This is a genomic window from Amycolatopsis sp. NPDC104819, assembly GCF_055583145.1.
On record NZ_JBVJON010000005.1, the window covers coordinates 388308 to 498190 of the forward strand.

A 109883-nucleotide genomic window follows, 5' to 3' on the forward strand; every position below is an offset into this window, starting at 1 on the left:
CTCGCCCCCCCCCCCCCCCCCCTCTGGTGTGGGTGTTTTCCCCCCCCGGGGGGGGGGGGGTTTCCCCCCCCCCCCCCCCCAGGACACAGAACGAGAAAGCCCCTGTTCGCGCATTCCGCGAACAAGGGCAACCGCGCATCGAGTGGGCGATACTGGGATCGAACCAGTGACCTCTTCGGTGTGAACGAAGCGCTCTCCCCCTGAGCTAATCGCCCGTCGTACGAACTTCCACGAGGTCCCAGGGGGTGGGCTCGTGGTGCGCGATACTGGGATTGAACCAGTGACCTCTTCCGTGTCAGGGAAGCGCTCTCCCGCTGAGCTAATCGCGCGCTGCGGAACTTCGTACTGGCGGAAGCATATCGGACGCGTTCGCGGGCGCGCGCGAGGGGTCCCCCTCCTCCAGGTTGCGGTGTGACCGGCCGCACGGGGGAAACCGCCGTGACACCGGGGTGCCGAAACGGGCAGACTGCAAGAGACAGCACGCCTTCGCGGCCGACCAGGAGAGCTCCCACCTCGATGACCGAAACCGTGTCCACCGAACCCTCCGAACTGCGGCCCCCGCCGGCTCGAGCGGGGCTGCTCATCGGCGTCCTCGTGCTGTCCGCGTTCGTGATGATCCTCAACGAGACGATCCTGAGTGTCGCGTTGCGCGACCTGACCGTCGACCTGCGGGTGCCGACCACGACCGTGCAGTGGCTGACCAGCGGGTTCCTGCTGACGATGGCGGTGGTCATCCCGACGACCGGGTTCCTGCTCGAGCGGTTCACGCCGCGGCAGGTCTTCCTCTTCTCGCTCTCGGCGTTCAGCCTCGGCACGCTGCTGTGTGCGCTCGCGCCCGGTTTCGGGATGCTGATGGCCGGGCGCGTCGTGCAGGCGTGCGGCACGGCGGTGATGCTGCCGCTGCTGATGACGACGGTGATGCGGCTGGTGCCGCCGGAGCGGCGTGGCGCGACGATGGGCACGATCACGATCGTCATCGCGGTGGCGCCCGCGATCGGGCCGACCATCGGCGGGGCGGTGCTGTCGTCGCTGGGCTGGCGCTGGATGTTCTGGATCGTGCTGCCGCTGTCGGTGGCGGCGCTGGTGACCGGGGCGCTGCAGCTGAAGCTGGACAGCGAGCCACGGCGGGTGCCGCTGGACGTGCCGTCGGTGCTGTTGTCCGCGATCGGGTTCGGCGGGGTGCTGTACGGGCTGTCGTCGACCGGTGAGCAGGGGGTCCAGCCGCCGGTGCCGGCGTGGGTGTCGATCGTGGCCGGGGTGGTCGCGCTGGTCGTGTTCACCTGGCGGCAGCTGCGGCTGCAGCGCCGTGACCGGGCCCTGCTGGACCTGCGGCCGTTCACGCACCGAAGTTTTGTGGTGGCGCTGGTGCTGACGGCGCTGCTGTTCGTCTGCCTGATCGGCGCGGCGGCGATCCTGCTGCCGCTGTACCTGCAGACGGTGCTGCATACGAGCACGTTCGTCAGCGGCCTGGCGGTGCTGCCGGGCGGGCTGGTGCTCGGCCTGCTGGGCCGCCCGGTCGGCGCACTGTTCGACAAGGTCGGCGCGCGTCCGCTGGTGATTCCCGGGGCGGGGGCCGTGGCGGCGGCGCTGTGGCTGTTCACGACGCTCGGGGCGGGCTCGCCGCTGATCGCGGTGATCGGGATCCACGTGCTGCTGATGGCCGGGCTCGGGTTGATGATGACGCCGCTGTTCACCGAGTCTCTCGGGGTGCTGCCGGACCACCTGTACTCCCACGGCAGCGCGATCCTGGCAACGCTCCAGCAGGTCGCGGGCGCGCTCGGCACGGCGATGTTCGTCAGTGTGGCGACGCTGGGGAGCTCGGACGCCGCGGCGGGCAGCCCGGACGCTTCGGGCCTGCGAGCGGCGTTCGTGGTCGCCGGTTGCGTGGGGCTCCTGGCCTTCGCGGGCACCTGGCTGATCCGCCGCTCCCCCGGCACGGCGGCCACCGCGCCGAAGCACTGAGCGACACCGTCCACTGAGGACAAAAGTCCCGCTTCCGCTCGGCGAAGGCTGGGGGGATACCTGCGAGCGGAAGCGGGAGTTCGAGGTCGGTACGGGGGTCGCCTCGCGGCGATTGGCGCTACACGGCTCCAGCCGGACTGGTTTTCCGTGAAGGCAGTGGGTGAGGCCCGGGGACTCCGCCGTACCGACACCCTCTACAACGCCTCACTCCCGCCGGTGTTCCCCGACGTGACCCGGCTCATGCGAGCAGCCGGCCCAGCAACACGCCGAGACGGCCACGCTCCGCTGTGTTGAGGTCGCCGGTGAGGGGGGTCATCAGCTCCGCCACCTCGGCCGCGACAACGGCGGCCAGCCGGTGCCCCTCCGCCGTCAGGCCGACACGCACCGAGCGGCCGTCGTCGCGGCTCGCGTGGCGCTCGACCAGGCCGCGGCGGACCGCGCGGTCGATCAGCCCGCTCACCGACGACCGGTCGAGCCCGAGGTAGTCCGCGAGCTCCGCCATCTTCGGCGTGCGGTCGCGCAGGATCGCCAGCACCCGCAGCTGTGTCAGCGAGAAGTCGTGCGCGGCCGCCGCCTGGCTCAGCAGCGCCATCACCCGGAAGGACACCTGGACCAGGCCGTCCAGGACGTCGTCGGGTTCGGTCATGGTGTCAGGCTACCTTGAACTAGTTGGTACTGCCAGCTAATGTAGTGGGTAATACCAACTAAAGGAGTCACCATGCGCGCAGCTGTCGTGACCGCGTTCGGCACCCCGCCGTCCTGCCGGGACCTCCCCGAGCCGACCCCGCGGACCCCGGACGAAGTGGTGGTCGACGTCCTCGCCGCGGGCCTGCACCCGCGGGTCCGCTCCCAGGCCGACGGCTCGCACTACACCGGCCGCGGTGAGCTCCCGCTCGTCCCCGGCATCGACGGTGTCGGCCGCGCCCCCGACGGCACGCTGCGGTACTTCGTCCTGCCGGACACCACGATGGGCGCGATGGCCGAGCGGACCGTCGTCGACCTGCGGCGCAGTGTCGTCCTGCCGGACGACGCCGACCCGGTGCTCGTCGCCGCGGGCATGAACCCCGCGATGTCGGCGTGGGTCGCCCTGCGCCGGCGGATCGAGTTCACCGCCGGGCAGGACGTCCTCGTGCTCGGCGCCACCGGCAACGCCGGCCGGCTCGCCCTCCAGGTCGCCAAGCGCCTCGGCGCCGGCCGGGTCATCGCGGCCGGCCGCGACCCGCAGCGCCTCGCCGCGCTCCCTGCCGACCTGGCCGTCACTTTCGACGACCTTGGTCAGGCCGCGGACGTCGACGTTGTCCTCGACTACGTCTGGGGAGCGCCGACGACCGAAGCGCTGCGCACGATCGTCACGCACCGCGCCGACCGCGGCCGCCCGCTGACCTGGGTCGAGATCGGCTCGGTGGCCGGGCCGGCCATCGAGCTCCCCTCGGCCGCGCTGCGGGCGGCGCGGCTGCAGCTCGTCGGCAGCGGCCAGGGTTCGGTCCCGGCCCGCGACATCGTCGCCGAGCTGGGCCACCTCGTCACCGAGCTCGCCGGCTTCCGGGTCGACGCGCGCACGGTGCCGCTGGCCGAGGTCGAGACCGCCTGGAAGGAGACCGGCGACCAGCGGCTCGTGGTCACTCCTTGACCTTCGGCGTGGCCCGGACGCCCGTGTGCAGGTACTGCTCGCCCGTCGGCAGGGTGTAGAACGTCGCCGACACCCAGCCCCGCATGCCGGCCGGGCTGTACACGAACTGCGCGGGACCCACCGGGACCAGCTCCTCCTCGGTCGTCGCCTCCGGCATCAGCTCCGCGATCGGGCCGGTCACCGTCTGGCGCATGCGGATCCCGGACTCGCCGGCGAAGACCTCGATCCGGATCGACGCGCGCTCGTAGGTCCCGAAGAAGCGGGACGCGTCGACCGACGGCGGCTGGGCCGCGGGCTCGATCGGGCGGGGCATCGCTACCCCCGCGAGCTCGGCGAAGATCTCGCGGTACAGCTCTTCGTACAGGTCGTGGCCGCTGCCGCCGTTGGTGAGCAGGGTGACGGCGAGGTCCTGGCCCGGCAGGACCCGCAGGAACGCCGCCTGGCCGATCGTGTTGCCGTCGTGGCCGTACACGCGGTGGCCGTCCCAGTCGAAGCGGATCCAGCCGAGGCCCCACGAGTCGCCGAGCGTGTCCTTGTCCGGCATTTCGAACTGTTCCTCGGTCATCATCCGGGCCGAGTCCGCGGAGAGCACCCGGGTACCGTCCGGGCCGAGGCCGCCGGTCAGGTGCAGGCGGGCGAACGCCAGCACGTCCGCCGGGGACGCCGTGATCAGCCCGGCCGGGCCCGCCGAGCGCGGCAGGCTCCACGCCGGCGCGGGCTGCGGCTCGCCTTCCCCGGCCGCCACGTGCCCCATCGCCGCGCGGAAGAGCAGCGCCTCCTCCGGCAGGGTGCCGGTGCGGGTCAGGCCGAGCGGGGTGAACAGCCGCTCGCGCAACGCCGCGTCCCACGTCTTGCCGGTCAGCTTCTCGATGACCCGGCCGACGAGGATGAACCCGGAGTTGCAGTAGGACAGCGTCGCGCCGAGCGGGTGCGTCTGCGCGGCCTGGTCGAGCAGCGCGACGTACTTCTCGACGCAGTCGTCGCCGCGGCCGGTGTCGGTGAAGACGTCACCGTCGATGCCGCTGGTGTGGGTCAGCAGGTGCCGCAGGGTCACCTGCTTCGTGACATCGGGGTCGGCCAGCCGCAGCTCCGGCAGGACGTCGGTGATCGGCGCGTCCAGCCGCAGCAGTCCTTCGTCGACGAGCTGCATCGCGACGGTCGTCGTCCACACCTTGCTGATCGAGCCGATCTGGAACACCGAGTCGTCGGTGACCTCGACGCCGGTGGCCTTGTTCAGCACCCCGCTGCTCGCGACGACCTCGTCGCCCCCGCGCAGGATGCCCAGCGCCGCACCGGGAACGCGGTGTTTGCGCGCGAGCGCGGCCAGGCGCCGCCGCCAGTGCGCGGCGTCGAGCGGCACGCGGGCCGCCCGGCCCGGCTCCCCCGTGTGCTGCTCGACCCAGTCGACGACCCGGCGGTTGAAGTCGACGCGGTGCGACGGCCGGCCGTCGAGGATGAACAGGTGCGACGCGCCCGGGTAGAGCACCAGCCGGGCCGGCACCCCCTGCTCGCGCAGCGCGGTGAACCACTGCTCGGCCTGCCCGGCCGGGCACCGGTCGTCGTCGGCGCCGTGCACGACCAGCGTCGGCGTGCGCACCTTTTCCACCTGGGCCAGCGGGGAAAGCGCCGCGTAGTGCGCCTGGTACTCAGCCGGCGTGCCGCCCAGCTCCGCGACGCCGAGGTAGTGCCCGCTGTCGGACGTGCCGGCCATGCTGACCGCGTCGCTGACCACCCCGCCGGCGACCGCCGCGGCGAACCGGTCGTCCCGGCTGGTCAGGTAGCACGTCATGAAGCCGCCGTAGCTGTAGCCGGACACGGCGAGCCGGCGCGCGTCCGCCACCCCTTCGGTGACGAGCTGGTCCAGCGGCTCCAGGAAGTCCTTCGCGTCGGCCAAGCCCCACGAGCCGACGGCGGCGGTGTAGAACGCTTCGCCGTACCCGTCGCTGCCGCGCGGGTTGAGCAGCAGCACCGCCCAGCCGCGCGTGACGAGCTCCTGGTGGTAGACGTGCACCGCGTCGGCGCTGCCGTTCCACGCGTTGTGCGGGCCGCCGTGGATGTCGAGCAGCAGCGGCAGCGGGCCGGTGCGGGCGGGGTCGCGCAGCAGCCAGCCGTGCACCACCGTGCCGTCGGAGATGGTGAACTCCCGCTCCTCGCGGGGGAACAGCTCGATCTCGGAATCGCCGTGCGCGGTGCGCACCTCGAGCTCTCCCCCGGGCAGGTCGACCGTCACGACCTCGCCGAGCGACGACGGCGTTGTCAGCACGATCACCGCGGTGGTCCCGGCGACGGTCAGCCCGTCCACGGTGTTCCCGGCGCCGCCGACGAGCCGCCGCGGCTCGCCACCCGCGACGTCGACCGCGTAGAGGTGGGTGCAGCCGCGGTCGCGGGCGCAGAACAGCACGGTCGAGCCGTCGCCGGTGAGCTGCGGCAGCGCGCCCGGGTAGCCCGAGCCACCCGGCATCACGTTGCGGTCGAGCGGCGCGGCGAGGTTGGTGGTTTCCCCGCCGTCGAGCGGCACCCGCAGCAACCCGAGGTGGCCGGGCGCGGTGTCGGCCCGGCCGATGACGAGCAGCGCGGCGCCGTCGGCCGTCCAGGAGACCCCGCCGCACATGCCAGCGCCGGAGCCTGCCGGCCGCGGCTCCGAAGCGGTGTCGCCGGGGTCGAGGACGTAGGCGCCGGACCGGAAGGTCAGGTCGGCGTCGGCGTCCGGGCCGGCCGGGAACGCCAGCCGCGCGCCGTCCGGCGACCACGCCGGGTCGCCCGCGTGCCAGTCCCCCGACGTGACCTGCCGGACCTCGCCGGTCGCGACGTCGAGAACGTGGACGTGCTTGCGGAACGTCCGCAGCAGGCCGGCGCCGTCGGCCTTGAAGTCGAGCCGGTCGGCGACCACCGGGGCGGCCGCGCGGCGCGCCCGGGCGGCGGCGTCGTCGCCCTCCTCCGCGACGAGGTCGACCGGGGCGCTGAAGGCGATCTCGGCGCCGTCCGGACGCCAGACCGGGGTGCCCGCGCCGAGCGGGAGCTTGGTGACCTGCTCGGGCTCACCGCCGTCGGCGGGCAGCAGCCACAGCTGCGCCGGGCCGTCCTGGGCCCGCACGAACGCGATCCGCGTGCCGTCCGGCGACCAGACGGGCGCCACGTCGCCGGTGCCGCGAGTGAGCCGCCGGGCCTCGCCGCCGGCGGTGTCCACCTGCCAGAGCGAGCGGGTGACCTGGTCGGCGTCGCGGTCCGCGGTGCGCAGCACGTACACGATCCGGGTGCCGTCGGGCGAAATCGCGGGCTGTTCGGGGAGCGCGAGGGTGTGCAGGTCGTCGGTGCCCAGGCGTCGGGTCATGCGGATCTCCTTGGGGGATAACGGTCTCACGCGGCGAAGTGGCAGGCTGCGCGGTGCGGCCGGTGGGCGGCGTCGGCGGCCGGGTCGGCATGGGTGCAGAGCGTCCGTTCGGTGTGCACGAGCGGGCCGATCGGGCACCGCGGGTGGTAGCGGCAGCCGGGCGGCGGGTGGTGCGGGTCGGCGGGCTCGGTGTCGGCGAGCGGATCGTCGGTGTCGGCGAGCAGGTTGCGGTGCGCCGAGGGTGCGGCGGCGAGCAGGTCCCGCGTGTACGGGTGCTGCGGGTCGGTCAGCACTTGTTCGGCGGGCCCGGCTTCGACGATCCGGCCGAGGTACATCACGGCGACGATGTCGCTGACGTACCGCACCACCGCGAGGTTGTGGGAGATGAACAGCATCGACAGCGACAGCCGCCGCTGCACGTCCCGGACGAGGTTGAGCACCGCGCCCTGCACCGAAACGTCGAGCGCCGAGGTGATCTCGTCGGCGATCAGCACCTTCGGCTGCCCGGCCAGCGCCCGGGCGAGCGCGACGCGCTGGCGTTGCCCGCCGGAGAGCTGCCCAGGCAGCATCGCCGCGCGGTCCGGGTCGAGCTGGACCAGGTCCAGCAGCCGGGCCACCTCGGCTTTCCGCCCGGGGCCGCGGGGCATCGCCTCGGCGATCGATTCGCCGATCGCCATCCGCGGGTCCAGGGAGGAATACGGGTCCTGGAACACCATCTGCAGCGGACGACGGCGGGGCAGCCGCCGCACGTCGACGCCGTCGAGAAGCACCTGGCCCGCGCTGACCGGCGCGAGCCCGACCGCGGCCCGGGCGAGCGTCGACTTGCCCGAGCCGGACTCGCCGACCAGGCCGACGACCTGTCCGGAAGGGACGGTCAGGCGGACGCCGTCGACGGCGGTCAGCTTGCCGTAGCGGACGCTCACCGCGTCGAACTCCAGGGCGCTCATGCGGCACCTTCCTCCCGTGACTGTCCGGAAAGGACGCTCACCTGCGGGTGCCAGCACGCGACGCGGTGGCCGTCCGCGGCCGGCTCCAGCACCGGATCTTCGACGCGGCAGCGGTCCGACGCCAGCGGGCAGCGGGTGGCGAACGCGCAGCCGTCCGGCACCTGGTCCGGTTCCGGCGGGCGGCCGGGGATCACGGCCAGCGGCTCGTCGCGGTCGGTGCCGAGGTCCACTGTGGTCGCCAGCAGCGCACGTGTGTACGGGTGCTGCGCCGGGCTCCCGGTCGGCAGGTCCTCCACGACCCGCCCGGCGTACATCACCAGCATCCGTTCGCACGTCTGGGAAACGACCGCGATGTCGTGGCTGATGAGCAGGATCGCCGCGCCCTCGGTCTCGCGGGTGCGGGCCAGCAGGCGCAGCACCTGGCGCTGCACGGTGACGTCGAGCGCCGTCGTCGGCTCGTCGGCGACGATCAGCTTCGGCTCCCCCATCAGGCCCATGCCGATCATCGCCCGCTGCCGCATGCCGCCGGAGAACTCGTGCGGGTACTGCCGCGCCCGGCGTCGCGCGGCCGGGACGCGGACCGCGGCCAGCCGGTCGACCGCCCGGGCGAACGCCGCCCGCCGGGAGAGGCCGTGGTGCTGTTCGGACACCTCGGCCAGCTGCCCGCCGACGCGGCGGGCCGGGTTGAACGACGTCATCGGGTCCTGGAACACCATCGCCAGTGACGTGCCGAGCTCACGGTCCGACGTCCGGTCCACCGGGGTCCCGGCGAACTCCAGCCGGTCGGCGGTCACCACACCGGGCGCTTCGATCAGGCGCGACACCGCCAGCGCGGTCAGGCTCTTGCCCGAGCCGGACTCGCCGACCACGCCGATCGCCTCCCCGGCGCGGACGCTGAAGCTGACCCCGCGCACCGGCACGGTCCACCCGTCCGCGCGCGGGAACGCCACCTGCAGGTTCTCGACGACGAGCACGGCGTCGGCCGGGACCTCGGCGGCGACCGCGGGCCGCGGGACCGGCAAGGGGCCCGCCGCCCGCCGCGACGCGCGCGTCCGGACGCCGACGACGCCGGCCACTGTCTCCCCGACCAGGTTGAACGCCAGCCCGGCCAGCACCACCGCCCCGCAGGGCGCGAGCGCGGCCACCGGATTGAGGTAGATCCCGTCCAGGCCCTCGCGCAGCAGCCGTCCCCAGTCGTAGTCCGGCGCCTGCACGCCGATGCCGAGGAACGACAGTCCGGCGAACGCCAGCAGCGCCGAACCGGCCCCGATGGTCGCGTTCACGACGAGCGGCTCGCCGATGTTGGGCAGCACGTGCCGGGCCAGCAGCCGGATCCGGCCGACGCCGGACACCCGGGCCGCGGCGATGTAGTCCCGCCCGGCCACCGACGCGGACAGCGTCTGCACGAGCCGGGCGAACGCCGGCGCCACCGCGAACGCGATCGCCAGCACCGCGCCGTGCGTGCCGACCCCGAAGATCACCGCGAGGAACAGCGCCAGCAGCAGCCCCGGGAACGCGACCGCGACGTTGACCGCCGCGGTGAGCAGCCGGCCCGCCCAGCGCGGCAGCACCGAAGGCAGCGTCCCGAGGATCACGCCGGCGGCGACACCGATCGCGGTGGCCAGCACCGCGAGCCCGACCGAAAGCCGGGTCGCGACCAGGGTGCGGAAGAACAGGTCACGGCCGAGGGAGTCGGTGCCGAACCAGTGCGCCCCGGACGGGCCCTGGCCGATCGCGTCCGTGTCGATCGCCGCGGCGGCGTCACCCCACAGCAACGGGGCCAGCACCGCGAGCAGGACGACCCCCGCCAGCAGGACCGCCGAGCACGCGCCGACCGGCGTGCGCACGGCCGCCACCCAGACCGAACCGCGTCGCGCCATCTCACGCCTCCCGAATGGCCGAGCGCGGGTCGAGCAGCCCGAGCACGACGTCGACCAGCAGGTTCACCAGCAGCACACCGACGCCGTAGACGAGCACGATCCCCTGCACCAGCGGGTAGTCCTTCTGCAGGATCGAAGCGACGATCGTCGAGCCGAGGCCGGGCCAGGCGAACACGTTCTCCACGAGCACCGTGCCCGCCACCATCCCGGTCAGCATCAGCCCGCCCAGGGTGAGCGTCGCGGTCAGCGCGTTCGGCAGCGCGTGCCGGACGTACACCAGCCGCGCGGGCAGCCGCTTCGCCCGCGCGGTGCGGACGAAGTCGGCGCCCAGCACCGAAAGCAGCTCCACCCGGACCATCCGCGCGAGCACCGCCGCCGGCCCGACCGCCAGGGCCGCCACCGGCAGGACGTACGCGCTCACGTCGTCGCTGCCCGCCACCGGGAACCAGCCGAGGCCGACGGCGAGCAGCGCCACCAGCCCGACCGCGACCAGGAACTCCGGGACGGCGGCGAGGAACACGCTCACCGACGTGAAGCCCAGCTCCGCGCCCCGGCGACGGCCGCCGCGGGTCAGCACCGCGAAGACGACGCCGACGGGGATCGCGACGACGACCACGACCGCGAAGGCCAGGACCGCCAGCTGCAGCGTCGACGGCAGCCGGTCGCCGATCACCTGCGCCACCGGCTGCCCGCTCGCCATCGACGTCCCGAAGTCCCCGGCGAGCAGGTTGCGCACGTAGTGCCCGTACTGCACCCACAACGGGTCGTCCAGGCCGAGCTCCGCCCGCTTGGCCGCCACCAGCTCGGCCGGCGCGGTGAGGCCGAGCGCGGCCCGCACCGGGTCACCGGGAACGAGGTGGATCATCAGGAACGCCGCGGTGAGCAGCGCCCACAGCGAGACGGCGAACCGGGCGAGCCGTCGCGCGGCGAACGCCGGCCACGGGCTGCCCCGCAGGCCGGCGGGCGCCGCCGCCGTGGTCATTTGGCCAGCATCCGGATCGAGGACGGCGTCAGGCTGCCCTGGCTGAGCGTGAACTTCGCGCCACTGGCGTAGGTCGGCACGACCGAGTCGAAGTACGGCACGGCGTCCACCCGCTTGATCAGCGCGGTCTCCGCCGCGTTCCAGTCCGCGCAGCTGGCGTCGCCGGGCTTCGTCGCCGCCTGCTGCGCCCCCTGGTCGTACCCGGGATTGCCGATGTGGGCGAAGTTCGTGCCGTCGGGCGCGGCCGGGCCGGAGACGAACGGCACCAGCTGGCTCGGCAGTGAGAACCCGACCGGGCCGAGGGAGACCTCCCACTCGCCGGTGCCGAACAGGACCTGGCTGAGGCCGGGGCTGTCGACCGCCTTGAGCGTCACGTCGGCGCCGAGCGACTTCCACTGCTGCTGGACCAGCTCCGCGGTCGGCGCCATCGTCGGGCCGAGCTGGGTGCCGTAGAGGACGGTGAGCGAAAGCTTCTTGCCGTCCTTCGCGCGCACGCCGTCCGCGCCCTTCTTCCAGCCGGCGGCGTCCAGTGCGGACGCCGCCGCGGCCGGGTCGTGGGCCGGCAGGTTGCCGGTGACGGTGTCGCCGGGACACACCTCCGGCTCGTTCGTGATCATGCCCTGCGACGGCTTGCCGGCGCCGGCGGTCAGCACCTTGCCCAGCTGCGGCAGGTCGAGCGCCTGGGTAAGTGCCTTGCGGACGGCTTCGTCCTGCCCGGGGCGCCCGGTCGCCTGGTTGTAGAACACCTCGCCCATCGGCGCGGTGAAGTCGGCGTGGAAGAGCTTGCGCGCCTCCAGCCGCTGCCGGTCCTGGCCGTTGATCTGGGCCGCGTTCAGCTCGCCGGACAGCAGCAGGTTGGTGGCGGTCGTGGTGTTGGGGATGACGCGGATGGTGACCTTGTCCGGCAGGCCGGTCTCGGCCTTCCAGTCGCCGGGTCCCCAGGTGTAGTCCTTGCGGCGGGTGAAGGTGTAGTGGTCGTTGGGCACGGACTCGGTGACGGTGAACATCCCGGTGCCGGCGTCACCCTTGGCGAGCAGCTTGCGGTCCGCGAGCCCCTTCGCGCAGGCGATCGGCACGCCGCCGACGTTGCGGGCCAGGAACGCGTCCGGCTTCCCGCTGGTCACGCTGATCGTGCCGGCCGCGTCCGCGGTCGCCTTGGTGCCCGGGGCGATGTACAGGCCGGCGATCGGCGACTTGTTCGCCGGATCGCCGATGAAGTTGATGTTGGCGGCGACGTCGGCCGCGGTCAGCGGGCTGCCGTCCGCGCAGGTGAGGCCTTGGCGCAGGGTGAAGGACGCGGTCGTGGTCGACGCCTCCCACTTCGCGGCCAGCCCGGCGATCGGCTTGCCACTGTCGTCGAGGTTCAGCAGTGTGTCGTAGAGGAACCGGTCGACCTGGATGGCCACCGACAGCACGGTCATGTGCGGGTCGAGGCTGCCGGGGTCGGAGCCGACGCCGAGGCTGAACGTCTTGCCGTCGACCGGGGTCCCGTCGCCGGCAGCGGCGCCGCCCGATCCCCCGCAGGCGGTCGCGCCCAGGGCGAGCACCCCGAGCAGGACCACCGCGGTCCTCGTCTTGGTCATGGGGTTTCCTTCCGCAGGTGGGCCACGGCGAGGCGGGCGACCTCGCCGATCGCGGCGTCGACGGCGGGCTGCCGCTCGGCGAGGGAGTCCGCGCGGGTGAAGACGGCGACGGCGAACCGGCGTCCGTCCGGAAAGGACACCACCCCGGCTTCGTTGCGGACCGCCGGCAGGGTGCCGGTCTTGGCCGCGATCGTGACGTCGGAGGGGAAGCCGCTGGAGATCCGGTGCGGCCAGATCTGGCGCGCCAGCATCGACCGCACCCGTTCGCACGCCGCGGGTTCCGCAGCGCGGTCGGTCCAGAGGGCGTCGAGCAGGGTGGTGATCTCCCGGGGCGTGGACGCCGACGTGCGCTCGGGGTCGAGCACCGCGAGCTTCCACGTCTGCTCGGGGGTCGCACCGGCGAACACGGCGTCGAGATCGTCGTCTTCGCCGGCGCCGAGGTCGGCCAGCACCGAGGCGAACAGGTCTTCGCAGCAGCCGATCAGGCGGGTGCGGCGCAGGTCCAGGTCCGCGAGCACCCGGTCGACGGCTTCCTGGCCCACGCGGTGGAACACGACGTCGGTGGCGGCGTTGTCGCTCATCGTCAGCATGAACAGGGCGAGGTCGCGCCAGCTCGTTTCGACGTCGTCGGCGCAGCCCGCGGTGCCGATCCCGCCGATGCGGTAACGCTTCCCGACCCGCGTCCGCCCGGTCTCGTCCAGCCGCCCGGCGACGACTTCACGGGCGTAGGCGACGGCGACCGGGATCTTGAACACCGACGCGAGCACGACCGGGTCGTCCGCACCGAGCGCCACCTCCGGGCCGCCGCCGATCTCCCGCGCGTGCAGGAAACCCCGCGCGCCCGCGGCGGTGAAGACCCCCGCGATCTCCGCTTCGACAGCGCTCATGCGCTCACCCGCCGGTCGGCCCGGCCGGTGTGCAGGTACAGCGCGTGCCCGGCGCCGTCGTCGCCGACGAACGCGTGCGGCAGGTACATGCCCTGCATCGGCTCGGCCAGGATCAGCGTGTCGCCGTTCATGGCGACCAGCTCGGTCTTCTCCGGACCGGCCAGCTCCGCGAAGATCCCCTTCGGGATCCGCTCGACCCAGATCCGGCCGTCGTCGTCCTGGCTGACCTTGATGTCCGCGACGGACGACGCGTAGTCGCCGACGTAGCGCGTGGCGTCGATGCGCGGCGCGGCCGGGTCGGGCACCGGCGGCACGGCGAGCGTGATGCCGGTGAGCTCCTTCAGCAGGTGGCCGACGACTTCGGTGTAGACGGCGACCGGGCTGCCGCCGTTGGTCAGCAGCGCGACGGCGACGTGGTGCTCCGGCGCGACCCGCAGGAACGCCGACTGGCCGATCGTGCCGCCGTCGTGGCCGACGACCGCGCCGCCCGGCCAGTCGAACAGCGACCAGCCGAGGCCCCACGCGTCACCCATCAGGCCGAGGTCGGGCAGCTCCACCCGGCGTTCCCGCATGGCGCGGGCGCTTTCCGCGCTGAGCACACGGGTCCCGTCCGGGCCTTCGCCGTCCTTGAGGTGCATGCCGGCGAAGGTCACGAGGTCACGCGGGCGCATCGCGAGCATCGAGCCGGCCGGGGCGTTGGACGGCGCCAGCGCCCACATGCCGGCGGGTTCGGGCTCGGCGCCGGGCTTCGGCGTGAGGTGCCCGAGCGCGGCGCGGAACCGGATGGCCTCGTACGGGCTCGCCGCGGCGTGCGTCAGGCCGAGCGGGGTGAACAGGTGCTCGGCCAGGCAGTCGTTGTAGCTCTTGCCGCGCAGGACCTCGATCACCCGGCCGAGCACGCAGAACGCGGCGTTGTTGTAGGAGAACATCTCCCCCGGCGGGAAAAGCTGGGGCACGTCGCCCAGCGTGGCGACGTACTTCTCGACGCAGTCGGCGCCGCGGCCGGTGTCGGTGAAGATGTCGCCTTCGAAGCCGGACGTGTGGCACATCAGCTGCCGCACGGTGATCCGGGCGACGGCGTCCGCGTCGGCCAGGACGAACTCCGGCAGGTACTTGCGGACCGGTTCGTCGAGGTCCAGCGCGCCTTCGTCGACGAGCTGCATCGCCAGCGTCGTCGTCCAGACCTTCGTGATGGAGCCGATCTGGAAGAGCGAGTCCACGTCGGCCTCGACGCCGGTGCCCTTGTTGAGCACGCCGGCCGCGTGGTCGATGACCTCACCGCCGGCGTAGACGGCGACGGATGCGCCGGGCACGTGGTGCTCGGCCAGCAGGGCGGGGAGCCGGCTTTCGAGCCAGGCGGCGAGTTCGGTGAGTTTCGACATGGTTGCCTCTCGTCCGACGATGGGGGAACCGGCGATGCCGGGATGCTAGGACGGGGACCGGGGCCGCCGATTCGTCGAAACCGACGAGACCCGGGGAAACTTTCATCCCGGCGGACGAATCACCGCCGGCGGCGCGACCGGAACCGCAACGACGGCGCGGCGCGCACCGCCGCACCCCCGACCGCGAGCCGGATCCTGACCTTCGACGCGGCCACCGCGGCCCGGAGCGCGTACGCCCGGACCCGGGCGGTCACCGCGTCCACTGTGGTCATGACGCGAGCCAGGACTGGGCGGTGGTCACGGCGGCGAGCCGCTCCGGGATCGGGGTGACGCCGAGGCCCGGCCCGGACGGCACCGGCAGCCGGCCGCCTTCGAGCACGAACGGTTCGGTGATGTCCTCGGTGTAGAACCGGTCGGACGCCGACGTGTCGCCGGGCAGGGTGAACCCCGGCAGCGAGGCGAGCGCGACGTTGGCCGCGCGGCCCAGGCCGGTTTCGATCATCCCGCCGCACCACACCGGGACGCCGTGCGCGGCGCAGACGTCGTGCACCCGCCGCGCTTCGAGGTACCCGCCGACCCGGCTCGGCTTGATGTTGACGATCCGGCAGGCGCCGAGCTTGATCGCGTCGGCGGCCGAGCGGGCCGAGACGATCGACTCGTCCAGGCAGATCGGCGTCCGGATGTGCTTGGCCAGCACGGCGTGGCCGAGCACGTCCTCCTCCTCGAGCGGCTGCTCGATCAGCAGCAGCTCGAAGGGGTCGAGCCGCTGCAGCTGCGGCACGTCCGACAGCGTGTACGCGGTGTTCGCGTCGACCTGCAGCAGAATGCCGTCGCCGAAGCGCTCACGGACCGCGCGCACCGGCTCGACGTCCCAGCCGGGTTCGATCTTCAGCTTGATCCGGACGTACCCGGCGTCGAGGTAGCCGCCGACGACGTCGAGCAGCTTCGGGATCGTGTCCATGATGCCGACCGACACCCCGCACGGCACGGAGTCCTTTGTGGACCCGAGCGCGGTGGCGAAGGAGACGCCGTGCGCCCGCAGCTCCGCGTCGAGCACCGCCATCTCGAGGGCCGCCTTCGCCATCCGGTGGCCCTTGAACTTCGCGAGCAGCGGCGCGACCTTGTTCGCGGTGAGGTCGCCGGCCGCCAGCAGCGCGGGGACGAGGAAGGTCCGCAGCACGTGCTCGACACCGTCGACGTACTCCGAGGAGTACAGCGGGTCGACCATCGCGCCGCACTCGCCCCAGCCCTCGCCTTCGGACGTCACCGCACGCAGGAGCAGCAGCTCACGCTCGGCCTGCGTGCCGAACGACGTCCGGAACGGCGCCACGAGCGGCATCCGCACCCGGCGGACCTCGACACCGGTGAGTTTCACGACGCCTCCCTCGTGACCACGTACCAGCCGGCACGGTCGAACCCGGTTACCCCGGCGCCGCCGGCCATCAGGCCGCCCAGCACCTCCCGCAGCGCCACCCGCCACGCGCGGCCGCGCTCCGGGTCGGCCCGCCGCAGCGCTTCGATGTCCGGCGGCACGGCGACGAGCACGACCGGCGCGTCGGCGGGACCGGTGACCGGACCGCCGTCGGGGCCCGCCGCGAGCGCGACCGCGGCCCCCTGGTTCTTCAGCGTCACGGCGTCGAGCCGGACCGGCTCGGCCCGCGCCGCCGCCCGCACCGGCGGGCCGGCCAGGTCCCAGACGGCCATCAGCCGGTCGGTGTCGCCCGCGCCGTTGATGCCGTCGTGCATGGGGCCGTAGAAGTCGGGCAGGTACTGCTCGGGCCGCGCGGCCAGCTTGGTCAGGTTGAAGTGGGCGTTGCGCCGCACCAGCGGGTCGAACGTCCACGAGATGACCGGGACGTCCTGGTGCAGCGCCCACGCGCGCTGGTGCAGCTTGAGCGCGAAGCCGATGCCGCGGCCGTGCCCGGCCGTCGCGACCCCGGCGATGTGGCTGTGCAGTCCCCCTTTGGCCGGCCCGCCGAAGAACCCGAAACACGCGCCGAGCAGTTCGGGCCCGTCGAAGGCGCCGGAGACGTAGTTGCCGGCCGAGACCATGGCCCGCAGCAGTTCGGACGTCACGGGCTGGTTTCCCGGCGCGGGGCGCCAGATCGACTCGAAGAGCCGGGTCACGGCGGTCAGGTCGGCGACCTCGGCCAGGGTCCGGACCTGGACCCCCGAGGCCGTGGCGGCGGTGGCCGCCGCGGCGGCCGCCTCGTCCCGCAGGAGCGGGGCTGTGTTCGTCACGACGTCTGTCACGCCCACCATCCTTTCCGGACTGCCGGGCCGGGTCACCGTTGTCCCGCACCGGATTCACCCGGCGCGTTCGTCGGCGCGGACGAACTCCGCTGCGCCAGCACGGTTTTGGTGAGCGCGGTGAGCAACGCGGTACGCCGGGGCAGCTCCGCGACGAGGACGTGCTCGTGGTCGGCGTGGGCTCCGCCGCCGACCGCGCCGAGGCCGTCGAGCGTCGGAATCCCCAGCCCCGCCGTGAAGTTGCCGTCCGACGCGCCGCCGACGGCCGCCTCGGTGAGCGGCTCGCCGGCGAGCTCCTGCGCGAGCTTGAACAGGTCTCCCGACGCCTTCCCGTCCAGGGGCGGCCGGTTGATGCCGCCGGTGATGCGGATCCGCGCGCCGGCCAGCACCGGTTCGAGACTCCGCACGGCGCGGTCGACGCGGTCCTGTTCGGCGGTGTCCCACACCCTCGCGTCGACGGCGACGCTGGCGGCGGCCGGGACGGTGTTGGTCGTCGTCCCGGCCGTCAGCGCGGTCGGCACGACGGTGGTCCCGCGGCCGGGGTCGGCGAGCGCGGCCACCGCGAGGAGCTGGTGGGCGACCTCGATCCCGGCGTTGATCCCCTTTTCCGGCTCGAGACCGGCGTGCGCGGCGCGGCCGTCGACCTCGATCCAGTACCGGGAAACCCCTTTGCGGCGTGTCTTCAGCGCACCGCCGTCGGCCGAGGCTTCGAGCACGAAGACCGCGTCGCAGCTTCGCGCCTCCTCCTCGATGAGCGGGCGGGACAGCGGTGAGCCGATCTCCTCGTCCCCGGTGACCAGGATCGACACGCCGGCGCGGTCGGGCAGCGCCGCGACGGCGTGCAGGGCCATCACCACCCCGGCTTTCATGTCGAAGCAGCCGGGTCCGCGCAGGACGCCGTCACGGACGTCGAACGGGTGAGTGCGCAGGGAACCCAGCGGCCACACGGTGTCGTGGTGGCCGAGCAGCAGGACCCGCGGCGGGCCTTCGCCGAACCGCCAGCGCAGGTGGGTGCAGCCGTCGGTGACGATGAAGTCGGGTTCGGCGCCCAGCAGACGACGGCCGACCCCGGCGACCACCTCGGCACTGCGCGCGACGGCTTCGTGGTCGTCCGACGGCGATTCGCAGCGGACGAGCGTCTCGATGTCGTCGATCACCGCGGCTCTCCTCGCAACGGCCGGCCGGGCAGCGCCTCGGTGTCGAGTTTTCCTTCGCTCACAACGGGAACGCCCGCGACGAACAGGTGCCGGACCCCGGCCGAGGGCCGCGTCGAGTCGGCGTAGGTGGCGGTGTCGGTGACCGTCTCCGGGTCGAGGACGACGATGTCCGCGTCGGCACCCGCGCCGAGGTGGCCCTTGCCGCGGGCCGCGGGCGCGACGTCGTCGAGGATCCGGGACGGCAGGGAGGAGCAGCGGCGGAACGCTTCTAGCCAGCTCCAGGAGCCGGTTTCGCGGACCATCAGCCGCAGGGTCTTGGTGAAGGTGCCCGCGGTCCGTGGGTGCGTGGTGCCGCGCGGCGGCAGCGGCCACTCGGTGCTCTCGGAACGGCCGTCCGGCCAGTACACCGGCATCGCGTCGCTGGCGACCACGGCGTCGGGGAACGCGAGAGCCTGGTGCAGCAGGCCCCTTTCGCGCGGATCGGTTTCGTCGAGGAACTCCAGCAGGCACGGCGCGCCAGGGTCTTCCCGGCGCAGCTGGCGGAGACGGGCTTCGTCACGGACACGCTCGCCGGTCTCCAGGATGACCACGCTGGACGGCTTGAGCCCCTTCATCCGCAGGCGTTCCGGGTCGATGAACGCGGCGCCGACCGCGGTGCTGCCCGCGCCGTACGGGTAGGCCTCGACGGTGACGCGGGAGCCTTCGCCGCGGGCGGTTTCGAGGGTGGCGAGCACACGGTCGATGTGCTGCCCGGACGTGCTGTTGACGTGGCAGTGGTGCATCGCGGCGCCGGTGTCCCCCGCGGCCGCGACGACCTCCACCGAGCCGTCGACCGGGATGGCCGGGTCGACCTCGACCAGCTCGCGGACGTGGGTGTAGGTGGGCACGCCGGCCTTCGCGGCGAGGTGCGCGACGGCGAGGAACTCCCCCGGCTCGGTCGCGGGCGCGTAGCCCATGAGGATGCCGATGCCCAGGGCGCCGTCCGCGAGCTCGGCTTCGAGCAGCGAGAGCCACGCGGCGAGCTCGGTCTTGCTGGAACTGCGTTGCCACCGCGGGTTTCCCAGCACGGCCAGCCCGCTGGCGATGCTCGCGTCGGGCGCGATGTCCGCGAGGACCTGGGCGCGGGCGGCGCCCCAGGACGCGGAGAAGCCGTAGTGCAGCGGCCGCCCGGCCGCGGCGGCGTCGGCGTAGGCCCGCTCGACGGGCATCAGCCCGGCTTCGAGGTCGAGGGCGGTGGTGACGCCGTCCATGGCCTGCAGCCGCTGCCCGGCGACGGAGTGCACATGGCTGTGGAGGTCGACGAAGCCCGGCCCGACCACGAGCCCGGTGACGTCGACGACGGTGGCGTCCGGCGCCTCGAGGTCCGGGCCCACGGCTTCGACCCGGTCGTCGTTCAGGAGGACGTCGGCGATGCCGTCGAAGCCGCTCCCGGGGTCCACGACCCGGCCGCCCCGCAAGAGTGTCCGCATCGGGCTGACGTTAGGAGGATTGAGGGCGGCGCCGTTCGTGCGCGCCGACGAACCGCGGCGGCGGGATTGATCCGCGCGGACGAACCCGGGTTCAGGAAGCCGGGGTCACCGGAGCCAGCAGCAAGCCGGTGATCGCGTCGATCAGCCCGGAACCCGCCTCGTCCCAGCTCGCCCGCGGAGTCGCCATGCCCTCGGCCAGCGCCCGCTCGCGCTCCGCCGTCATGTGGATCATCAGCTGGCGGGCCATGTCGCCGCGCTCCGCCCGGACATCCGCCGGGAGTCCGTCGAGACACCGGTCGAGCCCCTCGACCGCGCGGGACAGCGCAGGTGACGACAACGACTCCTCCGCGATGATCTCCCGCAGCGCCGGGTCGGTCATCACCTGGGCGCTGAAGCGGGCGAACCACGTCGGGGCGCCCAGCTCGCGCAGGTACGTCGTGCTCGGGCGGACCAGGCAGGCCACCCAGTCGCGCAGGTCGCCGTCCCCCTCGATCGCCTCGACGAGGCCGGCGCGCAGCCGTTCGATCCGCTCGGAGTGCTTGCGGACGATCGCGCGGACCAGGTCGACCTTCGTGCCGAAGTGGTAGTTCACCGCGGCGTTGTTGCCCTGCCCCGCGGCCTCGCTGATGTGCCGGTTGGACACCGCGTGCACCCCGTGCTCGGCGAAGAGCCGCTCCGCCGTCACGAGGATGCTTTCCCGCGTGGCACTCGCGCGGTCCGCCTTGACGTTCATCCGAACCACCTGGTCAGCCTGGTCGTTTACCGGGCCTCACCTTACGGAGCCGTCCGCGGTGGCGGGAATCCGGTGGACCCTGGCCGGACAGCCACTGGCCGGTCCCGGCCGCGGTTCCTACCGTCGGAGCCCATGATCGCCATCCTGGCGCCGATCCTGATCGGCCTGCTCTACGTCCTGCTGAACTCCCTCGTCGCCGAACCGCACCGGCGGAAGCTCAACGCCGTGGTCGTCGCCGGCGCGGGCGCCGCCTACCTCTCCGGCGGCGCGCTCGGGCCGTGGGAGGTCGTGTTCTGCGCCGTCATGGCCTACCTCGGCTTCCGCGGGCTCGACTCGTGGACGTTCATCGGCGTCGGCTGGCTCCTGCACACCGGCTGGGACGTCGTGCACCACCTGAAGGGCCAGCCGATCCTGCCGTTTGCCCACGACTCGTCGTTCGGCTGCGCGATCTGCGACCCCGTCATCGCGATCTGGTGCTTCACCGGCGGCCGCTCGGTCACCGCGGAGCTGCGCTCGCGGTTCCGGCGGATTGGCGCGCCGGAACCGCGGGTACCCCGGTGAGCGCCGACCCGAGGAGCCACCATGAGCGCAGACGTCGAACGCGCCGCGCACGCCTTCTGCCCGCGGTGCCACCCCGACCCTCAGCCGGGTGAGGTGCTCACCGCCCTGTGCGGGGCGCGGCACTCCTACTGGGGCCGCCGCGACCAGCGGGTGAACACCTGCCCGGCGTGCGTGACCCTGGCGGCCGCGAACGTCTACCGGTGCGGCCACCCGGGCGCGTAGCTACCCGGCGGACGCCCCCACCACCGGGACCATGATCACGAACTCGCGGCGCGAGTGCCGGATCGTGTGCCGCACCTCGCCGGTCGCCGCGAACACCTTCGCCGCGCGGATGACCACCACCGAAACCGGGGCGGCCCGGAACTGCGGGCCGCCGGCCCGGCTCATCCCCGCGGGGACGACCCGGGCCCCCGCGAGGGGTCCGGCGGCGCCTCTTCGGACGTGGGCCGCCCTCCCGGCACGACGGCCGACGCGAGCAGCGTGACGAGCGGAACCCAGGTCCGGATCGTCCTGCGCATTGTTGCCTCCCCTGTGACGTGACGCGGCACAGCGTCACCGGAGGGTCGTGTGCAAACCTTGCGGGTTTTCTGCATCACGCTGGTCCGGCGGCTGGAAACCGCCGTTTCGTCACGGTGCGTGTTCGCTCGGCAACGCGGTCTCCGCCCGCAGCGTGCGCACCAGCACCGGCGCGGCGGCCAGCAGGGCGACGCCCCGCACCGCCGCCGCCACCAGGTACGGCGCCCGCAGCCCGAGAGCGTGCGCGACCAGGCCGCCGGTGAGCGTGCCGAGGGGGATCAGGCCCCAGCCGACCAGCCGGTACACGCTGCTCACGCGGCCGAGCAGCGCCGAGGGCACCCGCTGCTGCCGCAGGCCCACCGACACGATGTTCCACAGCGTCGTCGCGAAGCCGTTCACGGCGAGGAACCCGCCGAGCACCCAGGCGTCCGGGCTCAGGCCGATGCCCGCGAACGCCCCGATGTTCACGGTCAACGCCGTCAGCAGCGCCGGCAGCGCCCCGAGCCGCGCCACCACCCGGGCGTTGACCAGGCCGCCGAGAACACCGCCGAACGCCGCCCCGGCGAGCAGGAGGCCGTACCCGCGCGGGCTGACGTGCACGACCTGCGTGGCCAGCAGCACCAGGGTCGCGTACGCGAGCTGGCCGCAGAACGTGTTGACCCCGAGCAGCACCGCAAGCGTGCGCAGCAGCCGGTGCCGCCGCAGCCAGACCAGGCCCTCGCGGACGGCGGACCGCGAAGGGCCGCCGCCGGTCCGCCGAGGCAGCTTCGCCACCAGCACGGCCGACATCGCGAACGACACGGCGTCGAGCCCGAACGGGATGGCCGCCGCGACGCCGAACAGCAGGCTGCCCAGTGGCGGGCCGGCGAACTGCTCGGCGACCGTCGTGACCACCTGCTGACGGCCGTTGGCGCGGGGCAGCAGCGGCTTCGCGACCAGGTCCGGCAGGATCGCCTGGGCCGCGCTGGTGAACACGACGTCACCCGCGCCGAGCCCGAACGCGAGGACGGCGAGGACCGGGATCCCGATCGCGTCGCAGGCGGCCAGGACGGCGGTCACGGCGACCAGCACGGCCTGCGCCGCCTGCGCGCGCCACATCAGGCCGGCCCGGTCGTGCCGGTCGGCCAGCGCGCCCGCGGGCAGGGACAGCAGCAGCCACGGCAGGTACGCCGCGGCCGAGACCAGCGAGACGAGCCGTGGGTCGTGGGTGATCGTGACGGTCAGCAGGGGCACCGCCGCGGTGAACGCGCCGGTGCCGAGGTGGTCGATGCCGGTGGCCCACCAGAGCCGCCGGTACGCCGTGGGCAAGGTCATGGCCGGAAATCCTCGGGGCGGGCGCGGACACCCGGACAGCTTTTAGCCCACATCTACATACTCGGGAACCATGGGCCTGACGATCGAACTCGGCGTCGCGGAGCTCGCGGCGACCCGCTTCGCGATCTCCCCGCTGTCGGAGACGGTCGCGTGCCTGCAGCAGCTGGGCGGGCGCGAGCGGCAGGCGAGCGCCCTGCCGTGGCTGCGCTGGGCGGAGGACGAGCTCGCCCGCGTGCCGCTGGACCTGCCGTGGACGTGGCCGCTGATCGTGAGCGACCGGCCCAACTGGCCGGAGTTCCTGGTCCCCGCGCCGCGCGGCACGGGTCCGTCCATCGAGGACGATCTGGCCGCGCTGCGGCGGACGACCGCGCGGCAGGTCCGGACCAGCCTCGGGCGGGTGTTCGGCACGGACCTGCGCGGCACCACGGCCGAGCTCGCCGAACGGCCGGCCGCCGGGTTGAAGGCGATCGCCGGTGAGCTGCGCCGGGCGCACGACCGGCTGCTCGCCCCGCACTGGCCGAGGGTCCGGGCCGTCCTCGACGCCGACGTCGCCCACCGCGCGCGGATCCTGGCCGCGGGCGGCGCGGAACGGCTGTTCGCCGGTCTGCACCCGGACCTGCGCTGGGCCGGCGGAAAGCTGTACCTGACCGGCGACCGCCTGGTGAACCGCGGTCCCGGCGGGCTCGTCCTCATCCCGGTCGCGCTCGGCTGCGCGCACGTCCTGGTCAAGCGGAGGACGTCCACGCAGACGACGGTCCGCTACCCCGCCCGCGGCCGGGGCGCCCTGTGGACCGCGGGCACCCGGCCCCCGGCGGCCGGCACGGTCCGGCTGCTCGGCCGTCCCCGCGCCGCACTCCTCGAAGCGCTGCGCTCCCCCGCCACCACGACCGACTTGGCCCGCGCCCTCGGCGTGACACCCAGCGCGGTGTCCCAGCACCTGGCCGTCCTGCGCGAAAACGGCCTGGTGGAACGGGAACGGGCCGGGCGCCAGGTCCTCTACCTGATCACGGCGCTCGGCACGTCCCTGCTCACCGGTCAGCCCAGCGAGGACAGCGGCACCGCGAACACCGCCCGCCCGCACGTCTGGCCCTGCGCCGTGCAGTCGGCGGTCGACCACTCCGACTGCGACCACACCAGCCCGGTCGACCAGTCGTAGGTGAGCGCCTCCGGGTGGACCGCCCAGCAGGCCGCCGTGGACCCGCAGGTCGCCGACGTGCTCGCCGCGGTCGTCTGGGCCCAGAGCTGGCCGTTGAGCGTCGCCGAGCTGTGCGCGACGTACCACTTGCCGTTGTGGGACAGCACGCCCTGCATGTTGCCCACGGAGCTGCGCAACGCCTCGGTCGCGGTCCCGGTCAGCAGGTAGTCCGTGCCCATCGGGTACCGGTAGAGGCGGCCGTGGAGGCTCTGGTCGGAGAAGTACTCCGTCGTCACCAGGCTGGCCGGGGTGGTGCTGCGGTCCAGGGAGATCGAGGAGAAGCACGGCACCCCGGTGTCGGAGGCCATGCTGCAGGTGCCGCCCGCGTAGCTGTAGTAGCCGACCTGCATCATCGCGTACTTGTAGGTCCACGCCGCGTACCCGCCGGCCGTCTTGCCGATCGTGTTCGACGTCGTGTCGGTCAGCTGCAGGATGTGCTTGGTGCTGAAGACGCGGATCGCGGTCGAGGTGTTGCCGACGGCGGTGACGTAGATCTTGTCGCCGTACCAGGCCATCCCGCCCATGTGCGCCTGCGCGCCGGAGAAGCTGCTGCCGGTGCTGTTCGGCACGGCCAGGTACATCATCCGGTGGGCCGCCGAGGCGGGGTCGTTGTAGTTGACGGCCTGGATCCGCGCGTCGTTGTAGCGGCCGAGCGCGTCGGTGCCGTGCCAGCCGGACAGGATGATCTTGTCCGCGCCCCACATCCCGTCGTCGTCGGCGTCGCCGGAGGTCGTGATGCCCTGCGGGACCCAGGTGGTGCTGCCCGCGCGTTCGGCGTCCCAGCACAACGACTTCGCCGCCACCGGCGCCTTGGGCAGCGCGGCCTTCTCGGCGCTCGTGCAGCCGGTCATCGCGTAGCTGGGGTCGTTGACGACGGTGTTGAGGCTGACGTTCGGCAGCGCGTTGTCCAGCGCGGTCAGCGCAGCGGCCGGTGTCGCGTGCCAGACGAGGTTCTGCTTGGCCGTCGTGGTCAGCGGGTCGCTGTAGGCGGCGCTCGCCGTCCCGGGCAGCGCCAGCGCGCCGGCGACCACGGCCAGCGCGAGGAGGAGGACTTTCGGAGTTCGCATGGCGGCATTACGCCGGACGCGGGTCCAAAATCCGTACAACGATCGTACTAGTCGGCCAGCGACAGCACCGTCCGCGCCTGTTCGACCATGGCGACGTCGAGGAAGGTCCCGTCGGCGAGGGCGATCGCGCCGACCCCGGCCGCCGTCGCGCCCGCGACCCGCTCGATGACCTCGCGCGCCCGCGAAACCTCTTGCGGGGTCGGCAGGAACGCCGCGCGGATCGTCGCCAGCTGGACCGGGTGGATCGCCGTCCGGCCGCGGAACCCGAGCGCCCGGCCCGCCCGGCAGGACGCCGCCAGCCCGTCGAGGTCACGGACGTTCGCGTACGCCGACATCGCGGGCGGCGAAAGCCGCGCCGCCCGGGCCGCGACGATCACCCGGCTGCGCGCCCAGGTCAGCCCGGCGTCGTCGGCCACGCCCAGATCCGAGCGCAGGTCGGCCTCACCGAGCCCGATCGACGCGATCCGCGGGGACGCCGTCGCGATCTCCAGCGCCCGTTCGACGCCCAGCGCCGACTCGATCAGCGGGTGCAGCGCCCGGCCCGGCACCACGGCCGCGATCGCCAGGACTTCCTCGGGCGACTCGACCTTCGGCAGCCGCACGCCCACGTCGAGCGGCAAGTGCGTGACCGCGGCCAGGTCGGCTTCGTGCCACGGCGTGCTGGGGTGGTTGACCCGCACCTGCACCGGACGCGCCGGCGAGGCGAGCAGCTCCAGCACGTTCGCCCGGGCTTCGTCGTTGCGCGCCGGGGCGACCGCGTCCTCGAGGTCGACGAGCACGACGTCCGCCTCGGACGCCAGCGCCTTGCGCACCCGGTCCGGGCGGTCGGCCGGCGCGTAGAGGAACGTCAGCGGCGGGCTCACACCGCACCCCGGTCCCGCAGCTCGGCCACCCGCTCCGGCGAGAATCCCAGCTCGCCCAGGACCGCGTCGGTGTCGGCGCCGTGCGGCCGTCCGGTGAAGCCGATGACACCGTCGTGGCCCGAGAGCCGGAACAGCGGGCCCTGCATGAGCATCGGCCCCAGCTCGGGGTCGTCGATCTCGTGGATCGTGCCGAGCGCGCGGAACTGCGGGTCCTCGACGATGTCGGCGGCGTCGTAGATCGGCGCGACCGCCGCCTGCGCCGCCTCGAACGCCGTGACGACCTCGTCGCGCGTGCGCTGGCCGATCCACTTCCCGACGGCCTCGTCGAGCTCGTCGGCGTGCCGCGCCCGGTCGGCCCCGCTGGCGAACCACGGCTCGTCGGCCAGGTCCGGCCGCCCGACCATGCGGACGACCCGCTCGGCGATGGACTGGGCCGACGTCGACACCGCGACCCACTGCCCGTCGGCGGTGCGGTAGGTGTTGCGCGGCGCGTTGTTGGTCGACCGGTTGCCGGTGCGCGGCTGCACGGTCCGCAGCTGGTCCCAGCGCGTGATCTGCGGGCCGAGCATGGCCAGCATGGGCTCGATGATCGCGGTGTCGACGACCTGCCCGCGGCCGGTGTGCTCGCGCGAAGCGAGGGCGACCATGACCGCGTACGCCGTGGCCAGCGACGCGACGCCGTCGGCGAGCCCGAACGGTGGCAGCGTCGGCCGGCCGTCCGGCTCCCCGGTGGTCGCGGCGAACCCGCTCATCGCCTCGGCGAGCGTCCCGAAGCCGGGCCGGGTCCGATAAGGACCGAGCTGCCCGAAGCCGGTGACCCGCGCGAGCACGAGCCGCGGGTTCCAGTCCGCCAGCTCGTCGTACCCGAGCCGCCAGCGTTCCAAAGTCCCCGGGCGGAAGTTCTCGATGACGACGTCCGCCGTGGCGGCCAGCGCGAGGAAGACCTCACGGCCGCCTTCGCTGCCGAGGTCCGCGGTCACCGTGCGCTTGTTGCGGCCGAGCGTCTTCCACCACAGGTTGACCCCGTCCTTCGCTGCGCCGTGCGTGCGTGACGGGTCGGGCTTGCGCGGGTGCTCGACCTTGATCACCTCGGCGCCCATGTCACCCAGGTGCATCGCGGCCATCGGACCGGCGAAGAGCGTGGACGCGTCGACGACCCGCAGGCCGGCCAGCGCCCCGGCGGCGGGATCACGGGAGACCGTCACGCCGTCACCTCCCAGGCGCACCGGAAGCCGACCGTCGCACTGCGCGCGAGGCCGAAGCCCGGGAGCAGGAGCTTCACGGTGTAGTCCGGTTCGTGGCGGCCGCCTTCGACGTACCATTCGGAACCTTCGGCCCGGTGGTCGCTGCCGCCCTTGAGCATCACGAACCGGGTCCGGCCGTCGGAGTGCTCGCTTTCGGTCCAGTTCCACACGGCCGGGGTGCCGCGGCGAAGCCGCTCCCCCGCCAGCTGCCATTCGTCTTCGGTCGGTAGGCGGCCGCCACGCCAGGCGCAGTACGCGCGGGCGTCGTCGAGGTCGACGTGGGTCACCGGCTCGTCCGGGGCTCCCGGCTGCCTCGGCTCCTGACCGGTGGCGGCCAGGAACTCCGCGTACTGCGCGTTGGTCACTTCGGTGACGCCGACCGCGACGGCCGTGGTCAGTTCGCCTTCGCGCTGCAGGGTGCGGGCGTCGTGCAGGCGCGGCGGGAGCGGCTTCCATTCGTCCACATAGGGCGCTCCCTGGTACATGCCGGTCTCGCGAGCGCGGTACCGAACAGTCAGCACGTACGGCCCGGCCGGGACGACAACGGCTTCCGGCTCGGGTGTTCCGGTAGTCCTTTGTGGGCTCACTCGGGTCGCGATCCGGTGCGGGAAGCTGGCGTCCGGGTCGTGGGGCAGCTCCGGGAGGTCGGGCCGCCACCCCTCCGCGGTGGCGCCGATACCCCGCGCCGGTACGCCGCCCAGGAGGTCGGTGCCGGGCAGCGGGCCGTGGTAGTCGGTGTCACCGCGGTTGACGAACGTCCAGAGGATCTTGCCGTCGAGTTCCCACTTCGCCGCGTAAACACCGGCGGCTTCGGCTTCGGGCGGCAGCTCGGCCAGCGGCGTCCAGTCGCCGTCGAGCAGCAGGTCCTCGGCGGCACGCTGGACGGCGACCATCCGGCGCACGGTGGCGGCGTCGCGCGGTGACCAGCCGACCCACACCCCGAAGACGACCTCCCACACCATGACCCCGACACCGTTGAGCCACGCGGACTGCAGCTCCTCGGTGTGGTCGCGGTGCCAGCGGCGGACGTGGTGCTGCATGTGCCGCCGCTCGTACCAGTGCGCCCGCAGGACGCCGGGCACGGGCGAGTCGGCGAAGAACTGGGCCCACGACGCCGCGTGGTCCTCGATCCGCTCGACCGCCAGCTTGGACTCGCCTTCGAGCACGATGCCCGGCCGGGCGGCTTCCAGGCGCTCGACGAAGTCCGGTTCGGCCTTCTTGAGCGTGTCGAGGAAAACTCCGTCGGCCTGGAGGTCGGCGACCAGGGAGGCGAGTTCGGTGAGGTCGTCGCCGCCGCGGCGGGTGCCGACGTCCCAGGGGTTGTAGTCGACGAAGACGTACAACCCGTTCTCGTGCAACGTGGCGACCAGTTCGGTCAGGCCGGGGACGTCGCGGTAGAAGTCCCACTGGTTGCGGTCGTCGAGGCCGATCACCGGGTAGGCGTGCCAGAGCACCACGGCGTCGAGCCCGCCGAAGCGCTGCCGCGCGTCGGCGAGGAACCGCTCCGGGGTGAACTTGCGCTCCTCGAAGGAGTAGAGCAGTTCGTCCCACAGCCAGACTTGGGCGACGGTGTGGCAGGTCGCGGCCCACGCCCCGCCGGGACGCTCGTAGGCCGCGCCGGTGTAGGCGTGCCGCTTCCGGGCGTCTTCGCGCCACGCGTGCAGCTTCTCCCGCCACGCGGGCCGGTCGGCCGGGTCGGCGGGCGCGGCGAAGATCTTGGCTTCGTCCAAATCGGACAGCGGGCCGCGGACCTCGGTGGGCCGGTCGATCGGCCGCGGGACGAGTGGGTCGAACGTGAAGGTCATCGTGGTTTTCCTCCGACCGCCAGCGCGGCGACCTCGACGGCGGTGGGCACGGCCTCCTGCGCACCGGGCCGGGTGACGGCCAGCGCCCCGGCGGCCGACGCCAGCCGCGCGGCCTCGGGCAGGTCGCGGCCCTGGGCCAGCGCGGCCGCGAGCACCCCGCAGAACGTGTCGCCGGCGCCGGTGGTGTCGACGGCGTCGACGCGGATCCCGGGCACCCGCACCGGGTCGTGGTCCTGGCGGAGCACCACACAGCCTTCGCCGCCGAGGGTGACCACCACCGCGGGGACACGCTTGAGCAGCGCTTCGGGCTCACCGGCGAGGTCGGCGGCTTCGTGCTCGTTGACCACGAGCAGGTCCACGGCCGCCCACAGCTCGTCCGGCAGCTCCCGGGACGGCGCGGCGTTGAGGATCATGAGTGCGTTCGCCCGCCGCGCCGCGGCGGCCGCGTCCACCACGTCGAGCGGGATCTCCAGCTGGGCAAGGACGACGTCGGCTTCGGCGATCCGTTCGGCTTGCGCCGCGCCGATCCGGACGTGGTCGTTCGCCCCGGGAGCGACCACGATGGCGTTCTCGCCGTCCGGGGAGACGGTGATGAACGCCGTCCCGGTGGGCGTGTCGGCCCGTTCGATCAGGTCGGTCCGGACCCCGGCCCCACCGAGCGAGACGAGGATGAGGTCGGCGGCTTCGTCTTCGCCGAGCGCGCCGACGAAGGTGGTGTCGGCACCCCCGGCCCACGCGGCGGCGACGGCCTGGTTCGCGCCTTTGCCACCGGGACTGCGGCGGAGCCGGCCACCGAGGATGGTCTCCCCGGCTTTCGGCGGCCGAGGCGCGTCAACAACCAGGTCGACGTTGGCCGAGCCGACAACCACAACCTTGCCGGTCATGACACCTCCGCCAGGGCAGCTGTGCGGGCCGCCAGGTCCTCGATCCGGCGCTCCCCTCCGGGCAGCGACGTCGCGATCCGGCCGTCCAGCGGCTTCGCCCAGTACTCGTCCACCCCGCTCAACGCACCCACCACGCCGCCGACCGTCGCGGCCGCGGAGTCGGTGTCCCAGCCCGCCGTCACCGCGATCGCGATACTCGGCCCGAACTCCCCGGCGCCCTTGGCCAGCGCGTAGGCGATCACCGCCGCGTTGTTGAGCACGTGCACCCAATGCAGCTCACCGTAGGCCGCGTGCAGCCGGTCGAGTCCACTTCGGACATCACCCGAAACTGCCGCGTCCCGTCCCAGCTGGACGGCCGAAGCCAGCGCGCTGCCCGGCGGGACCACCGACGCCGCCGCGTCGAGCACCTCGTCCACCGTGTCGCACACCATCGCCGCCGAAGCGAGGGCCGCCGACCACATCGCGCCGTACACGCCGTTGCGCGTGTGGCTCAACCGGGCGTCCGTCCACGCCAGCCGCGCCGCCGAACGGACGTCGCCCGGGCAGATCCAGCCGAACACGTCCGCGCGGATCAGCGCGCCGATCCACTCCCGGAACGGGTTGTGAAACGTCGCGGTGTCCGGACGCGCGTCCAGCAGGTTCCGGTACGCCGCCCGCTCCGCCGTGAACACCCGGCCCGCCGGGAGGTTGTCCAGCCACAGCTGCGCGACGTCGCCGGTCGTGAAGTCCCGGCCCTGGGACTCCACAAGGGACAGTGCGAGCATCGGGTAGTTGAGGTCGTCGTCCTCGGGCATCCCGGCGATGTTCTCCTCGAGCGACGTCGGGGCCGACCGCCGGTTCCACGGCCACCGCGCGGCCACCTCGGCGGGCAGGCCCACCGCCGTGAACCAGCCCGAAAGCGGCCACCGGCCGGTCGCGCGGAGGATCTCCTCGATGCCGTCGCGCGGGATCTTCTCCACCGGCTTGCCGAGCAGGCACCCGGCGGCCCGGCCGGTCCACGCCCCGAGCTCGCGGCCACGGGAGCCACGCGGCAGCGAAGGCGCGGCCGGCAGCCCCAGCTCGTCCCACGACGGCTCGGCGGAAACCACGGAAAGCTCGTCGAGCAGCTCCCGCGCCAGCGCCCGCAGCTCGGGACGCGCCGGGCCCGCGCCGCTCACCGCCGGCGCCGGGTCACCGCCGGCGGCGACCCACCGGTCCCGCGCCGCGGTGACGTCCTTGCCCTCCGCGCGGGACTGCACCAGCTCGTGCGGGAGCAGGTCCTCGGGCTGGGCCCAGGTCAGCCTCACGCCGTCTCCTCGAGGAACGCGGCACGCGCCTGCGCGCGCTTCCGGTCGGCCCGCAGGATGTCGGCCGCCGCCGAGGCCAGCAGGTGCCCGGTCTCCCGCAGGTCCATCCGGCTGGCGTCACCGATGTCGTCGACCCAGTCCTTCGGCACGACGGCGGTCCCGCCGAGCCCGGCGCAGATCGCCGCCGCCATGACGGCGATCGAGTCGGCGTCACGGCCGTAGTTGACGGCGGCGAGCACCGCCCCGCGGAAGTCGCCCCGGTGCGCGAGCACGAACGCCAGCGCGGCGGGCAGCTCCTCGATGGACTTCGTCCGCGACGGCCGCCTCGCGTCGAGGGACATCTGCCGGTAGTGCGGTCCCACCGAGTCGAACGGCGCGACGGTCTCCCGGACGAGCGCGGCCAGCTCCCGTTCTTCGGTGTCGGTGGCCGGGGGGACGGCCCGGCCACCGAACTCTGCGACGACGGCCCGCAGCGCCGCCGCGGTCCCGTCGTGGGCGACCTCCAGCGCCGCCCTGACGACGTCGTCGAGCGACGCGCCCGGCGCGACCGCGGCCGCGACCATGGCGGCCAGCACTCCCGCCGCCTCGCGCCCGTAGCTCGACTGGTGCGCGGCGGTCAGGTCGATCGCCTCGGCGTACGCGGCCCGCGGATCACCTGCGTTCACCACACCCACCGGAGCGACGTACATCGCCGCGCCACAGTTGACCACGTTGCCCACGCCCGCTTCCCGCGGGTCGACGTGTCCATAGTGGAGTCTCGCGACGATCCACTTCTCCGCGAGGAACACCCGCTGCAGCAGCAACGCCGTCGACTCCAGCTCCGGCACCCAGCGCGGCTCGCCGATCATCAGCGGCACCAGGTCCTCGGCCATCGCGTACGCGTCGAGGTGCTCACGGCGCTTCGCGTACACCTCGACCAGCGCCCGCGTCATGAGGGTGTCGTCGGTGACGTGCCCGTCGCCCTTGTGGTAGGGCGCGATCGGGCGGGCGTCGCGCCAGTCGGCGTACCACGGCCCGACGATGCCGGTCACCCGCCCGCCGTGCCGCTCTTCGATCTGCTCGGGCGTCCACCCTTCGGTGGCGCCGCCGAGGGCGTCCCCGACGGCCGCGCCGGTGATCACCGCGACGGCCCGGTCTTCCAGCCAGGTCAAGAATCCGCTCCTGTCACTTGCTGACGCTCTTCCAGCCGTCTTCCAACTGCTTGGCGAGGCCGGCCGCGTCGATCTTCTGCCCGAGGAACTGCTGGTACGCCGGGGTCGCGACGGTGTCCTTCCACTGCGCGTACTTGCCGGCGAACAGGTAGGGCGCCGAGGTCAGGTACTCCCCCGACGCGAGGATCGCGTTCCAGCCGTTCTTCGCGCCGAGCTTGGCCGTCAGCGCCTGCCGCGCGGACGTCGTCGGCGGGATCAGCGCGTCGGCCTCGTTGATCGCGGCGAGGTTGTCGGTGCCGGTGAAGAAGTCCACGAACTCCGCGGCCTCCTTGACGTGCGCCGAGTCCTTGTTCACCGAGAGGGTCTGCGGGTTGGCCGCCTGCGCGGGCCCGGCCGAGCCGGCCAGCGGCGGCAGCACGACCCAGTCGAAGCCCTTCGGCGCGTCCTTCGCGATGTTGGCCGCCTGGTAGGAACCCTGGACGGTCATGGCGACCTGACCGGCGTAGAACGGCGCGAGCGCCTTGGTGCCCGACTGCGTCAGCGTGACCGGCAGGATCGACTTGTCCTGGTGCGCCATGGCGTCCACGAGCTGCGGCAGCGCCTGCTCACCCTGGCCGACACTCAGGTTCGCCTTGTCCCCCGTGCCCTCGAAGTACTTGCCGCCGAACCCGGGGGCCAGCGCGACGAACGCCGCGGTCGGGCTGGACAGGCCCCAGCCGAGACCGAACCTGCCGTCCCTGGTGGTCGCCTTGGCGATCTGGCGCAGCTGGTCCCAGCTCATCGTGGCGCCGGTCGGGACCGTGACGCCGGCCTGCTGCAGCTGGGTCTTGTTCGCGAAGACCACATAGGACTGCAGCTCGGTCGGGGCCGCGATCACCTTGCCGTCGACGGTCACCGAGTCGAGCACGCCCTTGGGGATGTCGCTGCGCTTCTGCTCGGGCAGGTACTGCGTGAGGTCCGCGAGGTAGCCGTCGGTGGCGAACGGCGCGATGCCCGCGGCCTCGTAGTGCACGATGTCCGGCGCGGTGCCCGCGTTGAACTGGGTGATCAGCTTGTCGTAGACGCCGTCCCAGCCCGCCTGGACGATCTTGACCTGCGTGTCCGGGTGGGCCTTGTTCCAGTCCCCGACGATCTTCTGCGTCGCCGCGATCGCGGCGGGCTGGTCGGACAGGGACTGGAAGGTGAGGGTGACGGGGCCGTCCCCGCTGTCGCCGCTCCCGCTGCCGCACGCGGCGAGCAGCAGGCCGGTGACCGTCAGTGCGGTGGCTGCGAGCAAACGTCGTGTCTTCATCGACCGACCTTTCGGACTTTTCTTCGGGGGAAGGAGGGTCATCCCTTCACCGCCCCGGCCATCAGGCCGCTGGTGAGCTTTCTCCGCAGGATGCTGAAGAAGACGATGCTGGGGATGGCCGCGAGCACGGCGCCCGCGGCGAGCGGGCCGAGGGCGACCTTGCCCTCACCGCCGACGAACATGTTGAGCGTGATGGGCAGGGTGTAGTTCTCCGGCGACTGCAGCAGCACCAGGGCGAAGAAGAACTCGTTCCACGACGAGACGAAGCTGAACATCGCCGTCGCGACCACCCCGGGCGCCAGCAGCGGGAACACGATCGTGCGCAGCACGGTGAGCCGGCTCGCGCCGTCCATCGCGCCCGCTTCCTCGAGCTCCACCGGGATCGCCGCGACGTACCCCTGCAGCATCCAGAGCGCGAACGGCAGCATGTACGTCGTGTGCACCAGCGTCAGCCCGGCCAGGTTGTCGGCCAGCCCGAGCGTCCGCAGGATCAGGAACAGCGGCAGGATGATCAGCACCACCGGGAACACCTGGCTGACCAGGATCCAGCCGACACCGGCGGCGCGCACCCGGCCCTTGAGCCGCGCGAGCACGTAGGCGGCGGGCACGGCGATGAGGACCGACAGCGCGGTCGACGCGAGCGCGACGACCAGGCTGTTGGCCGCGGACCGGACCAGGCCCTGCTTCTCGAAGGCCTCGGTGTAGTTGTCCCAGTGCCATTCGCTCGGCAGGAGGCTGACCGTCAGCGAGTTCAGCTCACCCGAGGACTTCACCGACGCGGAGATGAGCCACAGCAACGGAAAGCCGAGGAAGAGGATGTAGAGCGCGAGGGCCGCGTACTGGGCCGGGCGGACGAGGACCCGCATCAGCGCCCCTTTCCGGCGCGGTCGTCGCGGAACTGCGACCGCAGGTAGACGGCGAGGATGAGCACGACCACCACCACGAGGACCAGCCCCATCGCGGCGGCGTAGCCGATCTCCCGGTTCTTGAAGGCTTCCAGGTAGATGAACAGCACCGGGACCATCGTCTTGCCGCCCGGCCCGCCCGCGGTGAGCACGTAGACCAGCGAGAACGAGTTGAAATTCCAGATGAAGTTCAGCGAGGTGATCGAGGTGACGATCGGGCGCAGGCTCGGCCAGGTGACCGCGGTGAACCGCCGCCACGCGCCCGCGCCGTCGACGGCCGCGGCTTCGTGCAGCTCGGCCGGGATCTGCTGCAGGCCGGCCAGCAGCGTCACCGTCGTCTGCGGCATGCCGACCCAGACCCCGACGACGATCACCGCGGGCAGCGCCGTGGAGAAGTCGCCGAGCCAGTTGACGTCGTCCGGGAGGCCGACCCCGCCGAGGAAGGCGTTGAGCGGGCCGCCGTTGGCGGAGTAGATCATCTGCCACATGATCGCCACGACGACCGGCGGCATCGCCCACGGCACGAGCGCGAGCACCCGCGTCAGGCCTTGCAGTTTGAGCCCCGAGTTGAGCAGCAGCGCCAGGCCCATCGCCGCGGCGAGCTGGAGCAGGGTGACGCCGACGGTCCAGATCATGCCGATCCGGAGCGAGTCCCAGAACAGGGTGTTGCCGGCGAGCTTGGTGAAGTTGTCGACCCCGGCGAAGCCGTAGTCGGGATGGCGCACGAGGCGCGCGTCGGTGAAGGCCAGGAAAATCCCGACGACCAGCGGCGCGACGCTCAGCACGAGGATCGGGATCAGCGACGGCAGCACCAGCGCGATCGCCTCGCGGCGGCGGGTGCGGGCCATGGCCGGCTTCCGCCGCGGCGGCGCGGGCGACGGGCGCGTCAGGGTCGCGGTCATCGGGCGCCTCCGGTCGACTCGCGCACCATCAGCTCCGGGCCGACGGTGACCTGCTGGGCCTCGTGGTCCGGGTCGTCGGCGAGCTGCAGCATGATCCGCGCCGCCGCGCGCCCGCGTTCGGTCGAGCCGAGGGACACACTCGTCAGGCTGGGCTGGAAGACCCGGCCGAGCTCGGTGTCGTCCATCCCGGTGATCGCGACGTCTTCCGGCACGGACAACCCGAGCTCGCGCACCGCCCGGATGGCCGCGATGGCGAGCAGGTCGTTCGCCGCGACGAGCGCGTCCAGCCGGCCGCGGGCGAGCAGCCGCCGGGCCGCTTCGAGCCCCGCGGTGACGGTGAAGTCGGCGGCGGTCTCCTTGTCGACGCGCTCGGCGGCGATTTCGGCCGCCACGGCGTCGAAACCCCGCTGCCGGGACGCGCCCGGCGTGGTGTCGACCGGGCCGTTGAGGAACCCGATCCGGCGACGGCCGATCGAGTGCAGGTGCCGGACCGCCTCGCCGATCCCGCCCGCCGAGTCGGTGGAGACCGAGCTGATGCCCTGGTCGTCCAGCGCCCGCCCGATCACCACGACCGGCACCGGCGCCTGCTGGATCTCACGGATCAGCCGGTCGTCGGTGCGCAGCGGGCTGACGATCATGCCGTCGACGAACCCGCTGTTGAGGCTGCGGACCAGCTCGGTCGTCGACGTCGCGGTGTCGCCGGTGCTCATCACGACGACCCGGTAGCCGTGCGGCTCGAGGACTTCGTGGATGGCCCGCATCATCTCGACGTAGACGGGGTTGCCGATGTCGGCAACCCCGAAGGCGACCTGGAAGGTCTTCTTCAACCGCAGCGACCGGCCGATCGCGTCCGCGCTGTAGCCGAGCTCGGCAGCCGCGGCGCGGACCCGCTCGACCATCGCGGGGCTCGCGCCGGTCCCGTGCAGCGCGCGCGAGGTCGAAGCCAGGGAGACCCCGGCCCGCTCGGCCACCTGCAGCAGCGTGGCGCGTGTTGACGTCATCGTCGCCTCAACCTCGGGAGTGCGTTCTGGAAACGTTTCCAACTTCGGAAGCCGGAACTGGAAACGTTTCCAATCAGATTAATCCTGATACTGACACCCGTTCGGCGGTCGTGTCAACACGCGCGGTGCGCGCCGGAGCGGTCAGGCCCAAGGCGCGCGTGACCTCCCGCATCCTGATACGGCTCGCCCCCACCACCCCGGGTGCCGATAGTGGTGGCGTGCTCACCTCCCGTGCCCCCTTCACCCTCCCCCGGGCCGAGCGGACCGGGACGCGAGTGTCCTATCGCGACGCGCTCGTGGCGCCCCTCGCCGGCTACCGGCCCCTGCTGCTCGACCTCGTCGTGCCGGCCGGGCAGGCGCCCGCCGAGGGCCGTCCCGTCGTGGTGTTCCTCTACGGCGGCGCGCCGGCGGCCGGCTCCCACAAGCACAGCCGGCTGGGCGACCAGGTGACCGACCGGCTCGTGGCGGCCGGGTTCGCCGTCGCGCGGGCGCAGTACCGGCACGGGCGCGAAGCCCCTTTTCCCGCGCAGCTCCACGACGTGAAGGCCGCCGTCCGGTGGGTGCGGCACCACGCGGACGAGCTGGAGCTCGACGCCAGGCGCGTCGCGGCCTGGGGACATTCGGCGGGCGGGTACCTGTCCGCGATGCTCGCGGTGACGGCGGACGAGCCCGATTTCGACGGCGACCTCGGCATCACCGGCCCGTCCAGCTCGGTGGGCGCGGCGGTCGTGTGGAGCGCGCCGACCGACTTCACGCACATCCCCCCGCCGCCGGAGGGGTTCGCGCTGCACAACAGCGGCCACGACCCGCACGACTGGCGGCCCGGCGCGACGGCGAGCCCGCTCTTCCACGCGTCGACGGGCTCGGCGCCGCTGCTGCTGGTGCACGGCACCGACGACGTCGGGATCCCCATCGCCCACAGCGAAGCGCTGGTGGCGGCGTACTGGCGCGCCGGCGCGGACGCCGACCTGATCCGGCTCGACGGCACCGGCCACTTCTACGGCGAGCGGAAGCTGCAGCAGGTCACCGGCGACGGGATCGCGTTCCTCCGCGCCCACCTCGGCTGAAAGGTCAGCGCAGCTGCTCGATCACCTCGGCGAGGTAGGGCATGTCCGGCTCGAAGACGCTGAAGTAGCTGATCCCGAACCGGTCCCGGAGCTGCCGCAGCCGATCCGCCGCCTCGTCCGGCGAGCCGAGCAGGACGCAGGGCAGCCGGGTCGCCTGCTCATCGTCCGTCACGCCGGTCGCGCCGCGGACCCGGCCGAGGGCGAGCTCGCCGCGGTTCCGGGCCGCCGCGACCAAGAGCAGGTTGAGCTCGACGTCGCGGTCGCCGGCGGCCTCCCGCACCACCTCGATGCGCTCGGCGAGCAGCTCCTCCGACCCGCTCGTCTCGGGCGGGAGGCTGACGATGTCGGCTTCGCGCCCGGCCAGCCGCAGCACGCGGTCGCCCGCGCCGCCGACCATGATCGGCGGGATGGGCTTGTCGGGCTGCTCGGCCAGCAGCGCCAGCGTGCCGGCGAGGGTCCGTTCGAGGCGTTGAACCCGTTCGGCGCCGGTGCCGAACGGCACGCCCGCCGCCTCGTATTCGGCTTCCATGTAGCCCGCGCCCAGCCCCAGTTCAAAACGGCCGTCGGTGAGGCGGTGGATGTCGGCGACGTCCCGGGCCAGGTAGCCGGGGTTGAGGACACCGGTGTTGAGCACGTAGGTGCCGACCCGCAGCCGTGTTGTCGCCATGGCCGCGGCCACCAGGGCCGGGAACGGCGCGGGGCAGCCGACGAGGTGGTCGACGACCTGGAGCACGTCGAACCCGGCGTCCTCGACCGCACGCGCGCGGTCTTGCCACTCCTGCCGGGACTCGACGTTGAACAGGCTGACACCGAAGCGGAACGGGCGGTCACTCATGGGTCCAGGCTGGCACACTCCGTCACTCCTCGCGCAGGTGCTCCAGGCTCGACGTCCGCCACAGCGCCGGAAGCGTCACGAGCGTGACGGCCAGGACCGCCGCGGCCGCGGTCGCCGAAAGGACGCCGATCATCCCCGCGTCGACGGCCATCGGGCGGTGCAGCACCAGGGTGAGCAGCAGCCAGTCGAGCCCGAGCCCGGCGAGCACCGCGACGACGACGGCCACCGCGACCGGGATCGCCAGCTGCCAGACCAGGGACCGGGCGAGCACCCCGTGGCCGACGCCGTTCGCCCGGAGCGTGGCGAGGCTGCGCCGCCGTTCCCGGAGCTGTTCGAACGCCGCGATCAGCAGGCTGCCCGCGGCGAGCAGCAGCACCAGGACCGAACCCACCGACAGCACGCGGGTGATCAGCGCGTACGTGCCGTCCCGCTCGGTGCCCAGCGAACTGACGTTCCCGTTCCAGCCCACGGTGTTGCGGATGACTTCCACGAGCGCCGGGTCCGCGGCGGCGATCGTCGCCGACGCCGACAGCGCGACGGCCTTTGCGGTGGCGAGCGCCGCCGGGGTCACCAGGAGCTCCATCGGACCGTCGGCGGGCGCCAGGTGGAAGCCGTCCGCCGGAATGGTCCACTGTGGAGTGTCCGAGTACCGGGTGAAGGAGACCTGCTCGCCCGGGGCCGGGCGGTGGCCACCGGCCGCGGGTGTCCCGGCGGCGAAGACGTCACCGTCGTGGCAGTCCGCGAGCCCCAGTTCGGCGCAGGTCCCGACCAGGACCGGAGTCGGCTGCCCGGCCGCGGTCCGGACGAGGCCGCGGGTCCGCACCGGCACGTCGCCGAGCCCGGGCAGGCGGTGGAGGGCGGCGGTGAAGGCCTGGGCGTCGGGGACGGTGGTGGCCTGGAAGGTCGCGAGGACGCGGACGGTGGTGGGCGGCGGCCGGTCGCTTTCGGCGCGGGCGTAAACACCTTGCAGGGCAATGGATCCGGTGAGCACCACGGCGATCCCGCTCACGAGCCGCGCGGCCGTCGCGGTGTCCAGCTGGATCCGGCGGACGGCCAGCAGCCAGGCCGGCGAGCCGCCGCGGAGGCGGCCCGCGAGCCGCTCGACCAGCCACGGCAGCAGCGCCGGGACGGCGCACAGGACCAGGGTCACGCCGACGACGACGGCGGGATCCAGGGCGTCGGGCTCGCTGCTGCCCACGCGGGTGGCCATGAGCCCGCCGCCGGCGACCGCGGGCAGCAACCGCCACCAGAACTTCCGGCGCAGCCGGGTGCCGCGCCGCACGACACCCAGCGGCTCGATGACCACCCGCCGCAGCGCGAAGACCGCCGCGGCGGAGGCGAGCAGGGGTAGGAGCAGCAGGACCGGGACGCCGAGCCGCCAGTCGGGCACGACGTCGGCGCCGAAGATCCCGCCACGGAAGGCGGACACGGTGATCTTCGGGACGAGCAGCCGGACGAGCAGGAACAGCGCCCCGCCGACCACGAGGCCGGCGAAGGACCCGAGAAGCGCTTCCCCGGCGGCGATCCGGCGCACCTGGCCACGATCGGCGCCGACCAGCCGGAGTGCGGCGAGCCGCCGGTCCCGGGAGGCCGCGGCCAGCCGGGTGCTCGTGACGACGAAGACGAAGACCGGAACGAGACAGGTGGTCGCGCCCACGACGACGAGCAGCAGCTCGATGGCGTCGAAACCCCGCCGGAAGGGCTCCCCACCGAACCGACTCACGGCGGCGGCCTCCGGCTGCCCGGCCACGGTGTCGGAGCCGAGGTAGAAGTAGAGCTCGTTCGGGCCGGTGAGCCCGGCGTCGCCGATGGTGCCGATGACGCGGTGCGGGAAGCGCGGCCGCAGCAGCTCACCGTCCGGCGAGGCGAGAAGAGCGACGAGCGCGGGAGAGAGAACGGCTTCCCCGGGCCCGGGCAGCCGCTCGACACCGGGGGCGGTGGGCGGGTGCGGGCCGGTCGGCTGCACGAGGTATCCCTCCAGGCCGCGACCGCGGAACTCGTCGTCCCGCTGGACGGCGAAGACCGGATCAACGCCACCGACGGCTTCGGCGATCGGCATCCGCGCGGCGCCACGATCGCCTCGGGCGGCGAGCATGTGCGGAAGGGAGGTGGCGGCGAGGAGAACGGCAACACCGAGCCCCACACCGACCGCGGTCAAGCTGAGGCGCAGGAGGGCGGTCCGGGCGCCTCCCCCGCCGAGGGCGAGGCGGACGCCGAGGAGAAGGTCGGCTGCCCAGCGGCGGATCATCGGGCCACCTCGGGAGTCGGAGCACCGGAGGTGCATGCCAAGCTCGCGCAGTCGCCGAGCCGCAGGGCGGCCGCGAAACGCCGGGCCACGCCGAGCTTCCGGCCGCCTGCCCCGCACGCCAACGCCACCCATCCGCCAAGCCGCGACTCACCTGGCCCACGCCGGATCGCGCCAAACCTCCGGCCCTCGCGCCCGCCGGCCGCGCCCACCAACGCCACCTCGCGACCGAGCCGCAGACCGCTCCTCCCCCACCGGATCATCGGGTCATCTCCAACTCTCGAGTCCGGCCGTCGCGGACCACCACTTCACGGTCCGAATACGCCGCCACCCGGGCCTCATGAGTCACCAAGACCACCGCCGTGTCGCGCTCGCGGGCTGCCGCCGTCAGCAGCTGCATCACCTGCTCACCGTTGAGAGAGTCCAAAGCGCCCGTCGGCTCGTCAGCGAACACCACCCGGGGGTTCGTCACCAGGGCTCGGGCCACCGCCACCCGCTGGCCCTGGCCGCCGGACACCTCACCCGGCCGCTTTCCCGCCACCTCCGCCAAATCCAGCTCCGCCAGCATCGCCCGCGCTCGCGGTGTGGCCGTCCGGGCGCGGTCGCCGTTCAGGCGCAGCGGCAGCGCCACGTTCTCCAGGCACGTCAGCTCCGGGACCAGCTGGCCGAACTGGAAGACGAACCCGAACTCCGTGCGGCGCAACGCCGATCGCCCGCGGTCGGTCATCTCCGCCAGGTCCGCACCCTGGTAGCGGACCGTGCCGGCGTCGGGCCGGACGATGCCCGCCAGGCAGTGCAGGAGCGTGGACTTGCCCGCCCCCGACGGCCCCATCAGGGCCACGATCTCCCCCGCGCGCACCCGCAGGCTCGCGCCGCCCAGTGCGTCCGTGGGGCCGTACGCCTTCCGGACGTCCAGCGCCTCCAGCAGGACCTCGCTCACGCGATCTCCTTCGCCAGCTGGTCGAGCCGGGCCGCCGTCAGCTCCAGCCAGCGGAGGTCGGCCTCCAGGTGGAACAGCGCGTGGTCGCAGATCAACTGGTCGACCAGGTCACCCGCGGTCTTGCGGCGGGTCAGCTCGCGCATGGCGTCGAGGTGGGCCGCGCGCTGGACGTCGAGGACCTCGGCCGCGGGCCGCCCGGACAGCAGCGCCAGCACCACCTTCGTGTACAGCGTGTTGTGCAGGTACGCGTCGGGCTTCTCCGGGGTAGCCAGCCAGCTGCCGACGTCGGCGACCCCGGCGTCGGTGATCGCGTAGCGCTTGCGCTCGGGGCCGCCGTCCACCTCGACGCCGTCGGCCTCCACCAGGCCCTGCTTCAGGAGCCGGGCCAGCGTCGAATAGACCTGCCCGTAGTGCACCTGGCGGTCGTGCCCGAACCGGTCGTCATAGGCGCGTTTCAGGTCGTAGCCGTGCCGGGGGCCGTTCTCCAGCAGGCCGAGCAGCGTGAGTCCGATCGACATGCCCACGACTCTACACGGTGTGTATAGCCGGAGTTTATACACCCCGTTCATAGTGATCTTTTGCGCGTTTCGTGCACATTTTCGGGTTCCGGCGTTCAGGAGTTCGTCATGCGTTCCTCGTCCCGAAGATCCCGAAGAGCCCGAAGATCCCGGCGCGCCCTGGCGGCGGCCGTCGTGCTGCCGCTGGCCGGCGCCCTCGCGGTGGCCGTCGCGCCGACCGCCGCCGCCGTGCCCACCGGCTTCGTCGACACCGGCGAAGGCCTGCCCGGCAACCCCTTCGCGAGCAGCGCCGACGCGAACGCCCGGCGGGTCATCGCCTACGGCTCGCGCAACCAGTTCCGGTTCGGGTTCCGGCCGGGCACCGGCGAGCTGTGGGCCGGTGACGTCGGCCGGAACACCTGGGAAGAGATCAACCGGGTCGCCGACGCGGGAGACGCGGTGGCGGAGAACTTCGGCTGGCCGTGTTTCGAAGGCACCGCCCGGCAAGCCGGTTACGACGGCGCGAACCTCGACCGGTGCGAGTCCCTGTACTCGGCCGGCGGGCAGAGCGCGCCGTACTACGCCTACAACCACAACGCCAAGGTCGTCGCGAGCGACCCGTGTCCCACCGGCGGCTCCTCGATCAGCGGGATCACCTTCGAGGCGGGCAGCAACTACCCGGCCGCCTACGCCGGCGCACTGTTCTTCGCCGACTCCTCGCGTGGCTGCATCTGGGCGATGCAGACGGCGAACGGCCAGCCGAGCCCGAGCCGGATCGTGCCGTTCGTGACCGGCGTCAACGCGCCCGTGCAGGTGCTCACCGGGCCGGGCGGCGACGTCTTCTACGTCGCACTGGGCAGTGGTGAGCTGCGCCGGGTGAGCTACCCCGGCGGCACCAACCGCCCGCCGGTCGCGGCGGCCACCGCCACCCCGTCCAGCGGGCCGGCGCCGCTGGCCGTCCGGTTCGACGGCACCGGCTCCACCGATCCGGACGCCGGTGACGTGCTGACCTACGCGTGGGACCTCGACGCCGACGGCGCGTACGACGATTCGACGGCCCCGCAGCCCACCTGGACCTACACGGCCGCGGCGGCGGTCGACGCCGGGCTGCGCGTGACCGACTCCCACGGCGCGACGGCGACCACGACGGTCCGGGTCACCGTCGGGAACCCGGCGGGCCTCGACCCGGTGCCGGTCATCGACTCCCCCACCGCCACGCTGACCTGGTCGGTCGGACAGACCGTGCCCTTCGCCGGCCGCGCGATCGACGCCCAGGACGGCACCCTGCCGCCGTCGGCGTTGTCGTGGCGGCTCGCGATCCGGCACTGCGCGGCCAACGGCACCTGCCACACCCACAACGTCCAGGACTTCCCCGGGGTGGCTTCGGGTTCGTTCGTCACGCCGGACCACGAGTACCCGTCGTACCTGCAGCTGACCCTGACGGCGACGGACTCGACGGGCCGGACCGGCTCGAAGACCGTCGACCTGCAGCCGAAGACGGTGACGCTGAACTTCACGTCGAACCCGGACCAGGCGCTGCTCACCGTCGGCGGGACCCAGCAGCGCACACCGTTCTCCCGGACGGTGATCGCCGGGTCGGCGAACTCGATCAGCGCGGACAGCCCGCAGAACCTGCCGCCGCTCAACCTGAAGTACGCCTACACGAGCTGGGCGCACGGCGGGGCGCGGGCGCAGAACGTCGTCGCGCCGCCGGCGGGTGCGACGTATCAGGCGAAGTACCGGCTCTGCTGGCTGCTGCAGCCCTGCTGAGCGGATGACCCGGCCCCGCGGGGCCGGGTCATCCCTCCGGGTTCTTCGTCTTCTCGGGTTTCGCCGACTTGGACGCCTGCTTTTCGGCCTTCCTCGACTCTTTCGCCGCTTGTTTCGACTCTTTCGCGGCCTGCTTCGACTCCTTCGCCGCCTGCTTGTCGTTCGTAGCCGCACCGGTCTCCGTCGCGGACTCCGACTCCGCGGCGGCGGCCGTCTCGTCGGGCGAGGTGGGCGGCGCCGACGTGAGCTGCGCCGACGACGTGTCGCGCGGGCCCCCGTCGGCCGGCACCGCGCCGCCCGGCCAGGTCGGAACCGGTTGCACCGTCGTGGTTTCGCCGCCGGGAGCCGGGGGCGGCGCCACGACGGCGGTGCTCGCGCCGATGGTCACCGTCGTCGCCAGTGCCGCGCCGGCGGCGGCCACCTTCGCCGCGGTGACCCACGAGAGGGCGGACGCGCTCGTTGCGCCGGAGGAAGCCAGGGATCCGGTGGCGGACAACACTTGCGTCACGAGCGGGACGCCGAGGATGAGCGGCGCGACGGCGGCCGGCAGCTCTTCGTTCAGCTGCCGCAGGCCGCCGGCCAGCTCGCGGCACTCCGCGCAGCGTGCGAGGTGCGTGGTGATCCGGTTCGCCTTGTGGTCACCGATCCCGTCCCGCACCCACCGCGCCAGCTGGCCGGAGACGTCCCGGCAGGTGCGCCGGCGGGCGACCGGGACGTGCTGGTCGAGATAGGCCTGGCGCAGCCCTTCCCGGGCGCGGTAGGCCAGCGCGGCGACACTGTTCGGCGTCATCCCGAAGTCTTCGGCGATCCGGGCGGGCGACTCGCCTTCGATCTCGGTCCGCCACAGCACGGCGCGCCAGCGTTCGGGCAGGCTCGCGAACGCGTTCGCCGCGACGGAGGCGTGCATCCGGCTGCCCACGCGGTCGTCACTGCCTTCGCCCGGCAGGACGTCCGGCACCTCGGCGACCACGGACACGGCGGAGTCGCGCCGGCGCCAGCTGATCATGGTGTTCCGGATGGTGGTGAGGAGATAGGGGCGGAAATCCTCGTCCGGCCCCTCGCCGGAACGCAGAATCCGCAGTACGCGGGTGAATCCTTCGGCGACCAGGTCGTCCCGCTCGGCCTCACTGTCCGCGATCGCGGCCGCCACCCGCCGCGCGGCGACGTAGTGCCGGTCGTACAGATCCCCATACGCGGCAATGTCTCCGCCGCGCACGGCTTCGATCAAAGCCGCGTCGCTCGAACCGGTCATCGCCGGCGCCAGGTCGGTCACCACACATCCCCTCGCCCGTGCGCTTGCACGTGCAGAACATCGTGCATGGTGGCGTAACGGGTGGCCGGACGCAAGGTTCGGAGCCCGCCGAGAACGTGCGCCGCGGTCGGCCACGGCGACGCCGGGTCACCGAAACCGTCGCCGAGGCGGCAACCGGACGCGTGGCTCGCTTCTTTTCCGCCACCCGCCACCGGATTTCGAAGTGACACCCGGCTTCGAATTTACTCCCCCCAGGCCGGCGGCCGGGCCCAGCGGGCGTTTCCGGCACAGGAACCCGTTCCACCGGCCCGCGGCGCGGACAAGTCTTGCGCGGGGCGGGTACAGTGTCGAAAACAGTAACGTGTTCTAGTTTGTGCCGTGGAGGGAACCGGGATGGACGAGCAGCCGATGCGGTATCCGAACCACCTCGGCCACCTGGTCGTCTCCGCTCTGAAACGCCACCGGGACGCCCCGGTGATGGTGCTGGGCGAGACCACGATGACCGGGGGCCGGACCGCCGAACAGGTCAGCCAGTACGCCCAGGCCTTCGAGACGCTCGGGGCCGGCACCGGCGCGGCGGTGGCGCTGCTGTCGCTGAACCGCCCCGAGGTCCTGCTGATCATCGCCGCGGGCCAGCTGCAGGGCTCCCGCCGGACGGCGCTGCACCCGCTCGGCTCGCTCGACGACCACGCCTACATCCTCGGCGACGCCGGGATCACGACGCTCATCATCGACCCGGTGCCCGCGTTCGTCGACCGGGCGCTCGGCCTGCTCGAGAAGGTGCCCGGCCTGACGAAGGTGCTCACCATCGGGCCGGTGCCCGACGAGCTGGCCCACGTCGGCGCGGACCTGACCGCGGCCGCCGCGGAGTTCGAGCCGGGCCCGCTGGCGCCCGCCGACCTGCCGCCGGACCAGGTCGTCTCGATCACCTACACCGGCGGGACGACCGGCAAGCCGAAGGGGGTCATGGGCACCGCGCAGGCGATGGCGACCATGACCCAGATCCAGCTCGCCGAATGGGAGTGGCCCGAGGCGCCGAAGTTCCTCATCTGCACCCCGCTGTCGCACGCCGGCGCGGCGTTCTTCGCGCCGACGCTGCTCAAGGGCGGCTCGCTGGTCGTGGTGCCGAAGTTCGACCCCGCCGGCGTGCTGCGCATCATCGAAGAGCAGCGGATCACCGCGACGATGCTCGTGCCGACCATGCTCTACGCGCTGATGGACCACCCCGACTCGCGCACCCGCGACCTGTCCTCGCTGCAGACGGTCTACTACGGGGCCGCGTCGATCAACCCGGTGCGGCTGCGCGAGGCGATCGACCGGTTCGGGCCGATCTTCGCGCAGTACTACGGCCAGTCCGAAGCCCCGATGGCGATCAGCTACCTCGCCAAGGGCGACCACGACGACGCGCGCCTGGCCTCGTGCGGCCGGCCGTCGGCCTTCCTGCGCACGGCATTGCTCGACGCCGACGGCAACCCGGTCGCCCCGGGCGAACCCGGGGAAATCTGCGTGGCCGGGCCGCTGCTCGCCGGCGGCTACTGGAACCTGCCCGAGATCACCGCGGAGACGTTCCGCGACGGCTGGCTGCACACCGGCGACGTCGCCCGCGAGGACGAGGACGGCTTCTGGTTCATCGTCGACCGCGTCAAGGACATGATCGTCACCGGCGGGTTCAACGTCTTCCCCCGCGAAGTCGAGGACGTCGTCGCCGAGCACCCCGCGATCGCGCAGGTCGGTGTGATCGGCACACCCGACGACAAGTGGGGCGAAGCCGTGACGGCGGTGGTGGTCCTGCGCTCGGACGCCGACTCCGGCGAGGCCGCGATCGAGAAGCTGACGGGCGAGATCCAGGCGTCGGTCCGGGAGCGCAAGGGTCCGGTGCACGTGCCCAAGCAGGTGATCGTCGCCGCGTCCCTGCCGATGACCGGGCTGGGCAAGCCGGACAAGAAGGCCCTGCGCGCCCAGTACCAGCCCCGGAGCGCGGCCGTGTAGGGCGTTATACGGCCGCGGTGAGCTTGCCGGGGTTCATCATCCAGAGGACCTGGTCGATGCCTTCGGTGGACGCGGTGATCGTGACCACGGCGAAGACCTCGCCGTCGCGGGTGAGGCGCATCGCGTGCGCGCCGTTCACGTGGGTGGGGGTCACCTCCACGCCGGTCCAGAAGCGGTCGGCGAACGCGCGGACGTACTTCGCGACGGTGGTCGCGCCGCGGACCGGGATGCGCGACGCGCGGGCGACGCCGCCGCCGTCGGAGTAGCTGACCACGTCAGCGGCGAACAACCGTTCCAGGGCGGGCAGGTCGCCGGCCTGGGCCGCGGCGACGAACGCGGTCAGCAGCCGCCGCTGCTCGGGCGGCGCGGCCGGCGCACGCCGTTCCGCCGCGAGGTGCTTGCGCGCGCGGCTGACCAGCTGGCGCGCGGCGACTTCGGTCGTCTGCACGATCTCGGCGATCTGGCGGTACGGGTAGTCGAAGGCCGCGCGCAGCACGTAGGCGGCGCGCTCGGTCGGGGTCAGCTTTTCCAGCAGGAGCAGCACAGCGAGCTCGAGCGCGGCGCCTCGTTCGGCGCCGAGCTGGGGATCGGCCGAGGTGTCGACGGGCTCCGGCAGCCACGGGCCGACGTAGGTTTCGTGCCGTGCGTAAGCGGTCCTGGTCGCGTTGATCGCCAGCCGGGTGGCCGTCGTCGCGAGGTAGGCGCCGGGGTTGGTCACGACGGACCGGTCGCACAGCTGCCAGCGCACCCACACCTCCTGCAGGAGGTCCTCCGCGTCGGCGGCGCTGCCCAGCATCCGGTAGGCGATCCCGAACAGCCGCGGCCGCACCCCGGCAAAGACGGCGGCCGCGTCGTCGAGGTCCTCCATGCGCGCGGATTCCTTTCGGGGGCGGGGTTTCGGATGGGGTGACCGGACGGCAGCGTACTCGCCACCGTCCGGTTCCCGGGGCAGGCGAGCCCGTGATCAGCCGTTGGGGCGAACCCCGCGCGGTGCCCGCCGGTCGCGGCGCCGGCATCGGCTGGCCGGGCCCGTGGACCATCATCACGGCCGACGCGGCTTCCGTGTCGGGCAAGTCGATTCCTCCCTGAAGGTCGGCTCGACCACTCGGACAAGACGTGTCCCGCGGCTGTGACACGACCTGCGTCACACCCGGGCGGGCTGCCTTGTCGAAAGGGCGAGCCGAAAGGAGCGCCGAGCATGGCCGATCCGCCGCCGTCCGACGAGTTCGCGAGCCGGGTGCGCGCCGCGTGCGAACGCGGATCGGTGACGGCGCTGGGTTTGCTGCTGGCGGACGGTGTCACCGCCTGGCTCGACGGTGGCGGGAAGGTGCGCACGGCGGCACCGGCCTGGTGGTGCAGGTGGCCGGCGAGGTCGGCGCGATCGTCCTGTGGCGGGCCGCCGACCGGGTGAGCACCGAGCTGTGGGTGGTGCTCAACCCGGTGAAGGTGCGGAACTTCGTCACGAACGCGGACGCGGCCTTGTCGTAGGGGGTGCGCAGCCGTCCCGGGCCCACCGGGAGCGCGCCAAGCGGAGGGAACGGACATGAAGGTCGTCGTCATCGGCGGAACCGGTCTGATCGGCAGGAACCTGGTCACACGGCTGGCCGAGCACGGCCACGAGGCGGTGCCCGCCGCCCCCAGCACCGGGGTGAACACCCTGACCGGCGAAGGGCTGAAGGAGGTGCTGCAGGGCGCGGACGTCGTCGTCGACGTGTCGAACTCGCCGTCGTTCGCCGACGACGACGTCATGGCCTTCTTCCACACGTCGACCGGGAACCTCACCGAAGCCGCCCGGGAAGCGGGTGCCGGGCACTACGTCGCGCTGTCGGTGGTGGGCACCGACCGGCAGCCGGCCGTCGGGTACTTCCGTGCGAAGGTCGCGCAGGAAGAGCTGATCACGGAGTCGGGCCTGCCGTTCTCGATCGTGCGCGCGACCCAGTTCTTCGAGTTCGCCGGCGGGATCGCCGACGGGTCGACGACCGACGGCAAGGTGCACCTGCCGGGCGCCGGGGTGCAGCCGATGGCGGCCGCCGACGTCGCCGCCGCCGTGGGCCGGGCCGTCGCCGGGAGCCCGGTCGGCGGGGTCACCGAGGTCGCGGGCCCCGAGGTGCTCGGCCTCGACGAGTGGGTGCGCCGGGTGCTGTCGGCCCGCTCCGACGCGCGGGAGGTCGTCACCGACCCGGCGGCGCCGTACTTCGGCGCGGTCCCGGGACCGGAGGACTTGCTGCCCGGCCCGGACGCGCGCCTCGCGGAGACCACGCTCGCCGAGTGGCTGGCCCACGATTCCCGGTCCTGACCCCGCCCTGTACACCACCACCGTCACGGTGGCCGGCGGCCCGCTCGCGCACGGCCGGGTGTCCGGTCGTGCGCGTTCCGCCGACGCCGGGCTGCGCGTCGAGCTGCGGCTTCCGCCCGCCCTCGGCGGCACCGGCGACGGCACGAACCCGGAGCAGCTGTTCGCGGCCGGGTACGCCGCCTCGCTGCACGGCACGGTGAGCGTGCTCGCGCGTGAGGCCGGCGTCGACCCGGCCGCCGTGACCGGCGTGGCGCCGCACCTGGTCGAGCGGGCGAAGACCCGCTGTCCCCACACCAGGCTGGTGGCCGGCGGGGACCAGTCGTATGCTCCAGGCAGCTACTCAACTAGTTGACTATGCGAGGTGTGGGTATGAGCAGCTTCCGCAAGGCCGTCGAGGCCCGTGATCCCGACGCCATGGCCGCGGCGCTGGCGGACAACGTGGTGTTCCGGAGCCCGGTGGCCTTCCGGCCGTACCCGGGGAAGGCGATCACCGCCGCGATCCTGCGGGGCGTCCTGCGGGTGTTCGAAGACTTCCGTTACGTGCGTGAGCTGACCGGCGGTGACGGCCGTGACCACGCGCTCGTCTTCGAGGCCCGGATCGGCGACGTGCGGGTCGAAGGCTGCGACTTCCTGCACCTGGACGACAACGGCCTGATCGACGAGTTCACGGTGATGGTCCGCCCGCTCTCGGCCGCCCAGGCGTTGTCGGAGGCGATGGCCGCGCAGTTCGACCAGATCCAGCGCGAAGCACTCAACTAGGTGAGTATGGCACTCCGGCACGCGCTGATGGCGGCGCTGCTCGAGGGCGAGGCGTCGGGCTACGACCTGGCGAAGGGCTTCGACGCCTCGGTGGCGAACTTCTGGGCCGCGACCCCGCAGCAGCTCTACCGCGAGCTCGACCGCATGGCGTCCGACGGCCTGGTGCGCGCCCGCCTCGTCCACCAGGAGCGGCGGCCGGACAAACGGCTGTTCGCCCTGACCGAGGCGGGCCACCACGCCCTGCACGAGTTCACCTCGCGACCGCCCCGGCCCGGCGTGATCCGCGACGAGCTGATGGTGCAGGTCCAGGCGCTCGACGCGGGTGACGAGCCGGCGGTGCGGCGCGCCCTCGAGGAGCGGATGACCCGTGCGAAGGACAAGATCGCCCGCTACGAGCGCCTGCGCTCCCGGCTCCTCGACGGCCGCTTCGAGGAGGACTACCTCGCCGAGGCCGAGCGGATCGGGCCGTACCTGACGTTGATGCGCGGGCTGTCGTTCGAGCGGGAGAACCTGCGGTGGTGCGAGCAGTCGGCGAAGATCCTGGACCGCCGCGCGGCGCGGTAGGCCTCAGCTCAGTCCGGCGTCGTGGACGGCGATCGCCACCTGGGTCCGGTTCGCGGCCTCCAGCTTCGCCATGATGTGTCCGATGTGGACCTTCACCGTCGACTCGCTCACCACCAGGGCCCTGGCGATCTCCGCGTTGCTCAGCCCGCGTCCGATGTGGACGGCCACGTCGTGCTCGCGCGGGGTCAGCACCGCCAGCCTCGCCTGCGCCCGGGAGGTCCCGCCCCCGGAGGCGAAGTCCGTCAGCAGCCGCTTCGTGATCTTCGGGGACAGCATCGCCTCGCCGCGGGCCGCGACCCGGACCGCCGTGACGAGCTCGCGGGGCGGGGTGTCCTTGAGCAGGAACCCGGCCGCGCCGTGCCGCAGCGCCGCGTAGACGTACTCGTCGACGTCGAACGTCGTCAGGACCACCACCGCCGGGGCCGCCGGGTGCCCGGCCAGGCGGCGGACCACCTCGATGCCGTCGACCTTCGGCATCTGGACGTCGGTGAGCACGACGTCCGGCCGGTAGCGGTCGGTCAGCTCCACCGCCCGCGAACCGTCGGTGTCCTCGGCGACGACCTCGACGTCGTCGGCCGACTCCAGGATCATCCGGATGCCGCTGCGGACCAGCTCCTCGTCCTCCAGCAGCACGACCTTGACCGTCACTCCGCCTCCTCGCCCACCGGGAACCCGGCCGCCACCCGGAACCGGCCGTCGCCGGTCGGGCCGGTTCGCAGCTCGCCGCCCGCCAGCTCCACCCGTTCGCGCATCCCCACCAGCCCGTAGCCCGACCCCGGGACGGCGCTGCCGTGCGGGGTCAGCCGGTTGGTGACCTCCACCGCCAGCCGGTCGCCGGTGACGGCCAGCCGGACGTCGACGGCCGCGTGCGGCGCGTGTTTGCCCGCGTTGGTCAGGGACTCCTGCACCACCCGGTAGACGGCCCGGCCGACCTGGTCCGGCACCACCGGCAGCGGGTCCGGCAGCGCCAGCTCGACCCGGGCCCCGGTCGCGGTGACCTCGTCCACCAGGTCCTCCAGCGAGGCCAGCACCCCCGGGTTCGCCTCGCCGGCGGGAGCGTCGTCGCGCAGCACCCGCAGGATGCCCCGCAGCTCGTCCAGCGCGGTCGCGCTGGTGGCGCGGATCGTCTCGGCGGCCTGCTCGGTCTTCTCGTCCGGAGCCCGCAGCGAAAGCGCGCCCGCCTGCAGCGCGACGGCCGTGACGCGGTGGGCGACGACGTCGTGCATCTCCCGCGCGATCCGCCGCCGTTCGGCGAACACGGCCTGGTCGGCCAGCAGCGTCCGGGTGCGCTCGGCCTCGTCGGCCCGCTCGCGCAGCACGGCCAGCAGCGCGGCGCGCTGGTGCATCCACAGCCCGGCCAGCACCGGCCCGAGTACGAACATGACCAGCGCGAGCGCGAACGTCGTGAGGTTCACCGCCTCGGTGAAGACCCGGAAGAGCTTTCCGGCGACCGCGGCGGCGACGACGGCGACACCGGTCCGCACCCCGACGCCGTGCCGGGCCGCGACCGAGTACACGGCCACCGTCATCGGCAGCAGCGTCACCCCGGCCGGCAGGCAGGCGACCGCGACGACCAGCACCACGAACGGGTACCGGCGGCGGGCCAGCAAGGCGAGGCCGGAGACGACCACCGCGGGCACGTACAGCGCCGGGTGCGGGTCGCGCGGGTCGCCGCCGGCCAGGCTCACCACGATCACGGCCGCGGCCACCGCGACGTCGAGCGCGAGCAGCACGACCCGGCCGTCCCACCAGCTCAGCCACCGCTTCATCGCGACCAGGGTAGAGCGCGCCCGCTCAGCCGGCACGACGTGCCAGGGTGAACGCCGTCGCGCCCAGGGCCACCACGACCAGCGCCGCGTACACCGCGGTCCCGGTGGCCGCGGCCAGCGCCGTGCCGCTGAACGGCAGCGCGGTCACCGGCACGCGGGCCAGCGCCGCCAAGGTCGTCTCCACGACGAACGCCCACACCGCGAACAGGCCGACGGCGAGCCCGGTGTGCCGCAGCAGCCCGCCGAGCGCCACGCCGGCGAGTCCGGAAAGGACGGTCAGCGCCAGCACCGCGCCGGCCGCCCTGCCCGCCGCCCCCGCGTCGGCGGGCAGGGCTCCCCCGCCGGTCAGCACCCCGGCGGCGGTCAGCACCACCATCAGCAGGCCGGCGAGCAGCCCGAGCCCGGCGGTGACCAGGGCCCGCGCGGTGACGATCCGCGCCGGTGAGCGCAGCACCAGCCGGGTCGTCGCGAGCGTGCCGTGCTGGTGGTCGAGCCCGAACGCGGCGACGCCGACCGCCGCGACCAGCAGCGCGCCCAGCCGGTCGACCAGCCCGAACGCCGAGGTGAACGCGTCGAGGTCCCCGAGGTCGCGCTTGAGGCCCCAGTACAGGCCGGACGCGAACTGCAGCACCCCGGCGCCGACCAGCAGCAGCCACGTCGAGCGCAGCGACCGGACCCGGGCCCATTCGTAGGCCAGCGCGTTCTTCACGACGCCTCCCCCCGGTGTTCGACGGCGGCGGAGGTGGCGGCGAGGAAGGCGTCCTCCAGCCCGCTCTGCCGGACGAACAGCTCCCGCACATCAACGCCTTCCCGGCCGGCGATCGCCGCCACCCGGCCGGTGTCGGCGGTCTCGACGACGAGCTCGGCGGCTTCCTGCCGGACGCGCAGCCCGTCGCGCGCCAGGGCGACTAGCAGCACGCTCGGCCGGTCGGCGCGGACGACGACGTCGGCGCGGGCGTGCCGGCGGACGAACTCGGGCAGCGGCCCGGCCGAGACAAGCCGGCCGGCGCCGATGACGATGAGGTCTTCGGCCAGCAGCGACATCTCGGCGAGCAGGTGTGACGACGCGAGGATCGTGCGTCCCTCCCCCGCGAGCCGGCGCAGCAGGTCGCGGATCCAGCGCACACCCTCGGGGTCGAGCCCGGTGGCCGGCTCGTCGAGGATCAGGTACTCCGGGTCGCCGAGCAGCGCCGTGGCCAGGCCGAGCCGCTGCTTCATGCCGAGGCTGAACCGGCCCGCGGGCCGGCGGGCCACGGACTCCAGGCCGACGGTCGCGAGGACCTCGCGCACGCGCCGCGCCGGCAGGCCGCCGCCCGCGGCGACCATCCGCAGGTGCGCCGCGGCCGTCCGCGCCGGGTGCACCGCCGCGGCGTCGGTGAGCACGCCGACCGTCCGCAGTGGACCGGGCACCCGCGCGTAGGGGCGACCGCCGAAAGTGGTGTGCCCGCCGCCGCGGGTCAGGCCGAGCATCAGCCGGATGGTCGTCGACTTGCCGGCGCCGTTCGGCCCGAGAAAACCGGTCACCACGCCGGGCCGCACGGTGAACGACAGGTCGTCGACACCGCCGCCGCCGCGGTAGGTCTTGGTGAGCCCTTCCGCGACGATCATCGGCGCACCGGGGCGTAGGCGTCGCGCCGGCCGACCACGAACCACAGCAGGCTGCCCAGGAACGGCGCGCAGAAGGCGAAGATCACCCAGACGAGCTTCATGCCGCCGGTGAGCCGGGAGCCGAGGATGCTGACGAGCGCGGCCAGGAACAGCACGACGAAGGCCAGCACGACGGCGCCGGTCAGGCCGAGCACGAGCCACGACCAGGTCTCCTCGTGGCCTTGGATCAGGGCGGCCGGGTGCATGGGTCTCCTCCGGGGCTGCGGCCCGCCGGGTGCGGGCTCCTGACACCACGATCGCCGGTTCCGCGGGCGCGCACATCGGATCTTCGGCGACGCCGGGATAGGCGGAAAGTACTAGGGCGCCCGCGACTGTTGTACGGCTCTTGTACGGCAGCCGCCCACGATCCCTCCCGACATCCCGATGGAGGAAACGTGAAAACCACACTCAAGGCGGCGGTGGCCACGGTCGGCCTGGCCGTCGCGGTCACCGGGCTGGCCGCCGCGCCCGCGGCGCAGGCCGCCTCGACCTACCCGGTCACGACCACAGTGGACGGTCGCACCGTCAAGGACCCGGACGTCGCGGTGGGCGCGCAGCGCATCGCGAACATGTACCAGTCCGGCACTTCGGTCACCCTCGCCTGCCAGGACAGCGGCCCGGCCTACGGCGGCAGCAGCATCTGGGACCTGACCACCGACGGCCTGTGGATCCCGGACGCCTACGTCAAGACCGGCTCGACGTCGATGGTCGCGCCGCAGTGCACCACGCCGCACGCGTACCCGGCGAAGGCGGACCTCAACGGCCGCGCGAAGAAGGGCGACGCGGCGGACGCGGCCGGCAGCGTGGCCAACAAGTACCTGACCGGCGCCTCGGTGCCGGTGGTCTGCCAGGCCACCGCGAAGGACGAAATCTGGGACTTCACCGCGGACGACCTGTGGGTGCCGGACGAGTTCGTCAAGACCGGGACCGAGGGTTTCGTGAGCGGTGTCCCGCACTGCGACACCGACGGCCTCAAGCCGGGCGGCTCGGCCAACCCCGCGGACCCGCGCGCCGACAGCGCGATCGCGTTCGCCAAGGCCCGCCTCGGCCACACAGACTGGAACAACCAGTGCGAGCTGTTCGTCGAACGCGCCTTCGGCACCAGCGGCCGGTTCGCCAGCGCCACCACGCACTACCAGTGGCAGAAGAGCAACGGCCGCATCCACACCGGTTCGGTCGCGCCCGCCGGCGCCGCGGTGTTCTTCACCAGCACGACCAGCAACGGGCACATCATGCTCGCGCTCGGCGGCGGCGTGGCGATCAGCACCGGCCCGTCGGTGTACCAGACCAGCACCTACGCGCAGCGCTCCGACTACCTGGGCTGGGCGTACGTCCCGTCCGGCTGGTGAGCGCGGTCGTCCCCGTCGAGGTCGACCTGCCACCCGGCGAGCACCAGGGTGCGGCAGGCGCGCTCGAGGCACACCCGGTGCTCGTCACCCGGCGGCCCGGGCTCGGCGTCGTCGGCCATCAGCGTCTCCTTCCCGACGGATGTGATCACAGCACACCGCCCGGACCACACCGGTCTCAATGTGAGACGACGTGGAACGCTCTCACCACATCGGACTACTTGGGGGTCTCATGACATCGCGCCACCGATGGGCCCAGGCGGCACTCGCCGCCGGGGTGCTCGCGGGCCTGCTCGCCGCTCCGGCGGCCGCCCAGGCCGCGGCCGGACCGGCGACCCTGCCGGCCACGCAGTACACGCTGAACGCCAACTACCACCAGTTCGACGCCGTCAACTCGGCGCTCGTCTCGACGCTCGGCACCGCCGCCGTCCACACCGTGATGGACAACGCGAACCACGACCGCACGGCCCTGCCGTCGTCGTTCTCGGTCGCCGGGCTCTCGACCGGGTTCCGGTTCGACTCGGGCGACAACACCGACTGCGCGAACTACCCGCAGGGCATCACGACCAGCCGGGACGCGGTCGGCACCGCGAACAGCGGCAACTACGACGGGCACCAGCTCGTGCTGGTCAGCTGGTACACCAAGGACGGCTGCGACGGCGGCCAGGCCCGCAGCCGGATCACCCTGGCCGACTGGGACGCCACCTACCCGAACAAGTACCGCAAGGTGCTGCTGGTCGAGCCGACCGGCACGGCGGCGGCGCCGGACTTCAAGGACATCCCGATCCACGCCGGCGGGGTGTCCTGGTACGGCGACTACCTCTACGTCGCCGACACCGGGCGGGGCATGCGCGTGTTCGACATGCGCAAGATCCTCAAGACGGACTCCGGCGGCACGGCCGACCAGATCGGGCACGCGACCGGCAGCACGTACTACGCGCACAACTACGCCTACGTCCTGCCGCAGGTCGGCACGGTCACCTCGGCGACGACGTCGGGCACGAACCTCGCGTGGTCGTCGATCTCGCTCGACCGGGTGAGCAAGTCGATCGTCATGACGGAGTACACCTGCCCGTCCGGCTGCACCGACTACCCGAACCGCGCGCCGCGGGCGATCCGCTACCCGTTCGCCTCGTCCGGGACCTTCGCCGCCACGACGACGGCGAGCCAGGCGTTGCAGCTGCCCTGGTACAAGCTCAACGGCGTGGCGTCGCACAACGGGCGCTGGTGGTTCAACTCGTCCGGCCAGAAGCAGCTGTACTACTGGACGCCGTCGGCCGGCTCGTCGACGTTCCCGTGGGTGAGCAGCGGCGAAAGCCTCTCCTACTGGGAGGACGACACCAGCGCCGACCTGCTGTGGTCGCTGCAGGAGGGCGCGGGCAACCGCAACGTCTTCGCGGTGACCCAGGCCACCTACGGCGGCGGCTGAGCCCCCGGCCGGTAGCCTGACCACATCGGACGAACCGGACAGCACCCAGCACCGAGGCGGGCACCGCGTGCCCGCCTCGGTCTGCTGCTCGCGGTCCTCCTGCTCTTCGGCGGCGCCGCCCCCGCGCTCGACGCGGGAACACCCGCGCCCGACAGCCGGGCGGCGATCACCGCCCCGCCCGCGCACGACCTCATCTCCGGCCGCGGCGCGCCTTTGCGCGTCTCGGCCGTGCCCACGCCGGTCCCGTGGGCCGTCCTCCCGACCGCCCCGGGCTTCGGCCCGGCTTCCCCGGTCTTCCGCGTCGACTCGGCCGATCTCCACCTCCCGGCCGACGCGGTCCCGACGTCGCACCCGGCCCGGGCACCACCGTCCTCAGTGAGCTGATCCCTTACCCGGCACCGCTTTCCGCGGTGTCGCGCTCACTACTGCCCGAAGGACGGGACCCATGTCCGTTGTCGTGTTGACCCTGCTGACCGCCGTCGTCTTGGTGGCCGTCGGCCTGTTCGTGAAGATGCTCCGGGACGACGAGCCGCTGCTCGGCGGGCTCGGGCTCTGCCTGCTGGTCGGCCCCGGCGCCGTGCTGGCGTTCGCGCACGTCGGCCTGGCCGGCTGAGCCACCCGAGGCCGGACAGCGACCGGATCTCCCCCGGTCCGGTAGCCTGATGTCCGTGTTCACGAAGTGAACAGTGATTCCAGACTTCCGGCGGAGGCCCCGTGACCAAACCGACGCGGTCCCCGGACACGCGCGGGGACCAGGCGGACATCCAGGCGGTCAGCCGGGTCAGCCAGATCCTGTCGCTGTTCGACCCGGCGACCCCCGAGGTCACCGCGGCCCAGGTCGCCGAACGGCTCGGCCTCAACCGCACCACGGCGTACCGGTACTGCACATCCCTCGTCGCGGCCGGGCTCCTGGAGCGCAGTGCCGAAGGCGGTTACGTGCCCGGCGGCCTGCTGCTGCAGCTCGGCGCGTTCGCCATCGGGCACCGCCGGGTGGTCAACCTCGCGCCGCGGCACATGCAGGCGCTCTCGCGCGCGACGCAGACCAGCGTCGTGCTCAGCCTCTGGGGCCTCACCGGCCCGGTGGTCTCGCGGGTGGAGGAGAACGCCTCGACCATCGTCATCGTGTCCGTGCGCGTCGGCAGCCACCTGCCGCTGGACACCGCGCAGAGCAAAGTCTTCCTCGCCTACCACGCCGACCAGCTGTCGATGGAACGGCTGATCGGCAACCTGTCCGGCACCGCGCGCGACGAGCTGCGCGCGGACGTCGACCGGGTGCGCGCGGTCGGCCACTGCTCGGCGATGAGCACGCCCGGGATAGTGGCGGTGGCCGCGCCGGTCTTCGACGAGTACGGCATCTGCGCCACGCTGGCCATCGTCGGCCCGGACAACACCCTGTCGATGGCCGACGAGACCCCCGAGCTGCGCGTGGTCGTCAACACCGCGCGCGAGCTCACCGAGGAGCTGGGCGGCCACTACCGCCCGGACGACGTCCAGCGCGCGGTGTAGGGCAGCCAGGCCGGGTTCGGCTGCGGCGGGACGTCCGCGTACTCCCGGGCTCCCGCCAGGGCGCTGCCGACGAAGTCGTCAGGGACTCCGGTGACCCCGTCGACCAGCTCCCGGAGCACGACGGGGCCGCCGATCCACAACGCCGTCACGACTTCGACGGCCCGGGCGCCCGAGGCGAGGAACCGCAGCACGTCGGCCGCGGTGCGCGCGCCGTTGGTGCCGATCACGGGCACGTCGAGCTGCCGGAAAGCCTTGCTCACCCAGTAAAGGCTCATCGGCAGGCACCCGGGTGAGCTCCACGCGCCCCACGAGCCGAGCACCGCGCCGCCGTCGAGGTCGGGCAGGAAACCCGGGTACCGGCCGACCAGCCCGACCGCGTCCGCGCCCGCCGACCGGGCCGCGCGGGCGAGCGCGACGACGTCCGAGGCCTGGCCCGGCAGCTTCACGAACAACGGGACGTCGACCGCCCTCCGCACGGTCCGCACCGCGTCGCGGACACCGTCCACTTCGGTCAGCTGCCGCACCGCGCGCGCCTCACGGCCGTGCGGCGCTCCGACGTTCAGCTCCACCGCCGGGACCACCGAAGCCAGCGCACGCCCGATCCGCGCGGCCGCGGCGGGGTCGCCGAGCGTGATGCTGCCGACCACCGGGCAGCCCCGCGCCGCGCCGTGGGCGACGCCCGCGGCCAGGGTCTCGAGCCAGTCGTCCAGGTCCACCTGCGCGAGCCCGGACCGGTTCAGCAGGCCGTCACCCGGGTACGCCCGGCCCGGTGGCCGCACCTGCCGGTCGCCGGAGACGAACGCGTAGTCCGCGATGTCCAGCTGACGGCGGGCCGCGGCGCTTTCGTTCACCGACTTCGCCACGACGGCACCGGCGCCCGCGTCGACGCAGGCGGCGATGCCGTCGAGGGTCATGGTCAGCTCGGACGAGCCGACCCATACCGGGTTGGCGGCGACCAGCCCACCGAAATCCACTTAGGACAGTGCCGGGATCGTGCTGTCGTCGGCCATGTCGACGTCCTTGGTCTCCGGGCCGAGGAACCCGCCGAGGCTGATCAGCGCGCCGGCCAGGACGATCAGCACGGCCGGGGCGAGGTGCGCCGGCATGACCCCGTCGAACCGCTGCAGGTAGAACTGGTAGAACGCGGGCGCGATGAGCGCGAGGCTGTACCCGACGCCGTACCCGGTCGACCGGATGCCCGCCGGGAACCGCTCGGTCAGGTAAGCCGCGATCGGGCCGAACGTGCCGACGGTGAACACGCCGATCAGGACACCGAAGCCCAGCGCCGCGCCGAAACCGCCGTTCGACGCCATCAGCAGCGTGTAGGAGCCGGCGCCGATCACCAGCACCGCGAGGCCGTAGCCGATGTAGAACCGCCTCCGCCCGATGCGCTGGGAGAGCAGGCCGAACAGCGGGTAGGACAGCGCGGCCGCGGCGTTGATCACGAGCATGGTCAGCGTGACCTCCTTGCTCGACAGCTGCAGGTGCGCCTTCAGCTGCGCGGGGGTCACGGCGGCCTCCATGTTGGTCGCCAGCCACGTGCCGGTCATCAGCACGAACACCTGCGCCAGCGCCCGCGGGTACTTCACCAGCAGCCGGACGAACGGCATCTTGTGCTTCTCGCCGGTCAGCTCGACCGGCGTCTCGTGCACGTTCTTGAGGTAGTAGCGGAACAGCACGGCCGCCAGCGCCGCGCCGACGAAGAACGGGATCCGCCAGCCCCACTGGACGTACGCGCTGTGCAGCCCGGCCGAGGGCAGCAGCTGCAGCATCAGCAGCGTGATCGCGGCGATCACCGCGTACGCGGCGGGCGAGGTCGAGGTGATGATCGACGCGTAGAGCCCGCGCTTGTGCTTCGGGCTCCACTCCATCGCCAGCGGCACCGCGGTCGTGTACTCCCCGCCGAGGAAGATCCCGTCGACGAACCGCAGAGCGATGAGCAGGCCGACCGACCACATCCCGATCGTCTCGTGCCCGGGCAGGCACGCGGTGAGCAGCGTGATCGTGCCGAACCCGCCGACCGCGACCAGCGTCGTGCGCTTGCGCCCGACGGTGTCGGCGAAGTGGCCGAAGATCACCGCGCCGAGCGGGCGGCCGATCAGCGTCGAGGCGAAGACGAGTGACGCCAGCAGGGCCGTCGTGCTCGCGCCGAGGTTCGCCGCCTGGAAGTACGCCGTCGCCGGCGCCAGCACCACGATCGGCAGGTAGATGTCGAACTGGTCCACGAAGTAGGCGAGAGTGCCGCCGCGGACCGCGGCCCGCACCTTCGTGATGTCCGGGCCGTGCGGGGCGCCGGGACGAGCGGCCGTCTCTGCGGCGCTGGGCGGTGTGGACATCGATGTCCTCCGTTTTCGAACCAGATGTTCACGAAGCGAACGTGAGTCACTCTAAATACCGCCAACCGTGAACACAAGAGCGGTCACAGGGTTGACAGCCGGTCTTATAGTGAACTTTGACTTCATAATGCGAACGAAAGGCGACCCATGAGTCCGCGCCCTGCCGTCGCGACCGTCCTGGACGGCCTGGCCGACATGCACGTCCACTCCGGCCCCAGCCCGTTCCCCCGCCGCTTCGACCACGTCGAGGCCGCGCAGGACGGCGCCCGGATCGGGATGCGCGCCATGGTCGCGAAGTCCCACCACCACAACACCCAGATGGACGTGCTCGCGATGAAGGGCCGCCTCGCCGACGTCGCCGCGTCGGTCTACGGCGGGATCGCGCTGAACAGCACGGTCGGCGGGCTCAACGTGCACGCCGTGCGGATGACCCTGCGCATGGGCGGCAAGGTCGTCTGGTTCCCGACCATCTCGTCGGGCCGGCACATCGACTGCCACCCCGAGGACGGCGCGTTCCCGACCACGACCGTGCCGCTGACACTGGAGCGCATCGACATCGTCGACGGCGAAGGCGCCCTCAAGCCCGAGGCGATCGAGATCCTCGACGAGATCAAGGACCAGCAGGCCGTCCTCAACGGCGGGCACATGTACCCGGAGTACATCAGGACGCTGTTCCAGGAGGCGCACGAGCGCGGCCTGAAGCGGATGGTCGTCAGCCACCCGGACTTCGTGATCGGCGCCGACCCGGCCGTGTGCCGGGAGCTGATCGAGCTCGGCGCGTTCATCGAGCACGAGGTCGGCATGTACGACCCCGAGGGCACCCAGAAGTGGGACCCGAAGCAGCTGCTGACCTGGATCGAGACCCTCGGCCCGGAGCACACCGTGCTGGCCTCGGACTTCGGGCAGAAGGCGAACCCGAAGCCGGTGGACGCCTGGATGCGCGTCGGCGAGGCGCTGCTCGACCTCGGCCTGCCGGAGAAGGACCTGCGGCGGATGGTCCGCGACAACCCCGGTTACCTGCTGAACCTCGACGCCTGAAAGGACGCTCCCGTGTACGAAAAGGACGATCCCCGCGCCGGCCTGGCCACCGCGGCCCGGCCCGACAGCGGCGATGCGATCGCGGCCGCGCAGTACCTCGACCTGCACACCAGCCCGGTCGTGCGGGCGCAGAACGTCATCCTGGTCCACACCGAGGCCCGCGCCGGCGCCGACCTGGACAACGGGACCCTGGAAGGCGAGCTGGCGATCGTCGTCACCGACGCCTCGCCCGCGTTCACCGTGCTGACCGACGACGGCGCGACCAAAGTGGACTCCCCCGGGCTGGTGGTCGTCCCGCCGGGTGCGTCGCGGATCAGCGTCCACGGCGACGGGCCGCTGGTCCGGCTCGTCGAGGCGACCGAACCGGCGTGGCGCGACCGCGTGGCGAACGCCGACGCCTACGTCGAGGACCACCCGCGTGTCGCGTTGCTGGAACGCTGGCCCGCGCCCGCTGAGACGCGCGTCCGGTTCTATCCGCTTTCGGAGGTCTCGGACGACCCGAAGCGGTTCGGGCGCATCTTCCGGACGCGGTCGTTCATGGTGAACTTCCTGCCGGTCCAGCACGGCCCGCGTGACGCACGGAAGCTCTCGCCGCACGACCACGCCGACTTCGAGCAGCTTTCCCTTGCGGTGCAGGGGGAATACGTCCACCATATCCGGACGCCCTGGCTGCCCGACAGCACCACCTGGCGCGAGGACGAGCACGTGCGGATCGGCAGCCCGTCGGTGACGGTCATCCCGCCGCCGACCGTGCACACGTCCGAAGCGAGCGACCCGGGCGTCAACCAGCTGATCGACATCTTCAGCCCGCCGCGGATGGACTTCTCGGAGAAACCGGGCTGGGTGCTCAACGCCGACGACTACCCGATGCCGTGAGCGGGCGCACCGGCGGCGGGCTGTTCACCCGCTCGCACACTCCCTTGGGCACGTGGCTGAAGATCGCGTCCGGTGAGCCCGCCGAGATCATGGCGTTCGCCGGGTTCGACTTCGTGGTGGTCGACCTCGAGCACGCGCCGCTCGACCTGCAGACGGCGTACCGGCTGATCAACACCGCGGCCGCGCTCGGCATGACGCCGATCGTGCGGGTGCCGGACAAGACGCCGTCGACGATCCAGAAGATCCTCGACGCGGGCGCCATGGGCATCCTGGTTCCGCACGTCGACACCGTCGAGGAGGCGGCCGCGGTCGGGCGCGCGTGCCGGTTCCCGCCGCACGGCGTCCGCGGCGCCGGCGGCACCAGCCGCGCCGGGTCTTGGGGCCTGAAGCCGAACGCCGAGTACCTGGCGACGGGCAACAACGACGTGCTCTGCATTCCCCAGCTGGAGAGCGTCGAGGCGATCAAGGCCGCCCCCGAGATGCTGGCACTGGACACAGTGGACGCGGTCTTCGTCGGCGCGGCGGACCTCTCGATGTCGATGGGGTCGACGCCCGCGTCGCCGGACGTGCTCGACCTGGTCGCGTCGGCGATCTCGGCCGCCCACGCGGCGGGCAAGCGGTGCGGGCTCGCGTTCGGCGGGGTGCCGGAGAAGGCCGCGCAGGCCGTGCGGGACGGCTGCGACTTCGTCCTGCTCAGCAACGACACGACGATGCTGGCCGAAGCGGCCCGCGGGCTGGTGACGGCGTTCCGGGCAGCGACCGGATGACACTCACCCTGCCGCGCACGGCGTTGTCGATCGCCGAGCTGGACAACCTGGACCACGACGGCGTCGTGCGGTTCGTGCGCGCGCTCGAGGAGTACGGCCACCGGATGGTCTGGATCCCCGAGGTGGCCGGGCGCGAGGCGTTCACGACGGCATCGCTGGTGCTGAGCTCGACGTCGCGGCTGGTCGTCGGCAACGGCGTCGCGCGGGCTCTGGAACGGGTGCCGAAGTCGGCGGCGTCGGCCGCGCGCGGCTTGGCCGAGGGGTATCCCGGCCGGTACGTGCTGGGGCTCGGGGTCAGCGGAGCGGTCCGTGAACGCGGGGTCGGACCGCTGCCGTTCCTGCGCGAATACCTCGACGGCGTCGACAAGGTCGCGACCGGCGTGCCGCGGGTGCTCGGCGCGTATTCGGCGGGGATCACGCGGCTGGCGGCGGAGCGCGCCGACGGGCTGATCACGTTCCTCGTCACACCCGAGCACACCCGCTGGGCGCGCGAGACGATCGGGGACCTCTTCCTGTCCGTCGTCCAGTGGGCGGTGGTCGGGCGGTCGCGCGCCGCGGCCCGGGACGTCGCGCGGGAGCGGCTCGCCTACTACCTGACGCTCCCCCACCAGATCGCGAAGCTGACGCGGCTCGGCTTCACCGAAGCCGACCTCGCGCCGCCGGGGTCCGACCGCCTGCTCGACGCGCTCGTCGCCTACGGCACCCCGGCCGAGGTGCGCGAAGCCGTGCGGGCCCAGTACGACGCGGGCGCCACGCAGGTGGCGTTGAGCCTGGTCGGCCCGCTGGACGAAGCGAAGCTGGACGCCTACCGGGCGCTCGTTGAAGAGGAGGACTGATGCGCACGGCCGAAAATGTCATCATCACCACCGCGATCACGGGCTCGGTGAACATCCCGTCGCAGAGCCCGTACCTGCCGTTGTCCGCCGACGAAGTCGCCGACGCGGCGCTGGAAGCCGTCGAGGCCGGGTCCGCCGTGATCCACCTGCACGCGAGGGAGCCGGACGGGCGGCCCACGCCCGACCCCGAGGTCTTCGAGAAGATCGTCGGGCGGATCACCGCGGAGACCGACGCGGTCATCAACATCACCACCGGCGGCGCGTCGTCGATGACGATGGACGAACGGCTCGCGGCCGCGTACCGGTTGAAGCCCGAAGTGGCGTCGATGAACATGGGGTCGATGAACTTCGTCTACTCGGGCATCGCCGACAAGGTGACGGAGTGGAAGCACGATTGGGAGAAGCCGTACGTGCTGAACACCTACTCCCACCCGTTCGTGAACACCTTTGACAAGATCGAGCACACCCTGCGTGCGCTCGGTGAGTCCGGGACCCGGTTCGAGTACGAGTGTTACGACATCGGGCACCTGTACTCGCTGGCCCACTTCGCCGAGCGCGGGCTGGCCAAGCCGCCGCTGCTGATCCAGGGCGTGTTCGGTGTCCTGGGCGGCATCGGCGCCGACCACGCGAACCTGGAGCACATGGTGCGGATCGCCGACAAGCTCTTCGGGGACAACTACTACTTCTCGGCCTTCGCGGCCGGGCGCGACCAGCTGAGCTTCGGCACGCACAGCGCGTGGCTCGGCGGGCACGTGCGGGTCGGGCTGGAGGACAGCCTCTGGATCGGCAAGGGGCGGCTGGCCTCGAGCAATGCCCAGCAGGTCCGGAAGATCCGGGCGGTCGTCGAAGATCTCGGGAAGCCGATCGCCACCCCGGCCGACGCGCGCGCGATGCTCGCCCTGCGCGGTGTGGCATGAGCTTGCTGACGGGAAAGGTGATTCTGGTCGTCGGGGCCAGTTCGGGCATCGGCGCGGACGCGGCCCGGGTGTTCGCTTCGGACGGTGCGTCGGTGATGCTGGTGGCCCGGAACGAAGAGCCGTTGGCCAAGCTCGCCGCGGAGCTGTCCGACTTCGACGTGGCCTACACGACCGGCGATATCACGTCGGCGTCCGATGTGGACGCGTTCGTGGCGGCGACGGTGACGCGCTTCGGCCGCCTCGACGGCGCGTTCAACAACGCGGCGATGGGTGGCAGCGGCCGGCTCGACTCGGTTTCGGAGGCGGATTTCGACCGGATCATGGCGGTGAACGTCAAGGGCACGTGGCTGTGCCTGCGCGCGGAGGTCCGCGCGATGACGGGGGCCGGCTCGATCGTGAACGTGAGCAGCATCGGCGGCCTGCGCGGCAGCTCCGGAATGGGCGCGTACCAGGCGACGAAGCACGCGGTGATCGGCCTGACCCGCACCGCCGCCCACGACTTCGGCCCCCGGGGGATCCGGGTCAACGTGATCGCCCCCGGCCCGACGGAGACGCCGATGCTGGACGAGCTCCGCCGTACGATCCCGGGCGGGGTGGAGGCCCGGATCGCCGCAACGCCGTTGCGAAAGGCGGGAACGGGCCAGGAAGTCGGCTCGACGGCGGCGTTTCTGTTGAGCGACCGGGCAAGCCACTTGAGCGGCGTGGTCCTCCCGGTGGACGGCGGCTTCACGGCGTAGCGCTGGTTCCTTCCGGGCGGCGGGATCTCTCGACCCGCCGCCCGGCTACTCGTCACCGGGCACCGGCGTGACCTGAATCCGGAACCTCGGCCTCCTCCGAAACCCGCTGACTCGCAAAGGGTTCAGATACAGATCCGAACGAGCTCGTGCGATCAAGGCGAACTCGCGAAGGTACGGCCACACCGGCGTTCCCTCCTGCTGCGAGTCACGGAGAGCGAGAAACCCGGTTTTCTCTGCCGCATCGACGACTCAACGAGGACAGCGCATGGTTGGCCGACCGGAAGTCTTCGGCGGACAAAGCGTCAGGTGACCCACTGGTCTCGCGCATCTGAAAGACCACCCGCCGGCCGTGCTGGTTCTCCGGCACCAGCTGCCGCTCGTGTGCGTCGAGGAGGAGATCCCTGCGGGAGGTGCGCCGGTTGTAGACGAACACGAACGTGCTGACCAGCACCGTGATGAACGATACGACGACAGCCATGTCCGGAGGATGCCCGACAACCGCCGCCGCGACAACAACCGGCCGCCTCACCCGAAGGTCACGCCAGGTCGGGGATCAGCTCGCCGACCAGGCGGATGCTCTGCAGGACCTGCTCGTGCGGGATGCCGCCGATCTGCTGGAGGCACATCATCCGGTCGATGCCCAGGTCGGCGTACGCGCGCAGCTTCTTGCGGCACGTCTCCGGGCTGCCGACGATCAGGGAGTCCTGCGCGCTCAGCACCTCGAAGACCTCGTCGTCGGCCACCTGCTCGCCCTGGAGGATGCGGGCGATCAGGAGGTTCGCCTCCGACGGCGCGTTTTCCGCTTCACCGCGGAGGAAGTCGCCCGTCAGGCCCGGGGACTTCACCAGCTCCTCGTTGCGGGCGTTGGCGCGCACGAACTCCGTGGCCGCTTCGAAGAACGTCAGGGCCGTCACCGTGTACCAGGCCGCGGCCGCCGCCGCGCCGTTGCGCATCGCCTCCTCGTCGGTGTCCGCGCAGTGGACGAACGTGAAGAACCCGACCTGGTTGTTGACAAACGCCCCGACCGGCGACGTGCACTGCGAGGCAGCCGCGCGGTAGAGGCCGATCAGGCGGCCCGCTCGTTCCAGGGATTCCCACATCGTCGTGCCCAGCACCCCGACCCCGCGCCGGCCGGCCTCCTCGAACGACGCCGGGCTCGCCGCCGCCTGCCAGAGCGGCGGGTGCGGGCGCTGCATCGGCTTCGGGCCGATCGAGACGCCGTCGACCGGGTACGCGCCGCCGGTGTGGGAGAACCGTTCGGACGTCCACATCTTCGGCACCATCTCGAACGCCTGCTGCGTCTCGGCGCGCGCGTCGTCCGGGGTGATGCCGAACAGGCGCCACTCCGGGATGGTCGACCGCGTCAGCCCCAGCTCCACCCGGCCGCCGCTGAGGTGGTCGAGCGTCGCCGCCCGCTCGGCGACGCGGATCGGGTGGTTGAACCGCCCCGGCGCGAGCACGGCGGAGTGCCCCAGCCGGATCCGGCTCGTGCGCTGGGAAAGCGCCGCCAGCATGAGCTCGGGCGCCGAGGAGAGGCTGAACTCCCCCGCGCCGTGGTGCTCGACCTGCCACCAGCAGCCGTAGCCCAGCTCGTCGGCGAGGACGGCCTGCTCGATCGCCTGGCGGAACCTCAGCTGCTCGTGCCCCTCGGTCCACGGGCGCGGGTTCTGGATCTCGTTGAACAGGTCGATCTTCATGCACGGCCTCCGCGTCGTCGGGGTCACCGAGAAGTCAGTCCCCGAGAGCGACTGCACCGTTACGGGTAGTCACTCGGAAGGAGCAGTTCCCCCGACGAGCAGAGCCGATCGGTCAGCCGGGCCCGAGGTCGGCCGACAGCCAGTGTTCCGGGCGCATGAAGACGGCCGCGTGCTCGCCGAGCTCCGTGCGCTCGAACTCGACGAAGCCGTCGACCTTCTCCGGGGGCAGGTAGCGCGCCGCCATCTCGCGGGCGCGGCCCGGGTCGTCCGGCTCGGTCGCCGTCACCGGTCCCTCCACCGAGACGTACCGGACCGTCGGCTCGGTGCGCTGCACCAGCAGGCTGAACCGGCCGGCGGCCTCGATCGCCCGGGTCTTCCGCGCGTCCGGGGCCGTGCGGATCCACAGGTCGCCCCCCGGCGTGTACTGGTACCAGATCGGCACCGTGAGCGGCGCGCGATCGGGCCGCTCCACGACCGAGAGCGCGCCGACGTGGGGCAACGCCAGGAATTCTTCGCGTTCTTCCTTGGACAGCACCATGCGCCCGAAGCTACCCGGGGGGTCCGACAAAAACGCGCTGAGATCCAGGTCACGTCCGGCGCGCTCGCCGCGCCGCGGCGCCGGGTGACTGCCATCCTGTGCCGTCAGGAAGGCACCCGGAGGAGGACACCCGTGGGAATCATCGGCTGGATCGTGCTCGGCCTCATCGCCGGCATCATCGCGAAGGTCCTCATGCCCGGCAAGGACCCCGGCGGCTGCATCATCACGATGCTGCTCGGCGTCGCGGGCGCGTTCGTCGGCGGCTGGATCGGCAAGACGCTGTTCCACACCCAGCTCGGCACGTTCTTCGACCTGCGCACGTGGGGCCTGGCGGTGCTGGGCGCGCTGGTCATCCTGCTCGCCTACCGCCTGCTCTTCGGCGGCCGCAGCCGCCGCGACTGACGGCGGGCCGCCGGGGAACTCCCCGGCGGCCGGCCGTGCTCAGTTGAGGCTGACGCCGTACGCGCTCAACGCCTCGCCCACCGGCTGGAAGTAGGACGAGCTGCCGCCCTTGCCCGAGGTGATGCCGAGCCCGACGCTGCCGGCGAACAGGCAGCCGCCCGAGTCGCCCGGGTTGACCAGCGCGTTGGTCTGGATCAGCTGGTACACCGAGCCTTCCGCGTAGTTGACCGTCACGTTCGTGCGCTGCACCGAGCCCGACGTCAGGTGCGTGGTGCTGCCGCTCTTGCTGATCCGCTGCCCGACGGTCGCCTTGCCGGCGGAGCTGATCCGCTGCGTGGAGCCGTTCCACAGGGTGACCGCGCCCGGCGCGCTGCCGGTGGTGTTGCGGATCAAGCCGTAGTCGTTGGTCGGGAAGCTCGCACCCTGCGACGGGCCGACGTTCCACTGCGACACCGCGCGGGTGCAGTGGCCGGCGTCGATGAGGTAGTTCTGGCCGCCGCGGTTGGTGTTGAAGCCGGCCGAGCAGCGGGTGCCGCCGCCGGTGATGGCTTCGCCGTTGTAGATCGCGGTGTGCATCTCGCCGGCGACGCGCTCCACGCGGACGCGGTCGCCGAGCGTCCCGGCCACCCGCAGCAGGGCCTCGGTGCCCTTGGCCGCGTCGGCGACGGTGAGCACGACCTGGTTGGTCTTCGGGTCGAGGCCGACCGAGGTGTGCGCCACCGCGGGCAGCGCCTGCAGCGCGTCCTGCGCGCTCGCCAGCGCGGCGCTGGAGTGCTTGACCAGCTTCGCCTGCGCGCCGGCCGCGGTGACCCGGTCGGCGGCCGCCTGGTCGAGGACGTTCACCACCGGTTTGGCGGCGGCGTCGAGGTAGCCGTCGGCGGCGCGGGCGCCGAGCGACGCCGTCGTCTTCTGCAGGGTCTCGACGCTCGCCGACTGCGTGCGCAGCAAGGCGACCGCGGCGGACTCGCTGATGCCGGCCTCGGCGGCCAGCGACGCGACCGCCTCGCTCTGCACGGTCGGCGAGTAGCCGTCGAGGGTGGTGGCGGTGGCCGGGGCGGCGAAGCCGATGACCGCGGCGGCGGCCACCAGGGTGGTGGCGGAGCGGGCGAACAGGTGGTGTCCCGGGGACGTTCTGCGCATGCCGGTAACTCACTTTCGCGGGAAGACCGGCGCGAGGGGTGGCCACGCCGGCCACGGTGGGGGAAGCCGGCCACGAGGGCCGGCGCCGGTGGTCCGGTGCGGTCGAGGGTGATCGGCGGCCGGGACCGGCGGTACCGACTTTCGTCGGACAGGACAAAAGATAGGTACCGGGCAAAACGGCCACAGCGGCTTCGCGCACAGTAACCGGACAGCGAGCAGACGGGCCGCACGCCAGCGGAGATGTTGTTGTGCAGGGCCGTTTTAGCTGAGGTGAACAGGAATTCGGCTGTTCGCGTGAACGTGTTAATCGCTTCGCCCGGTTAAGCTGGACACTGGTGTGACCGTCGGTTCGGAGAAGATTCGCGCATGGAAGACCAGCGGCAGGTGCTCGTCCGGGCGGAATCCCGGCGCGTCGAGGTGTCCGATCTCGACGGCGCCCACGAGACGCTTTCCTACCCTGGTGTCACTCTGACCCGCGTCAGCGCCGGCTCCCCGCACGACGAGGTCTGGCTGCCGATGGGTGACCTGCCGTCCGAGGTCGACGACGAAGCCCTCATCGCCGCCCTGCGCGAAGCCTTTCTCTGGCGGACCGAGCTCAACCGCTGACCGGCCCGGATCGCTGCACAACCGCTCACGCGCCTGACCAGGCTCGGCCCGGTCACGGAGTGCTCGTCGCCTAGCCGCGCCCGCCGTGGATAAACCTCGCCGTCCTGGGTAGACGTCCCTCGAAGGAGGGTGCTGCGTGCGGGTCAGCTGGAGCATGACGGGACAGCCGGGGTGGCAGGTGCTGGACGTGGCCGGGAGCGGCTGCCCCGGCCTGGCGGCCGCCCGCCGGTGGGCCGAGCAGGTGCTGGCCACGCTCGCCGAACGACACCTGATCGACGCGCTCATCGTGGTCGGCGAGCTGCTCGAGAACGCCCACGTGCACGCCGGCGGACCCGGCCAGCTGCGGATCCACCGCACGCCGGACCCCTGCGAGGTGACCGTGGCCGTCACCGACACCGGGCGGGGCGAGCCCCGGCTGCGGGTGCCCGACCGCGGTGGCGGCCGGGGCCTGCTGCTCGTCGACCAGCTGTGCCTGGCCTGGGGTGTCAGCCGTCACGACGACGGAAAACTCGTGTGGGCCCGGCTCGACTGTGACGAGGCGTGACCACCGGAACGATGCGTGACCGATGCGGTCCACTTCGGACCAATTTTCGTCCCTTATGGACGAAGACCGGCCGGGTCCGGATAGGACGATCCTCTGTGGAACACCGGAAAAGCGTTACGGAAACACAGAAATGTCCGGCGTGGATTGCCGACTACCGGCGTGGCGCGCCGGGCGGCACCTGCCGGGGCCGCGCGACGGGCGGCCGGGCCTGCCGCCGGGCCGGGGGCTGGTGCTGCGGCGCCCGGTCTCGCTCTCGCGCCGGGGGCCGCGGCGCGCGGTCCCGCACCGGGCGCCGCGGCGGTTCCGGAGCCGGGGGCGGCGGGGCCGCCGAGGGCCGGTTGGCCCAGGAGTCGAAGAGCACGATCAGCGCCGCGAACACGGCGCAGCCCAGCCCCAGCATCAGGTTGACGAGCGCGCCGAGGATCCCGGCGACGAACAGCACCGGCAGCACCGCCATCAGGCAGAACGGGTCGATCCGGCCGAACTTCGGGCGCTTCCCGCCCGCGGCCGGGCTCACACCCGCCCCCACGCGCGACTGGCTGTTCTTCGGGCCATTGTCGCAGTATGCAAGACTCGGCCGGGCCCGGCCAGTGGCGTGGGCCACCTCCGCCGAACCGGACGGAAGTTCCCGAACCGGACAGCGCGGCTCGCGGCCGGACATCTCGGCCCGGCTTGGTCACGGAGCCGGTCGAGCCGATCACGCTGACGGCATCACGACGCGCGCAGGGCCGACTCGACCTCGGCTTCGCTCAACCGGCGCGGGCTCACGTAGTACAGCACCGCGCCGGCCGGGAGGTCCCGGTCCCAGGCGGGGTTCACCACGAGGTCGCCGGCCGACCGGGCGGCCAGGATGGTGGCGCCGAACGTCCGGCCCAGCGCGAGCCGGCAGCGCTCGGCGGGCAGCCGTCCCAGCGACTCCGGCAGGGTCACCGAGTATGTCCCCGCGCCGCCCGTGGTCATCAGCTCGGCGTAGACGTCGGTGATCCCGGGCGAGGTGAGCTCCTCGGTGACCATCCGGGGCGTGTGCCACTGGACGCACCTGATCCGCGGGTTCACGTACCGGACCAGCTCGGACTTCTCCATGTCCCGCAGCGCGACCACCACGTGCGCCGACGGGCTCGCGTGGTCGACCGTGACCGCGACGGCCAGCGCTTCGTTGTCGTCCGCCATGTCGACCAGGACGGCCGCGGCCCGGGGCACGGCCGCCCGCTCCAGCACACCGGCCGCCGTCGGCTCACCGCGGACGAAGTCCACCGGCTGCGCCGGCATCGGGTGGACCGCGACCTCCTCGCCCGCGCAGACCACCAGCCCCGCCACGCCGTCGGCCAGCAGCTGGGCGACGATCCGCTCGGTCCGCCCGGCCGTGTAGCCGATCAGCACCGTGTGCCCGGTGGCGCGCACCGGCTCGGTCCCCTGCATCCGCCGTCCCTTCGCCTGCTCGAGCTTCGCGGCGAGCTTGGTGAACACCGTGGTGAGGGTGGCGATCCCGCCGATGATCACGTACGCGCCGACGAAGTGGCCGGCCGTGCTCTCGGGCGAGTAGTCGCCGTACCCGACGGTGGCCGCCGTGACCACGAAGTACCACCAGTAGTTGCCGGCCCGGACCAGGTCGCTGCCCGCCGGTTCGGCGAGCACCATCAGCGGCCAGCTGGTGGCGAACACGAACACGACGACGAGCACCGGCAGCGTCCAGCCGCGGTTCGCCAGCCAGCGCGAGAACAAGCGGGAGAGGAAGAACGGCACCGCTCCTCCTCACCGGACCGACCGCGAATTCCCGCCAGCCGATCACACCGGCGGGCGGGGAAACAACGGCGGTTACCGGAATGAGTCCTCTTGAGACAGTCCGGTTATCCGGGACGGCCGGTCCAGTGGACGACGTCGGGGTACTCGAGGAACTTCCGCAGGTGCTGGTCTTCCGTGCGGCCATGCAGCGGGAACTGCAGGCTCGAGCCGTCCGGCCACGTCAGGGTCCGCTTGCGCAGGCTGAGCTGCGGCGCCGCCGCCCCGCGTGCCTCCCAGACGACCTTCGGCTCGGGCGCGTCGGCGAGGTCGGTGGACGTCGACCCGGTGTCCACCACCGCGAGGCTCGACGGCGAGCACACCAGCCACGGCCCGTCCAGCCGCCGGAACCGGTCGGCCAGGTCGAGCACCAGCGCGTCCGCCGGGCCCGAAACCCGGACCTCCCGCTGGAACGGCCGCCCCGGGGCGCCGCCGTTCGCCAGGGCGAAGACGGCGAACACCGCCGTGCCGATGCCGCGCAGGATGTTCCAGAAGAACCGCCGGACGAGCCGCTTGCCCTGCACCGTGCCGTCCAGGCGACGGCCGGGGACGGCGAAGCCCAGGTCGGTGTCGCCGAGGCGCAGCACGATGACCGGCTCCTGCCACCGCGCGCGCATCAGCTCCTCGACGCGCTCCCGGAACCCGGGCCGGACCCGGGCCTCGGCCGACCAGCGTTCGACCTGGTCCTGGAGCCGCGCGGCCCGGGCGTCTAGATGTCGAGGTCCTTCCGCGTCTCCTCCGGGCTCCGGTCCCCGCCGATCTCGCTCTTGTCGAACCACGGTTCGTCTCCTTCGGGCGTGACGGCGTCCTTGCCTTCGGCGAAGGCGCCCTTCGCGGCCCCGATGCCCGCCTTGACACCCGCTCCGGCGAGCAGCGGCCCGGCGCCCGCGCTGGTGCCGAGCATCGTGGTGAGCACCCGGTTGCTCGGCTGCCAGCCCTCGGCGACCTTGCCGAAGCCGAACTTGGTCTGACCGGGCATCACGCCGACACGCAGCTTGGTGGTGAACTCGACGAGCTTCGTCGAGTACTTCTCCAGGAACTTGATGAAGGTCTCGAGCAGCTTGCCGAACTTGCCCAGGTAGCCGGTGACCTTCTTCAGGACCGTCGCGGCCTTGGCGATGGACGCGGTCATCGCGGCGGCGACCGAGCTGCCGAAGCTGATCACCGACGCGGCCAGCGCGGGCAGCCAGAGCGTGATCAGCCAGGACACGAGCTCGGTGATGATGCCCTTGATCACCTCTTCGATGACCACCATGACCATCGACCACATCTGCAGCACCTCGGCCACCGAACCGGCGGCCGAGCCGACCCCGCGGATGCCCGAGGAGAAGTCGCCGAGCGCTTCCTTCGCGGCGTTGCCGGCGTCGTCGACCCACTCGGCCAGCGCCGTGTCACCGGTCTTCTCGAAGTCCTCGGCGAGGGCGACAAACCCCTGGGCGATCGTCACGAAGTTCTCCGACGCGTGCCCGATCGCCGGGCCGTCGCCGGTGACCTGGTGCAGCGCGTCCTGCAGCGGCTGGACCAGCTCGAGCAGCATGTTCAGCCCGTGGCTGACCAGCCAGCCGATCGGGTCCATGGCGAAGGTGACCATGTCGCCCGCGGCGGCCCCGACGAACTTCGCGCCGTCGCCGACCAGCGCGCCCCCCGCGGAGGCCAGCTCCCCGAAGTTGCCCGCCTGCGCGGCCTGCTGGGCGTGCTCGCCGATCGACTTGCCCGCCTTGTAGGCGGTGCCCGCCACCGGCACGTAGCCGGCCGCGCGGTCGAGGTTCGCGCCGGTGCTCTCGTCGTAGGCCTGGACGTCCAGCGCGTCGGCGATGCTCTTCTTCGGCTCGGTCATTCGCCCTTCCCCACCGCGTCGATCTCCGCCTCGTAGCGGCCGAAGGTGACCTTGCCGGCGTCTTCGGTGCCCTGGTACATCTCCGCGGCCTTGGTCAGCTTCGCGGTGAACCCGTCCACGCCGTCCTTCAGGTCGGTGAGCAGGGAGCGCAGTTCGGTCAGCCGGTCGGTGTAGCCCTGCTTGGCGTACAGGCCGATGAGGCCCCAGGCCTCGTTCGTCACGTCGGCGGCGTCGATCTTGGCCCCGAACTTGTCCGCTTCGCCTTCGTAGAAGGGGAGCTGGCGGGCGTAGGCGGAGATCGCGCCGATGTTCGTCTGAATTCCGTCTGGCATCGCGTTTTCCTAGGATCGGCGGAGGATGGGGCCCTGGTCGTCGAAGTAGTCGTCGTCGCCGGCCGGGCGACGGCGGGCGGGCCGCGCCGGGTGCGGCGGCTGCGGTTCCGACGCGGGTTCGGCCGCCACGGTTCCGAACGCTTCGGTCTGGGCCTGGCGCACCTGCTCGGAGACGTTCACGCCGAGCGTGTCGCCGAAGGTGTCGTCCACGATCCCGGCCTGCTGCCGGACGGCGCCGGCCACCGCGGCGCGGATGGTGCTCATGATCGTGGCGGCCAGCTGACCGGCCTCGACGCGCATGGCGCCCGCGGTGAGCCGGACGTCGGTGATCGTGCCGCCGGCGCCCGCGGCCACCGTGACGGTGCCGTCCGGCGAGGTGACGGTGGTCTCGACCCGGGCGATCCGCTCCTGCATGTCGCCGACGTCGGCGAAGCGGGCCTCGGCCTGCTGCACCTTGGCCCGGAAGTGCTCGAACTGGGCGATCAGCTCGTCCATCTGGGCGGACATCGTGTCTCCTTGCGTGGGTGCGGGGGCGGACAGTGGCCGAATTCTGACAGATTCGTGCGTGCGGGGATCGGTTTTCCGCAGATCCCGCACCGACCGGGGGTTTCAGACGTTGATCAGCTCGACGCTCACCGTCAGCGTGCCCCCGATTTCCAGGCCCTCGGCCTGCCGGACGGCCCGCTTGACGGGCAGCACGTAACCGCCGCGGCCGCTGTCCGGGAAGATCGACGTCCGCCAGGTCGTCGCCCCGACCCGGACCCGGACGCGCACCGCGCCGAAGCCCCGCCGGGGGCCGGCGGCGAACTCACGGATCTCCTCCGACGCGGCCACGGGCAGGCTGACGAAGGTCCAGCTCTCGGTGCGCCGGGCGTCCCACTCCCAGAGCTCGGCGTCGAAGACGAAGTTCACCTGGCCAGTGTCACACGCGGCACCGACACTAAACCGGATCACCGCGGCGCGCGTGCACCTGCGTCAGCACCCTCGGATTCGAAAGGCACGACCATCAGCAGCACCTTCACCGCCGACCCGGACGCGATCGGGAAGCTCGGCGCGCTGGCCGGGCGGGCCGGCGCCGCGGCCGGGCTCTACCGCGCCGCGGCCACCGACGGCCCGAACGAATGGGGTGAGGGGCTGCTGGGCAAGCTGGCCGCGCCGCTCGACCGGTGGCAGGAGCTCGCCGTGGCCAACGGCGGCAAGGCCGAGTCGCTCGCGCACGCCTACGACACCGCGCTCGTCGCCGTGGCCAAGCTGTACCGGGAGACCGACCACGAAGCCGCCGCGAAGGCCGACGCGTCCTATCCGGACGCGCTGTCCGAGCGGGTCGCGCCCGGCGACGTCGCCTCGCCGGAAACCGCGGCGGCCTTCACCGACTTCGAGAACGCCTCCCGCAACCCGCGGCACCCCGAGCTCGAGTACACCGGCCCGGACAACCCGGGCGAAGACGCGTTCGGCGGCTGGAACATCGAGCTGCAGCGCATCGCCGACCGGATCGCCGGCGGGGCGTCGATCTCCGGGGCGGCGCGGGGCCTGCTGACGAAGCTGGTCGGGATCGACCTGCTGACCGTCGTCGAGAAGCTGGTGGCCGGCGACTGGGACGCGCTGCTGCGGCAGGGCATGGTGTTCGAGGACACCGGGATCGCGTTCGGCAAGATCAAGCAGAACGTCGACCGCGGCCGGTTCGGCATCCAGGAACGCTGGACCGGGCACGCCGGTGAGGCCGCGCGCGCCTGGCTGACCGACTACTCGTACGCCTGCGCGGAACACGCGAAGTTCTGCACCGAAGCCGGCTGGAAGATCAAGAACTTCGCCCGCGCCGCCTACGACGCGATGCAGGCGCTCGACATCGCGCTCGAAGGGCTCCTCGACGCCCTGCTCGGCAAGGTCCTCAAGCTCGGCAAGGCCCTGGAGCTGTTCCTGCTGGGCATCGCCGGTCTCGGCGACGGCGAGTCGGTCCGGCAGGCGATTGCGGGGGTGCTGACCGAGGTGACCCCGCTGCGCACGGCCATCGACACGCTGAACACGCTGGCGCACACGATCGCGTCGATCTCCGAGCTGGTGGCGGGGAACGGCGAGATCGCCGCCAAGGCCTGGCCCGGCGAACCCTACAGGCACCCGGGGACCTGACGTGGAGAGCTCACCGTGGCGCACCGAGCAGGGCCGGCGCGCGAGGCACAACCAGATGGTGCTGCTGGCCCGCGGCGAAGGCGACCTGGCCGACTTCGCCCGCGACGTCCTGGCGGGCCGGGCGAAGCCGGAAGACCTGCTGTACCGCTCGTACCTGAGTGACGAGACGCTCGAAGCGGCGCACGCGGGCATCGCCGAGTGGCACGCCCTGCCCGAGGCGGACCGGCAGGCGGCCCTCGACGGCGCGGCGGCCCGGACCCGGGACGAGATCGCGGCGCTCGCGGCCCTTCCGGATGCGGAGCCGGGCCCGAAGCCCGGACCGGACGACGATGACGACCACGACTACGGCGCGGAGTTCCTGAACTCGTTGCGGTGAAGCAGTTCTTTCTCGCTGGGTAGCCGATCCGGCACTCAGCGTGGTCCTTGACGCGCGCGCACGCGCCTCCTAGGTTGTCGGGACATAGGACGTCGGACATCCCATGTCCTAGCTCCCCATCCCCTCAGCGAGGAGGCGGCGCCGGTGGCACCGACACGCAGGTTCGGCACGATTCTGCTGGCAGCGGCCGTGGTCTGGCTGCCCCTCACTCCGGCGGCCACGGCCGCGCCGGCCCACGGCTGCACGTCTTCCGTGCCGTTCACCTCCGGCACCGAGGGGTACGACACGTTCCGCATCCCGGCCGTGGTGCGCGCGGCGAACGGCGCGCTGGTGGCATTCGCGGAGGGCCGGCGCGACTCGGCGGGCGACTCGGGCGCCATCCAGACGGTCTCGCGCAGCTCCCGCGACGGCGGCTGCACCTGGGGCGCCCTGTCCGTGGTCACCAGCAACGGCGACGCGACCGCGGGCAACCCGACCCCGGTGCTCGCGCGCAACGGCGACCTGGTGCTGCTGACCGTCCACAACGGACTCGTCTCGGAGAAGCAGATCATGTCCGGCGAGGCGTCCGAGCAGGACACCCGCCGCGTGTTCGTCCAGCGCAGCAGGGACAACGGCCGCACCTGGACCGCCGCGCGCGACATCACCGCGGACACGAAGCTGCCGGGCTGGCGGTGGTACGCCACCGGTCCCGGGCACGCGACACTGCTGCGCCACGGCCCGCACGCGGGCCGGATCGTGGTGCCCGCCAACCACTCCAGCGCACCGCCGGCCGGCTCGGCCGACGTCGGCACCGAGGCGAAGTACTACGGCGGCCACGGCCTCTACAGCGACGACGACGGCCGCACCTGGCACATCGGCTTCACCGACGACCGCACCGACGGCGTCGTCGCGGCGAACGAGACGACGGCGACCGAGCTGCCCGACGGCACGCTCTACTTCTCCAGCCGCAACCAGGGTTCCGCGCCCGAGCACCGCGTCGACGGCTACAGCGTCGACGGCGGCAAGACCCTCGTGCGGCCGTACCGGGCGCAGCCGTCGGTGTCCGGGACGAAGGTCGAGGGCAGTGTGCTCCAGACGACCCTGCCGTGGCTGGTGCTGTACTCCGGCCCGGCCGACCCCGCGACGCGCTCGGTGATGCAGCTGCGGCTGAGCACCGACCGCGGGCACACCTGGCACGCGGGCCGCACGCTGACCACCGGCCCGGCGGCGTACTCCGACCTCGTCCAGGCCGACCCGCTCACGGTCGGGCTGCTGTACGAGACGGGCACGGCGGGGCCGTACGAAACCATCGTGTTCCAGCGGCTCCCGCTGACCCGGCTCGGCGGGTAGCGCACCCCCTTGACAAGCAACCGCGTCACCCTGTCTGCTTACTCCTGCGCAATCCAGCGCAGTAACGAGCAACTTCTCGCACTTACTGGAGGCTCGGGTGCAGCGACGCACACTGGTGTTCGGGACCATCGGCCTGCTGCTCGCCGGCGCGACACCGGCCGCCGCGGCCCAGCAGGCGTCGCTGACCGTGCCTCGCAGCGGCGACGCCCCCGGCTACCAGCTGCGCGTCGACACGCACCGCCTCGGGATCAGCGTGTCCCGGGGCGGTGAGCAGCTCCTGCGCACGGCTCCCGACGCCTTCACCTTCGCCGGCGGGGTCGCCACTCGGGTGCGGTCGGTCGAGAAGCACGGTGACACGCTCGTCGCGGTGGCCGACAGCACCGCCGGCAAGGCCGTGACCTTGCGGTTGACGCCGAAAGCGGACCGCTTCGAGCTCAGCTGGTCGGTCGGCGGCGAGGCGGCGGGAGACCGGGCGACCCACTTCGACCTGGCGACGTCCGGGCACTGGTACGGCGGCGGTGAGACCAGCGAAGGCAAACCCCAGCCGTACCCGCTCTCCGCCGGCGTCGTCGACGAACCCGAGTTCTCCCCCGCCAGCTACATGATGCAGGAGCCGTACTTCTCGACGTCGAAGTCGGTCGGTCTCTTCGTGCGCACCGCGCAGCCGATGAAGGTCGCGCTCGCGAACGGGCGTGCCGACCTCACCGTCACCGGCTCGGCCGAGTACTCCAGCACGATCTTCGTCGAATCGAGCCGGCGCGCGGTCTACGACGACTACCTCGGCGAGGTCGGCAAGCCCGCCAAGAGCGACGCCTCCGACGCCGAATACACCAGTCCACTGTGGAACTCGTGGGCGCAGTACTACCGCAACATCGACCAGGACAAGGTCCTCGCCTGGGCGCGCGACCTGACGGCCGCGGGGGTCGCCGGGCACACCGTGCAGCTCGACGACAAGTGGGAGTCGAACTACGGCAACCTGACCTTCGACCCGAAGACGTTCCCCGCGCCCAAGAAGCTCGTCGACGACGTGCACGCGCTGGGCCAGAAGTTCGGGCTGTGGACGACGTTCTGGATCAACCTCGACTCGGCCAACTACGCCTACGCCCGCGACCACGGTTACCTGCTGCGCGCCAAGGGAACCAGCGAACCGTGCACCGTCAAGTGGTGGAACGGCACCGCGGGCATCATCGACCTCGGCAACCCGCAGGCGCGCGACTGGTACACCGGCAACCTGCGCACGCTCATGGCCGGCTACGGCGTCGACGGCTTCAAGTTCGACACCCGCTTCTTCGACGACAGCTGCGCCACCTCGGGCGGGCTGACCCCGCAGGACTACCAGCGGCTCGGCGCGGACATGACCGACAGTTTCGACCAGCAGGGCGCCGGCATCCGCACGCACTGGGGCACCCAGCGCTACGGCTTCGTGATCCGGGCCGTCGACGCCGACACGACGTGGGACGGCCTGCGCACGTCCGTCCGCCGGGCCTCGGTCATCTCCACCGACGGGTACCCGTTTGTCGAGACGGACATGATCGGCGGCTCCAACAGCGAACCGCCGCCCTCGCCCGAGGTGCTCGTGCGCTGGGCGCAGGCGGCGTCGCTGATGCCGCTGATGTACGCCTCGACGTCGCCGGTGACGACCGTCGACACCACCACCGGCCAGACGGTGACCTACCCGGCCGGCACCGCCGAGCGGTACGCGGGCGCCGTGCGGACCCACGCGAAGCTGGCCGAGTACCTGAAGACCCAGGTGAAGCAGGCGGTCGCGGACGGGACGCCGATCATGCGGCCGGTGTTCTTCGACTTCCCGCGGGACCACCGCTTCGACACGATCGACGACGAGTGGCTGCTCGGCCCGGCGCTGCTGGCCGCCCCGGTGCTCGCCGCGGGCACCACCCGCGACGTCGTCCTGCCCGCCGGCCTGTGGTTCGACCCGAACACCAAGCGGGTCGAGCTCGGCGGACGCACTCTGCGCAACTACCCCGCGCCGCTCGACGTCACGCCGATGTTCGTCCGCCTCGGCGCGCCGGGGTCGGCCGGGCTGGTCGCGGCCCTCTCGCGATGACCGGCCCGCTCACGGCAGGGCGAACGCCGCCCCGCCGTCGTGCCACCACCGCCGGTAGCCCGGCGTGCTCTCGACGAGGGCCAGGTAACCCAGCCGGATCTCTTCGCACACCTCGTCCACCAGCGCGGCGAGCGCGGACTCCGTGCGCCAGGCGAGCACCAGCCCGCGGTGCAGCGGAGTCCCGGTGAGCGAGAGGGTCGCCAGGCCGTCGCGGGCCGTGCCGATCGGGTAGAGCGGGCAGATCGCGCGGTTCTCCCGCGTCAGCGCGAAAGCGACGTGCGCTTCGTTCGTGAAGTGCGTGATGCGGTGCTCGAAACCGGCCGACGCGCAGACGCGGGCGAAGTAGTCGTTCATGCCGCTGTCGTCGGGGTCGGGCATCACCCACTTCTCGTCGGCCAGCTCGGCGAGGCCGATCTCGCCCCGCCCGGCCAGCGGGTGTCCTTCCGCGACACCGACGAAGAACGGCTCCCGCAGCAGCAGCCGGTGTTCCACGCCTTCGGGCAGCTGCAAGGGGAAGCCGGGGAACTCGCGCAGCACCGCGACGTCCAGCTCGCCCGAGCGCAGCAACGCGGTGAGGGCGCCCGTCTCGCGGATCGTGCGGCTGGTGACCTCCCGCCGCGGCACCATCGCGGTGAGCGTGTTGACGAGCAGGCTGAACTGCTGCGCCGGGATCCCGCCGACCTTGACCGGCGCGCCCGCCTCGCTGCAGGTGTTCACACGCGCGGTGCGTTGCAGGACTTCGAACTGGCGCAGCAGGGTGCGCGCGTCGCGCACGAACTCCGCGCCGGCGTGGGTGGGCAGCACGCCCTCGGCCGAGCGCACGAACAGCGAGCCGCCGACGAGCTGCTCGATCCGCTTGAGCTGCGTGGTCACGGCGGGCTGGCTCAGGTGCAGCCGCGCGGCCGCCCGCCGCAGGCTGCCGGCCGCGGCGACCTCGACCACGAGTTCCAGGTGCCGGATTTCCAGACGCATGATCGGAACGTTATCGCGCGATGCAATAGGGCCGACTCCGTGACGATCATCGCCACCGGGCCGGGCGCGCGTTTACGTTTCCGGGGTGACTGTTCTGGTTTCGGTTCCGGTGAGCGGGAAGCCGGCACTTCCCGTGCTGTTGTCCGACGACGTGCTGCGGAGGTTCCTCGACGCCGCGGCCGCCGAATACGCGTTCATCACCCCGGAAGAACCGAGACCCTGTTTCGCGGTGCTGCTCGGCGCGTTCGCCGACGACGCCGTCGTCGTGTCCGACCTCGCCTTCGGCCGCAACGCCCGCACGACGGATCCCAGTGCCCGGGCGGAGTTCGCGGCCGCCATCGTCCCGCGGTTCGGCTCCGCGTACGAAAACCCGGTGCGCGCCTGGTGGTTCGACCCCGCCGACCTGCTCCGCATCACCCGCGACGCCGGCGCGCGCGATCTCGACGTGCTCGGTTCGATCCACCTGCACCCGGACTGGCACCGGCTCGGCCCGGAATGCGAACGCGACCGTCCGCTGAGCGACCGGCCGACGCCGATGGACGAATACGTGTTCCGCGGCGCGGGCTGGCCGCTGAACGTCGTCTGTTATCTCGAACGGCGGCACGGCGCGTTCTACTACTCACTCGGCGCGTGGGACGGCGACTGTGCGCCGCTGTCCCTGCGCGTCCACGCCTCGGCGGCCGTGGTGAGCGCGTGACCGACCACCGCATCCCGGCCCTGTGGGACACGATGGCGGCGGGCTGGGCGGCCGGCGACGCGGCCCGGTTCGCCTCGGTGTTCGCCGCCGACGTCGCCTTCGTGAACGTCCGCGGGGAAGCCGTTTCCGGCCGGGCCGCGGTCGAAGACAGCCACGGCCGCCTCTTCGCTTCGGTCTATCGGGGGACGACGCTGTCGGCGTCGGTGACCTTGGTCCGTCCCCTGGCGCCGGATCTTTCACTGGTGCACGTCACGTCGGAGATCCACCCCGCCGGGGTGGTGACGCACGCCGCGGCCGTCGTCCGCCACGGCGACGTCGCCGAGATCGCCGCCTTCCACAACATGATCCCGAAGGGACCCGCATGACCCGCCCCCGCCTGCGCCACCTCGCCTTCGTCGTCCGGGACGCCCAGCGCATGGCCGAGTTCTACTGCGCGCAGTTCGGGATGGAGCTGTTCCACACCGACCCCGACGGCAGCCACTTCGTCACCGACGGGTACCTCAACCTGGCGCTCATCCAGCAGCAGCTGACCGGCGACGTCGCGACGGGGTTCAACCACTTCGGCTTCGAGGTGCCGGCGGTGGCCCCGCTGGCGGAGACGCTCACCGCGGCCGGTGTCCCCCGCCCGGCCCTGCGCGGCGGCGACCGTCCGTTCGCCGAGTACCGGGCGATCGACCCGGAGGGCAACTGGTTCGACCTGTCGGAGCACGGGTTCCTGCCGCCGTCGGTCGATCAGAGCAGCCGGACGACCTCGGCGGCGACCACCTCGGGTTCGGTCAGCGGGACGTAATGCCCGGAGCGCGCGGCGACCACGTGCCGGCCACCCGCCGCCCGGCGGGCGTGGGACGCGTTCGCCGCCGCGCGCATCGCCGTGCTCATGCCGTCCCCGGGACGGCCGCCCGAGATGACGGTCACCGGGACGCCGCCCAGTTCGGGCGGCGCGGACCGCCACGTCGCCAGCTCGTCGAGGAACGTCTTCGCCTGCTCCCGCTGGGTCCGGACCACACCCGGCCCGAACGCCTCGCGGCGCAGGTCGCGGCCGACGTCGTCCGGGACGCCCTTCAGCAGCCCGCGGAAGACGACCCTGAGCAGCCCCAGCCGGGCCAGCACGGCGCCCGCGCCGAGCGCGAGCCGTTCGGCGCGGCGGAACGTCCGTCCGAAAAGGACGTCCGCGGCTTCGTCGGTGGGGTCGACCAGCACCAGGCCGGCGATCCGCTCCGGGTGCGCCGCGGCCGCGAGCCGGGTGATCGGGCCGCCCGCGCTGTGCCCGACGAGGACGAACGGGCCCGGGCCGAAGTGGTCGAGGACCGTGGTCAGGTCACCGGCCAGCCGCGTCAGGGTGCGGCCGGCGGGATCGGGCTCGCTGCGCCCCAAGCCCGCGCGGTCGTAGACGATCGCCCGGGTGTGCCGGGCGACCACCGGCTGCACGGCGGCCCACGACGAGCGGCTCGCCGCGGCGCCGGCCTCGAAGACGACCGTCGGCCCGGCGCCGGAGCCCAGCACCATCGTGTGCAACCGGCGGCCGTCGGGGGTGGGAACCCATTCCGAGATCCCCTGGGTGTGCGTCGCGGCCGCCCCCTCGACGGCCGCGACGGCACCGTCCTTTCCGGACCGGAACGAGCCCATCGCGCGCCCGTGGTACCAGTAGGCCCGCCCGTGCACGTCGGTCTTCGGCAGTCCGAAGCTCCCCCGCAACCGGGTGCGCACCTGCCGGAACGACCCCGACTCGGTCGCGACCCACGCCCGCCAGCCCGACCAGTCCCGCTCCTCGATCGCCGCGGCCAGCGACCCCGCGTCCCGCCGCGGCACCCAGTGGACCCGCGCGCGGGGGTGCGCCCGCAGCGGGATCAGGCGGTCGTCGGGGACGTGTTCCTCCAGGTAGACCGCCACCGGCAGCTCGACAGGGAGCACGCCCAGGATCGCGTCGATCGCCGGCATCGAGGCGGCGTCGCCGACGAGGAGCCACCCCGCCGGGGTGCCGGGCTCGAACGTGGTGGATCCCAGCGACGTCACCGGAACCGTCGTCCCGGGCCGCGCGGACCGGGCCCAGCGTGACGCGGGCCCGGCCGGGGTGTGCAGCACGACGTCGACCGCGAACGTGCCGGCCGCCGGGTCCGCTTCGGAGATCGTGTACGCCCGCTGGTGCTCGGCCGGCCCGCCGTCCGGGTCGGGGAACCAGAAGCGCAGCCACGCGGCCGGCCCGGGCACGACGTCGTCGAACAACGTCGGGGCGGTGAACCGGATCCGGACGAAGTGCGGTGCGAGCTGTTCGGTGCCGGTGACCGTCGCTTCGTGGTCCCGCGCGCCGAGCCCACGCAGGATCGCGCCCTGGACACCGCGTGCCATCTAGAGCTCCCCTCCGGTGGCCGCCAGCTCGGCCACCATCTCGGCCACCGGGCGGCCGGGCGGGCAGACCGCCACCAGGCCCCGGATCGCCGCGGTCAGCAGCAACCGCACGTACAGCGGCCGCTCGAGCTGCGGCAACGTCGTGTGGGCGGGCCCGAGCCGCTCGTCGGAGACCAGCCGGCCGGCCACCGCCCGCCGCTCGCGGTCCAGGCCCTCGCCGTCCAGGTCTTCGGCCGTGGCACTGGCTTCTTCCGACACGGTCATCGCGACGGTCAGCGAGGCGACCGCGCCGCTGAGCACGATCGCCGCGTCCACCGCGTACCCGCGCCGGCCGAGCGCCTCGACCTCGGCGGCCAGCGCCCGCTGCCCGCCCTCTCCTCGCGGGAACAGCAGCTGCAGGTACCCGGCGAGCCCCGGGTGCGCCAGGGCGAACTCCCGCAGCTGCAGCGCGAACGCCACGAGGTGCCGGGTCGTGTCGTGCGCCGGGTCGTCCCGCAGCCGGAGCTCGGCCAGGAGGCTCTCGCCGACCAGCCGCTCCAGCCCCCACCGCCCCTCGACGTGCCGGTACAGGGCCGTCGACGTGACCCCCAGCCGCGTCGCCACCGCCTTGACGCTCAGCTGCCGCAGCCCCAGCTCACGACCGGCCCGGACGATGTCGGCCACCGCGATCTTCGCGGGACGGCCGCCTCCGGTGCTCGTCACCGCAGTTCCCCCCGCCAGTTAGTTACCCCCTAAAACTAAAGGGACCCCAACCGGCCTGTCAAGCGGGGTGCGGGCGACCCGCACCCCGCTCGCCGATCAGGAGAAGGTGACCGGGACGAAGACGTCGGCGGTGCGGTCGGCCGCGGACAGGTGGTCCCGGCGCGACACGATCGCACAAGTGACGGCGGGGTCGCCGCAGTCGAGACCGCTGTTCGCGCGGGCGATCCGGATCCGCGTGGTGAACGTGCCGTTCGCGGCGATCGTGGCGGTGCCGCCCGGCAGGTTCGTCACCCACGCCGACGGGCCGACCCCGGTGCCACCCTGGCCGTCGCCGCCCGCGCACGGGCTCGGCTTGACGCCGTAGGAGTAGTCCTCGGGCACCGCGCACAGCGCGACGTAGTAGCCGTTCGCCGGGTTGTACCCGCTGCCGGTGACGGTGATCGTCTCGCCGGCGGCGGCGAGCCCGGTGGCATTCGACGCACTGAGGGTGAAGCCGTTGTGCGTGGCCGAGCCGGCGGCCGCGAAGGCGGGCGCGACCGCGACGCTCCCGAAGGCAGCGGCGGCGGTGGCGACCACGGCGACGCGGGCCAGGACGGATCTCTTCGACATGACGGGGATTCCCTTCGATCACAACGAGGTAACGGAGATTAGGTAAGCCTTACCTACTCGTGATCAATATGGTTAGCCTTACCTAATGTTGTCAAGGGGGTTGCTGCCCGCTGCCGTCCTGCTGCTGGCCACCGCGGTCGCCGGCTGCACGACGGCACCCGCGGAGCAGGTCACCGCGGCGCCCGCCGCGCCGCTGTCCGCGCTGAAACCGTTGGCGGACCCCAGGTCCCGCACCGGGCCGAGCACCGCGACGCTCGCCCAGGCCGACATCGCCGCCCCGCCGCCGGCGCAGCACCTGCCGGTCACCGTGACCGACCACCAGGGCACCCGCGTCACCGTCACGGACACGAGCCGGGTGCTCGCGTTCGACATGGCGGGCACGCTCGCCGCGACGGTGTTCGGCCTCGGCCTCGGTGACCGGGTCGTCGGCCGCGACGTCTCCACCGGTTTCCCGGCGGCCCGGCGGCTTCCGCTCGTCACGCGCAACGGGCACCAGCTCAACGCCGAAGCGATCCTCGCGCTCCGGCCGAGCGTGGTCCTGACGGACACGACGCTCGGGCCGTGGGACGCCGTGCTGCAGCTGCGCGGTTCGGGCGTCCCCGTGGTCGTGCTCGACCCCGAGCGGACGATGGACAACGTCGGCGCGCTGGTGCACGACGTCGCCGCCGCGCTCGGTGTTCCCCAAGCGGGACAACGGCTTTCGGCGCGCCTCGACCACGACATCGCCGCCAAGAAAGCCGAGATCACCCGCCTCGCGCCCGCCGAGCCGGACCGGAAGCTGCGCGCGGTGTTCCTCTACCTGCGCGGGCAGGCGGGCGTGTACTACCTGTTCGGCCGCGGCTCGGGCGCCGGCTCGCTGATCACCGCGCTCGGCGCGGTCGACGTCGCGAGCGAAGCCGGGGTCGAGGGGATGCGGCCGCTGACACCGGAAGCGCTCGTGAAGGCCCGCCCGGACGTGATCCTGCTGATGACCAAGGGACTCGAGTCGGTCGGCGGCCCCGACGGGCTGCTCGCCGTCCCGGGGGTCGCGCAGACCCCGGCCGGCCTGCACCGCCGGTTCGTCGACATGGCCGACAGCCAGATCCTGAGCTTCGGGCCGCGCACTCCCGACGTCCTCGACGCGCTCGCCCGCGCGCTCTACGCCCCGGGGTCCGGCGGATGACCCGTCCGGTCAAGGTGACGGCCCTGTTCACCGGGCTCGTCGCCGCGCTGGTCGTCGTGGCCTGCGTTTCCGCGGGCACCGGCCAGTTCGCCATCCCGGTGTCCGACGTCGTCGCGTCGCTGCTGCACCACATCGGCATCGGGCCGGGCCTGGCCGACCCGTTCGCCGAAGGCACGCTCTGGCAGGTCCGCTTCCCGCGGGTCGTGCTCGGCCTGCTGGTCGGTGGGGTGCTCGGCGTGGCCGGGGCGCTGATGCAGGGCCTGTTCGGCAACCCGCTCGCCGAGCCGGCGGTGGTCGGCGTCTCCGCCGGCGCGGCGGTCGGCGCGAGCCTGTCCATCGTGGCGGGCTGGACGTTCCTCGGCGCGTTCACCACCCCGGCCCTCGGCTTCGCGGGCGGACTGCTGACGACCTTGACGGTGTACTTCCTGTCCCGCTCCGGCGGCCGCAGCGAGGTGGTGACGCTCATCCTCACCGGGGTCGCGGTCAACGCCGTGGCGAGCGCGGTGATCGCGTTCCTGCTGTTCTCCGGTGACCAGGCCGCGCGAGAGCAGATCGTGTTCTGGCAGCTGGGTTCCCTCGCTTCGGCGCGGTGGCCGTACGTCGGGTCGATCCTGCCGCTGGTGGCCGTCGGTGTGGCCGTTTCGCTGCTGCTCGCGCGGCGGCTGGACCTGCTGGCGCTCGGCGAACGCCCGGCGCGGCACCTCGGCGTGCACGTGGAACGCCTGCGTGCCACGGGAATCGTCGTAGTGGCGCTGATGGTGTCGGCGGCCGTGTCGTACTCGGGGGTCATCGGGTTCGTCGGGCTGATCGTGCCGCACGCGGTGCGGATGCTCACCGGGCCGGGCCACCGGGTGCTCGTGCCGGCGTCGCTGCTGGCCGGCGCGGTCCTGCTCGCCGCGGCCGACCTGGCCGCCCGCACCACCTTCGACTACGCCGACCTGCCGATCGGCATCCTCACCGCGCTCGTCGGCGGGCCGGTCTTCTTCTGGCTGCTGCTGCGGACGCGCCGGCGCGCGGGAGGCTGGGCATGACCGCGGCGGAGCTGGTGGACGTCACCTACACCGTCGACGGACGGCGGCTGCTCGACGGTGTTTCGCTGGCGGTGCACGCCGGGGAGGTGCTGGTGCTGGCCGGCCCGAACGGCGCCGGGAAGTCGACCGCGCTGGGCCTGCTCGCCGGAGACCTCACGCCCGCGCACGGCGGCGTCCGGCTCGACGGCGGTGAGCTCGGCGGCTGGTCGCTGGCCGAGCAGGCGCGGCGGCGGGCCGTGCTCCCCCAGCTGAATACGGTGAGCTTTCCGTTCACCGTGGCCGAAGTCGTCGCGATGGGCCGTGCGCCGTGGCGGGGCACCCCCGCCGAAGCCGCGGACGACGCGGCGGTCGCGCGGGCGCTGGAAGTCACCGGTATGGCGGCGTTCGCGTGCCGCCGGTTCCCCACCCTGTCCGGCGGTGAGCAGGCCCGCGCCGCGCTTTCCCGGGTGCTGGCGCAGGAGGCCGGGGTGCTGCTGCTCGACGAGCCGACCGCGGCCCTGGACCTCGGGCACACCGAGCGCGTCATGACAGTGGCCGCCGAGCGCGCCGCCGCCGGGGACGCCGTGCTCGTCGTCCTGCACGACCTCGGCCTCGCCGCCGCGTACGCCGACCGGGTCGTCCTGCTCTCCGGCGGGACCGTCGCCGCGTCCGGCCCGCCCGCCGAGGTCTTCACCGAAGCCCTGCTCAGCGAGGTCTACCGGCACCCGGTCGAGGTGTTCCCGCACCCCCGGACCGGCCGGCCCGTCGTCCTGCCCCACCGTCCCGCCGAGGAGAACTGATGCGCCGAACCGGCCTCGTCCTGGCCGCGGCCGCGTTGCCGCTCGTGCTCGCCCCGCCCGCCGAAGCCGCGGCCCGGGTCACCGCGTCCCCCGCGGCCGCCGACCCCGGCTACGCCACGGTGCTCACCGTGCGCGGCAGCGGGTTCCAGTCCGTGCCGAAGGGGTACGGCGGGATCTACCTGCTGTTCGGCTGGGTCGCCGACGGCCCGTGGCAGCCCAGCAAGGGCGGCGCGTCCGGGGCCACCTACCGGTACGTCCCGGACAAGGAGGCCAAGGACAACCGCGGCTTCCAGCGGTTCGTCGCCTTCCCGGGCAGCGACACCGCGGCCTCGGCCAACGGCGGCGTGCTCGCCGCCGACGGCAGCTGGAGCACGCAGCTCGTGGTGCCCGGCGCGAAGTTCCGCGCGACCGACCGCGACGGCGCGGTGGTCGACGTCGACTGCCTGAAGGTCCGATGTGGACTGATCACCGTCGGCGCGCACGGTGTCGTGAACGCGAACAACGAGACGTTCACCCCGGTGACGTTCGCCGTGCCGAAGCAGGCGGCCGCTCCTCCCCCGGCGACGAGCGCACCAGCGTCGAGCCCGCCGGTCGGCACCACTCCGGCGCCGCCGACGACGTCGTCGAGTCCCGTCGCGACCCCGACTTCGGCGGCGCCGGCACCCACCCCGGCCGCCGCGGCGGCCGCCGAGCCCGCCCGCGGCGCCGGGTGGTGGCTCGTCGCCGCCGGCGCGCTGGTCGTCACGGCCGCCGCCCTGATCGTCCCGCCCCTCCTGCGACGCCGTCGCACCCCCAGGAACCAGGAAGGAAACCCCTCGTGAGACTGCGAAGACTCCTCGCCGCGGCCGGAGCCGCGACCCTGCTCGGCTGCCTCCTCGCCCCACCGGCGCTGGCCGCTGCCCCGGCGGTGACCGTCACGCCGGCGGCCGGGCTCGACCCGGCCGGCACCTCGATCACCGTCAAGGGCACCGGGTTCGACCCGGCGGCCAACGACGGCAAGGGTTTCGGTGTCCGCGTCGGCCCGGCCAAGGACGACGTCCGCGCTCGCACGGCGACCGGGTTCCAGGTCAGCAAGCTGGTCAAGAAGGACCCGGTCGGCACGCAGATCCCGCTGAACGCCGACGGCAGCTGGGAGCTCACGGTCACCGTCAAGGCCGAGTACACCTCCGCGGGGACGACGTACACCGCGAAGACCCAGCCGTTCAGCGTCTACGTGTTCGGCTGGGACACCCCGGACCTGACGTGGGACCGCGCCACACCGCTGACGTTCGCCGGCGCCGGTGACCCCGCCCCGGCGACCGGGCTCTCGTGGGGTGTCAAGCAGAGCTGGCGCGGGTACATCAGCCGGTTCGGCGGCTCGATCGCCGCGGACCAGGGCGCCACGCTCGACGAAACCGCCCCGAACACCGCGCCGTTCCCCTACCGCTGGCCCGCCGGGACCACGGCCTGGGACGGCAAGAAGGGGTCCGTCGGCTTCGGCGGCCGCGTCACCTTCACCCTCGAACCGCACCTGATCTGGCAGTTCAGCCTGGCCGACCCGAAGCTCACCCTGGCCGGGGACGGCACCGGCAAGCTCAGCGCCACCGTCGGGTACCGGTTCTACGGGACCAAGACCGCACCCGAGCAGGTCCGCGAACCGGCCCCGGTCGACTTCGCCGACCTGACCGTCAAGGAGGTCCGCAAGGACGGCGCGAACGTCGTCGTCGACCTCGCTTCGGCCAAGCTGACCGAAGCCGGCGCGGGCGCGTTCGCCGGGTTCTACCCGGCCGGGACCGACCTCGACGCCGGCCGGCTCGTCTTCCCCGGTGAATCGGCCCCGCCGACGTCCACCCCGCCGGCCACGACTCCGCCGTCGACGACCACACCGCCGCCGGCCTGCACCCTCTCCCCCGGCTCGATCGCCCAGGGAAACCTGTTGTGGGGCTTCAAGAAGAGCTTCCGCTCCTACGTCGGCAGCGGCGCCGGGAACACGATCACGGCGGACGGCGGCGCGGAGATCACGAACGTCGACGAAGTGGCGGGCAAGGCGATCCCGACCGGCGCCTACCGGTTCCCGCTCGGCACCGGCAGCCTCACCTCCGACGGCGAGTACACGGCGTCCTTCGGCGGCAAGATCACGTTCGGTTATCCGGCGCACTTCTTCACTCTGACGCTGGCGAACCCGAAGCTCACGGTGGCCGGGGGCAAGGGGACGCTCTACGCCGACGTCGACCTGAAGACGACCGCCGGTGCGCCGTCGCCGCCGGTCAGCAAGCCCGGTGTCGCGCTGGCGAACCTGGACCTGGCGTCGGCGGTGCAGAACCCGGGCACCGGCACGCTGACGGTCTCGGCGATCAAGGCCACCCTGACCAGCGCCGAGGCGTTCGCGAACTTCTACCAGGCCGGGGACGTCCTCGACGAGCCGACGGTCACCTTGGCAGCGCAGTGCGCGACGCTGCCCCCGGCGGGCGGCCCGAACCCCGGCGGCGCGGCCGGCGGCTCCGGTGACGACCTGGTCCCCGACGTCGCGTTCCGCCCGTCCGGGCTGGCCGACACCGGGGTCTCGCTGATCGGCGTCTACTGGGGAGCCGCACTGCTCCTCGCGGGCGGCGGGCTGGTGCTGCTGACCCGCAGGCGGGCCCTGCGGCGCCGGTGACCACGTCGGGACGGCCGGGGAAACCGGCCGTCCCGACCCGGTGCTACCGCGTTTCGCGCCGGACCACGGCCGGCACCGGAGCCCCGTTGACGACGAACTGCGTGCCCGGCTCGCGCACGACGTCACCCTTCGCCGAACCCGTGATCGTCACGTTCGTCAAGGTCGCGCTGCCGCGGGCGCCGCTCATCGCGAGGATGCCGGCCCCGTTGTTCGACTTGTCGATCTTGACGTTCGTGATCGCCGCGGTCACGACCCCGCCGCCGGTCTTGAACTGGATCCCGTCGTAGGTCGAGTCGTGGATCTCGGTGTCCCGGAGCGTCACCCCCGGGATGTCCTTGCCCTGCGCGAAGAACGTGATCGCGCCGAACTGCTGCTGCTCGCCCCAGAAGACACCGCCGCAGCGGAACAGGGCGTTGTTGGCGATCGTCGTCTGCCCGGAGAAGGGCAGCGGGTTGTGGTCGGTCGCCAGCATGATGCCCGGGTAGTTCATCGTGTCGTACACCAGGTTGTTCTCGATCCGGTTGCCGTACCCGCCGTAGACCGCGATCCCGTTGGCGCGCCACGGCAGCTGGACCGTGTTGTTGGTGAACACGTTGTCGTGCCCGATGTCCACCGACGGGTCCTTCACGTACTGGTTGGCCCACACGGCCAGCGAGTCGTCGCCGGTGGTGCGGAACGAGGAGTTGAACACCCGCGAGTTGCGCGTGCCGTTCGTGAAGTTGATGCCGTCGGCGTAGGTGTCGCGGATCCGCATGCCGCTGAACTCCAGGCCGTCCGCCGGGCCCCACAGCGCCGGGATGTTGTCGTAGTCGCGGCCGACCCACACCCCGACGTTGGCGTGCTCGATCCAGACGTTCTCGATCTTGGTCCCGGTGCCGAACCGGCCGTTGAGGCCCTCGCCGCCTTCCGCGTTGCCGTCGCCGCCGCGGATCCGGCCGGAGCCGAAGATCGCGATGTCGGAGATCTGGACGTTCTTGTCGATGTCGAACCCGAAGTTGCCCTCGTGCGGGTGGTTGATGGTGCCCGCGTCCTGCGGCTGGATCAGCGAGTACAGCTGCGAGCGCCACATGCCGGCACCGCGGATCGTCACGTTCGAGATGCCGATCTGGTTGTACTGGCCGCCGCCGTTGGGCACGGTCGGGTCGTCGGTCAGGATCTTCTTCTCCTGCCGCCACTGGCCTTCCGGGATCCAGACGCAGGAGATGACGCCGTTCTGGTCGTCGGTCACCGCGCGCTGGATCGCCGTGGAGTCGTCGACGCCGTCGTTCGGCACGGCGCCGTATTCGGTGATCGACGTGCAGTTCGCCGGCTTGGCCGCGGCCGGCGCGACCTGCTCCAGGTCGACCAGGTCGACGACGTAGTACGCCGCGTTGTCACCGCTGTCGCGCTGCAGCTTGAACTTCGTGCCCGGCGGGTACGACTGCGCCAGCAGGGCGTGCGACTCGTCGAACAGCCGCCGCGCGTCACCGCCGGGCCGGTTGGTCAGGCCTTCGGGGTCGTCGGTGGTGCCGTAGAGCCAGCTGTGCGTCGAGGAGAGCGTCAGCTTCTGCGCGAAGGTCCCGTTGACGTACAGGCTGAGCGTGTAGTCCTGCCCGCCGCCGGCGGCCGCGTCGGGCACCGAGTTGCGGACCACGATCGAGTTGGACTGGTTCGTCGACGTGACCTCGACGTACTGGCCCTGGCTCGCCAGCCGGACGGACTGACGACCCGAGGACTCGGTCGCGAAGTTCGTGTGACCGAACGTGCGCAGCGGGTCGGCCGTCAGCAGCTCGCCCTGGTACTGCGCGGCTTCGGCCTCGTACTCGGTGTACGGCACCGCCGCGCCACGCCCGACCACGATCGGCCGGGAGAGGCTGTTGTTGGATTCGTTGGTTTCCGCGACGGTGTTCGTGGCGTCGGCCGTCGCGGTGAGGGTGGCGCCGCCGGTGGTGGCGGTCCACGTGCCCGAGATCGCGACGTTCGCCGTCGCGCCGGCCGCGATCGTGCCCGTGGAGCCGGTGAGCGTCGAGCTGCCGACGGTCAGCCGGGTCACCGAAGCGCCCGCGTCACTCGTGCCGCGGTTGTGCACGGCGACGGTGAACGACACGGCCGCGCCGACCGCCGGGTTGGGCGGGTTCGACGTGATGCCGGTGACCTCGAGGTCCGGCCCCGGCGACTGCGCGATCACCAGCGGCGTCGGGGACGTGAAGGTGTTGTTGGTGTCGTCCTGCTCGACGACGGTGTTCGCGGGGTCGACCGTGGCGGACACGCTGTAGGTGCCCTGCGGCCGGGTGCCCGCGCTCACGGTCACGGTGGTGGACGCGCCCGCGGCCAGGGCGCCGACGGCCGCACTGCCGACGACGGTGCCGCCGAGGCTGACGTTCACGGTCGTCGCGGCCGCGTTCGCGGTGCCCGCGTTCCGCACGGTCGCCGACACCGAGACCGGGCTGGACTCGGTCGGGTTCGCCGGGGTCCACGTGGTGCCGGTGACGACCAGGTCGGGGTTGGGCGCCGGGGTGCCGAACACCTGCAGCTCCGCGACCTGCCCGCCGGGCGCGCCGGAGTTGGCGAAGAACTGCAGCCGCACGTCCGCGGTCCGCCCGGTGACCGGGACGGTCACGGTGTTCTGGTTGCCGGCCGGGTCGAAGCGGTAGTCGGCGCGGGCCTTCAGCGAGGTGAACGCCGTCGCGCCCTGGTCACGCCCGAGGATCTCGAAGTTCTGCGTCCGCGCGCCCCAGACCGGGTCCGGGTTGAGCTTCACGACGACCGAGTCGACGTCGGCGTTCGAGCCGAGCTTGACGGTGAGCGTGTTCGGGTAGCCGGCGGCGGACTCCCAGTACGTGCCGGTGTTGTTGTCGTTGGCGTTGGCGGCGACGAAGGTGTTCACCGTCGAGGACGCCTCGATCGGCTTGCCCGCGGCCAGGTTGGCGCCGGCCTGGGTGCCCTGCCGCACGACGTGGTTGCTGTCGGCCGACTCGAGCCCGGCGGCGTCCTTCGCCCGCACGAAGTACTCGATCCGCGTGCCCGCGGGCCGGGTCTCGGTGAAGGTCGTGCCGGTGACCGTGGTGACGGGCGTGCCGTCCCGGTAGACGGTGTAGCCGGTGACGCCGACGTTGTCGGTCGAGGCCGACCACGCGAGCCGGACCTGGCCGGAGCCGGGCTCGGTCAGCGTGAGGTTCGCGGGGGCGCTCGGCGGCTGCGTGTCACCGGTGTCGGGGCCGTAGAGCTCGAACTCCGAGAGCTGCGCGGCGGGCCACTGCGTGTTGGCGGTGATGTTCAGGCGGACGTACCGGGCCGAGGCCGTCACCGGGATCGTCACGGTGTTGGCGGCCGGGGCGAAGGCGTACCCGCTCGCGGCGGCGAGGTCGGTGAACGTGGTGCCGTCGGTGCTGCCGCGCACGGTCAGCGTCTGGGTGCGGGCCTCCCAGGGCGCGGGCAGCTTCAGCACGATCCGCGAGAGGGACTTGGCCGACCCGAGGTCGGCCTGGACCCACTGCGGGAACGCGTTGTTCGCGGACTCCCAGTAGGTGTCCTGGTTCCCGTCGATGGTGTTGGCCACCGGGTAGCCGGGCAGCGCGCTGCTCGCCGACACGGTGCGGGTCAGCGGCACGTCGGCGAGCGCGGCCGGGGCGGCGGCGACGGTGTCCGGGGGTGGACCGGCGGCCGCGGAGGCGAGGGAGAGCCCGGCGGCGGAGAGGCCCACGGCGGCGAATCCGGCGAGCAGCCGGGTCAGGCGCATGCGTGTCATGGCGTCGTCTCTTCTTTGAGAGGGCGGGGGGAGGGAGCCAGCGCCGTACCACCATGCAACAACCGAGAGACAAATTGCAAGAACTTGACATCATTCAGAAAAATTGCGACTCAGGACGGCCTCCCAGGGGCTGGGCACAGTTGCGGGAAGACGCATGCGACGGGTCCACTCAGCGCAACCACTTCTCCTGCGGAAGGACCACCATGTCCGTCACGGACGAACTGCTGGCCAACAACGCCGCCTACGCCGCAAGCTTCACGGGACCGCTGCCGCTGCCGCCCGCCAAGCACGTCGCCGTGCTCGCCTGCATGGACGCGCGCATCAACGTCTACGGCGTGCTCGGCCTCAACGAGGGCGAGGCCCACGTCATCCGCAACGCCGGCGGGGTCGTCACCGAGGACGAGATCCGCTCGCTCGCGATCAGCCAGCGGCTGCTGGGCACCGAGGAGATCATCCTCATCCACCACACCGACTGCGGGATGCTGACCTTCACCGACGACGACTTCAAGAAGTCCATCCAGGAGGACGTCGGCGTGAAGCCCGCCTGGGCCGCCGAGGCGTTCGCCGATCTCGACGAGGACGTCCGGCAGTCGGTCGCGCGGATCAAGAACAGCCCGTTCGTCCCGAAGAAGGACTCCGTCCGCGGCTTCGTCTTCGACGTCGCCACCGGAAAACTGACCGAAGTGCACTGACCCTTCACCCGGGTGCCGGACCCCGGGCCGCCGTGAGATGCTCATCGCGCAGGCAGGCCGTAGGGGAAAGGCGGATCGGGTGACCACCTGGACCGATGTGATCAACTTCGTCCGGACGCGCTACGAAGTGCTGGAGGAATCGGACGGCTGGTTGCGGTTCCGGCTCGACGGCCCGCGGGACCGCACCCAGCAGGTCACGGTGCACCACCTCCCCGAGCTCGACGGCGGCGCGTGGATCGAGCTGTCCTCCCCCGTCGGCTGGGCCGACGCGATCGACCTGCGGAAGTTCCTCGAGCTCGCGGGCGGCTCGGCGGTCGGCGGCGCCGCGGTCGTCGACGGCGTGGCGCTGCTCAAGCACACGTTCCCGCTGGAGGACCTCAGCATCGAGCACGAGTTCGAGCGGCCGCTGAGGTCGATCGTCGCCCGGGCGGACGCCTTCGAACACGAACTGACGCAAGCGGACGAGTTCTGACCGTCCCGGCGCGAGATGCGCCGGACTGTCGGTGGTGCCCGGTAACGTCCTGTCCGTGAACGCTCGGGACCGCATCCAGGAACTCGCCGACCAGATCGTCGTGCTGCGCGACGCCTACTACCGGGGCTCGCCCGAGGTGGCGGACGCCGAGTACGACGCCATCGAGGACGAGCTGCGGGGGCTCGTCGAGGCGAACCCGGAGCTGGCGCCCGACCCGAACCCGCTGGAGCAGGTGGGCGGGCCCGCGGTGCTGCACGCGCCGATCCGGCACTCGCGCCCGATGCTCTCGCTGGAGAAGGCCACCAAGCCCGAGCAGGTCGTGGCGTTCTTCGACCGCTTCCCCGGCCAGCCGGTGGTGGTCATGCCGAAGCTGGACGGCCTCTCGCTCGCCGTCGTCTACGAAAACGGCCGCCTGGCGCGGGCGGTCACCCGCGGCGACGGGACGACGGGCGACGACGTCACCATGCTCGTGCGGGCGCTGACCGACGGGATCCCGGACCGCGTCGACGCGCCGGGCCGGGTCGAGGTCCGTGGTGAGGCTGTCATGCTGCGCACCACCTTCACCGCCTACAACACCGCGCACCCGGACAAGCCGCTGATCAACCCGCGCAACGCCGCGGCCGGCACGCTGCGCGCGAAGGACCCGCGCACGGTCGCCGGGCGGCGGCTGCAGTTCTTCGCGTTCGACCTCTACACCGAACCCGACAGCGCGGAGACCGATCTGGACGGTGCTCTTCGGACACTCGGGTTCACCGCCGCCGACATGCGCCACTGCGCCGACGCCGAGGCGGCGCAGGAGGTGATCACGGCGATCGAGCAGCAACGCAACAAGCTGGACTACGACCTCGACGGCGCGGTGCTGCGCCTGGCCGACCGTGACGCCTATGCCGCCGCCGGCACCCGCTCGAGCTCCCCGCGGGGCGCGCTGGCGTTCAAGTTCGCGGCCGAGGAGAAGACCACGGTGCTGGCCGACGTGGTCTGGGACGTCGGCAAGACGGGCAAGATCGCCCCGGTCGCCTGGCTGGAGCCGGTGTTCGTGGGCGGCACGACGGTGACCAGGGCGACCCTGGCCAACCAGGAGGTGATCCGCGCCCGCGGCATCCGCATCGGCGACACGGTGCTGGTCCGCCGCGCGGGCGACGTGATCCCGTTCGTCGCGGGGGTGCTGGACGAGTCGAAGCGCACCGGTGAGGAGCGCGAGATCGTCCCGCCGTCCGAGTGCCCGTCGTGCGGGCAACCGCTGACCGAGCAGGGCAACAGCCGGGAACTGTTCTGCACCAACGTTTCCTGCCCCGCCCAGACGGTCCGCCGGCTGATCCACTGGGCATCCCGGGCCGCGGCGGACATCGACGCGGTCGGCGGCGTGTGGATCGAGCGGCTCGCCGAGGCGGGGTTGCTGGAGCAGCCGTCGGACTTCTACGCGCTGACGAAGGAGCGCCTGCTGGAGTTCGAGCGCATCGGCGAGGTTTCGGCCACCCGCATGATCGAGTCGATCGACGCGAGCCGCGCGGTGGGCCTCCGCAGGGCGTTGATCGGCCTGGCGATCCCGATGGCTTCGGAAGGCACGGCGGCCCGGCTTTGCCGAGCGGGCTTCGGGTCCTTGGAGGACGTCGCCGACGCGGGCGAGGAGGGACTGGTCGCGGTCGAGGACATCGGCCCGAAGGTGGCGGCGTCGTTGATCGAGCACTTGACCCGGCTACGCCCGGAACTCACGCGGCTGCGGGAGGCGGGGGTTTCCCTGGACGTCCGGGACGAGGATTTGCCGCCGGTGGTGGCGGCGGGTGCGCCGTTGGCCGGGAAGACGGTGGTGGTGACGGGGTCGATCAGTGACCCGCGGTCGGGCGAGAAGGTGCCTCGGCCTACTTTCCAGCGGCTTTGTGAGCGGGCCGGGGCGAGTATTGCTTCGTCCGTTTCGGCTAGTACGGATGTGCTGATCACCGGGGCTGAGGTTGGGGCTGCGAAGCTGACCAAGGCTGAGAAGCATGGGGTGGAAGTGGTGGATCAAGGGGAGATCTGGCAGGAGTTGATCAGCGCGGGGATCGTTTAGGCTTCTTCGGCTTTCGGCTGCGGTTAGGCATTGCCAGACGGGTTGCCCCTGATCGATCTCGGCGACCGCTTGCCCTGGGCGGCGTGAGGCCACCGCCGAGATCTGCCGAACAGGTCGCGGGTGCGCTCCCCCGCGATCGTCGGGGCAGCGCTCCCGCGATCGCCCGGGTATCCGCTTGCCGCCAAGGCCAGCTCGGCGTGCCTGCGCTCTAGCTTCCTGCGATCGTCGCTGCCTCCAACCGCCGCGGGAATCTGGCGGGCGAGGTTCGATGGTGGTGCTTCCCGCAATCGCCGATGCGTCCGCTTGCCGCCAAGATTTGCCAGCCGCGCTGTATGGCGGCACTCCCCCACGATCGCCGACCTTCCTGCTGCCGGGGTCAGGTGGCCAGGGCTTCCAGCTCTGCGTCGATCAGGAAGTCGGGGTTGAAGCCCATGCCCGTGAAGTGACCGGCGAGTTCCAGCGACAGCACCCCGTGCAGCCGGGTCCAGAACGACAGTGCGCGGTGCAAGGTCGAGGCCAGCACCGACTGGTCCCCGGCCCACTCGCGGTGCCCCTCGAGGTGCTCCGCGAACGGTGAGCCGCCCTTCGACGGGAGGCCGGCGCACGCTTCGATCAGCACCGTCATGACCTCGTTCGAGATCGCCGTGGTGTCGTCCGGCGCGTGGTAGCCCGGCACGGGCGTGCCGTAGATGAGGAAGTAGCGCTGCGGGTCGCTTCGCGCCCAGTCGCGGATGGCGTGAGCCAGACCGGCAAGATCGGCGCCCGCGGCGCGAGCCGCCCGGACGGTGTCCGCCAGGCTGCGGTACGCGTCGCGGATGAGCGCGGTGATCAGCTCGTCCCGGCTCGCGAAGTACCGGTACAGCGCCGGCCCGCTCATCCCCACCTGCTTGGCGATCGCGTTCAACGACAGCGCGGGCACCCCCGCCGCAGCGATCTGCTCCCACGCATGCCGCTTGATCTCCGCGCGCACCTGCGCCCGGTAGCGCTCGCGCGGGGTGTCCACATCCGTCATGTGACCCCTTCCGTCTAGTTAGAGCCTATCACTTTTCTTATTGACACTAAGCACGCGTTGGTTATAGCTTCTAACCAACGCGATGAGGACTAACCGAGTCGCCCGCCACCGAGGAGAACCACCGTGCCCTACGCCCGCGCCTTGCTCGCTGTCCCGCTCGCCGCCGCCGCGCTCTTCGCCGCAACACCGGCACAAGCCACCACCCGGCCGACCCCGCAAAACCAGACCCACCAGGCGGCTCAGTCCGCGCCGCTGACCTGCCGAAACCAAGGCATCGACCCCACAGCCCAGGTCCACTACCAGACAGAAACCTTCATCAAAGCCCCCCTCACCACGATCTGGAACCTCCACACCGACGTCGACTCCTGGCCCACCTGGCAGACCGCCGTCCAAACGATGAAGCGCCTCGACCCCGGCCCCCTCCGCCCCGGATCGCGGTTCCGCTGGACCACCCCCGCACCCCCGACGCCGACCACCCCCGCGACCACCCTCGTCATCACCTCCACCGTCCACCAGATCAAGCAGGGCCAGTGCATCCGCTGGTCCGGCCCCGCGATCGGCGAAGGACTCAAGATCGACCGGGGCGTCCACGTCTGGACGTTCACCCCCGTCCGCGGCGGCGTAATCGTCCGCACCGAAGAGAGCTGGACCGGCGCGCAGATCGACGCCGACCCGGCCACCGCCATCCAGTTCCTCGCCCCCGGCCTCGACGCCTGGCTCGCCGCCCTCAAGACCACCGCCGAAGCTCGCGCCGACCACTGCTGAACCACCACACAACGGAGAATCACCATGACCACCACCACTTCACGCACGTCCCGGGGTGTCCTCGTCGCGGCCTGGGCGTTCCCGCTCATGGTCGCCGGGCAGTTCGCCCTGCTCGCCGGCATCCCCGTCATCGTGGTGCTCGTCGCCACGCTGCGCGACACCCGGCTGCGCGCCGCCCACTGGTGGACCGCCCTGCTCACCGCCGCCTACCTTGTGCCGCTCGGGGTCTGGCTACTCGGGCCGAGTGACGCGCCGAGCCTGTCGAAGTCCATGAGTCCGGTGGTCACCGCCGTGGTCGCCGCGGCCGGCGTTGTTGCCGCCATCGGGCATCACCTGGCCCGCAGACGTTCTTGACTCTCCAGTCGCTGGAGACCCTAGCCTGCGCAGCATGACGATCACGGTCCTCGACACCCTCCCGGCCATGCGCGAGATCCTGCGGGCGCCGGAAGCCGACCGGCCGGAACTGCTGCGCGCCATGCTGCGGCCCGCCGCCGGGATGTACCGGTACTTCCCCGGCGACGTCGACCTGGTGGCGATGCACCGGATGGGTTCGGGGTTCCCGCTCGACCGCGACGGCGAACGCTGCCTCGAAGCACTCCAAGCCCTCGAGAAAGCCCAGGCGTGGCAACGAATCCGGGACGCACTCGACAACGCCGGCGCCGTGCAGGTCGCTGCGACGCCGGGCATCACGGTCCCCGACCTCACCGTCCTGTTCGTCCTCGGCGACCCGGGTGACGCCCACTTCATGGGCCCGTCGCTCGGCATGACGGCCAACGGCAGCGTGCCGGGGTACCTGTTCCTCAACCTCTGGCCGTACCCGGAGAACCTGGCCCGGCTCGAGGCGACCGCCGTCCACGAACTGCACCACAACCTGCGCTATGCCAGTGGCGCGGTGGTGTGGGACCCGGCAACGGTCACCGTCGGGGAGCAGGTCGTCTCCGAAGGCCTCGCCGACGCCTTCGCGCGGCAGCTCTACGGGGACGAGCTGGGGTACGCCCGGATCGGCGTGCCGCACCTGGGCGACGACGCCGTGCTCGCCAAGGTCGTCTCCGGGCTCGGGATCACCGGCATGCGCAACTTCACCGCGTGGGTGCACGGCGACGCCACCGCCGTCCGGTTCGGCGCGGCGCCGGTCGGGCTCCCGACCGGCGCCGGGTACGCGGCCGGCAACCGGCTCGTCGACGCCTACCTCGCCGCCACCGGGCGCACCGCGGCGGACGCCCTGCTGGTGGACAGCCAGGACGTCATCAAGACCGCCCGGGACCGGCTCCAGGTCTGAAGCCGGTCCCGGGAGGGACTACTTCGCGAAGGTCAGGCAGTTGGCCGCGTGCCCGCCGTCGCCCGGTCCGATGCGGACGCTCGACGCCGTGCACTCCAGCGACGAGTTGTGCCGGCAGTCGGTGCGGGAGCAGGCGCCGACCTGGGCCACGACGCGGTCCAGGCCGCCCTTCGTGCTCAGCGGGACGAACGTGCCGCAGTCGGCGGTGCCGTTGTCGCCGTTGACGGTGATGGCGAACGCGTGGCAGCCATCGTGGTTGTAGGAACAGCCGCTGACCGTGCACTCGTGCACGGCCGGCATCTCGGTGGTGGTCATGCCTCTACTCCTGGTTCCGTGGTGGGAAAGCAGTCGGTGCCCCGACGCTCCCACCAGGACTCGGACCCCGCAATTCGCGGAACTTCGGCCGGGTGATTTCCCGCCCCGGCCGGGTGGTTTCGCCCCGGCTCGCCACGCTTGGGCCGCCGGCCACCGGGTATCCCGGGACCATGACCGACAGCGAAACCGGCCCCCTCACCCCCGACGTCCCGCGCCCGCCCGGCACGCCGGAGGTCGACCTCGACGTCGAAGTTCCCGAAGCCGATCGCGAGCAGCCCGAGACGCAGGACGTCGACGACGACGCAGGCGAAACCGAGCCGCCGAGCTGACCAAACCACCGTGGTGATCACATCACGCTGAGTGTTCGCGAGCCCTCTTCCAGGTAATCACTCGACCGTGTCTGTTCTGTCCGCGGACCGCCTCGAATGCCGCAACGCGCACTACTGCGCGTCGGCAAACCGCCGGCGGCTCCGCACTTGAGTGGCCACTTCGAGTTGTCCTTTTCGCCGAAGATCACTTTTTGCGCACCGCCGCGACCGCCGCGGCGGTGCGGAATCCTTGCCCGAAGTAGCGATTTTGATAGCGTGGCCGAGCTTTCCCACGCCGCCGGGTCACGTCCCGATGCGGCGTCTCCCCATGTTTTCGTCTCCGTTTTCTTCCGGTGAAAGGATTCTTCATGCGCACAACCCTGCTCCGAGCCGGGAGCCTCGCCGGGGTGACCGTCGCCGTTCTCGCCGGCTCGGCCGGTGTTTCGGCCGCGGACGACGCCGTCACCGGATCCGCTTTCGGCGCGTCCGCGACCGTTTCGCTGCTCCCCGGGGTGCTCACCGACAGCAAGGGCATCACCGTCGAAACGGGTGAGCTCGCAAAGTCGAGCAGCACCGGTCCGGCCTCCGCGAGCGTCGCCGACGCCCCGCTCAAGGGCCTCGTCACGGCGAAGGCGATTTCCAGTTCCGTAGTGGACGGTGCAGGTTCCGTGGCCGCCAAGGCGAGCGTCGCCGAGGTGACACTCCCGCTGCTGGCCGCGGCCGCCGGCCGGGTCCCGTCGATCCGGCTGATCAGCGCGCGCTGCGGGTCGGCGGACGGGCACGTCACCGGCAGCAGCGACCTCGCCGGGGTCAACCTGGGCCGTCTCGGCACCCTGCCCGCAGCCACCTCGCCCAACCAGAAGCTGGGGATCCCCGGTGTCGCCGAGGTGATCGTCAACGAGCAGGTCCAGCGCTACGACGGCGTGCTCGAAGTGACGGCGCTGCACATCAAGCTCCTCGGCGGCAAAACCACCGAAGCGCTCGGCCGTGGTGACGTCAAGCTCGCGTCCGTGGCCTGCGGCCCGTCCAAGGAACGCGCGCCCGAGGCGCCGCCGAAGCCGACCGGCCCCGGCCAGGTGGTCGTGGTCCCCGCCGGCGCCCCGCAGACCGGTGACGGCAGCCTGGCGGCCGGGCGGTGAGAGGACTGCCGATGCGCGCACTGCTCGTCGCCGTCGTCGCGCTGGTGCTCGCCGGGTGCGGCGCGACGGCGGCCCCGTCCGCCGCGCCACCACCGGCACAGGCCGCCGTCAGCCTGGCGCGGTCCCTGCCGACCGCGCTCGACGTGCCCGCGATCGAAGCGAAGTCGACGCTCGTCTCGCTCGGCCTCAATCCCGACCGCACGGTCGAGGTGCCACCGGTCGACCAGCCGCTGCAGGCCGGCTGGTACGAGTACGGGCCGACCCCGGGCGAGGTCGGGCCGGCCGTGATCCTCGGCCACATCGACGGTGACCACCGCAAGGGCATCTTCTGGCGGCTGCACGAGCTGAAGCCGGGCGACCCGGTGCACGTCGACCGCGCCGACGGCGGCAAGCTGACGTTCGAGGTGACGAAGGTCGACGAGATCGCGAAGAAGTCGTTCCCCACGGAAGCGGTCTACGGCAACACGACCGATCCCGAGCTGCGCCTGATCACCTGCGGCGGCCAGTACGACGCGGCGAACCGGAACTACCTCGACAACGTGATCGTGTACGCCAAGCTCAAGCGGTGAGGGTCAGTCCCGCCCGGACCGGGACGCCTTCAAGAACTCCCGGTTGAGCGAAGCGATGCTGGCGAAGGGAATCCCCTTCGGGCACGACGCGACGCACTCCCCCGTGTTGGTGCAGCCGCCGAACCCTTCGGCGTCCATCGTGTCGACCATGTCCAGCACCCGCCGGGCCCGCTCCGGCTGTCCCTGCGGCAGCAGGCTCAGGTGGGTCACCTTCGCCGCGGTGAAGAGCATCGCCGAGCCGTTCGGGCAGGCGGCGACGCAGGCACCGCAGCCGATGCAGGTGGCGTTGTCGAAGGCCAGGTCCGCGTCCGGCTTGGGCACGGGGGTCGCGTGGGCGTCCGGGGCGCTGCCGGTGGGTGCGCTGACGTACCCACCGGCCTGGACGATCCGGTCGAGCGCCGAGCGGTCGACGACCAGGTCCTTGATCACCGGGAAACCCTGGGCGCGCCAGGGTTCCACGTCGACGACGTCACCGTCGGCGAACGAGCGCAGGTGCAGCTGGCAGGACGTCGTGCGCTCCGGCCCGTGTGCCTGCCCGTTGATCACGACGCCGCAGGAGCCGCAGATGCCCTCGCGGCAGTCGTGGTCGAAGGCGACCGGCTCTTCGCCGTTCTCGATCAGCTCCTGGTTGAGCACGTCCAGCAGCTCGAGGAAGGACATGTCCGGGCTGACGTCGTCGACCGGGTAGGAGACCAGCCGGCCTGCCGTGGCCGGGCCGGCCTGCCGCCAGATGCGGACGGTGAGGTTCATGTGTAGCTCCGCTGGGTCGGGTGGACGTGCTCGAAGACGAGCTCTTCCTTGTGGAGCACGGGTTTCTCGCCGTACTCCCAGGCCGCGACGTGCGAGAAGCGCTCGTCGTCGCGGCGGGCTTCGCCGTCGGCGGTCTGGTGCTCCTCGCGGAAGTGGCCGCCGCAGGACTCCTCGCGCACGAGGGCGTCGAGCAGCAGGAGCTCGGCGAGCTCGAGGAAGTCGGCGACCCGGCCGGCTTTCTCGAGCTCCTGGTTCAGCTCGGCGCCGGTGCCGGGGATGCGGACGTCGCGCCAGAACTCGGCGCGCAGCTCGGGCACCCGCTCGAGGGCCTTGCGCAGCCCGGCCTCGGTGCGGGCCATGCCACACAGGTCCCACAGCATCAGGCCCAGCTCTCGGTGGAAGGAGTCGACGCTGCGGGTGCCCTTCACCGCCAGCAGCCGTTCGACGCGCTCGCGCACCGCACGCTGTGCCTCGACGACCGCGGGGTCGTCGGCGGTCACTTCGTCGAGCCGGCCTTGGCCGAGGTAGTCGTTCACCGTCGCGGGCAGCACGAAGTAGCCGTCGGCGAGCCCCTGCATCAGCGCGGACGCGCCGAGCCGGTTGGCGCCGTGGTCGGAGAAGTTCGCCTCCCCGATCACGAACAGGCCCGGGACGGTGCTCTGCAGGTCGTAGTCGACCCAGAGCCCGCCCATCGTGTAGTGGATGGCCGGGTAGATCCGCATCGGCACCGCGTACGGGTCGTCCGCGGTGATGCGCTGGTACATGTCGAAGAGGTTGCCGTACCGCGCTTCGATGGCCGGCCGGCCCAGGCGCGTGATCGCGTCGGCGAAGTCGAGGTAGACGCCGAGACCGCCGGGGCCGACGCCGAACCCGGCGTCGCAGACGTTCTTCGCCGCGCGGGACGCGATGTCCCGCGGCACCAGGTTCCCGAAGCTCGGGTACAGCCGCTCGAGGTAGTAGTCGCGCTCGTCCTCGGGGATCTCCGACGGCGGCCGCGGGTCACCCTGCTGCTTCGGCACCCAGATGCGCCCGTCGTTGCGCAGCGACTCGCTCATCAGCGTCAGCTTCGACTGGTGCTCCCCCGAGCGCGGGATGCAGGTCGGGTGGATCTGGGTGAAACACGGGTTCGCGAAGTACGCGCCGCGCTTGTGGGCGCGCCAGATGGCGGTCGCGTTCGAGCCCTTCGCGTTGGTGGACAGGTAGAAGACGTTGCCGTACCCGCCGGTCGCGAGGACGACGGCGTCGGCCAGGTGCGTGCGGATCTCCCCGGTGACGAGGTCGCGCGCGACGATGCCGCGGGCCCGGCCGTCGACCACGACCAGGTCGAGCATCTCGGTCCGCGCGTGCAGCTCGACGTTGCCGGCGTCGATCTGGCGTGACAACGCCTGGTACGCGCCGATCAGCAGCTGCTGGCCGGTCTGGCCGCGGGCGTAGAAGGTGCGCTGCACCTGCACGCCGCCGAAGGAGCGGGTGTCGAGCAGGCCGCCGTACTCGCGGGCGAACGGCACCCCCTGGGCCACGGCCTGGTCGATGATCTGGGCCGACACCTGGGCCAGCCGGTACACATTGGACTCCCGGGAGCGGAAGTCGCCGCCCTTCACCGTGTCGTAGAACAGGCGGTACACCGAGTCGCCGTCGTTGCGGTAGTTCTTGGCCGCGTTGATGCCGCCCTGCGCGGCGACCGAGTGGGCGCGGCGCGGGGAGTCCTGGAAGCAGAACTGCACCACGTGGTACCCCTGCTCGGCCAGGGTCGCCCCGGCCGAGCCGCCGGCCAGCCCGGTGCCGACGACGATCACGCGGTGCTTGCGCCGGTTCGCCGGGTTGACGAGCTTGGCGGCGAACTTCCGTTCGTCCCACCGGTTCTCCAGCGGGACGGCGGGCGCCTTCGGATCGGCGATCGGGTCGCCGACGACGTAGGATTCCATGTCAGTCCACCAGTCCCGTCATGATCGCGACCGGGACGAGCGCGTACCCCGCCGCGATCACGACCGCCGTTGTGCTGCCGAGGATCTTGATCGCCCGTTCGCGGCGCGCGCTGGTGACGCCGAGGGTGCGGGCGGCGCTCGCGAAGCCGTGGTGGATGTGCAGGCCCAGCATCGCGAGGGCGACGAGGTAGATCACGTTGACCCACCAGACCCGGAAGTCCGCGACGAGGTTGTGGTACGGGTCGCCGGGCACGAAGTCCTGGTTCACCCGGCCGACGGTGAAGTCGAGGATGTGCCAGACGACGAACACCGCCAGGGTCGCGCCGCCCCAGCGCATCGTGCGCACCGCGAACGTCGCGCGCACCGGCCGCCGGTGGACGTAGCGCACCGGCCGCGCGCGGAGGTCGCGCCGGACCAGCTGCACCGCCGCGGTGACGTGCAGGACCAGCGCGACGAGCAGGACCACCCGCTGGATCCACAGGAACCAGCCGTAGGGCAGCACCGGCTCGCCGATCGTGCGCAGCCAGTGCGCGTAGTGGTTGAGGTCGTCGGCGCCGAGGAAGGTCTTGAGGTTGCCCACCATGTGCGCGGCCACGAACGCGAGCAGGAGCGCGCCGCTCACCGCCATGACGATCTTCTTGCCGATCGTCGAAGCCCAGAACTGCCGGAGGGCCGGGCGGCGCCGCCGCGTCGCGGGCCGGTCTGCGAGGTCGTTCACCACCCGACCGACGGTAAGAGCCGCGCGACCAGAGGTCAAAGACATCATCACTCTGCACTCGATAGTCATCGCCTATCATGGACGGATGCAGCTGCACCAGCTCGCCTACTTCGTCGCCGTCGCCGAGCACCGGCACTTCACCCGCGCCGCCGAAGAGGTGCGGGTCGCGCAGCCCTCGCTGTCCCAGCAGATCCGCACGCTCGAACACGACCTGGGCGCGGCGCTGTTCCACCGGATCCGCGGCAACGTGACCCTGACCGAGGCCGGCGAAACGCTGCTGCCGATCGCTCGGCGGATCCTCGCGGAAGCCGAGACCGCGCGGCGCGCGATCCGGGAGCTGGACGAGCTCGACCGCGGCCGGGTCCGGCTGGGCGCGCCGCCCAGCCTGTGCACGGGTCTGCTTCCGCCGATGCTGTCCGCGTTCCGCCGCCGGTACCCGGGCATCCAGCTGGAGCTGCACGAGAGCGGCTCGGGCGACCTGCGGCAGCGGCTGTCCGAAGGCGCGCTGGACCTCGCCCTGCTGGCCGGCGCGCGGTCGCCGGGTGACACCCAGCTGGCGGCGACACCCCTGCTGCTGGAGGAGCTCGTGGTGATCTCCCCGAAGGACACGCCGGTGGAGCGCGCCGGTGCCCGGCTCGCCGTCAGCGAACTCGTGGACGTCCCGCTCGTGATGTTCCGGCGGGGGTACGACGTCCGGGAGGCGACGGTCAACGCGTGCCGCGCCGCCGGGTTCGAACCGTCGTTCGCGATCGAAGGCGGTGAGATGGACGCGGTCCTCGAACTGGTGCGCGCCGGCGTGGGCGCGGCGGTGGTGCCGAGCACGGTCGCCGGTGACCGGTTCCTGATGACGCGGTTCGTGCCGGAGGCCGGCATGACCCGGATCGTGCAGCTGGCCGGCCGCCGTGACGTCGACCCGACCCGGGCGGTCCGCGCCCTGCGGGACGCGATCGTCGGGTTCGTCGCGGATCCCGCGCACCGCGAGGACCTCCCAGCCGGTATCGAGTCCCTTGTGGACGGACCGAAGGTCAGCCGCGGGCGAAGTACAGCACGGTCATCGTGACCGCCGTGGTCAGCACGACCCCGCGCAGAAGCAGCCCCACCGGCAGCCAGAACCGCAGGACACCGCCGGCCACGAGGAAGAACACGGCCGCGACGCCGTAGATGGCGGCGAGCTGCGTCACCCGTGCCGGGTTGCCGGCGGCGGGGTCCAGCCCGAGCCCGACACTCCAGAACGCCAGCATCATGATCCCGACGGCGCCGCCGAAGTAGCCGCCGTACGCGCCCAGCACCGCCTGTCCGATGAGGACACCGCGCGCCCCGAGGTCGATCGGGTGGCCGATGGCGCGCACCAGCAATCGCGAGATCCACCGGCCGAAGGCCAGCACGGCGGTCGCGAACGCCAGCAGCCACGGCACGACCGCGCTGAACGACGTCGCCGGCAGGACCAGCAGCAGGGCGGCGCCGAAAACGCTGCCCAGCACACTCGCGGTGGCCAGCGAGGCGGTGGACGTCGGGCCGACGCGGACCACCTGACCCCGGTAGGTCCACGCGCTGGCCACCGCTCCCGGCAGCAGGGCGACCGTGCTGGAGGCGTTGGCGACCACGGGTGGCAGGCCCGCGGCCACCAGCGTGGGCAACGCGACGAACGTGCCACCGCCGCCCGCGGCGTTCAACGCCCCCGCCAGGAAACCGACCAGTGCCACCACCATCGTCTCGAGCATCGGGTCAGGATGGCGACCGGACGCCGGGGCCACAACGCGTCCGTCGCGCGGACTGCCCCGGCCGTCGAGCCGGCCTTGCTCGGCAAGATCCGTCCCGACAAGGCGTTTTCCGGGCTCCGCCCACCCGCACCGATCACTCTCGCAGCTGAATGCCGGCGATTCTTTGCGCTGGACCGATCGCCACGACGGGCGAACACTGAAGACCATGCCCCCTGGTGTTCCCGAAGCGGCCGGCGAGCCGGACCCCGAGACGACGGACCTGGTCCGGCTGCTGCGGTGGTTCGCCGTCCGCGCGTTCGTGCTGGCCGCGATCGTGGCGCTCGCCGGGCTGACCACGGTCGCGATGGCACTGACCCTGATCGGGTTCGGCCTGCTCTTCGCGCCCGTCCGCGACCGGTAGGGCTCAGCCGAGCAGGTGCGTCAGCAGGGCCCGGGCGGCCGGGTTCGCCGGCTTCGGCCCCCGGCCCGCGAGGTGGATCGCCCGGCTGAACCCGGGCCGGCCGATCCGCGCGAACGGCAGGCCGGACTTTTCGGCGACCGGTTGCGGGACAACGGAAACGCCGAGCCCGGCCGTCACGAGCTCGACCAGCAGCGGCATGTGCGTGGCTTCGCAGACGCGGTTCTGCCGGACACCCGCTTCGGCGAAGCGGCGGGCGACCATCGCCTGGATCCCGCTCCCGCTGAAGTCGACGAACGGCTCGCCGTCGAGCTCGGCGAGCCGGACGCGGCGCCGGTGCTCCAGCCGGTGGCCCGGGTGGCACAGCAGCACGAGGTGCTGGCTCCACTGCGCGAAGCTCGCCAGCTCGGCCGCGAGCGGGTCTTCACCGGCCAGGAACGCCAGGTCGAGCTCGCCGTTGCCGACGCCGGCCGAGAGGTCGGGCACCGTGCTTTCGCGCACGTGGATGCGGACGCCCGGGTAGCGCACCCGGAACTCGCCGAGCTTGGCCGGCAGGTCGACGACGGTGAGCGTCTGGATGGTCCCGATCGACACCTGCCCGCGGGTCAGGCCCGCGACGGCCGCCACCTCACCCCGCGCCGCGACGACGTCGGCGGTGATCCGGTGCGCCAGCGGCAGCAGCGCCCGCCCGGCCTCGGTCAGCGCGACCCGCCGCGTGGTCCGGTCGAACAGCGGCGCGCCCAGCT

The 109883-nt window shown here is 72.4% G+C and carries 112 protein-coding genes and 2 tRNA genes (1 of these 114 only partly in view); 49 read left to right on the forward strand and 65 right to left on the reverse strand.

Annotated elements, in window-relative coordinates; all coding sequences use genetic code 11:
- Nucleotides 1-143 precede the first annotated feature (143 nt).
- Nucleotides 144-215, reverse strand: a tRNA-Val gene (locus tag ACZ63E_RS17885).
- A gap of 39 nt (nt 216-254) precedes the next feature.
- Nucleotides 255-329: transfer RNA gene (locus tag ACZ63E_RS17890), tRNA-Val, on the reverse strand.
- A 187-nt stretch (nt 330-516) separates the two neighbouring features.
- Between ACZ63E_RS17890 and ACZ63E_RS17895 the strand changes: the two genes are divergently transcribed.
- Nucleotides 517-1962 (forward strand): DHA2 family efflux MFS transporter permease subunit, encoded by a 1446-nt coding sequence (locus ACZ63E_RS17895; RefSeq protein WP_465337110.1) that lies wholly within the window; start codon nt 517-519, stop codon nt 1960-1962.
- A 238-nt stretch (nt 1963-2200) separates the two neighbouring features.
- Here the strand turns inward: ACZ63E_RS17895 and ACZ63E_RS17900 are convergent, their stop codons facing one another.
- Nucleotides 2201-2608, reverse strand: a complete 408-nt coding sequence (locus ACZ63E_RS17900) for a MarR family winged helix-turn-helix transcriptional regulator (RefSeq protein WP_465337112.1) — start codon at nt 2606-2608, stop codon at nt 2201-2203.
- A gap of 72 nt (nt 2609-2680) precedes the next feature.
- Here ACZ63E_RS17900 and ACZ63E_RS17905 point away from each other — a divergent pair, with 72 nt between their 5' ends.
- Entirely contained in the window at nt 2681-3592 is a 912-nt protein-coding gene (locus ACZ63E_RS17905) for a quinone oxidoreductase family protein (protein WP_465337114.1), read from the forward strand.
- Here the strand turns inward: ACZ63E_RS17905 and ACZ63E_RS17910 are convergent.
- The 13 genes from ACZ63E_RS17910 to ACZ63E_RS17970 all read right to left on the reverse strand — a co-directional run bounded on the left by ACZ63E_RS17910 (nt 3582) and on the right by ACZ63E_RS17970 (nt 20193).
- A complete protein-coding gene (locus ACZ63E_RS17910; protein ID WP_465337116.1) occupies nt 3582-6923 on the reverse strand; it encodes a serine hydrolase in 3342 nt (1113 codons plus the stop codon). The two genes, ACZ63E_RS17905 and ACZ63E_RS17910, sit on opposite strands and share 11 nt — an antisense overlap.
- A 26-nt stretch (nt 6924-6949) precedes the next feature.
- The gene (locus ACZ63E_RS17915) at nt 6950-7870 is read right to left on the reverse strand and encodes an ABC transporter ATP-binding protein (RefSeq protein WP_465337118.1); all 921 of its coding nucleotides are present in this window, start codon (nt 7868-7870) and stop codon (nt 6950-6952) included.
- Nucleotides 7867-9750: a dipeptide/oligopeptide/nickel ABC transporter permease/ATP-binding protein gene (locus ACZ63E_RS17920; protein WP_465337120.1), complete on the reverse strand. Its 1884-nt coding sequence runs from the start codon at nt 9748-9750 to the stop codon at nt 7867-7869. The genes ACZ63E_RS17915 and ACZ63E_RS17920 overlap by 4 nt, the downstream gene beginning before the upstream one ends.
- A gap of 1 nt (nt 9751) precedes the next feature.
- Nucleotides 9752-10732 carry an ABC transporter permease gene (locus ACZ63E_RS17925; protein ID WP_465337121.1) on the reverse strand — a complete coding sequence of 327 codons (981 nt, stop codon included), beginning with the start codon at nt 10730-10732 and terminating at the stop codon, nt 9752-9754.
- Nucleotides 10729-12315 carry an ABC transporter substrate-binding protein gene (locus ACZ63E_RS17930; protein ID WP_465337122.1) on the reverse strand — a complete coding sequence of 529 codons (1587 nt, stop codon included), beginning with the start codon at nt 12313-12315 and terminating at the stop codon, nt 10729-10731. The genes ACZ63E_RS17925 and ACZ63E_RS17930 overlap by 4 nt, the downstream gene beginning before the upstream one ends.
- Nucleotides 12312-13202 (reverse strand): serine hydrolase, encoded by an 891-nt coding sequence (locus ACZ63E_RS17935; protein WP_465337123.1) that lies wholly within the window; start codon nt 13200-13202, stop codon nt 12312-12314. The genes ACZ63E_RS17930 and ACZ63E_RS17935 overlap by 4 nt, the downstream gene beginning before the upstream one ends.
- The gene (locus tag ACZ63E_RS17940; protein ID WP_465337124.1) at nt 13199-14584 is read right to left on the reverse strand and encodes a serine hydrolase domain-containing protein; all 1386 of its coding nucleotides are present in this window, start codon (nt 14582-14584) and stop codon (nt 13199-13201) included. Before ACZ63E_RS17940 ends, ACZ63E_RS17935 begins: the two co-directional genes overlap by 4 nt.
- A gap of 119 nt (nt 14585-14703) precedes the next feature.
- Nucleotides 14704-14856: a hypothetical protein gene (locus tag ACZ63E_RS17945; protein WP_465305729.1), complete on the reverse strand. Its 153-nt coding sequence runs from the start codon at nt 14854-14856 to the stop codon at nt 14704-14706.
- Nucleotides 14853-15959 carry an o-succinylbenzoate synthase gene (gene menC / locus ACZ63E_RS17950; protein WP_465337126.1) on the reverse strand — a complete coding sequence of 369 codons (1107 nt, stop codon included), beginning with the start codon at nt 15957-15959 and terminating at the stop codon, nt 14853-14855. The genes ACZ63E_RS17945 and menC overlap by 4 nt, the downstream gene beginning before the upstream one ends.
- Nucleotides 15956-16846 (reverse strand): GNAT family N-acetyltransferase, encoded by an 891-nt coding sequence (locus ACZ63E_RS17955; RefSeq protein WP_465337128.1) that lies wholly within the window; start codon nt 16844-16846, stop codon nt 15956-15958. Before ACZ63E_RS17955 ends, menC begins: the two co-directional genes overlap by 4 nt.
- Nucleotides 16847-16869: 23 nt before the next feature.
- Nucleotides 16870-17991: a M20 family metallopeptidase gene (locus ACZ63E_RS17960; protein ID WP_465337129.1), complete on the reverse strand. Its 1122-nt coding sequence runs from the start codon at nt 17989-17991 to the stop codon at nt 16870-16872.
- The gene (locus ACZ63E_RS17965) at nt 17988-19460 is read right to left on the reverse strand and encodes an amidohydrolase family protein (RefSeq protein ID WP_465337130.1); all 1473 of its coding nucleotides are present in this window, start codon (nt 19458-19460) and stop codon (nt 17988-17990) included. Before ACZ63E_RS17965 ends, ACZ63E_RS17960 begins: the two co-directional genes overlap by 4 nt.
- Nucleotides 19461-19551: 91 nt before the next feature.
- A complete protein-coding gene (locus tag ACZ63E_RS17970) occupies nt 19552-20193 on the reverse strand; it encodes a TetR/AcrR family transcriptional regulator (RefSeq protein WP_465305737.1) in 642 nt (213 codons plus the stop codon).
- A 132-nt stretch (nt 20194-20325) separates the two neighbouring features.
- On the opposite strand from ACZ63E_RS17970, the gene ACZ63E_RS17975 reads away from it, so the two are divergent.
- The gene (locus ACZ63E_RS17975) at nt 20326-20754 is read left to right on the forward strand and encodes a DUF6010 family protein (protein WP_465337132.1); all 429 of its coding nucleotides are present in this window, start codon (nt 20326-20328) and stop codon (nt 20752-20754) included.
- A 21-nt stretch (nt 20755-20775) separates the two neighbouring features.
- On the forward strand, nt 20776-20976 hold the full coding sequence (locus ACZ63E_RS17980) for a hypothetical protein (RefSeq protein WP_465305741.1): 201 nt from the start codon (nt 20776-20778) through the stop codon (nt 20974-20976).
- Here the strand turns inward: ACZ63E_RS17980 and ACZ63E_RS17985 are convergent, their stop codons facing one another.
- Both ACZ63E_RS17985 and ACZ63E_RS17990 read right to left on the reverse strand, forming a co-directional pair.
- Nucleotides 20977-21141, reverse strand: coding sequence for a hypothetical protein (locus ACZ63E_RS17985; protein ID WP_465337134.1), 165 nt, complete (start codon nt 21139-21141; stop codon nt 20977-20979).
- A 240-nt stretch (nt 21142-21381) separates the two neighbouring features.
- Entirely contained in the window at nt 21382-22584 is a 1203-nt protein-coding gene (locus tag ACZ63E_RS17990; RefSeq protein WP_465337135.1) for an MFS transporter, read from the reverse strand.
- 70 nt (nt 22585-22654) lie between these two features.
- On the opposite strand from ACZ63E_RS17990, the gene ACZ63E_RS17995 reads away from it, so the two are divergent.
- A complete protein-coding gene (locus tag ACZ63E_RS17995; protein ID WP_465337137.1) occupies nt 22655-23740 on the forward strand; it encodes an ArsR/SmtB family transcription factor in 1086 nt (361 codons plus the stop codon).
- Nucleotides 23741-24893: 1153 nt separating this feature from the next.
- Here ACZ63E_RS17995 and ACZ63E_RS18000 read toward each other — a convergent pair.
- The 10 genes from ACZ63E_RS18000 to ACZ63E_RS18045 are packed head-to-tail and all read right to left on the reverse strand — an operon-like array spanning nt 24894 to nt 36178.
- Entirely contained in the window at nt 24894-25709 is an 816-nt protein-coding gene (locus ACZ63E_RS18000; protein ID WP_465337138.1) for an HpcH/HpaI aldolase/citrate lyase family protein, read from the reverse strand.
- Nucleotides 25706-26914 (reverse strand): CaiB/BaiF CoA transferase family protein, encoded by a 1209-nt coding sequence (locus ACZ63E_RS18005; protein WP_465337139.1) that lies wholly within the window; start codon nt 26912-26914, stop codon nt 25706-25708. Before ACZ63E_RS18005 ends, ACZ63E_RS18000 begins: the two co-directional genes overlap by 4 nt.
- Nucleotides 26911-28758 carry a formylglycine-generating enzyme family protein gene (locus ACZ63E_RS18010; RefSeq protein WP_465337140.1) on the reverse strand — a complete coding sequence of 616 codons (1848 nt, stop codon included), beginning with the start codon at nt 28756-28758 and terminating at the stop codon, nt 26911-26913. The genes ACZ63E_RS18005 and ACZ63E_RS18010 overlap by 4 nt, the downstream gene beginning before the upstream one ends.
- Complete coding sequence (locus ACZ63E_RS18015; RefSeq protein WP_465337142.1) at nt 28755-29642, reverse strand: ribokinase; 888 nt, start codon at nt 29640-29642, stop codon at nt 28755-28757. Before ACZ63E_RS18015 ends, ACZ63E_RS18010 begins: the two co-directional genes overlap by 4 nt.
- Nucleotides 29639-30928, reverse strand: a complete 1290-nt coding sequence (locus ACZ63E_RS18020) for an ADP-ribosylglycohydrolase family protein (RefSeq protein WP_465337143.1) — start codon at nt 30926-30928, stop codon at nt 29639-29641. The genes ACZ63E_RS18015 and ACZ63E_RS18020 overlap by 4 nt, the downstream gene beginning before the upstream one ends.
- Nucleotides 30925-32079 carry an ADP-ribosylglycohydrolase family protein gene (locus tag ACZ63E_RS18025; RefSeq protein ID WP_465337145.1) on the reverse strand — a complete coding sequence of 385 codons (1155 nt, stop codon included), beginning with the start codon at nt 32077-32079 and terminating at the stop codon, nt 30925-30927. Before ACZ63E_RS18025 ends, ACZ63E_RS18020 begins: the two co-directional genes overlap by 4 nt.
- 13 nt (nt 32080-32092) lie before the next feature.
- A complete protein-coding gene (locus ACZ63E_RS18030) occupies nt 32093-33370 on the reverse strand; it encodes an ABC transporter substrate-binding protein (protein WP_465337146.1) in 1278 nt (425 codons plus the stop codon).
- Nucleotides 33371-33408: 38 nt separating this feature from the next.
- Nucleotides 33409-34236 carry a carbohydrate ABC transporter permease gene (locus ACZ63E_RS18035; protein WP_465337147.1) on the reverse strand — a complete coding sequence of 276 codons (828 nt, stop codon included), beginning with the start codon at nt 34234-34236 and terminating at the stop codon, nt 33409-33411.
- The gene (locus ACZ63E_RS18040) at nt 34236-35177 is read right to left on the reverse strand and encodes a carbohydrate ABC transporter permease (RefSeq protein ID WP_465337148.1); all 942 of its coding nucleotides are present in this window, start codon (nt 35175-35177) and stop codon (nt 34236-34238) included. The genes ACZ63E_RS18035 and ACZ63E_RS18040 overlap by 1 nt, the downstream gene beginning before the upstream one ends.
- Nucleotides 35174-36178, reverse strand: coding sequence for a LacI family DNA-binding transcriptional regulator (locus ACZ63E_RS18045; protein ID WP_465337149.1), 1005 nt, complete (start codon nt 36176-36178; stop codon nt 35174-35176). The genes ACZ63E_RS18040 and ACZ63E_RS18045 overlap by 4 nt, the downstream gene beginning before the upstream one ends.
- A gap of 218 nt (nt 36179-36396) precedes the next feature.
- Here ACZ63E_RS18045 and ACZ63E_RS18050 point away from each other — a divergent pair, with 218 nt between their 5' ends.
- A complete protein-coding gene (locus ACZ63E_RS18050) occupies nt 36397-37245 on the forward strand; it encodes an alpha/beta hydrolase fold domain-containing protein (RefSeq protein WP_465337150.1) in 849 nt (282 codons plus the stop codon).
- Between the two features lie 4 nt (nt 37246-37249).
- On the opposite strand, the gene ACZ63E_RS18055 is transcribed toward ACZ63E_RS18050, so the two are convergent.
- The 4 genes from ACZ63E_RS18055 to ACZ63E_RS18070 form a co-directional block, all read right to left on the reverse strand.
- Nucleotides 37250-38080 carry a TIGR03621 family F420-dependent LLM class oxidoreductase gene (locus ACZ63E_RS18055; protein ID WP_465337152.1) on the reverse strand — a complete coding sequence of 277 codons (831 nt, stop codon included), beginning with the start codon at nt 38078-38080 and terminating at the stop codon, nt 37250-37252.
- Between the two features lie 22 nt (nt 38081-38102).
- Nucleotides 38103-40328 carry an FtsX-like permease family protein gene (locus ACZ63E_RS18060; RefSeq protein ID WP_465337153.1) on the reverse strand — a complete coding sequence of 742 codons (2226 nt, stop codon included), beginning with the start codon at nt 40326-40328 and terminating at the stop codon, nt 38103-38105.
- Between the two features lie 256 nt (nt 40329-40584).
- Nucleotides 40585-41265, reverse strand: coding sequence for an ABC transporter ATP-binding protein (locus tag ACZ63E_RS18065; protein ID WP_465337154.1), 681 nt, complete (start codon nt 41263-41265; stop codon nt 40585-40587).
- Nucleotides 41262-41783, reverse strand: a complete 522-nt coding sequence (locus ACZ63E_RS18070) for a PadR family transcriptional regulator (protein ID WP_465337155.1) — start codon at nt 41781-41783, stop codon at nt 41262-41264. Before ACZ63E_RS18070 ends, ACZ63E_RS18065 begins: the two co-directional genes overlap by 4 nt.
- Before the next feature lie 108 nt (nt 41784-41891).
- On the opposite strand from ACZ63E_RS18070, the gene ACZ63E_RS18075 reads away from it, so the two are divergent.
- Nucleotides 41892-43532, forward strand: a complete 1641-nt coding sequence (locus tag ACZ63E_RS18075) for a PQQ-dependent sugar dehydrogenase (RefSeq protein ID WP_465337156.1) — start codon at nt 41892-41894, stop codon at nt 43530-43532.
- A gap of 28 nt (nt 43533-43560) precedes the next feature.
- Here the strand turns inward: ACZ63E_RS18075 and ACZ63E_RS18080 are convergent, their stop codons facing one another.
- Nucleotides 43561-44805 carry an RNA polymerase sigma factor gene (locus ACZ63E_RS18080; protein ID WP_465337157.1) on the reverse strand — a complete coding sequence of 415 codons (1245 nt, stop codon included), beginning with the start codon at nt 44803-44805 and terminating at the stop codon, nt 43561-43563.
- Between the two features lie 372 nt (nt 44806-45177).
- Between ACZ63E_RS18080 and fadD8 the strand changes: the two genes are divergently transcribed.
- On the forward strand, nt 45178-46773 hold the full coding sequence (fadD8, locus tag ACZ63E_RS18085) for a fatty-acid--CoA ligase FadD8 (protein ID WP_465337158.1): 1596 nt from the start codon (nt 45178-45180) through the stop codon (nt 46771-46773).
- A gap of 4 nt (nt 46774-46777) precedes the next feature.
- On the opposite strand, the gene ACZ63E_RS18090 is transcribed toward fadD8, so the two are convergent.
- Nucleotides 46778-47641, reverse strand: coding sequence for an RNA polymerase sigma-70 factor (locus tag ACZ63E_RS18090; protein ID WP_465337159.1), 864 nt, complete (start codon nt 47639-47641; stop codon nt 46778-46780).
- 491 nt (nt 47642-48132) lie between these two features.
- Between ACZ63E_RS18090 and ACZ63E_RS18095 the strand changes: the two genes are divergently transcribed.
- From ACZ63E_RS18095 to ACZ63E_RS18115, 5 genes are read left to right on the forward strand one after another with little or no spacing between them, the layout of a single operon-like run.
- Complete coding sequence (locus ACZ63E_RS18095) at nt 48133-48261, forward strand: hypothetical protein (protein WP_465337161.1); 129 nt, start codon at nt 48133-48135, stop codon at nt 48259-48261.
- Nucleotides 48262-48316: 55 nt separating this feature from the next.
- Entirely contained in the window at nt 48317-49069 is a 753-nt protein-coding gene (locus ACZ63E_RS18100; protein WP_465337162.1) for an SDR family oxidoreductase, read from the forward strand.
- Nucleotides 49070-49097: 28 nt separating this feature from the next.
- Nucleotides 49098-49421, forward strand: a complete 324-nt coding sequence (locus tag ACZ63E_RS18105; RefSeq protein WP_465337163.1) for an OsmC family protein — start codon at nt 49098-49100, stop codon at nt 49419-49421.
- Between the two features lie 17 nt (nt 49422-49438).
- Nucleotides 49439-49828: a nuclear transport factor 2 family protein gene (locus ACZ63E_RS18110; protein ID WP_465337164.1), complete on the forward strand. Its 390-nt coding sequence runs from the start codon at nt 49439-49441 to the stop codon at nt 49826-49828.
- A gap of 6 nt (nt 49829-49834) precedes the next feature.
- A complete protein-coding gene (locus tag ACZ63E_RS18115; RefSeq protein ID WP_465337473.1) occupies nt 49835-50392 on the forward strand; it encodes a PadR family transcriptional regulator in 558 nt (185 codons plus the stop codon).
- Nucleotides 50393-50395: 3 nt separating this feature from the next.
- Here the strand turns inward: ACZ63E_RS18115 and ACZ63E_RS18120 are convergent, their stop codons facing one another.
- From ACZ63E_RS18120 to ACZ63E_RS18140, 5 genes are read right to left on the reverse strand one after another with little or no spacing between them, the layout of a single operon-like run.
- Complete coding sequence (locus ACZ63E_RS18120) at nt 50396-51040, reverse strand: response regulator (protein WP_465337165.1); 645 nt, start codon at nt 51038-51040, stop codon at nt 50396-50398.
- A complete protein-coding gene (locus tag ACZ63E_RS18125) occupies nt 51037-52161 on the reverse strand; it encodes a sensor histidine kinase (protein ID WP_465337167.1) in 1125 nt (374 codons plus the stop codon). Before ACZ63E_RS18125 ends, ACZ63E_RS18120 begins: the two co-directional genes overlap by 4 nt.
- Before the next feature lie 25 nt (nt 52162-52186).
- Nucleotides 52187-52870, reverse strand: coding sequence for a hypothetical protein (locus ACZ63E_RS18130; RefSeq protein ID WP_465337169.1), 684 nt, complete (start codon nt 52868-52870; stop codon nt 52187-52189).
- Nucleotides 52867-53769 carry an ABC transporter ATP-binding protein gene (locus ACZ63E_RS18135; protein ID WP_465337170.1) on the reverse strand — a complete coding sequence of 301 codons (903 nt, stop codon included), beginning with the start codon at nt 53767-53769 and terminating at the stop codon, nt 52867-52869. Before ACZ63E_RS18135 ends, ACZ63E_RS18130 begins: the two co-directional genes overlap by 4 nt.
- Nucleotides 53766-54014, reverse strand: coding sequence for a PLD nuclease N-terminal domain-containing protein (locus ACZ63E_RS18140; RefSeq protein ID WP_465337171.1), 249 nt, complete (start codon nt 54012-54014; stop codon nt 53766-53768). The genes ACZ63E_RS18135 and ACZ63E_RS18140 overlap by 4 nt, the downstream gene beginning before the upstream one ends.
- 189 nt (nt 54015-54203) lie before the next feature.
- Between ACZ63E_RS18140 and ACZ63E_RS18145 the strand changes: the two genes are divergently transcribed.
- Complete coding sequence (locus ACZ63E_RS18145; protein ID WP_465337172.1) at nt 54204-55157, forward strand: hypothetical protein; 954 nt, start codon at nt 54204-54206, stop codon at nt 55155-55157.
- Here the strand turns inward: ACZ63E_RS18145 and ACZ63E_RS18150 are convergent.
- Complete coding sequence (locus ACZ63E_RS18150) at nt 55121-55276, reverse strand: hypothetical protein (protein ID WP_465305808.1); 156 nt, start codon at nt 55274-55276, stop codon at nt 55121-55123. The genes ACZ63E_RS18145 and ACZ63E_RS18150 overlap by 37 nt on opposite strands.
- A gap of 110 nt (nt 55277-55386) precedes the next feature.
- Between ACZ63E_RS18150 and ACZ63E_RS18155 the strand changes: the two genes are divergently transcribed.
- From ACZ63E_RS18155 to ACZ63E_RS18165, 3 genes are all read left to right on the forward strand, one after another.
- Nucleotides 55387-56583: a hypothetical protein gene (locus tag ACZ63E_RS18155; protein WP_465337173.1), complete on the forward strand. Its 1197-nt coding sequence runs from the start codon at nt 55387-55389 to the stop codon at nt 56581-56583.
- 445 nt (nt 56584-57028) lie between these two features.
- The gene (locus ACZ63E_RS18160) at nt 57029-57196 is read left to right on the forward strand and encodes a hypothetical protein (RefSeq protein WP_465337174.1); all 168 of its coding nucleotides are present in this window, start codon (nt 57029-57031) and stop codon (nt 57194-57196) included.
- Between the two features lie 101 nt (nt 57197-57297).
- Nucleotides 57298-58089 carry an IclR family transcriptional regulator gene (locus ACZ63E_RS18165; RefSeq protein ID WP_465337175.1) on the forward strand — a complete coding sequence of 264 codons (792 nt, stop codon included), beginning with the start codon at nt 57298-57300 and terminating at the stop codon, nt 58087-58089.
- Here ACZ63E_RS18165 and ACZ63E_RS18170 read toward each other — a convergent pair.
- Together ACZ63E_RS18170 and ACZ63E_RS18175 are read right to left on the reverse strand one after the other, a co-directional pair.
- On the reverse strand, nt 58056-59063 hold the full coding sequence (locus ACZ63E_RS18170; RefSeq protein WP_465337177.1) for a dihydroorotate dehydrogenase: 1008 nt from the start codon (nt 59061-59063) through the stop codon (nt 58056-58058). The two genes, ACZ63E_RS18165 and ACZ63E_RS18170, sit on opposite strands and share 34 nt — an antisense overlap.
- Nucleotides 59064-60425, reverse strand: a complete 1362-nt coding sequence (locus tag ACZ63E_RS18175) for an MFS transporter (RefSeq protein WP_465337178.1) — start codon at nt 60423-60425, stop codon at nt 59064-59066.
- Nucleotides 60426-60572: 147 nt separating this feature from the next.
- Here ACZ63E_RS18175 and ACZ63E_RS18180 point away from each other — a divergent pair, with 147 nt between their 5' ends.
- Genes ACZ63E_RS18180 through ACZ63E_RS18205 form a run of 6 tightly spaced genes read left to right on the forward strand, consistent with a single transcriptional unit; the run spans nt 60573 to nt 65596 of the window.
- Nucleotides 60573-61463 (forward strand): DUF6282 family protein, encoded by an 891-nt coding sequence (locus ACZ63E_RS18180; protein WP_465337179.1) that lies wholly within the window; start codon nt 60573-60575, stop codon nt 61461-61463.
- Between the two features lie 12 nt (nt 61464-61475).
- The gene (locus ACZ63E_RS18185; protein WP_465337181.1) at nt 61476-62339 is read left to right on the forward strand and encodes a cupin domain-containing protein; all 864 of its coding nucleotides are present in this window, start codon (nt 61476-61478) and stop codon (nt 62337-62339) included.
- A complete protein-coding gene (locus ACZ63E_RS18190) occupies nt 62336-63106 on the forward strand; it encodes an HpcH/HpaI aldolase family protein (protein WP_465337182.1) in 771 nt (256 codons plus the stop codon). The genes ACZ63E_RS18185 and ACZ63E_RS18190 overlap by 4 nt, the downstream gene beginning before the upstream one ends.
- Entirely contained in the window at nt 63103-63942 is an 840-nt protein-coding gene (locus ACZ63E_RS18195; RefSeq protein ID WP_465337184.1) for an LLM class flavin-dependent oxidoreductase, read from the forward strand. Before ACZ63E_RS18190 ends, ACZ63E_RS18195 begins: the two co-directional genes overlap by 4 nt.
- Complete coding sequence (gene kce / locus ACZ63E_RS18200) at nt 63942-64859, forward strand: 3,5-dioxohexanoate:acetyl-CoA acetone transferase (protein WP_465337186.1); 918 nt, start codon at nt 63942-63944, stop codon at nt 64857-64859. Before ACZ63E_RS18195 ends, kce begins: the two co-directional genes overlap by 1 nt.
- The gene (locus ACZ63E_RS18205) at nt 64856-65596 is read left to right on the forward strand and encodes an SDR family NAD(P)-dependent oxidoreductase (protein ID WP_465337188.1); all 741 of its coding nucleotides are present in this window, start codon (nt 64856-64858) and stop codon (nt 65594-65596) included. Before kce ends, ACZ63E_RS18205 begins: the two co-directional genes overlap by 4 nt.
- Nucleotides 65597-65801: 205 nt before the next feature.
- On the opposite strand, the gene ACZ63E_RS18210 is transcribed toward ACZ63E_RS18205, so the two are convergent.
- From ACZ63E_RS18210 to ACZ63E_RS18220, 3 genes are all read right to left on the reverse strand, one after another.
- Nucleotides 65802-66074, reverse strand: a complete 273-nt coding sequence (locus ACZ63E_RS18210; protein WP_465337190.1) for a hypothetical protein — start codon at nt 66072-66074, stop codon at nt 65802-65804.
- 58 nt (nt 66075-66132) lie between these two features.
- Nucleotides 66133-67293 (reverse strand): LLM class flavin-dependent oxidoreductase, encoded by a 1161-nt coding sequence (locus ACZ63E_RS18215; RefSeq protein ID WP_465337192.1) that lies wholly within the window; start codon nt 67291-67293, stop codon nt 66133-66135.
- A 112-nt stretch (nt 67294-67405) separates the two neighbouring features.
- On the reverse strand, nt 67406-67831 hold the full coding sequence (locus ACZ63E_RS18220; protein ID WP_465337194.1) for a pyridoxamine 5'-phosphate oxidase family protein: 426 nt from the start codon (nt 67829-67831) through the stop codon (nt 67406-67408).
- A gap of 132 nt (nt 67832-67963) precedes the next feature.
- On the opposite strand from ACZ63E_RS18220, the gene ACZ63E_RS18225 reads away from it, so the two are divergent.
- On the forward strand, nt 67964-68233 hold the full coding sequence (locus tag ACZ63E_RS18225; protein WP_465305836.1) for a GlsB/YeaQ/YmgE family stress response membrane protein: 270 nt from the start codon (nt 67964-67966) through the stop codon (nt 68231-68233).
- Nucleotides 68234-68272: 39 nt separating this feature from the next.
- Here the strand turns inward: ACZ63E_RS18225 and ACZ63E_RS18230 are convergent, their stop codons facing one another.
- The gene (locus ACZ63E_RS18230; protein WP_465337196.1) at nt 68273-69373 is read right to left on the reverse strand and encodes a S1 family peptidase; all 1101 of its coding nucleotides are present in this window, start codon (nt 69371-69373) and stop codon (nt 68273-68275) included.
- A 366-nt stretch (nt 69374-69739) separates the two neighbouring features.
- On the opposite strand from ACZ63E_RS18230, the gene ACZ63E_RS18235 reads away from it, so the two are divergent.
- Both ACZ63E_RS18235 and ACZ63E_RS18240 read left to right on the forward strand, forming a co-directional pair.
- Nucleotides 69740-69979, forward strand: coding sequence for a hypothetical protein (locus ACZ63E_RS18235; protein WP_465305840.1), 240 nt, complete (start codon nt 69740-69742; stop codon nt 69977-69979).
- A 136-nt stretch (nt 69980-70115) separates the two neighbouring features.
- Nucleotides 70116-70523 carry an ATP-binding protein gene (locus ACZ63E_RS18240; RefSeq protein ID WP_465337198.1) on the forward strand — a complete coding sequence of 136 codons (408 nt, stop codon included), beginning with the start codon at nt 70116-70118 and terminating at the stop codon, nt 70521-70523.
- 151 nt (nt 70524-70674) lie between these two features.
- Here the strand turns inward: ACZ63E_RS18240 and ACZ63E_RS18245 are convergent, their stop codons facing one another.
- The 7 genes from ACZ63E_RS18245 to ACZ63E_RS18275 all read right to left on the reverse strand — a co-directional run bounded on the left by ACZ63E_RS18245 (nt 70675) and on the right by ACZ63E_RS18275 (nt 75383).
- Entirely contained in the window at nt 70675-71052 is a 378-nt protein-coding gene (locus ACZ63E_RS18245) for a hypothetical protein (protein WP_465337200.1), read from the reverse strand.
- A 182-nt stretch (nt 71053-71234) separates the two neighbouring features.
- On the reverse strand, nt 71235-72266 hold the full coding sequence (locus ACZ63E_RS18250; RefSeq protein WP_465337202.1) for an ion channel: 1032 nt from the start codon (nt 72264-72266) through the stop codon (nt 71235-71237).
- Nucleotides 72267-72370: 104 nt separating this feature from the next.
- Nucleotides 72371-72919 (reverse strand): hypothetical protein, encoded by a 549-nt coding sequence (locus ACZ63E_RS18255; protein WP_465337204.1) that lies wholly within the window; start codon nt 72917-72919, stop codon nt 72371-72373.
- A gap of 92 nt (nt 72920-73011) precedes the next feature.
- Nucleotides 73012-74139, reverse strand: a complete 1128-nt coding sequence (locus ACZ63E_RS18260; protein ID WP_465337206.1) for a hypothetical protein — start codon at nt 74137-74139, stop codon at nt 73012-73014.
- Nucleotides 74136-74471, reverse strand: coding sequence for a hypothetical protein (locus ACZ63E_RS18265; protein WP_465305850.1), 336 nt, complete (start codon nt 74469-74471; stop codon nt 74136-74138). Before ACZ63E_RS18265 ends, ACZ63E_RS18260 begins: the two co-directional genes overlap by 4 nt.
- Nucleotides 74472-74480: 9 nt before the next feature.
- Entirely contained in the window at nt 74481-74978 is a 498-nt protein-coding gene (locus ACZ63E_RS18270) for a YbaB/EbfC family nucleoid-associated protein (RefSeq protein WP_465337208.1), read from the reverse strand.
- 102 nt (nt 74979-75080) lie between these two features.
- Complete coding sequence (locus ACZ63E_RS18275; protein WP_465305854.1) at nt 75081-75383, reverse strand: DUF1905 domain-containing protein; 303 nt, start codon at nt 75381-75383, stop codon at nt 75081-75083.
- Nucleotides 75384-75653: 270 nt separating this feature from the next.
- On the opposite strand from ACZ63E_RS18275, the gene ACZ63E_RS18280 reads away from it, so the two are divergent.
- The 4 genes from ACZ63E_RS18280 to ACZ63E_RS18295 all read left to right on the forward strand — a co-directional run bounded on the left by ACZ63E_RS18280 (nt 75654) and on the right by ACZ63E_RS18295 (nt 80368).
- Nucleotides 75654-76598: a hypothetical protein gene (locus ACZ63E_RS18280; protein WP_465337210.1), complete on the forward strand. Its 945-nt coding sequence runs from the start codon at nt 75654-75656 to the stop codon at nt 76596-76598.
- 1 nt (nt 76599) lies between these two features.
- Entirely contained in the window at nt 76600-76974 is a 375-nt protein-coding gene (locus ACZ63E_RS18285) for a hypothetical protein (protein WP_465337212.1), read from the forward strand.
- Nucleotides 76975-77118: 144 nt separating this feature from the next.
- Nucleotides 77119-78303, forward strand: a complete 1185-nt coding sequence (locus ACZ63E_RS18290) for a sialidase family protein (RefSeq protein WP_465337213.1) — start codon at nt 77119-77121, stop codon at nt 78301-78303.
- Between the two features lie 97 nt (nt 78304-78400).
- Complete coding sequence (locus tag ACZ63E_RS18295; RefSeq protein WP_465337215.1) at nt 78401-80368, forward strand: glycoside hydrolase family 31 protein; 1968 nt, start codon at nt 78401-78403, stop codon at nt 80366-80368.
- A gap of 9 nt (nt 80369-80377) precedes the next feature.
- On the opposite strand, the gene ACZ63E_RS18300 is transcribed toward ACZ63E_RS18295, so the two are convergent.
- Entirely contained in the window at nt 80378-81340 is a 963-nt protein-coding gene (locus ACZ63E_RS18300; protein ID WP_465337217.1) for a LysR family transcriptional regulator, read from the reverse strand.
- Between the two features lie 85 nt (nt 81341-81425).
- Here ACZ63E_RS18300 and ACZ63E_RS18305 point away from each other — a divergent pair, with 85 nt between their 5' ends.
- Genes ACZ63E_RS18305 through ACZ63E_RS18315 form a run of 3 tightly spaced genes read left to right on the forward strand, consistent with a single transcriptional unit; the run spans nt 81426 to nt 82827 of the window.
- A complete protein-coding gene (locus ACZ63E_RS18305; RefSeq protein ID WP_465337219.1) occupies nt 81426-82037 on the forward strand; it encodes a hypothetical protein in 612 nt (203 codons plus the stop codon).
- Entirely contained in the window at nt 82034-82402 is a 369-nt protein-coding gene (locus ACZ63E_RS18310; RefSeq protein ID WP_465337221.1) for an SgcJ/EcaC family oxidoreductase, read from the forward strand. The genes ACZ63E_RS18305 and ACZ63E_RS18310 overlap by 4 nt, the downstream gene beginning before the upstream one ends.
- Nucleotides 82399-82827, forward strand: a complete 429-nt coding sequence (locus ACZ63E_RS18315) for a VOC family protein (RefSeq protein WP_465337223.1) — start codon at nt 82399-82401, stop codon at nt 82825-82827. Before ACZ63E_RS18310 ends, ACZ63E_RS18315 begins: the two co-directional genes overlap by 4 nt.
- On the opposite strand, the gene ACZ63E_RS18320 is transcribed toward ACZ63E_RS18315, so the two are convergent.
- From ACZ63E_RS18320 to ACZ63E_RS18330, 3 genes are all read right to left on the reverse strand, one after another.
- Nucleotides 82770-84383, reverse strand: coding sequence for an alpha/beta fold hydrolase (locus ACZ63E_RS18320; RefSeq protein ID WP_465337225.1), 1614 nt, complete (start codon nt 84381-84383; stop codon nt 82770-82772). The two genes, ACZ63E_RS18315 and ACZ63E_RS18320, sit on opposite strands and share 58 nt — an antisense overlap.
- Nucleotides 84384-85085 carry a TetR/AcrR family transcriptional regulator gene (locus tag ACZ63E_RS18325; protein ID WP_465337227.1) on the reverse strand — a complete coding sequence of 234 codons (702 nt, stop codon included), beginning with the start codon at nt 85083-85085 and terminating at the stop codon, nt 84384-84386. It abuts the gene before it with no gap.
- A 96-nt stretch (nt 85086-85181) separates the two neighbouring features.
- Entirely contained in the window at nt 85182-85694 is a 513-nt protein-coding gene (locus ACZ63E_RS18330; protein WP_465337228.1) for a hypothetical protein, read from the reverse strand.
- An 85-nt stretch (nt 85695-85779) separates the two neighbouring features.
- Here ACZ63E_RS18330 and ACZ63E_RS18335 point away from each other — a divergent pair, with 85 nt between their 5' ends.
- The 5 genes from ACZ63E_RS18335 to ACZ63E_RS18355 are packed head-to-tail and all read left to right on the forward strand — an operon-like array spanning nt 85780 to nt 91301.
- Entirely contained in the window at nt 85780-86856 is a 1077-nt protein-coding gene (locus tag ACZ63E_RS18335; protein WP_465337230.1) for a heme/hemin ABC transporter substrate-binding protein, read from the forward strand.
- Nucleotides 86853-87887, forward strand: coding sequence for a FecCD family ABC transporter permease (locus ACZ63E_RS18340; RefSeq protein WP_465337232.1), 1035 nt, complete (start codon nt 86853-86855; stop codon nt 87885-87887). Before ACZ63E_RS18335 ends, ACZ63E_RS18340 begins: the two co-directional genes overlap by 4 nt.
- Nucleotides 87884-88666 (forward strand): heme ABC transporter ATP-binding protein, encoded by a 783-nt coding sequence (locus ACZ63E_RS18345; protein ID WP_465337234.1) that lies wholly within the window; start codon nt 87884-87886, stop codon nt 88664-88666. The genes ACZ63E_RS18340 and ACZ63E_RS18345 overlap by 4 nt, the downstream gene beginning before the upstream one ends.
- Nucleotides 88666-89487: a hypothetical protein gene (locus tag ACZ63E_RS18350; protein ID WP_465337235.1), complete on the forward strand. Its 822-nt coding sequence runs from the start codon at nt 88666-88668 to the stop codon at nt 89485-89487. Before ACZ63E_RS18345 ends, ACZ63E_RS18350 begins: the two co-directional genes overlap by 1 nt.
- On the forward strand, nt 89484-91301 hold the full coding sequence (locus tag ACZ63E_RS18355) for an HtaA domain-containing protein (RefSeq protein ID WP_465337236.1): 1818 nt from the start codon (nt 89484-89486) through the stop codon (nt 91299-91301). The genes ACZ63E_RS18350 and ACZ63E_RS18355 overlap by 4 nt, the downstream gene beginning before the upstream one ends.
- Before the next feature lie 43 nt (nt 91302-91344).
- Here ACZ63E_RS18355 and ACZ63E_RS18360 read toward each other — a convergent pair whose 3' ends face one another.
- Entirely contained in the window at nt 91345-95028 is a 3684-nt protein-coding gene (locus tag ACZ63E_RS18360; RefSeq protein WP_465337237.1) for a CARDB domain-containing protein, read from the reverse strand.
- A gap of 203 nt (nt 95029-95231) precedes the next feature.
- Here ACZ63E_RS18360 and ACZ63E_RS18365 point away from each other — a divergent pair, with 203 nt between their 5' ends.
- The 3 genes from ACZ63E_RS18365 to ligA all read left to right on the forward strand — a co-directional run bounded on the left by ACZ63E_RS18365 (nt 95232) and on the right by ligA (nt 98239).
- The gene (locus ACZ63E_RS18365; protein ID WP_465337238.1) at nt 95232-95720 is read left to right on the forward strand and encodes a beta-class carbonic anhydrase; all 489 of its coding nucleotides are present in this window, start codon (nt 95232-95234) and stop codon (nt 95718-95720) included.
- Between the two features lie 79 nt (nt 95721-95799).
- A complete protein-coding gene (locus ACZ63E_RS18370) occupies nt 95800-96192 on the forward strand; it encodes a hypothetical protein (protein WP_465337240.1) in 393 nt (130 codons plus the stop codon).
- Between the two features lie 55 nt (nt 96193-96247).
- Nucleotides 96248-98239 (forward strand): NAD-dependent DNA ligase LigA, encoded by a 1992-nt coding sequence (ligA, locus tag ACZ63E_RS18375; RefSeq protein WP_465337241.1) that lies wholly within the window; start codon nt 96248-96250, stop codon nt 98237-98239.
- A 376-nt stretch (nt 98240-98615) separates the two neighbouring features.
- On the opposite strand, the gene ACZ63E_RS18380 is transcribed toward ligA, so the two are convergent.
- A complete protein-coding gene (locus tag ACZ63E_RS18380; RefSeq protein ID WP_465337243.1) occupies nt 98616-99251 on the reverse strand; it encodes a TetR/AcrR family transcriptional regulator in 636 nt (211 codons plus the stop codon).
- Nucleotides 99252-99374: 123 nt separating this feature from the next.
- Between ACZ63E_RS18380 and ACZ63E_RS18385 the strand changes: the two genes are divergently transcribed.
- The 3 genes from ACZ63E_RS18385 to ACZ63E_RS18395 are packed head-to-tail and all read left to right on the forward strand — an operon-like array spanning nt 99375 to nt 101295.
- Entirely contained in the window at nt 99375-100016 is a 642-nt protein-coding gene (locus tag ACZ63E_RS18385; protein ID WP_465337245.1) for an SRPBCC family protein, read from the forward strand.
- Between the two features lie 24 nt (nt 100017-100040).
- Nucleotides 100041-100370: a hypothetical protein gene (locus ACZ63E_RS18390; protein WP_465337246.1), complete on the forward strand. Its 330-nt coding sequence runs from the start codon at nt 100041-100043 to the stop codon at nt 100368-100370.
- A 34-nt stretch (nt 100371-100404) separates the two neighbouring features.
- The gene (locus ACZ63E_RS18395) at nt 100405-101295 is read left to right on the forward strand and encodes a DUF2268 domain-containing putative Zn-dependent protease (protein ID WP_465337247.1); all 891 of its coding nucleotides are present in this window, start codon (nt 100405-100407) and stop codon (nt 101293-101295) included.
- Between the two features lie 18 nt (nt 101296-101313).
- Here ACZ63E_RS18395 and ACZ63E_RS18400 read toward each other — a convergent pair whose 3' ends face one another.
- Nucleotides 101314-101610 carry a DUF1540 domain-containing protein gene (locus tag ACZ63E_RS18400; RefSeq protein ID WP_465305898.1) on the reverse strand — a complete coding sequence of 99 codons (297 nt, stop codon included), beginning with the start codon at nt 101608-101610 and terminating at the stop codon, nt 101314-101316.
- A gap of 170 nt (nt 101611-101780) precedes the next feature.
- Here ACZ63E_RS18400 and ACZ63E_RS18405 point away from each other — a divergent pair, with 170 nt between their 5' ends.
- The 3 genes from ACZ63E_RS18405 (at nt 101781) to ACZ63E_RS18415 (ending at nt 103626) form a co-directional block, all read left to right on the forward strand.
- A complete protein-coding gene (locus ACZ63E_RS18405; protein WP_465337248.1) occupies nt 101781-101939 on the forward strand; it encodes a hypothetical protein in 159 nt (52 codons plus the stop codon).
- A 347-nt stretch (nt 101940-102286) separates the two neighbouring features.
- The gene (locus tag ACZ63E_RS18410; protein WP_465337249.1) at nt 102287-103057 is read left to right on the forward strand and encodes a choice-of-anchor P family protein; all 771 of its coding nucleotides are present in this window, start codon (nt 102287-102289) and stop codon (nt 103055-103057) included.
- 11 nt (nt 103058-103068) lie between these two features.
- Nucleotides 103069-103626, forward strand: coding sequence for a class F sortase (locus ACZ63E_RS18415; RefSeq protein ID WP_465337250.1), 558 nt, complete (start codon nt 103069-103071; stop codon nt 103624-103626).
- Nucleotides 103627-103629: 3 nt separating this feature from the next.
- Here the strand turns inward: ACZ63E_RS18415 and ACZ63E_RS18420 are convergent, their stop codons facing one another.
- From ACZ63E_RS18420 to ACZ63E_RS18430, 3 genes are read right to left on the reverse strand one after another with little or no spacing between them, the layout of a single operon-like run.
- Complete coding sequence (locus tag ACZ63E_RS18420) at nt 103630-104376, reverse strand: succinate dehydrogenase/fumarate reductase iron-sulfur subunit (protein ID WP_465337251.1); 747 nt, start codon at nt 104374-104376, stop codon at nt 103630-103632.
- Nucleotides 104373-106301, reverse strand: coding sequence for a fumarate reductase/succinate dehydrogenase flavoprotein subunit (locus tag ACZ63E_RS18425; protein ID WP_465337252.1), 1929 nt, complete (start codon nt 106299-106301; stop codon nt 104373-104375). Before ACZ63E_RS18425 ends, ACZ63E_RS18420 begins: the two co-directional genes overlap by 4 nt.
- Before the next feature lies 1 nt (nt 106302).
- Nucleotides 106303-107022: a succinate dehydrogenase cytochrome b subunit gene (locus ACZ63E_RS18430; protein WP_465337254.1), complete on the reverse strand. Its 720-nt coding sequence runs from the start codon at nt 107020-107022 to the stop codon at nt 106303-106305.
- Nucleotides 107023-107104: 82 nt separating this feature from the next.
- Here ACZ63E_RS18430 and ACZ63E_RS18435 point away from each other — a divergent pair, with 82 nt between their 5' ends.
- Entirely contained in the window at nt 107105-108079 is a 975-nt protein-coding gene (locus ACZ63E_RS18435; RefSeq protein ID WP_465337255.1) for a LysR family transcriptional regulator, read from the forward strand.
- On the opposite strand, the gene ACZ63E_RS18440 is transcribed toward ACZ63E_RS18435, so the two are convergent.
- Nucleotides 108045-108740 (reverse strand): TSUP family transporter, encoded by a 696-nt coding sequence (locus ACZ63E_RS18440; protein WP_465337256.1) that lies wholly within the window; start codon nt 108738-108740, stop codon nt 108045-108047. The two genes, ACZ63E_RS18435 and ACZ63E_RS18440, sit on opposite strands and share 35 nt — an antisense overlap.
- 205 nt (nt 108741-108945) lie before the next feature.
- Here ACZ63E_RS18440 and ACZ63E_RS18445 point away from each other — a divergent pair, with 205 nt between their 5' ends.
- Nucleotides 108946-109140: a hypothetical protein gene (locus ACZ63E_RS18445; RefSeq protein WP_465337257.1), complete on the forward strand. Its 195-nt coding sequence runs from the start codon at nt 108946-108948 to the stop codon at nt 109138-109140.
- A 3-nt stretch (nt 109141-109143) separates the two neighbouring features.
- On the opposite strand, the gene ACZ63E_RS18450 is transcribed toward ACZ63E_RS18445, so the two are convergent.
- Nucleotides 109144-109883 carry the 3' portion of a LysR family transcriptional regulator gene (locus ACZ63E_RS18450; protein ID WP_465337258.1) on the reverse strand. Its footprint extends 124 nt past the window's final position, so the window shows 740 of its 864 coding nt (coding positions 125-864); the start codon falls outside the window, past its right edge — the gene reads right to left on this strand; it ends in the stop codon at nt 109144-109146.

What these genes read in the sequence shown, in the direction of transcription:
- ACZ63E_RS17955 (WP_465337128.1), bottom strand. Translation starts at nt 16,846, where the DNA reads ATGGTGGGCGTGACAGACGTCGTGACGAACACAGCCCCGCTCCTGCGG.
- ACZ63E_RS18150 (WP_465305808.1), bottom strand. Translation starts at nt 55,276, where the DNA reads ATGGCCGACGACGCCGAGCCCGGGCCGCCGGGTGACGAGCACCGGGTG.
- ACZ63E_RS18445 (WP_465337257.1), top strand. Translation starts at nt 108,946, where the DNA reads ATGCCCCCTGGTGTTCCCGAAGCGGCCGGCGAGCCGGACCCCGAGACG.
- ACZ63E_RS18270 (WP_465337208.1), bottom strand. Translation starts at nt 74,978, where the DNA reads ATGTCCGCCCAGATGGACGAGCTGATCGCCCAGTTCGAGCACTTCCGG.
- ACZ63E_RS18060 (WP_465337153.1), bottom strand. Translation starts at nt 40,328, where the DNA reads ATGATCCGCCGCTGGGCAGCCGACCTTCTCCTCGGCGTCCGCCTCGCC.
- ACZ63E_RS17925 (WP_465337121.1), bottom strand. Translation starts at nt 10,732, where the DNA reads ATGACCACGGCGGCGGCGCCCGCCGGCCTGCGGGGCAGCCCGTGGCCG.
- ACZ63E_RS18100 (WP_465337162.1), top strand. Translation starts at nt 48,317, where the DNA reads ATGAAGGTCGTCGTCATCGGCGGAACCGGTCTGATCGGCAGGAACCTG.
- ACZ63E_RS18090 (WP_465337159.1), bottom strand. Translation starts at nt 47,641, where the DNA reads ATGGAGGACCTCGACGACGCGGCCGCCGTCTTTGCCGGGGTGCGGCCG.
- ACZ63E_RS18110 (WP_465337164.1), top strand. Translation starts at nt 49,439, where the DNA reads ATGAGCAGCTTCCGCAAGGCCGTCGAGGCCCGTGATCCCGACGCCATG.
- ACZ63E_RS18265 (WP_465305850.1), bottom strand. Translation starts at nt 74,471, where the DNA reads ATGCCAGACGGAATTCAGACGAACATCGGCGCGATCTCCGCCTACGCC.
- ACZ63E_RS18035 (WP_465337147.1), bottom strand. Translation starts at nt 34,236, where the DNA reads ATGCGGGTCCTCGTCCGCCCGGCCCAGTACGCGGCCCTCGCGCTCTAC.
- ACZ63E_RS18160 (WP_465337174.1), top strand. Translation starts at nt 57,029, where the DNA reads ATGTCCGTTGTCGTGTTGACCCTGCTGACCGCCGTCGTCTTGGTGGCC.
- ACZ63E_RS17945 (WP_465305729.1), bottom strand. Translation starts at nt 14,856, where the DNA reads ATGACCACAGTGGACGCGGTGACCGCCCGGGTCCGGGCGTACGCGCTC.
- ACZ63E_RS17905 (WP_465337114.1), top strand. Translation starts at nt 2,681, where the DNA reads ATGCGCGCAGCTGTCGTGACCGCGTTCGGCACCCCGCCGTCCTGCCGG.
- ACZ63E_RS17930 (WP_465337122.1), bottom strand. Translation starts at nt 12,315, where the DNA reads ATGACCAAGACGAGGACCGCGGTGGTCCTGCTCGGGGTGCTCGCCCTG.
- ACZ63E_RS18055 (WP_465337152.1), bottom strand. Translation starts at nt 38,080, where the DNA reads ATGAGTGACCGCCCGTTCCGCTTCGGTGTCAGCCTGTTCAACGTCGAG.
- ACZ63E_RS18415 (WP_465337250.1), top strand. Translation starts at nt 103,069, where the DNA reads ATGCGCGCACTGCTCGTCGCCGTCGTCGCGCTGGTGCTCGCCGGGTGC.
- ACZ63E_RS18345 (WP_465337234.1), top strand. Translation starts at nt 87,884, where the DNA reads ATGACCGCGGCGGAGCTGGTGGACGTCACCTACACCGTCGACGGACGG.
- ACZ63E_RS17965 (WP_465337130.1), bottom strand. Translation starts at nt 19,460, where the DNA reads ATGCGGACACTCTTGCGGGGCGGCCGGGTCGTGGACCCCGGGAGCGGC.
- kce (WP_465337186.1), top strand. Translation starts at nt 63,942, where the DNA reads ATGCGCACGGCCGAAAATGTCATCATCACCACCGCGATCACGGGCTCG.
- ACZ63E_RS18330 (WP_465337228.1), bottom strand. Translation starts at nt 85,694, where the DNA reads ATGTCGAAGAGATCCGTCCTGGCCCGCGTCGCCGTGGTCGCCACCGCC.
- ACZ63E_RS18230 (WP_465337196.1), bottom strand. Translation starts at nt 69,373, where the DNA reads ATGCGCAGAACGTCCCCGGGACACCACCTGTTCGCCCGCTCCGCCACC.
- ACZ63E_RS18255 (WP_465337204.1), bottom strand. Translation starts at nt 72,919, where the DNA reads ATGCGCGCGCGGTGGCAGGAGCCGGTCATCGTGCTGCGCCTCGGCGAC.
- ACZ63E_RS17940 (WP_465337124.1), bottom strand. Translation starts at nt 14,584, where the DNA reads ATGTCGAAACTCACCGAACTCGCCGCCTGGCTCGAAAGCCGGCTCCCC.
- ACZ63E_RS18205 (WP_465337188.1), top strand. Translation starts at nt 64,856, where the DNA reads ATGAGCTTGCTGACGGGAAAGGTGATTCTGGTCGTCGGGGCCAGTTCG.
- ACZ63E_RS18210 (WP_465337190.1), bottom strand. Translation starts at nt 66,074, where the DNA reads ATGGCTGTCGTCGTATCGTTCATCACGGTGCTGGTCAGCACGTTCGTG.
- ACZ63E_RS18435 (WP_465337255.1), top strand. Translation starts at nt 107,105, where the DNA reads ATGCAGCTGCACCAGCTCGCCTACTTCGTCGCCGTCGCCGAGCACCGG.
- ACZ63E_RS18260 (WP_465337206.1), bottom strand. Translation starts at nt 74,139, where the DNA reads ATGACCGAGCCGAAGAAGAGCATCGCCGACGCGCTGGACGTCCAGGCC.
- ACZ63E_RS17915 (WP_465337118.1), bottom strand. Translation starts at nt 7,870, where the DNA reads ATGAGCGCCCTGGAGTTCGACGCGGTGAGCGTCCGCTACGGCAAGCTG.
- ACZ63E_RS18335 (WP_465337230.1), top strand. Translation starts at nt 85,780, where the DNA reads ATGTTGTCAAGGGGGTTGCTGCCCGCTGCCGTCCTGCTGCTGGCCACC.
- ACZ63E_RS18070 (WP_465337155.1), bottom strand. Translation starts at nt 41,783, where the DNA reads ATGTCGATCGGACTCACGCTGCTCGGCCTGCTGGAGAACGGCCCCCGG.
- ACZ63E_RS18125 (WP_465337167.1), bottom strand. Translation starts at nt 52,161, where the DNA reads ATGAAGCGGTGGCTGAGCTGGTGGGACGGCCGGGTCGTGCTGCTCGCG.
- ACZ63E_RS18135 (WP_465337170.1), bottom strand. Translation starts at nt 53,769, where the DNA reads ATGATCGTCGCGGAAGGGCTCACCAAGACCTACCGCGGCGGCGGCGGT.
- ACZ63E_RS18235 (WP_465305840.1), top strand. Translation starts at nt 69,740, where the DNA reads ATGGAAGACCAGCGGCAGGTGCTCGTCCGGGCGGAATCCCGGCGCGTC.
- ACZ63E_RS18410 (WP_465337249.1), top strand. Translation starts at nt 102,287, where the DNA reads ATGCGCACAACCCTGCTCCGAGCCGGGAGCCTCGCCGGGGTGACCGTC.
- ACZ63E_RS17900 (WP_465337112.1), bottom strand. Translation starts at nt 2,608, where the DNA reads ATGACCGAACCCGACGACGTCCTGGACGGCCTGGTCCAGGTGTCCTTC.
- ACZ63E_RS18365 (WP_465337238.1), top strand. Translation starts at nt 95,232, where the DNA reads ATGTCCGTCACGGACGAACTGCTGGCCAACAACGCCGCCTACGCCGCA.
- ACZ63E_RS17910 (WP_465337116.1), bottom strand. Translation starts at nt 6,923, where the DNA reads ATGACCCGACGCCTGGGCACCGACGACCTGCACACCCTCGCGCTCCCC.
- ACZ63E_RS18440 (WP_465337256.1), bottom strand. Translation starts at nt 108,740, where the DNA reads ATGCTCGAGACGATGGTGGTGGCACTGGTCGGTTTCCTGGCGGGGGCG.
- ACZ63E_RS18425 (WP_465337252.1), bottom strand. Translation starts at nt 106,301, where the DNA reads ATGGAATCCTACGTCGTCGGCGACCCGATCGCCGATCCGAAGGCGCCC.
- ACZ63E_RS18015 (WP_465337142.1), bottom strand. Translation starts at nt 29,642, where the DNA reads ATGACCGGCAAGGTTGTGGTTGTCGGCTCGGCCAACGTCGACCTGGTT.
- ACZ63E_RS18075 (WP_465337156.1), top strand. Translation starts at nt 41,892, where the DNA reads ATGCGTTCCTCGTCCCGAAGATCCCGAAGAGCCCGAAGATCCCGGCGC.
- ACZ63E_RS18315 (WP_465337223.1), top strand. Translation starts at nt 82,399, where the DNA reads ATGACCCGCCCCCGCCTGCGCCACCTCGCCTTCGTCGTCCGGGACGCC.
- ACZ63E_RS18420 (WP_465337251.1), bottom strand. Translation starts at nt 104,376, where the DNA reads ATGAACCTCACCGTCCGCATCTGGCGGCAGGCCGGCCCGGCCACGGCA.
- ACZ63E_RS17935 (WP_465337123.1), bottom strand. Translation starts at nt 13,202, where the DNA reads ATGAGCGCTGTCGAAGCGGAGATCGCGGGGGTCTTCACCGCCGCGGGC.
- ACZ63E_RS17995 (WP_465337137.1), top strand. Translation starts at nt 22,655, where the DNA reads ATGGGCCTGACGATCGAACTCGGCGTCGCGGAGCTCGCGGCGACCCGC.
- ACZ63E_RS18395 (WP_465337247.1), top strand. Translation starts at nt 100,405, where the DNA reads ATGACGATCACGGTCCTCGACACCCTCCCGGCCATGCGCGAGATCCTG.
- ACZ63E_RS18215 (WP_465337192.1), bottom strand. Translation starts at nt 67,293, where the DNA reads ATGAAGATCGACCTGTTCAACGAGATCCAGAACCCGCGCCCGTGGACC.
- ACZ63E_RS18010 (WP_465337140.1), bottom strand. Translation starts at nt 28,758, where the DNA reads ATGACCTTCACGTTCGACCCACTCGTCCCGCGGCCGATCGACCGGCCC.
- ACZ63E_RS17980 (WP_465305741.1), top strand. Translation starts at nt 20,776, where the DNA reads ATGAGCGCAGACGTCGAACGCGCCGCGCACGCCTTCTGCCCGCGGTGC.
- ACZ63E_RS18195 (WP_465337184.1), top strand. Translation starts at nt 63,103, where the DNA reads ATGACACTCACCCTGCCGCGCACGGCGTTGTCGATCGCCGAGCTGGAC.
- ACZ63E_RS18140 (WP_465337171.1), bottom strand. Translation starts at nt 54,014, where the DNA reads ATGCACCCGGCCGCCCTGATCCAAGGCCACGAGGAGACCTGGTCGTGG.
- ACZ63E_RS18405 (WP_465337248.1), top strand. Translation starts at nt 101,781, where the DNA reads ATGACCGACAGCGAAACCGGCCCCCTCACCCCCGACGTCCCGCGCCCG.
- ACZ63E_RS17985 (WP_465337134.1), bottom strand. Translation starts at nt 21,141, where the DNA reads ATGAGCCGGGCCGGCGGCCCGCAGTTCCGGGCCGCCCCGGTTTCGGTG.
- ACZ63E_RS18045 (WP_465337149.1), bottom strand. Translation starts at nt 36,178, where the DNA reads ATGACGTCAACACGCGCCACGCTGCTGCAGGTGGCCGAGCGGGCCGGG.
- ACZ63E_RS17920 (WP_465337120.1), bottom strand. Translation starts at nt 9,750, where the DNA reads ATGGCGCGACGCGGTTCGGTCTGGGTGGCGGCCGTGCGCACGCCGGTC.
- ACZ63E_RS18040 (WP_465337148.1), bottom strand. Translation starts at nt 35,177, where the DNA reads ATGACCGCGACCCTGACGCGCCCGTCGCCCGCGCCGCCGCGGCGGAAG.
- fadD8 (WP_465337158.1), top strand. Translation starts at nt 45,178, where the DNA reads ATGGACGAGCAGCCGATGCGGTATCCGAACCACCTCGGCCACCTGGTC.
- ACZ63E_RS18340 (WP_465337232.1), top strand. Translation starts at nt 86,853, where the DNA reads ATGACCCGTCCGGTCAAGGTGACGGCCCTGTTCACCGGGCTCGTCGCC.
- ACZ63E_RS18115 (WP_465337473.1), top strand. Translation starts at nt 49,835, where the DNA reads ATGGCACTCCGGCACGCGCTGATGGCGGCGCTGCTCGAGGGCGAGGCG.
- ACZ63E_RS17970 (WP_465305737.1), bottom strand. Translation starts at nt 20,193, where the DNA reads ATGAACGTCAAGGCGGACCGCGCGAGTGCCACGCGGGAAAGCATCCTC.
- ACZ63E_RS18380 (WP_465337243.1), bottom strand. Translation starts at nt 99,251, where the DNA reads ATGACGGATGTGGACACCCCGCGCGAGCGCTACCGGGCGCAGGTGCGC.
- ACZ63E_RS18220 (WP_465337194.1), bottom strand. Translation starts at nt 67,831, where the DNA reads ATGGTGCTGTCCAAGGAAGAACGCGAAGAATTCCTGGCGTTGCCCCAC.
- ACZ63E_RS17975 (WP_465337132.1), top strand. Translation starts at nt 20,326, where the DNA reads ATGATCGCCATCCTGGCGCCGATCCTGATCGGCCTGCTCTACGTCCTG.
- ACZ63E_RS18390 (WP_465337246.1), top strand. Translation starts at nt 100,041, where the DNA reads ATGACCACCACCACTTCACGCACGTCCCGGGGTGTCCTCGTCGCGGCC.
- ACZ63E_RS18300 (WP_465337217.1), bottom strand. Translation starts at nt 81,340, where the DNA reads ATGCGTCTGGAAATCCGGCACCTGGAACTCGTGGTCGAGGTCGCCGCG.
- ACZ63E_RS18400 (WP_465305898.1), bottom strand. Translation starts at nt 101,610, where the DNA reads ATGACCACCACCGAGATGCCGGCCGTGCACGAGTGCACGGTCAGCGGC.
- ACZ63E_RS18175 (WP_465337178.1), bottom strand. Translation starts at nt 60,425, where the DNA reads ATGTCCACACCGCCCAGCGCCGCAGAGACGGCCGCTCGTCCCGGCGCC.
- ACZ63E_RS17895 (WP_465337110.1), top strand. Translation starts at nt 517, where the DNA reads ATGACCGAAACCGTGTCCACCGAACCCTCCGAACTGCGGCCCCCGCCG.
- ACZ63E_RS18350 (WP_465337235.1), top strand. Translation starts at nt 88,666, where the DNA reads ATGCGCCGAACCGGCCTCGTCCTGGCCGCGGCCGCGTTGCCGCTCGTG.
- ACZ63E_RS17990 (WP_465337135.1), bottom strand. Translation starts at nt 22,584, where the DNA reads ATGACCTTGCCCACGGCGTACCGGCGGCTCTGGTGGGCCACCGGCATC.
- ACZ63E_RS18030 (WP_465337146.1), bottom strand. Translation starts at nt 33,370, where the DNA reads ATGAAGACACGACGTTTGCTCGCAGCCACCGCACTGACGGTCACCGGC.
- ACZ63E_RS18180 (WP_465337179.1), top strand. Translation starts at nt 60,573, where the DNA reads ATGAGTCCGCGCCCTGCCGTCGCGACCGTCCTGGACGGCCTGGCCGAC.
- ACZ63E_RS18320 (WP_465337225.1), bottom strand. Translation starts at nt 84,383, where the DNA reads ATGGCACGCGGTGTCCAGGGCGCGATCCTGCGTGGGCTCGGCGCGCGG.
- ACZ63E_RS18360 (WP_465337237.1), bottom strand. Translation starts at nt 95,028, where the DNA reads ATGACACGCATGCGCCTGACCCGGCTGCTCGCCGGATTCGCCGCCGTG.
- ACZ63E_RS18155 (WP_465337173.1), top strand. Translation starts at nt 55,387, where the DNA reads ATGACATCGCGCCACCGATGGGCCCAGGCGGCACTCGCCGCCGGGGTG.